We start from the raw sequence: 112,593 nt of genomic DNA on the forward strand, positions 1-112,593 counted from the left end.
GCCAAGGTTGCTGGCATTGCGGCGAGGGCGGTTCCGGGTGTCTACTCCCTGGGTTCGGCCCCTTCGCGCGCCCTTGGAGCCATCCGCGACGCCGTCGGAAGCCAGGACCACGCCGCGGGGGTCCGCGCCGAGGTCGGCGAAACCCAGGTAGCGGTGGACATCAATCTTGTGGCCATCTACGGGTACCCATTGCACGACGTCGCCAACCAGGTCCGGGCAGCGGTCTACAAGGCTGTCGAATCCCTGGTGGGTCTGGAAGTCATTGAGGTCAACGTCGAGATCAACGACGTCTACGTTGCCCCACCCGTTAAAGCTGGAACAAAGAGCGCATTATCGGAAAGGGAGCCACTCCAGTGAACATGACTGTTGTCGGGATCGGGATCGGCGCCTTCGTGGCGTTCATGGCGTTCCAATTCGGGCTATGGGGTTTTGTCATTGCCCTTCTCTTCATGGGCATCGGCGCACTTCTGGGCCGCGCCGCGGACGGAAAGCTTGACCTGCGCAGCGTGCTGGACGCCCTCACCGGCCGGCGCTCATCGTCATGAGCTCCATGGCTGAGGCGGTGCAGCCCGCCATCACGATGGCCGGCCACAACCGGATCAGCACCCAGGCCCTCACCACTTTGGCACGGGCGGCCGCCGCAGAGGCGCTGGGTGTCTCGCCGCAGGATGTCCGAGCCGAATGGTCGGACGACGACGGCCTTCTGGCACTCTCGGTGGCCGCCCCGATCCGTGTGCCCTCGCTGACGCAGGTCCTCAGGGATCCGCAGGGGATAGAGGGATTTGGTGGATCGGTTTGGGACCGCGCGGTGGCTGCCAAGACGGCCATCCTTGAACGCGTCACCGAACTGAGCGGCTCCACCTTGAGCCGAGTGGATATCCGGATCAGCGGCGCGCGCATCAGTGAAGGAGCTCGTGTCCAATGAGCCACCTGCAGACCCCGCACCCGCATAGTAGCCACCCGCACGCGGGCGAGCCCCAGGCAAGCGACGGCCAGGACGTCGGCTACCAGACGCCCGGGACCCGGGAGGGCGGCGATCCGATCGACGGGGGACTCCGGCGCATCCTTAAGCGCGAGACACGGTCCTCCCGGGCGGGAATGGCGGGGCTCGCCGCCGTTCTTGTCATCGCTGCGTGTGTCTACGCCCTCCTCGAATCCGCCTTGCGCGCCATTGGCCAACCACCGTGGCTCATTGACCCGCAGACAGCTGCTGAACGCCTCATAGCCCTTCCCGAAGGTATTTCGCCCCTGTTGCTCGGCTCCCTGGGCGGCGTCGTAGCCATGGTGGGATTGATTTTCTTCCTGAACGCTGTATTGCCCGGCCGGAAGTCCCGGCACTTGCTTGAGGATCCCCGGGCCGGAGTGGTTGTGGACGACGAGGTCATTGCTTCCGCACTCGCCAGGGCCGCCCGTACCGCAGCGAACGTCACCCAGGAGCAAGTCATGGTGATTGTTTCGCAGCGGCAAGTGGTAGTCAACGTCCGCCCCACCTCTGGGGTGCCCGTGCACGAGGAACGGATCCGTGCCGCCGTCGAAGATGAACTTCAGAAAATGGCGCCTTCGCCCATGCCGGCCGTCCGCGTCAACGTGGGTACATCCGGGGTGATTGGCGCATGAACGGAACCCCGCACGTCCTTAACCGCATCTTGATTGGCATCCTTGGCCTGAAGCTGCTGGCCATCGGCGTTCTCTTGGTGCTGCTCGCTACCGTTCCCGCGGTGGGGAGTTGGTGGCGCAGCTGGTCCACGGGAGTCTGGGAGCACGCCAAGTTCCTCTCGGAGCAGACCCGGATTCCAGGCCGTGAGGAAAGTTGGCTTTGGGTTGCCGCCCTGGTGGTGCTCATCGTGCTCATCGTGCTGATGGTGGCTTGGGTATCGCAGCAAGGCAAAGGCCGGGCCAACCTCATCGTGTCGGATTACGACGATCGCCGGACTCCTGGCGATGTCCGCATCGGCGGGAATGTGGCTGAGCAAGCGTTGAAGGCGGCGCTCGCCGATCGACCGGATCTTGCGGGCGTTACAGTGGCGACCTATGAGGTCAAGGGTCGTCCCGGCCTCAGGATCCGGGTCCAGCCCCGTCAGGGCGTGTCCCCGCACGCCCTCGCGGCGGACGTTTCCCGGCTCGTGGAGGCCCTGGATGTGGTGGTGGGACGCAGGACCCCGGTACTGATTCATATTGGGGCCGGCGCGCGGGCCAGGTTCAGCAAGGCCGAGCGCGTCCGTTAGGCCCTGATGCGCGGCCATTATTAACCGCGCCGCAATGTTCCTGTCCGGGCGTTTTGTGTTGCAGAGCCGTGCCTGGGGCCATAGTTTGAATGGTAGGGGGAACTCTTCCCTTTGGTTGGGCTTGCCCGGCCGGCACCGGACCCTGTGTCCGAGTCAAGCCGATGGACCAGAACATGTGGACCAGGAACAAGGAGAAAACCATGAGCGAAGAAGTTAACGACGTCAAGAAGACCGCTGAAGCTGCGGCGGAACAGGCCAAGCATGTTGCTGGCGACGCCGCCGAGAACGTGAAGGAATTTGCTGGCGACGCGGTTGAGAACGCAAAGGAATTCGCCGGCGACGCCGCGGAGAACGTCAAGGAATTCTTCTCGGGTGACCTGGCTGAGAACGCCAAGGAACTCGCGGGGGATGTCGCCGAGAACGCCAAGGAGATCGCCGGAGACGTGGCGGAAAACGTCAAGGGCCTCGGCTCCAAGATCGCCGGCTTCTTCAAGGGCGGCAAGTAGGCTCCAAGTCCGCGATAGGCGCGCCTTCCTGACCCCTTTTGCCTAAGGAACGGGGCCGACACGCAGCAAACTCTGCGTGTCGGCCCCGTTTTCGCGCCAAAGAAGGTCAGGAAGGGCAACCCTTACCGCGCCACGAGGTATGCCCCGCTATTGGGGACAATCGAGGCCCCGCCTGGGCCGCCGTCGCTGGAGAGGCCAACGCGGAAGCCCGCCGGAATTGCGAGGGCCACGGCTCCCATGTTGACCACCACCAACACGTCCCGATTGTGGAAAGCCAGGACTCCGTTGGCGGGATCATGCTCCTCGGCCCATCGGAACGTGCCTGAACCCAAGTGATGGGCCTTGCGGAACGACAGGACCGAGCGGTACAGCTCCAAGGTGGAGCCGTCGACGCCGGCCTGGAGGTCCGCGGCAAGCTCGCCGAACGATTCAGGCTGGGGAAGCCACGGCGCCGCAGGCGCCTTGCTGGCGGTGGCCGCAGGCGCCTTGCCGGTCGCGGCCGCATCCGCACCGGCGGTGGACGCTTCGGAGAATCCGAATCCGGGCTCGGCAGCTTTCCACGGCAAGGGCACTCGGCACCCATCGCGGCCCCGTTCCACGCCCTTGGTGCGGAAGAAGCTGGGGTCTTGGCGTACCTTGTCCGGCAAAGACGTGTGCTCCGGCAAGCCGAGTTCCTCGCCCTGGTACAGGTAGGCCGAGCCGGGCAGCGCGAACGACACCATGGAAGCGGCGCGTGCCCGCGCCAGTCCAAGAGCGGCGTCTGGCTGTTCGTCTTCCGCCGCGATTCCCTTGGGGAAGGTTGTAGGGTCTGCCAGCCCGAAACGGCTGGGGTGCCGCACTGTGTCGTGGTTGCTCAGGACCCATGTGGAGGGCGCCTCAACGGATCCCGCCGCGTCCAGCGAAGATTCGATTGCCTCCGCCATGCGCTCTGCGTCCCAGCCGGCCAAGAGGAAATCGAAGTTGAAGGCCTGCTGCATTTCATCCTTGCGGATGTACCGGGCCAACCGTTCGGGCGGCTCGACCCAAGCCTCGGCAACCAGCATGCGGTCGCCGTCGTACTCTGAGAGGACTTGGTGCCATTCCCGGTAGATTTCGTGGACGCCGTCCTGGTCGAAGAAGGGCGAAGGCGGGTCCAATGGCGGCTTGACCTTGTGTTCGACGGCGGTCCCCACCGCCCCCGCACCGTGCCCGGCAAGCGTTTTTCCATCGACGGCGTGAGGGTGGGCCGTATGGGGTTCGACGGCCTCGCTATGGGCGCCCGGTGCGGACAAGCCGCCCTCGACCATGGCGGCAGAGCCTTCCCAGTCCGGCAGTCCGGCTTCTTTGACCAGGCCGTGGGCAACATCCACCCGGAAGCCGTCAACTCCGCGGTCCAGCCAGAAGCGCAGCACCGAGCGCATCTCTTCGTGGACTTCCGGGTTCTCCCAGTTGAGGTCCGGCTGCGTCGTGTCGAAAAGGTGCAGGTACCACTGGCCGGGAGTGCCGTCGTCGTTCGTTAGGCGCGTCCAGGCCGGGCCGCCGAAGATGGATTTCCAATTGTTCGGGGCCAAGGCCCCGTCCCCGGAACCCGGTTTGGAGTCCTTGCCCGGGTGGAACATGTAGCGATCGCGTTCGGGGGAACCCGGGGCGGCCGCGAGGGCTTCGCGGAACCAGGCGTGCTCGTCCGAGGTGTGGTTCGGCACGAGGTCGACGATCACCTTGATCCCCAGGCTGTGGGCCCTCTCCAGCATGGCGTCAAAGTCGTCCAATGTACCGAAGAGTGGGTCCACCGCTCGGTAGTCCGCGACGTCGTATCCGGCGTCGGCTTGCGGTGATTTGTAGAACGGGGAGAGCCACACGGCATCCACGCCCAGTTCCTGCAAATACGGCAATTTCGCCGAGATTCCGGCGAGATCGCCCATCCCGTCACCGTTGGCATCGGCGAAGGAACGGGGATAAATCTGGTAGACGACGGCGCTTGCCCACCACGCGGAAATGCTGGAACCGGGGGTTGGGATCGGGGAGTGCGGCACTGGATTCCTCTCGATGACATTTTTTGTGTAAACGCTTGCATTACTACCCGGAAGCTTACTAATGTGAGGCTCACCACATCAACCGCACTGCGGAAAAATACCTGGTCCACTCATTGAGGAGTCCCCAGCATGAAAACTCGCAAGTACCTTCTGCCGGCCGCTATGGCTGGCGTGCTCGCCATGTCCCTGTCGGCCTGTGGTGGCGGCGGAGGCGGCGGTGGCAGCACAGGCGGCGGCGACGCTGCAGCCAACCTCGACGGCCGCGGACCTATTACTTACGTGCAGGGCAAGGACAACAGCAACGTTGTGCGCCCCCTCGTCGATAAGTGGAACGCGGCGCACCCAGACCAGAAGGTCACCTTCAAGGAGCAGTCCGACGCGGCCGACCAGCAGCACGACGATTTGGTGCAGCACTTCCAAGGGAAGGACACGAACTACGACGTCGTTGACGTCGACGTCATTTGGACCGCGGAGTTCGCGGCGAAGGGCTGGCTGCAGCCGCTCAAGGACAAGACGGCCTTCGACACCTCGGCCATGCTGCCGGCGACCGTCAAGACAGCCACCTACGGTGGCACACTCTACGCGGCACCGCAGACCTCCGACGGCGGCCTGCTGTACTACCGCAAGGATCTCGTGCCCACGCCCCCCAAGACTTGGGACGAAATGATGAGCATGTGCTCGATCGCGAAGCAGAACAACATCGGTTGTTACGCGGGCCAGTTCCAGAAGTACGAGGGCCTGACGGTCAACGCCTCTGAGGCGATCAACTCATGGGGCGGCAAGATCGTGGACGACTCCGGCAAGGCGGCGGTTAACTCGGCCGAGGCGAAAGCAGGTCTTGGCAAGCTCGTCGACGCGTTCAAGAACGGCAACATCCCGCAGGAGGCCATCACCTATAAGGAAGAGGACAGCCGCACCGCCTTCCAGGACGGAAAGCTCCTGTTCCTCCGCAACTGGCCGTATGTCTACAACATTGCGGGCAAGACCGACGGTTCCTCCAAGGTAGCCGACAAGTTCGGCATCGCCCCGCTTCCCGGCAAGTCCGGCCCCGGCGCCTCGTCCCTCGGCGGCCACAACCTGGCGATGAGCGTTTACTCCAAGAACAAGGCTACGGCGCTGGACTTCATGAAGTTCATGACGAGTGAGGAAACCGAGAAGTTCTACGCGACGCAGGGCTCGCTGGCTCCTGTCCTGGGCAGCCTGTACACGGACCCGACCCTGACGTCCAAGCTCGCCTACCTGCCCGTCCTCAAGACGTCGATCGAGAACGCAGTCCCGCGTCCGGTCACGCCGTTCTACCCGGCCGTAACCAAGGCGGTGGAGGATAACGCGTACGCCGCCCTCAAGGGGGAGAAGACGGTCGATCAGGCAGTGGCCGACATGCAGTCGGCCATAGAAGCTGCCAAGTAGCCAAGTTGTGAGCCGATGGTCCGGGCAGAACCAACGCCCGGACCATCGGCCCCCTGAACAGGAGAGACTCCATGTCTACGAAACTCCCGGAGCGCACCCAAGCCGGGGCGCCAGCTCAGACCCACCATATGCCCGGCCGCGAGAGTGCGGACCGGAAGCAGGTGACCCAAGGCCGCTGGGCCTCCGTCTTGCTGGTGCCGACGCTCGTCCTTCTGGCTGTCGTCATCATCTACCCGGTGGTCAACGCCATCATCATGTCCTTCCAGAAGGACGCGGGCCTCAATCCTGCGACCGGGTTCTTCGAGCAAGGCGGCCCCGCCGGATTCGAGAACTACGTGCACTGGCTGTTCCAGCAGTGCAACGGCCAATCCTGCCCGCCAGGAACCCTCGGGTCCCAGTTCTGGAACGCGATGAGCACCACCTTCTTCTTCACGGTGGTGACCGTGGCCCTCGAAACCGTCCTGGGATTCTGGATGGCGGTCATCATGGCGCGGTCCTTCCGAGGGCGGAGCGCAGTCCGCGCCGCCGTTCTCGTCCCGTGGGCTATCCCCACAGCCGTTACGGCCAAGCTCTGGTTCTTCATCTTCGCGTTCGACGGCATCGCGAACAAGCTGTTCGGGACCCAGATCCTTTGGACGGGGTCGGAATGGCCTGCCAAGTGGGCGGTCGTCATCTCGGACACGTGGAAGACGACGCCGTTCATGGCGCTTCTCATCCTCGCCGGCCTCCAGCTCATTCCGGATGAAGTCTACGAGGCCGCGAAGGTCGACGGCGCAACCGCATGGCAGCGCTTCACGCAGATCACGTTGCCGCTCGTTAAGCCGGCGCTCATGGTCGCAGTCCTGTTCCGCACGCTCGACGCGCTTCGCATGTTCGATCTGCCGTACATCATGACCCAGGGCGCCAACAACACGACGACGCTCTCGATTCTCGTCGTCGACCAGATCCGCGAAGGGTTCAACAGCGCAGCAGCGCTCTCGACCATCACCTTCATCGTGATCTTCCTGGTCGCGTTCATCTTCGTCCGCTTCCTAGGCGCCAACGCCGTGGGCGCGGCCACCTCCTCGGGAAGGAAGTAACATGGCCGCCACCGCCACGCTTCCACGCGCTGCAACCGTGCCAGATCGCCGTAAGACCTTCGACTGGGGGCAGCTGCGCACCTACATCTCCGCTGCCATCATCCTCGTCTGGTGCCTCGTGCCGGCGTACTGGATGATCGTGACAGCCTTCCGCGACACTGCGTTCACCTTTGATTCGACCTTCTGGCCGACACACGTCACGTGGGACAACTTCGCGACGGTCTTCGACGAGAGCCTCGGCAACCACTTCGGTAGGAACCTGCTCAACAGCCTCATCGTGGCGGGAGCCACCACGATCGTCGCCCTCGTCGTGGGCGTGTTCGCCGCCTATGCTCTTGCGCGCCTGAACTTCCGGTTCAAGTTCGCCGTCATGGGATTCATCCTCGGGGCGTCGATGTTCCCGGGCGTGGCGCTGGTGACCCCGTTGTTCCAGCTGTTCACCAACATCGGCTGGATGGGCTCGTACCAGGCGATGATCATCCCGGATATCTCCTTCACCCTGCCGCTCACGGTCTACACGCTGACGTCGTTCTTCCGCGAGATGCCGTGGGAACTCGAAGAATCCGCCCGTATCGACGGGTGCACGCAGGGCCAGGCCTTCCGGAAGATCATCCTGCCCCTCGCCGCGCCTGCAACGTTCACCACCGCGATCCTGGCCTTCATCGGGGCATGGAACGAGTTCCTCATCGCGAGCCAGCTGTCCTCGGACGCAACTCGCCCCGTCACTGTTGCGATCGCCTACTTTGCCGGGTCGCAGCCGCACCAGGAACCGTACACCGCCGTCATGGCCGCGGGCACCATTGTCACCATCCCGCTCGTGATCCTCGTGCTGGTCTTCCAGCGCAAGATCGTGGCGGGCCTGACCGCGGGCGCCGTCAAATGATTGAGGGAGCGCACGGCAGCAAGGCGCATCAATCCGATCTGCGAAGGGTCCGCTCGGCGGAGGACCTTGACATCGTCCTTGGCCTCCTCGGCTTCTGGGGCCTGGTTCTGCTAGTCGTGACGGTCAGCGCCGAGCTCACGGCCCAGCCCGCGTTGGGCTGGGCCCTGGGCCTGCTGGCTGTGGTGCTGGCTATGTGGGGCCTGATTCGAATGCGCCGCAAGCTTCCACCCAGGACTGGCAGGCGCCTCACCTGAGCCGTGTTCCTGAATCAGGCGGTCCGAAATAACTAGCGCGGAATCGGCGGAGGGCGACCAGGCGGAATACGCTGGCTATCTGCCGTCTGGGAAGGAACCCTCGGCTTCCGCACGGATTCTTTGAGGGGGCTCGAGTGGCAAAAACGAATGAACGGTCCCAGCGTGGCGGCCACGCAGGAGCCAGCATTGAGGATGTCGCACTGGCCGCAGGCGTTTCCACCGCCACCGTTTCGCGCGCGGTGCGGGGTCTTCCACGAGTATCTCCGGCGACGCGGGAAAAGATCCTGCGGGTCGCCGGAGAACTCGGGTACGTGGCGTCGTCATCCGCCTCCGGCCTGGCCACGGGCCGCACCAAGACCGTCGGCGTCCTGGCCCCGTACGTAGACCGTTGGTTCTTCTTCAAGGCCATCGAGGGCGTAGACCGCGAGCTTCACGCCCGCGGCTACAACCTCTCCCTGTTCAACCTGGGTGGGCAGCGTGGAGCGCGGGAACGCCTGTTCAGCAAGACGATGGTCTACAAGCAGATCGACGCACTCCTGGTCCTCTGTATGTCGCTGACGTCGGAAGAAATCGCCGATCTCCAAAGAATCGACATCCCGTTGGTGATCGTCGGGGGTCCGGTGGAAGACTGCCCGAGCATCGGCATTGACGATTATGCTGCGTCCGTCGAAGCCACCATGCATCTGCTGAACCTAGGCCACCGTGAGATCGCATTGCTCCACGGCCAAGACGACTCGGACCTGAACTTCACCGTGCCGCGGCTGCGCGTCGATGGCTTCACCGATGCCATGACAAGCGCGGGCTTTTCCATGCCACCGGAATGGGACATTTTCGGAAACTTCACGGTGGGCAGCGGCCAGGAAGCCTTCGACGAGCTCTGGAACAAGCCCGGACGCAAGCCGACCGCGATCTTCTGCGCTTCCGATGAAATGGCCATGGGCGCCATGTTGCAGGCCCGGCGCCGGGGAGTCCGGGTACCGGAAGATTTGTCCATCATCGGGATCGACAACCACGAATTCTCCGAAGCCATGGGGCTGACCACGGTGGCTCAGGACCCCGTTGAACAAGGCCAGTTGGGCACGCGCATGTTGCTGGACGAGCTGGCCGGCGCCGCAGGCTCGGTACGGTCCATGAAGGCAGCACACCGGCTGATCGTGCGCGAATCCACAGCCCCGCCAACGCCAAGGCCCAGTAGCTAGGAAGCCTGAAGTCAGGAAGCCCGGGCCAGCTGCCTGATGGGGATCCAGCGGGAAGCGAGCCTGCGGTACGCCGCGGCTGCCCCCGTCATGTCGCCCTCGGCTAAGCACTCGATGCCTAGCCGGACATCCATCGGCGACTCATCCGGGTACACCTTGTCTGCCACTGCGCCGTAGTCCAGCTCGACCATGGACTGCACATGGAACAATTCGAGCCATTCGGTGAGCTGGGTGAGGTCATCCAGCATGTCCAGGTCCGGTGCGGCGAGGGCGAGGTTGGCCACGGCGAAGCGTGCGCGGTCCAGCGCATCAGTCAGTGAAGCCCAGACCCTGACCGTGAGGATTCGTCCTCCTGCTTCCACGACGTCCTTGCGGTCCGACTCCTGGAACAGCGAAAACCAGCTGAACGGGATTCCCCACGTGGAGGCCCTGGTGTGCACGCGCTTCGCGTCGTGGCTTGCATTGATGCGGTCGATGCGGGCCTGATGCCGGTCGCGCTGATCCACGGGGATGAGCAGTTCCGCGAGCGGTCCGTGGATACCTTCCATGAGGGCGTTGGCCGCCAGACCTGCCCGGATCACCAGTTGGCTGGGGCAATACAGCAGCCGCCCGGCGTCGGGGTCGTTCAGGTCTCCGGACGGAATCCGGGTGATGCGGACCAGATCAGTGCTGCCCGTCGGGAAAGGATCACCGCCTTTGCGGGTGACCCGTCCAAGGGACGCGAGCAACTCGGCATTCTCGACGGCGGCCCGCGAACCGCTGCGGGTACCGCTCGCCACGAGCTGCTGCCGCTGGTCCTCCGGGAAGGCTTCGAGCGGTTCGTAGACGCGCAACGCCGAAGAGAAGGGCAGTCCCGCCTGACTCCCGTACAGCTTTCCGCTCATCGCCGGCCCGCCTCCTCCATCAATTGCTGCTTGAACTGCTGGCTGTTCAGTCGGTGAGTTCCACGATCACAGGAGCGTGGTCCGAGGCACCCTTGCCCTTGCGTTCCTCGCGGTCGATCGAGGCCCCGGTCACGCGGGCGGCCAGCGCGGCGGAGGCCATGACGAAGTCGATGCGCATGCCCTCCTTCTTGGGGAACCGCAGCTGGGTGTAGTCCCAGTAGGTGTAGACACCGGGACCGCGCGTGTAGGGGCGGACGACGTCGGTGAAACCGGCCGCTTCGAACGCCCGGAAGGCCTCGCGCTCGGGTTCGCTGACGTGGGTGAGCGCGTTTTCCCGGAAATAGTCGATGTCCCAGACATCGTCATCCAATGGCGCGATATTCCAGTCGCCCATGAGTGCCACCTGCGCTTCGGGGTTCTCCGTGACCCAGCCGGCGGCATGGCCCTTCAACGTGTCCAGCCATTTGAGCTTGTACGGCATGTGTTCGTCATCGAGGGAACGGCCGTTGGGAACGTACAGGCTCCATACCCTTACTCCGCCGCATGTCGCAGCGATGGCGCGGGCTTCCTGGACGGGATCCTTGCCGGCTTTTCCGAAGGCGGGCTGGTCAACAAAGGTACGTTCGACGTCGTCGAGCCCTACTCGGGAGGCGATCGCGACGCCATTCCATTGGCTCACACCGAAGTGGGCCACCTCGTAGCCCATGCGTTCGAAGAGCTCCCACGGGAAGTTGTCGTCCTTGCACTTGGTTTCCTGCATGGCGAGGACGTCGCAGTCACTGCGCTGCAGCCAGGCCTCCACGCGGTCGGCACGTGCGCGGAGCGAATTCACATTCCAGGTAGCTATCTTCACAGCCACTAACTTACCGAACTTGGGACCTGGCGCATCCCCTCAGGGCGGATTGCTCCCGCTAAGGACTAATGTGCGAGCATCACCGAAGAGGTGGCGCGCCTGCGGAGCTTGATGCCAGAGGCGATCAACAGCAAGCCAACGACGGCGGCGTATGTCGCCAGCAGCGCCACCACGCTCAGGAATCCGGCGCCGGGATTGACCAGCACAAAAAGCCCAAACAAGGTGGTGACTAAACCTGTCAACATCCAGAGCCACCAAGCCCTGACCGTCGTCCTGGCGTCCATGGCGAGGATGATTTGCGAGATCCCCAGGACCAGGGCCCAAGCTCCTATGAGGAAGCCAAGTGCTGCGGCGGTGATGCCTGGCCACGAAACTGCCACGAGGCCAGTCGCGACGGAGATGAAGCCGCCAATCATGCTCCAGCGGGAGTGGCGCGCAGGGTCGTAGAAGTAATGGGCCATGTCAGTGAGTCCGTCAGTGATGGCGTAGACGCCGAACACGTAGACGAGCGCAAAAACAGTGGCGACCGGCAAGGAAGCAACCAGGAAGGCCAAGAGAAGGGCCAAGGCTCCCCGGAAGATGAGCGCCGTTCCGGAATGCTGAAACAACTTGCGTCCTGATGGGTCGGACATAGGGTCAGTTTAGACCCGGTGCGGTAGCTGGGGAATGGGCCGGCACGCGTGAGGCCACCACTTTCGTTATCGGCGGGTGTAGTGCGCGATGATCACGCCCTTGGTGGTGGTGACGGAGGCTGTGAGCTCGAACTCGGTCAGCGGGGCTGGGCCTTCGAACAGCCGCGTCCCCGTACCCAGGGTGAGTGGGTGGATCAGCAGCGTGAAGTTGTCGATGAGGCCGGCGGCGTGCAGGGATCGGACCAGCGACGCGCTGCCGATGATCGTCAGATCGTTGCCCGGCTCGGCCTTGAGCTTGGCTACCGTCTCGACGGCCTCGCCGGAGAGCAGGATGGAGTTCTGCCAGGCATCGGCGTTCTCCAGCGTCCTTGACGCAACATACTTCGTGGCTGAGTTCATGTACGCGGTGAACGGGTTGTCGTCGGCGCGGGTGGCCCAGGCGGTGATGAAGTCGGTCCAGGTCCGGTGTCCGAAGAGCATGTCCGTGCGTTTCGCCATGCCCTTGCCCATCTCGCGGCCCATGACGTCGTCGTTGTACTTGCCGCCCCACCCACCGTGGGTGAAGCCACCGCGGGTGTCCTCGTCCGGACGGCCCAGTCCTTGGATGACTCCATCGAGGGTGATGGACAACGTCGCATTGATCTGGCGCATGACATGCTCCCTTGCTCCTGCGGACCGCTCTCTGCGGCCCGGTCACCCCCTATACGAATGGCGACCGGCCAAATCGACACCGGCACCCGAATTTTTTCTTAGCGCATCCCCTCGCGGCGAATGGCCACCGCAATCGCGGCCGCTCGTGTCTCTACGCCGAGCTTGGCGTAGATGTGCGCCAAATGCGTTTTGACCGTGGCTTCGGAGATGAACAGCCGTTTGCCGAGCTCGCGGTTGCTGAGGCCTTGAATGAGGAGGCTGAGGAGTTCGGCTTCCCGCGGGGTAAGGACCTCGTCCGGGTTGCGCAATTGCTGGAACAACTTGCTGGCCACCGGTGCGCTCATGACGCTCTTGCCTTGCGCTGCGCCCCGGACCGCCGCGAAAATCTCCTCCGGCGCGGCGTCCTTGAGTACGTAGCCCATGGCGCCGGCGTCCACGGCCCTCACGATATCGGCATCGGAATCATAGGTAGTGAACACGAGTACAGCCTGCTGCTTGCTGGCTTGGCGCAGCCGCTTGATCGCCTCGATTCCGTCCATGCCCTCGCCCATGGCGAGATCCATCATGACGACGTCGGCCGGGTGCTGCTGCGCTGCAGCGAGGGCTTCCTCGCCGGATGCCGCCTCGGCGACGACCGCGATGTCCGGCTGGGTGCCTAGCAACGCCTTGAGTCCGCTGCGGACCACCAAATGGTCATCGACGAGCAGGACCGAAATCGGCTTCATGGGGTGTCCTTCCCGATGGGCGCCGCCGATGCCGCCGGGCTGGGTTCCGCAGGAGGCAGCGGCAGTTGCGCGGCTACGACGGTTCCCTCGCCAGGGGAGCTCTCCACCGAAAATACTCCGCCGAGTTGTTCCACCCGTTGGCGCATGGCGCGCAGACCGTAGCCTCCTTTTTCCGACGGCGGTGGTACCGCGGCGGGATCAAAGCCGCGACCGTCGTCGAACACGTCCAGGGTGACCGCCCCGGGAAGGAAGCCCAGCGTCAAACTGGCCTGTTCAGCTTGGGCGTGGAGTTTGACGTTGGCCGCTGCGCTTTGGGTCACGCGCATCAGGGCATGGCGGATTTCACCGGGCACTGGGCGGGGATCGCCGGTGACGTGGAGGATCACGGAGTCGAGGTATTGGCGGGCGGCCTGCTCAAGGGATTGGGGCAGTGGTCCGTTCTCCAGGCCTGGGGCAGACAGTTCGTGAACCAGGCTGCGGGTGTCGGCCAGGTTTTGCCGCAGGAGGGTCCCGGCCTTCTGCACTTCCGTCTTGGCGGATGCCTCGGGCCACGAGCGTTGCGCGGCTTCAAGTAGGAGCAGGCTGCTGGCAAGGCCTTGCGTGACAGTGTCGTGGATTTCCTGCGAAACACGCTCGCGCTCCGCTGCGATCCCGGCTGCACGTTCGCTGGCCGCCAGGCGTTCCTGCGCTTGGGACACGTCGGCATGCAGGCGGCGTTGCAGCGCGGCGTCGTGCTCGATCCTGTCGTAGATCAATGTGAGCAGGACCGCTGCGGCGATGGGTCCGAGCAGCATGGCGACGTCGGTGTCGCCACTCAGGCGGAACAGCCCGATGGCCGTGGCAATTGCCGTCACGCCCCCGGCCAGGTAGCCGATCCAACCGCTGAAGGCCGCGCGGGACAGGAAGAACAAAGCGAAGGAGCACCACGCAAAACTCGGTGCGGCGATGACCAGCACAGCCCAGGCGAGCACGAGCGCCACCATCCACAGCAGCCACGGCTGGCGGCGCTTGGCAAGCACCGCCACTACGGCGTAGAGGACGCACACTGCGGCAGCCAGGGCCACTGTCCAGAGATTGTCGGCCGGGCTGTGCCGCAGGACGTAGCGCACTCCGGAAGCCACCATGAGCACGGCGAAGCTGAGGTGAACCACTGCGTCGATCCGGCCCAAGGTGGGGCGGAAGGCAGCGGGACGGGAGGCCGTCCAGTTCGGAGATGCGGGCATTCTTCCCATGCTAGGCGCGTTCCGGCCGCTGGTCTCTCCGCCTTTTGGCTGATACCGGGAGCGGAAGGGATGAGGCCAGGGGAGACGAGCGCCGGATGTGCGGCGCAAGGCCTGGGCGGAAACATGGAACTGTACCCGTTGCCGACCTCCCGGAGGACCACAATGAAGAAGTCCAACAAGATCCTTACCGCTGCTGCAGCCGGAGCCTTGCTCCTGACCGGCGGGGCAACCGCCGTCGCGAACGCCGTGACGCCTGCCGCTGCGAAAACCGCGACGGCCGCCGTCGACGTCAATCCGTCCGCGGAAAACGTCGTCCCGCAGAACCGGATCACCGTCGGTGCATCCAGCCAGGCGGTCAACGCCGCCTTGGCGAAGTGCCAGGCCGACAAGCTGCCGTTCGTCACGGTGGCGCTCGTCGATCGTTTTGGCACCGTCCAGGCCTTGCTCCGGGGCGACAACGCGGCCGAACACACCATTGAAGCTGCCAAGCAGAAGGCCTACACCGCCGCCGCCTTCGGTGCGCCCACCAGCGAACTCGCCAAGAGGATCAACGGCAACGGCCCGTCGATCGCCGACCTCCCGGGCACCCTCTTCCTCCCCGGCGGAGTGCCGCTCAAGGTGAACGGCGTCTCTGTGGCGGGGATCGGCGTCGGCGGCGCACCGGACGGCGCCCTGGACGAAGCGTGTGCAGCGGCTGGTGCGGCGGTGCTTGCGGCGAAGTAGGGGAATTCCTGCGCCATCTCACCCGAGCGGGTGGTGCCCAACTGACTCGCAGTTGTTGTCGTTATGAGGGCTGAAAACGACATTAACTGCGAGTCAGTTGGGTTCCTTAGACAGCCTCCAAAACGGAGACGTAGTTCGCGATGCCGACGCCGCCCATGTTCTGAACGGCTCCGCGGCGGGCGTTGGGCAGTTGCATGGCGCCTGCGGTGCCCGTGAGCTGCATGGCCGCGATGACGTGCTGCGACACGCCGGTGGCGCCCACGGGATGGCCCTTGGCCTTGAGTCCGCCGGAGACATTGATGGGCAGCTTGCCGTCCTTGTAGACCCAACCTTCCCGCACTGCCCTGGAGCCTTCGCCGCGCAGCGTCAGCCCCATGGCCTCGTACATGATCAGTTCGGCGATCGTGAAGCAATCGTGCACTTCGGCGAAGTCCAGTCCTTCGATCCCGACGCCGGCCATCCCCAATGCGCGCTCCCAGGAGACTCGCGTGGCGGCGAACTCGGTGGGGTCGCGGCGCTCTGCCGGGAAGAAGTCGTTCGCGTGCCCGAAGCCCGCCAACCGCACGGGATCAGTAGCAGCGCCCGACGCCGGGCCAACGGAGAGCACGACGGCGGCGGCACCGTCGGACACGGGGGAGCAATCGGTGCGGCGGAGCGGCTCGGCGACCAGGGGATTCTTCTCGGAGATGGTCCGGCAGAACTCCTCGCCGAAGTCCCTGTGCATCTGGGCGTAAGGGTTGTCCATGCCGTTGTGGTGGTTCTTGGCGGCGATGGAACCGAGGACGTCGCCCAGGCCTCGGGCAAAACCAAAGCCTTCGATGCCCTCTTCGTAGCGCTTCTCGTAATGCTTGGCCACCTCGGCGAACAGCCCCGTGAAGCCGGTGGTGGAGGCCTTGCCCGCCATTTCGTAAGACGCGCCCAGGAGTGCTGCTCCGACAACGTCGGCTCCGGCATCCGTCATCTTCTCGGCGCCGATCACCAAGACGTTGCGGGCAGTGCCAGCCAAGGCAGCCTTCACGCCCTGCTGGAATGCTGCGGAACCGGAAGCGCACGCGTTCTCTGTCCTCGTAGCCGGGACGTTGGCCAGGTCCTCGGACAGTTGCAGTGCCAGCGAGGACGTGAATCCCAGCGGTTGCATGCCCGAATTGAACTGGCCGAGGTAGATCTCGTCGATGTCGCGGGGCTCAAGGCCCGAGTTCTGAATGGCCTCCGCGGACACCTGGACGATCAGGGACTCGATCGTCTGGTCCGTGAGTTTGCCGAACTTGCTGTGTCCCCATCCGGTGAGGAGGATATCTTTGCCGAACTGGTCTTTCAGGCTCATGCTGTGGCTCCTTCGAGAGCGGATTCCAGGGAGACCGTGAATGCAGCCTCGGTCTTTTCGCGGAGTTCCTCCACGGTGACCCCGGGAGCGAGGCGGGTCAGCGTGAGCTGCCGCCCGCCGTCGTCGTTCTTGAACAGATCGAACACCGCGAGGTCACTGACAATGCGGTCCACCACCCCCAGGCCGGTCAGCGGCAGCGTGCATTCCCGGACGATCTTGGCGCTCCCGTCCTTGGCGTTGTGTTCGGTGAGGACCACCACGCGCGGAGTCCCTGCGACCAGGTCCATGGCGCCGCCCATGCCCTTGACCATCTTTCCCGGAATGGTCCAGTTGGCGAGGTCGCCGCTGCCGGAAACCTGCATGGCGCCGAGGATGGCAACCTTGACGTGTCCGCCGCGGATCATGCCGAAAGACGTTGCGGAGTCGAAGATGCTGCCGCCGGGCAGGACCGTGACGGTCTGCTTGCCGGCGTTGATGAGGTCGGCATCTTCCTCGCCTTCATAGGGGAAAGACCCCATGCCGAGCAGGCCGTTCTCACTTTGCAGGACAACCCGCACGCCGTCGGGCAGGTTGTTGGCTACAAGGGTGGGGATGCCGATACCAAGATTGACGTAGTCGCCATCGTTGAGTTCCTTGGCCGCGATGGCGGCCATTTCGTCGCGGGTCCATGCCATGGTGGTGCTCCTTCGCTGGTGGGTGCTTAGACGGCCAGGGCTTCAGTGCGGGGCCGGACGGTGCGCTGTTCGATGTCCTTTAGGCGAGTGCTCGCCTGGACCAGCCGCTGGACGTAGACGCCGGGCGTCACGATGTGGTTGGGGTCCAACTCGCCCGGCTCCACGATCACCTCGGCCTCGGCGATGGTCACGATTCCCGCGGTCGCCACCACGGGATTGAAGTTCCGGGCCGTGTAGCGGTAGATCAGGTTGCCGTCCGTGTCCGCGGTGTGGGCGTGGACCAGCGCGACGTCGGCGACGATCCCGCGCTCGCGGACGTACGTGACGCCGTCGAACTCTTCGAGCGGCTTGCCTTCGGCAACCAGGGTTCCGACGCCGGTCCGCGTGTAGAAGGCGGGGATTCCGGCGCCTCCCGCGCGGAGTCGCTCGGCGAGGGTGCCCTGGGGAGCGAACTCGACCTCAAGCTGGCCGGAGAGATACTGCTCGGCGAAAAGCTTGTTCTCGCCCACGTACGAGGCGATGACCTTGCGGACCTGGCCGGCTTCGATGAGGACGCCGAGTCCCTTGCCGTCAATGCCCATGTTGTTGGAGACCACCGTCAGCTCCTTGACGCCCGAATCGCGGACGGCATCGATGAGGTCCGCAGGGATGCCGCTGAGCCCGAAGCCGCCGACGGCGATCGTCTGGCCGTCGCGCAGGACGTCCTGTAGGGCCTCGGCAGCACTGTGTTGGATTTTGGCCATGGCTTGTCCTCGTCTTTGAGTTGGGTCGCTCGGCGGACTATCCACTTTGTGGACACTGGCTTGAGCATGTCGTCTGCGCAAGGAGCCTATGGCGGTTCGCTCCGGAGGGTCAACGGCGCGGTGGAGCCAGTAAGGCGGAAAATGCACAGTGTGGACGCTAGTCTTTGAAGTGTCCACATTGTGGAGGAAAACTTTGGAGAGGAGGTTGAATTGCCGACTCAGCAGCCACACATCAAGCCCGTCCAGGGCGCCCAGGTGGTGGGTCGTGTCGCCGCGCTCCTGCGGCTCGTGGGACGCAAACCGGAGGGCATGTCTATCGCTGGCCTGGTCCGCGAGTCCGGACTGACGCGCCCCACGGTGCACCGATTGCTCGCCTCCCTTGCGGTCGAAGGCCTGCTGGACCACGATCAGCGGACCGGCAATTGGATCCTGGGCCCGGAGATTTTCCTGCTGGGGTCGGTGGCGGCGGCCCGGTTCCCTTTTGAGGACCTCGCCCGGCCCAGCTTGCGACGCTTGGCTGAGGAGAGTGGGGAGAGTTCCTTCTATTCCATCCGTCGAGGCCACGAAACCGTGTGCGTGCTCCGCGAGGAGGGCAGCTTCCCCGTACGATCCTTCGTGTTGCACGAGGGCGTCAGGTTTCCCCTCGGTGTGGCGTCGGCCGGCACGGCGATCATGGCATTCCTCCCGGAAGAGGAACAGGCAATGATCCTGTCCGGCTGGGAACAGCATGCGGGGGACTTCGCCGCAGGCCACACCGAGAGCGTGGTGCGCAGGAACCTCGAGCAGACCCGGTTGGCCGGGTATTCAGTGAATCCCGGGTTGGTTCTCGAGGGCAGTTGGGGGATGGCCGCCGCCGTCTTCGACCAACTGGGCCGGCCCATCGGCGCGTTGTCCCTCACGGGCATCGAGCCGCGATTTCGCCATGAGAGGCAGGAATTCCTCGGCAAGCTGCTCCTGGAAGAAGCCCATCGCATGAGCGCCGCAAGGACGGACCACCTTTGAGCCGCAACGTCGGCACCCACGCCGAGTTCCGGCGTCGGGCGTTCCCAAAGATGGTCGGGAGTTGAGGGCGGCAGCTGGAGTCCTCTAGAAATTAGTAGGAAGTCCGAGTATATTCGGGATCAAAGACGTCCCGGAGCGCAGTTGGACATGTGCCTTCGAGGCCGATGGCGGGCATTCCCCATATGCAAAGGAGCATTCCATGGTGCGCGAACTTTCCCACTACATTGACGGCCAGAGGATCGACGGGACCTCCGGGCGCTTCAGCGATGTCTACGATCCCTGCACGGGCGAGGTCCAGGCAAAGCTTCCCCTGGCCAGCGCTGACGAGGTCAGGAACGCGATCGCGAACGCCGAAAAAGGCCAGCTCGGATGGGCCGCCATGAACCCGCAGCGGCGCGGCCGGATCCTGCTGAAGTTCGTGGACCTCGTCAACGAGCACATGGACGAACTCGCCACGCTCCTCTCTTCAGAGCACGGCAAGACCTTCCCCGATGCCAAGGGCGATATCCAGCGTGGCATCGAAGTGGTGGAGTTCGCCGCCGGGGCGCCGCACCTGCTCAAGGGTGAATTCTCGGACAACGCAGGCCAGGGCATCGACGTCCACTCGCTGCGCCAGCCTCTCGGCGTCGTCGCGGGCATCACGCCCTTCAACTTCCCCGCCATGATTCCGCTCTGGAAGTCCGGCCCCGCACTCGCCGCCGGCAACGCCTTCATCCTCAAGCCTTCGGAGCGCGACCCCTCGGTTCCGCTCCGCCTGGCCGAACTCTTCACCGAGGCGGGATTGCCGAACGGAGTCTTCAACGTCATCAACGGCGACAAGGAAGCCGTGGACACCCTCTTGGAGGATCCGCGCGTGAAGGCCATCGGCTTCGTGGGTTCCACGCCGATTGCCCAGTACATCTATGCCACGGCCGCCGCCCACGGCAAGCGCGCCCAGTGCTTCGGCGGCGCCAAGAACCACATGGTGATCATGCCCGACGCAGATCTCGACATGGCCGCGGACGCCCTGATCGGCGCCGGCTTCGGCTCCGCCGGTGAGCGTTGCATGGCCATCTCCGTTGCCGTGCCGGTTGGCCAGGAGACGGCGGACCAGCTCGTCTCCAAGCTGCAGGACCGCATCAGGGGACTGAAGGTCGGCCCCAGCCTGTCCAAGGACTCAGACTTCGGCCCGGTGGTGGCCGCGTCCGCGAAGGAACGGATCGAAGGCTACATCCAGGCCGGCGTCGACCAAGGCGCCACGCTTGTCACGGATGGGCGCGGCCTCGAGGTGGATGGGTACCCGCAAGGCTTCTGGGTTGGCCCGACCCTCTTTGACAACGTCACGAAGGACATGTCCATCTACAAGGAGGAGATCTTCGGCCCGGTCCTGAGCGTCCTCCGAGCGGCGGACTACGAGGAAGCGCTGCGGCTCTGCTCCGAGCACGAGTTCGGCAACGGCGTCGCGATCTTCACCCGCGACGGCGACGCCGCCCGCGACTTCGCGAGCCGCGTCGAGGTGGGCATGGTGGGCATCAACGTCCCCATCCCCGTGCCGATTGCCTACTACACCTTCGGCGGTTGGAAGGCCTCGGGTTTCGGCGACCTCAATCAGCACGGCGCGGACGCCTTCCGCTTCTACACCAAGACCAAGACGGTCACCACCCGTTGGCCCTCTGGCATCCGCCAGGGCGCCAGCTTCGTGATGCCGGCTGGCAGCTAATGGCGGAGGTTCTGTTCGAGAAGCGGGGCCACCTCGGCGTCGTTACTCTGAACCGACCCCAGGCGGTCAACGCGCTCACGGCCGGGATGGTGCAAGCCATGTTGGAGCAACTCACCGCCTGGGCGGTCGACGACGCCGTCAAGACAGTTTTGGTGCACGGCGCCGGGGATCGCGGGTTATGCGCGGGTGGAGACATCGTGGCGATCTACGACGACATGCTGCGCCATGGCGACCAGACGGCCGACTTCTGGGCGGTTGAGTACCGCTTGAACTCGCTCATTGCCCGCTACCCCAAGCCCTACGTGGCTTTCATGGACGGCCTGGTCCTCGGAGGCGGGGTCGGGATCTCCGCCCATGGCTCAGTCCGTGTGGTCACTGAGCGGACCCGTACCGGCATGCCGGAAACCACCATCGGTTTTGTGCCCGACGTCGGCGGGACCCTTTTGCTGTCCCGCTCACCGGGGGAATCGGGGACCCACGCCGCGCTCACGGGTGCCCACTTGAGCGGTGCCGATGCCTTGTTCCTGGGGCTCGCGGACCACTTCGTGCCGTCCGACAGCCTGCCCGCGCTGGCGGAAGCGCTGGAAAGCTCGACGGCGGAGGCCGCCGTCGAGCGCTTTGCGCAGGAACTTCCGGCCTCGGCACTGTCCGGCCAGCGGGACTGGATCGACGCCGCTTATGCCGCCGACGACGCCGAGGAAATCGTCCGTAGCTTGCGCGCGGCCGGCGGGGAAGCCGCCGCAGCCGCGGACACTATCGAGGCGAAGTCGCCCACAGCCGTGAAAGTCACGCTGGAGTCGTTGCGGCGTGTGCGGGGGCTCTCCCTCGACGAGGCCTTGGAGCAGGAGTACCGGGTTGGCATGCGGTGCCTGACCGGACCGGATTTCCGGGAGGGGATTCGCGCCCAAGTGGTGGACAAGGACCGCAACCCACAATGGAAGCCGGCTTCCCTGGCGGAAGTGACGCAGGCCGCCGTCGACGGCTTCTTCGCCCCGCTCGGCGACCGCGAACTCAAACTTCATTCAAAGGAGTCCGACCATGTCTGAAAACGTAGCTTCCGGCCCCATCGCTTTCCTCGGCCTTGGCCACATGGGCGGCCCTATGGCCGTGAACCTAGTCAAGGCAGGGCATCAAGTGGTCGCGTACGATCCCGTCCCGGCAGCACTCGAGGCCGCCCGTGAACACGGCATCGCTACGGTGGATTCCGCTGAAGAAGCCGTTGAGGGAGCTTCCGTGGTCCTGACCATGCTGCCCAGCGGCAAGCACGTCCTGGATGCCTATCGGGGTGTCGACGGCCCTGGACTCCTGGCTGTTGCGCCGCCGAACACGCTGTTCCTGGACTGCTCCACCATCAACGTCGACGAGGCCCGGGAAGCGGCAGCCATTGCCCTGGAGGCTGGCCACCGCTCCGTGGATGCGCCCGTTTCCGGAGGCGTGGTGGGCGCCGAAGCCGGAACCTTGACCTTCATGGTGGGCGCGCTGTCCGAGGACTTCGAAACGGTGAAGCCGATCCTGGAACTCATGGGCCGGAGAATCGTGCATTGCGGTGACCACGGAGCCGGGCAGGCTGCCAAGGTCTGCAACAACATGATCCTGGGCGTGTCCATGATCGCCGTCAGCGAGGCATTCGTCCTGGGCGAGAAGTTGGGCCTGACGCACCAAGCGCTGTTCGATGTCGCGTCCAACGCCTCGGGGCAATGCTGGGCTTTGACCACCAACTGCCCCGTTCCGGGTCCGGTCCCCACCAGCCCGGCCAACCGCGACTATCAACCGGGATTCGCCGGAGCGCTCATGGCGAAGGACCTGCGGCTCGCGGTCAACGCGCTCGAGAGCACCGGCGTGGATGGGCAGATGGGGCACTTGGCATCGCAGATTTACGATGCCTTCGCGGCCGAGGGTGGGGCCGGGCGCGACTTTTCCGGCATCATCACGGACATCAGGGACAAGTCCGCCAAGTAATCTTGGCGGGTAGGTCATTCTGGGTAACTGACCAACGTGGGCAACACGCAAAAGTGAGCAACCGACAAAAGGGGCACGGCTTGGCGCAGCAGTACGAAAACATCCTGGTGGAACTCCGTGGACGGGTGGGCTTGGTGACCCTGAACCGGCCGAAGTCGCTCAATGCGTTGAACCAGGCCACCATGGATGAACTGCTGGCTGCTGTTTCTGCCTTGGATACCGATCCCGGTGTGGGCGCCGTGGTGATCACCGGCTCCGAGAAGGCCTTCGCGGCCGGCGCCGACATCAAGGAGATGGCCTCCAAGGGGTACATGGAAATGTATGCCGCAGACTGGTTCCACGGCTGGGAAAACCTCACGCGCCTGCGCATTCCCGTGATTGCCGCGGTGTCAGGCTTTGCCCTGGGCGGAGGCTGCGAACTGGCCATGATGTGCGATTTCATCATTGCCGGGGACAACGCCAAGTTCGGCCAGCCGGAGATCAACCTCGGTGTCATTCCGGGCATGGGTGGTTCGCAGCGGCTGACCCGCGCCGTGGGCAAGGCCAAAGCGATGGACATGATCCTCACAGGGCGGTTCATGGATGCCGAGGAAGCCGAGCGGGCGGGACTCGTTTCCCGTGTGGTGCCGGCGGATTCCGTGGTGGAGGAAGCGCTGAAGGCCGCCGAGGTGATCGCTTCCAAGTCCAAACCGGTCGCCATGGTGGCCAAGGAGGCGGTCAACGCGGCCTTCGAGACGGGCCTGTCCCAGGGTGTCCTGTTTGAGCGTCGGATCTTCCATTCATTGTTCGCCACCGAGGACCAAAAGGAAGGCATGGCCGCGTTCACCGAGAAGCGGCAGCCGGAGTTCAAACACCGCTAGTCCCCACCGGCTCCCAGCCTTCGCTAGTCCCCACCGGCTCCCAGCCTTCGCAAGCTCAGGCCGGGGCCCTCGCCGGTGTGGGCCCACAGGCCGGGGCCCTCGCAGGCGTGGGCCCTGCAGGACCGAGCTCGACCGGAAACTCGAGCGCGTGACCGTATTGGGACCACCCGCCCGTGAAGAGTCTGCCGTGTCCAAGGCCGGCATATTCCATGGCCAAGAGATTGTGGCAAGCCGTTACTCCGGATCCGCAATAGCTGATCACGTTCCCGGCCGATGTGATGCCTGCCGTGGCGAAGACGCGCAACAACTCGGCCTTGCTGCGTAGTTTCCCGGCGGGGTCCAGGTTCTCCCTGCAGGGTACGTTTTTCGCGCCGGGCACATGCCCGGGCCTGGGATCGATGGGGTCCTGCTTGCCTTCGAAGCGGTCACGGTTGCGCGCGTCCACCACGAGGTTGGTTTCAGTTGAGAGCTCGTGGATCTCGGCCAGACGGTGGCTGGGCCACGGTTGTGCGGTGAAATCACCCGCGGGCCTTGAAGGATGCTCCGTTTCCAGGGGCCCTTCATAGCTGGCCAGCCCGCCATCCAGAATGGCTGAGCTGTGGCCTGTGGCGCGCAGCATCCAGACCAAGCGTGCAGCGATGACCCCGCCGGCGTCGTCGTACGCAACGACGATGTCGTCGTCGCTGATTCCCACTTCCCGCATCCCAAGGGCAAAGTCATGCGGCGCGGGCAGCGGGTTTCTTCCTTCGAGTGGCGATCCCTCAGTCGAAAGCCATCGATCCAGGTCGACAAAGACCTCCCCGGGGATGTGCCCGCCGTCGTACGCTTCCCGGCCGGAGCGCCCGTCGAGGTACCAGCGCACATCGGCGAGCACTACGCGGCGACGGTTTTGACGGCACCATTCGAGGTCGACGAAGGGTTCTATCGCTGTACTCTGCATGGTCACAACACTAAGCGACCGTCTCATTATTTGATATATGAATCTCACAATGTGGTCAGTGGAATCAGTCCGTGAAGTCTCCCGCAGCCTTACGGAAGTCCCCCAACACGCGGATCAGGTGCTCGACGTCATCGTCCCCGAAACCGGACTGGCCGAACACCTCACTGTTGAGTGCCGCCGTCGCGCGCTTCGCGAGGGTGCGGCCCTCCGCGGTGAGCTCGATCAGTGTAGTGCGCCCGTCCGTGGGGTGCGGGGAACGGACCACGAGGGCTGCGTTTTCGAGGCGGTCGACGGCGTTGGTCACCGACGTCGGGTGCACCTGGAGCAGCGCACTGGCTTTGTTCATGGGCAGAGCGCCACTGCGGGCGAAGCTGAGCAGCGCCAAGAGCTCGTAACGCGCGAAGGTCAGGCCGAACGGCTTCAGCACGCCCTCGATCCGGGCAAGCAGGATCTGCTGCGTGCGCATGATCGCGGTGATGGCCGCCATGGGCGCGGCGACTTCGCCCCAGCCGTGGCGTTCCCAGTTTCGCTGGGCGTCCGCTATGGGGTCGCGGGGGAGCGGGCTGCCCACGGTACCTCCTGACATTTGTTGGTGGCTGCCTATTCTTTCAGACTCGGGAACTCGTCCTCGGTGTACTCGACGCCCAGGCCGGCGGGCAGCGGGCCGTCGCCGTGACGCGCCACCTCCGTGCCTCGAAGTTCGACACGCCGGATCTTGCCGGAAATCGTCTTGGGCAATTCGCCGAATTCGAGACGACGGATGCGCTTGAACGGCGCCAAATGCTGCCGGCAGTACCTGAGGATGTCCTCCGCCACAGCCGGACCGGGTTCGTATCCCGCGGCCAGCACCACGAATGCCTTGGGCACCGAGAGCTTGACCGGATCCGGCGAGGGCACGACGGCGGCCTCCGCCACGGCGGGATGTTCAATCAGGACGCTTTCGAGCTCGAAGGGGGACAGGCGATAGTCCGAGGACTTGAAGACATCGTCTCCGCGCCCGACGTAAGTGATGACGCCGTTCTCGTCCCGGCTGGCCATGTCGCCCGTGTGGTAATAACCGTCGCGGAAAGCCTCGGCCGTCTTTTCCGGGTCGCCGAAGTAGGACTTCATGAGCCCAACGGGGCGAGGGTCCAAGCGCAAGCACAGTTCGCCGTCGTCGGCCTCTTCGCCGGTGGCAGGGTCAAGAAGCACTACATCGTACCCGGGCAGCGGCCGTCCCATGGAGCCGGTCTTGACCGGCTGTCCCGGGGTGTTGGCGACCTGGACGGTCGATTCCGTCTGGCCGAAGCCGTCACGGATGGTCTGGCCCCATGCCCTCTCCACTTGACCGATGACCTCGGCGTTGAGTGGTTCGCCCGCCGAAACCACCTTGGTGGGCGGGGTTTTCAACAGCGTCAGGTCCGCCTGGATGAGCATGCGCCATACGGTGGGCGGGGCGCAGAAGCTCGTGACGCCCTCGCGCCCCATTTGTTCCATGAGGGCCTTGGCATCGAAGCGATCATAGTTGTAGACAAACACGCAGGCCTCGGCGATCCACGGCGTGAAAACGTTGGACCACGCGTGCTTGGCCCAGCCGGGGGACGCCACATTGAGGTGGACATCCCCGGGTTCCAGGCCGATCCAATACATCGTGGACAAATGCCCCACGGGGTACGACGTGTGGGTGTGTTCCACCAGTTTGGCCCGCGACGTGGTGCCCGAGGTGAAATAGAGGAGCATCGTTTCGTCCGCGGCGGTGGGCGCGTCCGGGGTGAACTCGGTCTCGGCGGAATCCGCGTCGGCGTACTGGAGGGCAGTGGTGTTCTGGCGGCCGGCAGCGTTCCGACTGGCGGCCGTGCCGCCGCCCACTTCGATCAGCGTGTAGTCGCCCGGCACTTCGTCGAACTTGGCAATATTGGCGCTCCCGACGGCGGCCCAGCGTGCGCCGCCGCGCTCCACACGATCTGCAATGTCGCGCGGACCCATGAGCGTGGTGGTGGGGATCAGGACCAGGCCCAGTTTGATCCCGGCGAGCATGAGTTCCCACAGTTCCACTTGGTTACCAAGCATGACGATCATGCGGTCGCCACGGTGGACGCCCTTTCCACGGAGCCAGTTGGCGAGCTGCGAGGACCGTGCGGAGAGCTCGGCGAAGCTGCGGCGGGTGGAACTGCCATCCTGTTCGACGATGACCAACGCCGGGTTGTTGGCCGTGCCGGGGTTGGCCGCGATCTGGTCGAACCAGTCAAGGGCGAAGTTGAACTCGCTGAAGCGGGGCCACTGGAATTCGCTGTGTGCCTGGGAGTAGTCGGTGCGCAGCTCAAGGAGCCGGTTGCGGGCTGCACGGAAGTCGTCGGTGACTGTCATTGTCTGCCTTTCGCCCTGCGTGGATGGGTCAGCGCGGACCGGTAACGAGCTGGCCGTGTGATCCGCCTCACCTGCAATATACTAGGACATCCAAGGGTTTGGAAGAGGCTGTGGGGCGCGGCGGCGTCCCGTCACGCCGGGCGCACTTTTGCGCGATTACGACGGCGGGTGCCCCGTCACGCCGCGGCAGACCGCCGTCGTGCGCTGCAAAAAGTCGCTCAGCGTGACGGCGGGGCCCCGGTTAAGGCGACTGCTACTTCCACCAAGTGTCGAAAATCGTGACGGGAACAGTGCGCTTGTGCCGCGTGCGCAGGTACTTCTGCTCGATCAGCATCGCGGCGGCCTCGGGGATCTCGCGGCCCTCAAGGTAGTCGTCGATCTGGTCGTAGCTGACTCCGAGTTCATCCTCGTCGGTACGTCCGGGTGTGCCGTCCAGCAGGTCCGCCGTCGGAATCTTCTCCCAGACCCGGGACGGGGCGCCCAGCTCTGCGAGGAGTGCACGGTTTTGCCGTTTGTTGAGGCCGAAGAGCGGCAGGACGTCCGCGCCGCCGTCGCCGAACTTGGTGAAGAACCCGGTGACGGATTCGGCTCCGTGGTCCGTGCCGATCACCAGGTAGTTATGCTCGCCGGCGAGTGCGTACTGCGCGGTCATGCGGGCCCGGGCCTTCGTGTTGCCCTTGTGGAAATCAGAGATGCGTGCGCCCGTGGTCTTTTCGAACTCATCCTCGAAGCCGTCAACTGCCCGGGATATGTTGAACGTCCATTCGGTCCTGGCCTGGATGAAGTCCAGGGCGGCTTGGGCGTCGTCCTCGTCGTGCTGGGTGCCATAGGGGAGCCGGACCGCCACGAAGTTCGCCTCGACGCCCTCGGCCTCGAGCTCTTCGACAGCCAGCTGTGCAAGTCGCCCAGCAAGCGAGGAATCCAGCCCGCCGGAGATGCCCAAAACGAACCCCTTGGTGTGCGTGGCCTTGAGGTATTCCTTCAGGAACGTGACGCGTTTGCGGACCTCCTCGGCAGGATCGATCCGGGGCTGAACGCCCATTTCCGCAATGATCGTGGCCTGGAGTGTGCGCATGTCCCCAACACTAGTAACCAGTGCTCGAAACACTCAACTGTGTCACCTCAAGTGTCACGCCAATCGACGATCGCTCGCTCAGATATGGGCGCCAATCGACGAACGCTCGCTCAGATGATGTGAGCGAGGGTCGCGCCAAAACGCACTATAAGTGAGCGAGCGTCCTGGGAGGGGCTGCGCCGTCGTGTGTCCGGGCTGTTTGTCACCACCCCCCGAGCTACTTCGACGATCGCTCGTCAGATATGGGCGCTAATCGACGAACGCTCGCTCAGATGATGTGAGCGAGGGTCGCGCCAAAACGCACCATAAGTGAGCGAGCGTCGGTGGGGATTACGACGGCGCGGCGCCCGTCGATGCCCGGACGGTGAGGTGCGTGGGCATGACGGCCAAGCGCCGGCTGGTCCCGCCGTACTGGGGATTCAGCCGGGAAAGGAGCATGGAGACTGCCACGCGCCCGGCTTGTTCAATGGGGGAAGCCATGGTGGTCAGTGGAGGGTTGCAGAAATCGGCTCCGAAGATGTCGTCGCAGCCCACAATGCTCATGTCCTCGGGCACGCGGATGCCGCGTTCGCGCAGCCGCTGGAGCATGCCGATGGCCAGCAGGTCATTGAAGACAATGCATGCCGTGGCTCCTGTGTGCACCGCGGCGTCCGCGGCAGCCGCCCCGGACGTCGTCTTGGGCGCGAACGGCCCCACGCTGGATGTGGTCAATTCCCGTTCCTTGGTCTCGACCTGGAACGCTTGCCACCGCTTTGCGTTGGACCAAGAGGTGGCAGGGCCTCCGACGAAGCAAATCCTCGTGTGGCCCAACGAGACCAGGTGTTCGAGCGCCTGGATGATGGCCGACGGCGTGTCGATCACTACGGTGGGCGCAATTGCGGGGGCCCGGTTGATGGTGACCAGGGGCTGCTGTGCCGCTGCTTCAGTTAGCTGTTCGTCCGTCAGGCGGGACGCGGCAAGGATGAAGCCGTCGGCTGAGCGGCGCATTTTCTGCAGGGCATCTGCCTCCATCTCCGCTGACTCCTCGGTATCTACGAGGAGCTGCGTGTAGCCGGCAGCCTTCAGTTGGTGCTGCGTGCCGCGGATGATGTCGAAGTAGAACGGGTTGGTGATGTCCGGAACGAGGACGGCGACGGTCTGCGTGCGTCCGGAGCTGAGCCCGCGGGCCTGCGAGCTTGGTATGTAGTTCAATTGCGCGGCTGCTTCTTCGATCCGCTCGCGTGTCACATGGTTCACTCTCCCGGGATTGGTCAGGGCCCGCGAGACGGTGGACGTAGCTACTCCCGCGAGCTCGGCGACGTCGCGGATAGTGGGCTGCTTGCCCGGTGACTGGAGCTGGAGTTCTGCCATGGTCTGGGTGTTCCTCATCTGCCGCAGCCGCTCAACAATGAGTGACTTGTCCCACAATTGCAGCACCGATGACAATTTTTGGCAATCGCTTGTCATCCTTGTTGCGCATGCCTAGACTCGGAGAAATCACCCGATGTGACGCGCACCACGCCATTGAGGCCATCGGGTCTCCAGGGAGGAAAACAATGAAGTTTGCATCGTCCGCCAAATTTGCCGCTGTTGCCCTAACAGCAGCCCTAGCTTTGACCGCCTGCGGAGGCGGGAACAGCAGCTCCGGGGGCAGCGCTGGACCTATTGACGGCAAGGGCAAGAAGCTGAGCGTCCTGGTCAACTCCAACGCGAACTATCCGGCACAGCAGAAGCAGTGGTTCACCGACATTGCCGCCAAGTTCAAGGCGCAGACCGGTGCCGACGTCGAATTCGAAACGTTCGCTTCGGGAAATGACGAACTCACGCGAATCCAGACCTCCGTGGTGTCGGGCCAAGGTCCGGACGTCTACAGCCTCGGTACCACCTTCACTCCCACGGCCTATGCGACCAAGGCCTTTGTGACGTTGTCCGACGACGACTGGAAGAAAGTGGGCGGTAAGGACCGGTTCAACCAGGCAGCGCTGGGCATCTCCGGCCCGGACGCACAGCATCAAGCGGGCATTCCTTTTGTCAGCCGACCGTTCGTGATGGCCTACAACAAGGACATCCTGAAAGCGGCAGGGATCGATAAGCCCGCCACCAGCTGGGACGAACTCGCAGCCCAGGCCAAGAAGATGACCAACCCGGCCACTGGAACCTTTGGCCTCGCCACCGGGTACAAGGACAACTTTGATCCGTGGAAATTCATCTGGGCCATGTCCGTCCAGGCGGGCAACCCGCTGGTGGACGGCAAGACGCTCAAGCTCGACGACCCGACTGTCAAGAAGGCCTACGAAACGTACTTCGGATGGCTCACCAAAGACAAAGTTGTCGATCCGGCCTCTGTTGGCTGGAGCAATAGCAACGCCCTGGCGGCATTTGCGAGTGGCAAGGCTGGCTATCTGATGATGACGACGTCGAGCTCCGTCCCGACGCTCGAGAAGTCCGTTGTTGCCGGTAAGTATGCCTACGCAACCATGCCGACGACGGCCCCGGGCCAGACGTCTCCGCAGGGCGACGCTGCGAACGCGGCCAGCATCCTCTCCGGTGACAACGTGGTTGTTGCCGATTACTCGAAGCAAAAGGATTTGGCCTTCGCTTACATCAACCTCATCACGTCCAAGGACGAGCAGCTGAACTACCAGAAGATCTTCGGAGATCTGCCCGCCAACGCCGAGGCCCTGAAGTCTCTGAACAACCCGATACTCCAACCGGTTGCCGATACTGCCGCCAAGTCCAAGGCAACGCCCTTCACCGGCGCTTGGGGCGACATTCAGTTGGCCCTCGTGAATGTAGTTGTCCAGTCGATCCCGGACCTTTCCAAGGGTTCCGTGGACGATTCGAGCCTGCAGACGCGCCTCAAGGACGCACAATCCAAGGGCCAGGCCTCACTTGACCGGGCCTCGAAGTAAGTAGGAACTGACATGTCCACCGATTCATTGACTGCGGGCAAGTCCACGCGCCGCAAATCGTCCCATGCTGCGAAGCCGGGCCCGCAGTCGCCAGACAGCCCGCCGCGGCGCCGCAAGGGGCTGAGCGAGCGCAACCGCCCCTTGTGGATGCTGATTCCAGGCGGACTGCTGATGGTGATCATCATCGTAGTGCCGCTCCTCCTCGGCATCTTCATGTCGGGGCTGGACCTGGACCAGTATTCGTTGCGGAAGTGGGTCAGCGCTCCATTCATCGGAGTGCAGAACTTCGTCGAAGCACTGACCGCATCACCCTTGTTGCACGCCATCTGGCTCAGCGTCAGCTACTCGTTGCTCGCCATGGTGGTCACTATCCCGCTAGGCATAGCCGGCGCCGTCGCGACCCAGAACGCGTTCAAGGGCCGCGCGGTGATCCGTTCCATTTTCCTGATCCCCTACGTGCTTCCGTCTTTCGTCGTGGCCACAGTGTGGCGGACCATGTTCCAGCCGGGCAGCGTGATCGACTCGGCGTTGCATTCGGTGGGTATCGATCCCGGGCTCTGGCTCAACGGGCCCCAGTCATATTGGACGCTGATCCTGGTCCAGATCTGGGCATCGTGGCCGTTTGTCTACCTGCTGGCGTTGTCCGGGCTGCAGTCCGTGGACCATGAGGTCCATGAGGCTTCGGCCTTGGACGGGGCCCTGTGGTGGAACAAGCTCCGCTACGTGGTCTTCCCTTACCTGAAGGGTCCGCTGGCCCTGGCGTTCCTGATCGGCATGCTGCACCACATCAACAACTTCACCTTGCCGTTCGTCTTGTTCGGTGTGCCGGCTCCGTCCGATGTGGAGCTCCTCCCGATCCTCACCTACGTCACCAGCTTCCAGAGCTTCAGGTTCGGGCTCAGCGCGGCCATGGCGTTCATTTCGCTGATCCTGATCGCGATCCCCTTGTTCGTCTATCTGCGGGCCGTCAAACTCGACGACGCCGAAACTCCCGGAGGCAAAAAGTGAGCACCGCAACTACCGCCGTCGGACGCCAATCGAGCGAAAACTTCCGCCCGGGCTCCAAACGCCAGCACGAAGTCACCAAGCTCTTGCCAGGCCCGATGCTCGCCAGTATCTTGACGGTGTTGTGTGCCCTGGTGCTTATTCCGGTGGTTTACATCTTCATGGCGTCCGTGAACTCGGACATCGGCGTGGCCCGGGGCGAGTTCTTCCCGTCCACCTTCTCTTTTGAGAATTACTCGACGATCTGGACGAGCGTTGGACTGGCCACTGGCCTGGCCAACAGCGTGCTCGTTGCCGGGTCTACCGCCGTAGTCTCCGCGCTGATGTCGATCGCCACTGCCTACGTCCTGGTCCGCTACCAGTTCCGCGGCCGCCTGACGATCCTTCGCGGGCTGCTGGCCCTGCAATCGGTGCCCGGTACCCTCATGGTGCTCCCGGTCTTCGTGCTGTTCTCGTCTGCCGCCAGCTACCTCGGCATCCAGGTGATCGGCACGCAGTGGGGCTTGTTCGTGACCTACCTGACGTTCGCGATGCCGTTCTCCACCTGGGTGATGGTCACCTATCTGCGCGGCCTGCCGCGCGAACTCGAGGAAGCGGCAAGGATCGACGGCGCCAGCAACCTGGGCGTGCTGGTCCGGATCATCCTCCCGCTGAGCTGGCCCGGCGTCGTCGTTTCGGGTATTTTCGCCTTCCTGCTCGGCTGGAACGACGTCCTGTTCGCCTCAGTCATGACGCGGCCGGAAAGCCAGACGGCCGCCGTCGCGCTCCAGGTCTTCGGCGCCTCGCAAGAAGGCGGAGCGATTCCCTTCTACGGCCAAATGATGGCGGCTTCCCTTGTGTGTGCCGCCCCGGTGGTCATCCTTTACCTGATTTTCCAGCGTTACCTAGTGGGCGGCCTGACCGCCGGAGGAGTTAAGTAGCTATGAGCACGCCAGCTGTTGAATGGGAGCTCTCGGGCTTCGGCGACGAGATCGACGACGACCCCAAGATCCAGATTGCCGTGATGCAGGCACTGGGAGCCAAGCACATTGAAGTCCGCAGCGCCTGGGGCACCAACATCGTGGATCTGGACAACGCGCAGCTCGGGGAACTGAAGTCCTTGCTGGATGCCGCGGACATGAAGGTTTCCGCGATTGCCTCGCCGATCGGGAAAGTGGATGTTTCCCTCCCTGTGGAGCACGAGGTGGAACGGCTCCGCCGAGCAGTCAACGCCGCACAGGTGCTCGGATCCCGTTACATCCGGATCTTCTCCTTCTACTACGGCGAAGACGTGGCAGTGGAGAGCATCCGGGATGAGGTCATCGAGCGCATGCGTGCCCTCGCCGACGTGGCTGAAGAGTCCGGCGTCGTCCTGCTCCACGAAAACGAGAAGGACATCTTCGGTGACATCCCGGAGCGGATCCTGGACATCATCGAATCCGTGAATTCCCCGGCACTGAAACTCGCTTGGGATGCGGCCAACTTCGTCCAGGTTGGCGTCAAACCCTTCGACGAGGGCTACGCCAAGCTCCGCCCGCACCTTGAATACCTACAGGTCAAGGATGCCTTGTTTTCGAACGCCACGGTGGTCCCGGCCGGCGAGGGCGACGGCGATGTCCTCCGCACGGTTGAGGCACTGAAGGCCGACGGCTACACCGGCTTCGCCAGCCTCGAACCTCACTTGGCCGGCGCCCATGGATTGGGCGGTTTCTCCGGCCCCACGGCGTTTGGCATCGCCGCGAGGGCGTTCGCGAAAGTTCTGAGCGAAGCAGGAGTGGAAACCAAGTGACAGAGGAAAACATGAGCCCCAACGGCAACGGCGCTTCGGGCGCGGAGATCCGGGCGGCAATCGTGGGGTGCGGAGTCATCGGCCGCACGCACGCGGCTGCGGTCCGGGAATTCCCGGAGCTCGTCATCACGGCACTTGTGGATGAGATCGCCGAGGCTTCCGAGGCGCTTGCCGCCAAGATCGAAGACCAGGGTGCCCCGAAGCCGGCCGTTTTCCTGACGTTGGCCGAGGCGTTCGCCGCTGCCCCCGTGGACTTGGTCATCGTCGCCACGCCTAGCGGCCTCCATATCCAGCAAGCGCTGGAAGCGCTCGACGCCGGCAAGCACGTCGTGATCGAAAAGCCCCTTGACGTCGACTTGAGCCGGGCAGACGAAATCCTGGCTGCGGCCAAGGCTGCCGAAGCCAAGGGCCTCGTGGCCACCGTTATCAGCCAGCACCGCTTCGATCCGGCCAGCCGGATTGTGGACGAAGCCCGGCGGGCAGGGCGCTTTGGCACCCTGACTTCCGCCGTCGCTTCGGTCAGTTGGTGGCGGAGCCAGGGCTATTACGATTCCGGCGCCTGGCGCGGAACCTGGGCCATGGACGGCGGTGGCGCCATCATGAACCAGGGCGTCCACACCGTGGATCTGCTCCTGTGGTTCCTCGGCCGGCCCCTCGAGATCAGCGCCCAAACCGCCTTGCTCGCCCACGAAGGCGTGGAGGTGGAGGACACCGCCGTGGCCACCGTGACTTTCGAATCCGGCGCACTTGCCGTGCTGCACGCGACGACGGCGGCGTACCCGGGCCTGACGGTCCGCCTCCAGGTGATGGGCAGCAAGGGCTCCGCCGTGATCGACAACGACAACCTTGAGTACTTCCACGCGTCCGACGCCGCCGATCCTGCGGAAAGCAGCGCCATGGGCATCCTCGGCAGCGGGAACCAGGCCGCCGTCGAACTCGGCAAATATCCGGATGACACCGTCGAGGCACTGGACCCCACGGTGTACCCGGCCGGACATGTCCGTCAGTACCGCGACATCATCGCGGCCATCCGGGAAGGACGCCCCGCGGGGGTGACCGTCCAGGACGCCGTGACAGCATTGGCCACCGTGCGTGCGCTGTATGTCTCGGCCACCTTGGGTTTGCCCGTGCTGATCTCCGATGTCGTGGCCGGCAAGTACAACAACGTGGAGGTCCACACCGGCGGTGCCGGCGCTGACACCGACTCTCACTCTGGATCACACCGCGAGGGGGTTTCGGCATGAAGTTTTCCGTCTTCACCGCATCCACGCCCGAATGGTCGCCGCAGGAAGCTGTCACCAGGCTTGCTGCCCAGGGATGGGACGGCATCGAATGGCGGGTCACGGACCAGGCCGACGCGGCAAAGCCCGGCTTCTGGGCGGGGAACCGTGCCACCTGGCCAATGACGGGTTTGGAGGACTCACTCCCTGAGATTGCCCGCCTCACCGCGGAGTCAGGGCTCGAGTTCTCGGGTCTCGGCGGCTACGCCCGCTGCGACAACCACGACGACGTCGATCGTGTCCTCGCCGCGACCGCAGCCTTGGGTGCCAAGCAAGTCCGCGTGAACGTGTTGCCCCTGGGCAACTCGAATATGGGCGGCCAAGAACCCACCGGCCTGTCCTACCCGGAGCTCTTCCAAGCTACCCGCGAGCACTACGAGTGGGTTGCCGACCGCGCAGCACACCACGGTGTCAAGGCGCTCGTGGAACTGCACCATGGAACGGTGACGGCCTCTGCGTCCTCGGCTAGGCGATTGCTGGAAGGCCTGGATCCGCAGCACGTTGGCGTCATCCATGACCTCGGCAACTTGCTGATCGAGGGCTGGGAATCACCGTTGCCTGCACTCCAGCTCCTAGGCCCCTACTTGGCACATGTCCATGTGAAGAACGCCCGCTGGGTCCGCGCCGACTCGAAGGACGAATCGGGCGCGGCCGTGTGGGTCAATGAATGGGCTCCCCTGGCCGAGGGGCAGGGAAGTGTCCTCGGATACTTCCGGGCACTCGCAGAGGTCGGCTATGATTCCTGGGTCACGCTGGAGGACTTTTCCACGGAGCTTCCGCTGGAGGAACGGACGGCGTCGAACTTGGCGTATGTCCGCAAGGCAGCCGCTTTGGCCGGGCTCGCCGTCGTCGATCACGCTCCGGCACCCTGACGGTCCGCTCTTCGAAGCTCAAAACACGCGGCAGCCGCTTGCCTTTCGGAGGCAAGCGGCTGCCGCGTTGCTTTGGGGTCGCTCAGATGGTGCGTGTTCCCTTGGCCAGGTTGTCTTTGAGTTCGGCGGCGTTCTGCCGAATCACGTAGGCCGGGCGGCCACGTTCCACCCGCCAGCTCTCGTCGAGCGGTCCGATGTTGACGGTGTCGAAGCCGAACTCGTCGTAGATCTTCGCCACGAGTTCGGCGGCCTCGGGGTAGTCGCTCGCGGTGGCCAACGCGCGGCGGTTTTCAGTGCCCGCCGGAGTGCCGTCGGTGCCGATCTCCTTCGCCATGATGTGGTTGAAGCCCTTGGCCACCTTGGACGTGGGCAGGTGCTTCTGCAACAGCCCCGATGTGGTGGCTTCACCCTTGTCCAGCGCGGGGATGCGGCCGTCCCGCTCCCAGTAGTAGTTGTTCGTGTCGATCACAATCTTGTCCGCCAGCGGCTCCTCGGGGATGTCCAGGTACCTCTTGAGGGGCACGGTGACGACGGCGAAATCGCCCGCCGCTGCTGCCTCGGCCGGTGTCGCGGCCCGGGCATGTGGGCCCAGCTCTGCTACCAATTCCGCGAGGGTTTCCGGTCCCCGCGAGTTGCTGATCACTACGTCATAGCCAAGCTCGACTGCTTTGCGAGCGACCTGGCTGCCAATGTGTCCTGCACCGATGATTCCGATTGTTGTCATATTTGCCGCAACACCGCCCCCGACGCAGATATTTCACAGGTTACGGCGAGTGACACCTGCGACGCGGGATTTATTTCGCGTCACGCGTAGAGGCTCACGACACCCGAATTCCGGTGTCGCCAGGTATTTTGCGCGACGGAGGGCAGGATGCGCGTCGCAGACTTTCCGTGACGTCGCCCGTTCCCTCGCCCCGAACAGCTTTACGTAGAATAGGCACCATGACTCCCGCCGTTGACACTGCCGCTGCCCGTGCCCGCCTCCTTGAATTGATCAAAGAACTGGCGGTCGTCCGCGGCAAGGTGATCCTTTCCAGCGGCGCCGAGGCGGACTACTACATTGACCTGCGCCGCATCACCCTCCACCACGAGGCCTCGAAGCTGGTTGGCCAAGTCATGTTGTCCATGATCGACGACGCCGGAATCGCCGTTGAGTGCGCCGGTGGCCTGACGATGGGGGCGGACCCGGTTGGTACCGCGGTGATGCACGCCGCCACCGACGCCGGCCGTGCCGTTGACGCCTTCGTGGTACGAAAGGCACAGAAGTCCTACGGCATGGGCCGGCAGGTGGAAGGCCCCTCCGTCGAAGGGCGCAGCGTCGTGGTTCTCGAGGACACGTCCACCACCGGTGGCTCGGCCTTGACTGCCGTCGAAGGCGTCCGCAAAGCCGGCGGCAACGTGGTGGCCGTGGCCGTCATTGTGGACCGCAACACTGGCGCCAAGGAAAAGATCGAAGCCGAAACCGGCGTCCCCTACCTCTTCGCCTTCGGCAAGGACGAGCTCGGCCTCGACTAGTCCGGCGGGCCTGAAGGGGGACCGTGTGCCAGTCTGCCTAAGCGCCTAAGCTGGCTGGGTGGACTTTCAGGCAGGGAAATTCCCTCGCAAGCAGCAAGGCTGGCAGGACCCGGGCTCCCTTGCCCAGGTCCTCCGCCATGCTGCAGAACTGAAGAGTTTTTCCCGTCGGACCTTCCTGATCGGCGCTGGCACTTCCACGGCCCTCGCGGCGGACATGCTGTTCACCCGCCAGGTCCAGGCCGAGCGCCGCACCACCAAGATCCTCCCCGTGGGGGATGATTTCGCGGAGTCTTACTACCCCAACTCGAGTTGGATTCTCTTTCCTGGCTACAAGACCAGCTGGGAAGAAGCCCAATGGATCCTCAATTCGCTCCGCGGTTCGCTGCGGCAGAGAGGCCAGTTGGCCGCCGTCGGGTACTCCAACCTGGGGCTGGACGTCACTGAGGTGGCGGACGCCGTCGTCGGCTACATCAATGAGCGGAAGCTGAACACGCTCTACTTCTATGGCCATAGCTTCGGCGGAATGCTCGCCACTGAAGTGGCCGCACTCCTGCGCGAACGGTACGACGTCGGAGTCAAGCTGATCCTGTTGGATTCTTCGCCGTTCAGTAAGTACGACATCCTCGACCAAAGCTGGTTCGACGGCGTGGTGTTCCTTTACGAGAGCGGCTTCCAGGTTCCGTCGGTCCTTCGCGGCGGTTACGAGCTGGGCGAGCGCGTGGTGAATAAACACGAGCGCACTTGGGGCCAGATCTGGGACCAGACCCTCGAGCAGCTATCGCCGATCGCACCGTCGAGTGTCCTGATCCAGGGCGAATCGGACTACATCTACCACTTCGATGGCACCCGGTTTACGGACAGGCTGGGGGATACACGCATGGCTTTCATTGGTAATCCCCGCGATGACACGGTGAACTACGAGACTGCCCGGGCAGGGTGGGCCAAGACGTTCCCGCTCAATATGGCGTCCACGGGGCGCAGGACCGACGGTGCCCGGCCCGCCCATGCGAGTCCCCAGTGGAACCCTTTTGTCTACAACCCGATCATCGAGGACCTACAGAACGAGCTTTTCCCCTTGCCCAGGGCCGGCTCACGGGTGGTCATCAGCTGACCGGCCTCGGCTATCCGCGCCGCAGTCCATCCAACTCTGCACCGCTCAGGCCGGCGTCGCGCAGGTAGTCCGCCGCATTGCCGAATTCGCGGGCGAACCGGTCCAGGAAGTACTCCATGGCAGCCTCGGGGGATTGCAGCAGCATGAGCGAGGGACTGAACGCCTCCTCCGGGACTTCCGGGACGGCCAGCCGCCACGCCGCCGCCATGGTCTCCAGCATCAGGGGCAGCGCCGCAGTGCTGGCGGCGTAGTCCGCTACAACGGCCGCGTGGTCCGTGCCGGTCGCGAGGAGCGCCAAGGCGGCAACGACGCCGGTGCGGTCCTTACCGAGGGAGCAGTGGATGAGCGTCCGCTTGCCTTGGGCAGCGGGACGGAGGGATTCCGCCACCCAATCAGGGCGTGTGCGAACCCAACCCAGATACAGCTCTCCAAGGTCTTCGACCGTGTGGATCGTTTGGAGCCCGGCCGAGGCGACACGCGGATCGAGGGGATTTTCTATGAGCTCCACCGCGCCGTTGGCCAGTTGCCACGGCACGATGGCGCGTTCGTACCCGCTGCGCAGATCCATAACCGTCTGGATGCCGTGCATTTCGAAGAAGGCGGCTGTCGCCTCAGTGTCCATGCCGAATGGCTGGCTGCCTCTGAGGATCCGGCCGCCGGCCAGGGAACGCAGGTTCAGCACAGCCATGGGACCAGCCTAAATCTGGCTTTTGAGGTCCGCTACCGAGTTCAGTACCTGGTTCGGCCGGAACGGGAAGGCCGCGATGTCCTCGCGCTGGGTGATACCGCTGAGCACCAGGACGGTGTGGAGCCCGGCTTCCATGCCCGCGATGATGTCCGTGTCCATGCGGTCGCCGATCATGGCAGTGGTTTCGGAATGCGCGTCGATCTGGTTCATCGCGGAACGGAACATCATGGGGTTCGGCTTGCCCACAATGTAGGGCTCGCGGCCGGTCGCCTTTGAGATCAGCGCCGCGATGGCGCCGGTGGCGGGCATCGGGCCGTCCTTCGACGGGCCAGTCGCATCCGGGTTGGTGGCGATGAAGCGGGCACCGGCGAGGATCAACCGGATGGCCATGGTGATCGCTTCGAAGGAGTAGGTGCGGGTTTCGCCAAGCACCACGAAGTCCGGGTTCTGGTCGGTGAGGATGAAGCCGGCCTCGTGCAACGCCGTCGTGAGCCCTGCCTCACCGATGGTGTAGGCGCGGTTGCCGGAATCCGAGCCACGCACCTGGTCCTTTAGGAACTGTGCCGTGGCCAGCGCCGAAGTCCAGATGTTCTCCTCCGGGATTTCCAGGCCAGAGGAACTCAGGCGGGCCGCCAGGTCCCGCGGAGTGAAGATCGAGTTGTTGGTGAGCACGAGGAATCGCTTGGAGGTATCCACCCAGCGCTGGATCAGTTCGGCCGCTCCTGGGACCGCCTGGTTCTCGTGGACCAGGACACCGTCCATATCCGTGAGCCAGCATTCGATCTCGTGGCCGTTGCGGTAAATGGCTGAGCTTTTTGGGGCCTCGGTTGCGTTCTCCATGCTTTTCCTCCGCGGGTTGGCTGTTTCTCTTTCCAAGTCTTTCATCTTTCGGTCTCCGAGACACCCGGGTGTCCTGCGTGACGGCACTGGGTTTCGGCGCCGCAGGCGGTACTGCCCGGGCTAGGGTTGAAGAGTGACTGACCGGCCCCAGAACCCTGCCCCTAGCGACTCCATTGCTGTCTCGCCTATCGACGGTGAGTCCGAAGCGAAACCGGAGGTCGGCGTCGGGCCCTGGGAAGGTGATTGGCCAGAAGGCGGGCACTGGGATCCGGACCTCCTGGCGGACGGCGACCGCCGCAACGTGGTGGACAAATACCGGTACTGGAAACACGAAGCGATCGTCGCGGACCTGGACGGCCACCGGCACGATTTCCACATTGCCATCGAGAACTGGCAACACGACCTCAACATCGGGACCGTGGTGCGTACCGCCAACGCGTTCCTCGCCAAGGAGGTCCACATCATCGGACGACGCCGGTGGAACCGCCGCGGAGCGATGGTCACCGACCGCTACCAGCACGTCCGCCACCACCCCACTGTGGAGGATTTCGTGGCATGGGCGCAAGGGGAGGGGCTGGCCATCATCGGCATCGACATCTTCCCGGATTCAGTGCCGCTGGAAACCTACGACCTTCCGCGCAACTGCGTCCTTGTGTTCGGGCAGGAAGGCCCCGGCCTGACTCCCGAGGTGCACGACGCCGCCGCCGCCACCTTGTCGATCGAGCAGTACGGTTCCACGCGTTCCATGAATGCGGCGTCGGCTGCGGCAATCGCGATGCACGCCTGGATCCGGCGGCACAACTTCGGACAGCGCGTGTCTTAAGGCAGCGCGTGTCTTAAGGGGGCACCTCCTAAGGGGCGCCGCAACAGTCCGCAAGTGTTACCCGTCTCCGTGACCGGAAACACGATGTCGGATTCTTCAGTCGCTAGGATGGTGCCTAGCCGTATAGGTCTACTCCAGGGTCAACAAAACCCACAGACGAAAATCAGCATAGGAGTCAGCATGCCCATCGCAACCCCAGAGATTTACTCCGAAATGATCGACCGCGCGAAGGCCGGCGGCTTCGCGTTCCCGGCAGTGAACGTCACGTCCTCGCAAACCCTGAATGCCGCCATCCGCGGCTTTGCCGAGGCCGAGTCGGACGGCATCATCCAGGTCTCCACCGGTGGTGCGGCTTACTGGTCCGGCGCATCCGTCAAGGACATGGTTGCCGGCTCCCTGGGCTTCGCCGCTTTCGCCCGCGAGGTCGCGAAGAACTACAACGTGAACATTGCCCTGCACACGGACCACTGCCCGCAGGACAAGCTGGCCGATTTCGTTCTTCCGCTGCTGGCTGCTTCCGAGGAAGCCGTCAAGGCCGGCAAGGACCCGATCTTCAACTCGCACATGTGGGACGGCTCGCACGAGACCCTCGAAGACAACCTGCGCATCGGCCGCGAGCTCCTGGAGCGTGCAGCTGCCGCCAAGATCATCCTCGAGGTTGAAATCGGCACGGTCGGCGGCGAGGAAGACGGCGTCGAGAACGAGATCAACGAGAAGCTCTACACCACCACCGCAGACGCCCTCGCCACCATCGAGGCACTCGGCGCCGGCGAGAACGGCCGCTACCTGACCGCCCTGACCTTCGGCAACGTCCACGGCGTGTACAAGCCGGGCAACGTCAAGCTCCGCCCCGAACTGCTCAAGCAGATCCAGGCCGAAGTCGGTGCCAAGATCGGCAAGACCAACCCGTTCGACCTCGTCTTCCACGGCGGCTCCGGCTCCACCGAGCAGGAAATCGCGGATGCCGTTTCCTACGGCGTCATCAAGATGAACATCGACACCGACACCCAGTACGCGTTCACGCGCCCGGTTGCCGGACACATGTTCGCCAACTACGACGGCGTCCTGAAGATCGACGGCGAAATGGGCAACAAGAAGACCTACGACCCCCGCGTCTGGGGCGCCTCCGCCGAGGCCGGCATGGCTGCCCGCATCGTGGAAGCCGCCAAGCAGCTCGGTTCGGTTGGCAAGACCTTCTAATGTCCGACGAATTCCGCAAGAACCTCATGGGCCCGGAGCCGACGCTCCTGCCTGCCGAGACCGAGGTGTACCAGCACCTTGCCTTGGGGCAGGAGGCCCTGGACCTCGTGGCCAAGTACCCCACGTCTTCGTTGCTGTGGGCGATCCTGGCCGAGGAAGCCTGGGCCGACGGCCGGACCATCGATTCCTACGCGTATTCCCGTGTCGGTTACCACCGTGGACTGGATTCACTGCGCCGCAACGGTTGGCGCGGCGTGGGGCCCATCCCGTGGGAGCACGAGCCCAACAGGGGATTCCTACGCGCCCTGTACTCGCTGGGCAGGGCCTCCGCCGCCATTGGCGAAGCTGAGGAACCGGAACGGATTGAGAAGTTCCTGAACGACTCCGATCCCGCCGCGAAGGCAGCGATCGAAGGCTAGGACAACTGAATTAAACGCCGACGGCGGCCGCGCACCGGGAAGGTGGGCGGCCGCCGTCGAACGTTGTGGCCGGTGCTCAGGCCACGCCAGGCTCGCTCGCAAACTGCTCAAGTACGGCGGCTCGCGCAATGTCGCTGACCGCACGGGCTTTATTCGAGAGCTGGGTCGGGTTAAGCGAGACCAAACACAGCTTCATCGGTCTTGTGGGGTCCTTGATCTCCAGAGGTACGATCCGTTTGCCCGTGTGAGTCTCGTACGTCAAGTGGCGGTGATGCAAGATTGAATACCCCAGATTGTTAGCCACATAGGAGCGGATCGTTTCATAGCTCTGCGAAGTGTGGAGGATGCGAGGGTTGAGTCCAAGTGCTGTGAAATATCCCAGGTACACCGAATAGGAGAATGGGGAGGAAAGGACCACCAGAGGTTCGTCTACCAGTTCGGCCAGGCTAACCGGGGACCCCGCACGAAGGGCCAGGCGGTGATCCTGGCTGACCACAATATGCGGATGGATCTCGCAGATCGCGTCGAAGGCAAAGGACCCCTCCAATTGCCGCTCGTACATGAGCGCCAGTTCGATGCGGCCATGGCTCAGATCCTCCGGGAGTGACCACATATCACCCTCGACGATATGGATCTTCAGCTCTGGATGCTTGAGCGCCGCGGCCTGCAGGATCGCCGGTGAATAAAACGGGGCGAGCGGCGCATGGATTCCGATGCTGACTTCACCACGCACCTCATCACTTTCGCCCCGAGCGATTTCACGAAGATGCTCCGTGGTGTCCAGAACCTGCCGGGCGGAGCTCAGAAGCCGACGCCCCGCGGGCGAGAGCGCCACGCCGCGACGCGGGATACGCAGAAAAAGCTCAATCCCGTAGGCCGCCTCCAAACGGGCAACCGCACTGGAGAGGGTTGATTGGGTGACGTTGAGTTCATCAGCGGCCCTGGTCATGCTCCCGTGCTTCGCCACGACCTGGAAATAGTGCAACTGCACCAGCGTGACATCGTGAGACATCCGTGGATCCTCCCTCCGCGTCCGCACCAACCCGGTGGCTATTGCCGTTCTCCGCACACTTTACATTGATTTATTCAATTCAAAGCAGCGAAAACATTTGTTGGACCGAATCTTCGCTTTCGAGCAGAGTTGTGATGGTCAGCACCTCGCATGGTGAGGTTCGTGTATTTGTTCCGCTAGGAGAAACATGGTTAAGAGATTGGAACCAAGGGGGGAACGATTGTCGGCCGGCAGGGCGAGCCCGTCGCAAAGAAAAGTCTTGGCAGGCGGAGCCATTGGCCAGTTCATTGAGTTCTACGATTTCAGCCTGTACGGCCTGACTGCGTTGGTGCTCGCCCGGCAATTCTTCCCGGCAGAGGCCGCAGCTACCGGGCTCATCGCAACGTTCGCCACCTTTGCTGTCGCATTTGTGGTGCGGCCGTTGGGCGGGGTGTTCTTCGGTGCGCTGGGTGACCGAATCGGTCGTCGCCCAGTGTTGTTCATTACGCTGCTGGGGATCGGCCTGGCCACTGTCGGGATAGGACTGCTGCCTGGGTATCAGAGCATCGGCATTGCTGCCCCGCTCTTATTGGTCTTCTTTCGGACGATTCAGGGCTTCTCCGCCGGAGGCGAATCAGTCGGTGCGCCCACGTTCGTGTTGGAACATGCCCCGAAGGAGCGACGCGGATACTGGCTGTGCATTACGATCGCGGCCACCGCCCTTCCGGGCGTCTTCGCTTCAGGGCTTATCCTGCTCATTTTGCAACTTGCCGGCCCGGAGTCGTACGAGGCCTGGGCATGGCGGATTCCGTTCCTGGCAGCCCTGCCACTGTCTTTTGTGGGCATCTGGATCCGCAAGCGGACCGAGGAGTCCGAGGAATTCAAGGCAATTCTCCAAGCTGGCGCCACAAAGGAGTACAGCCCGGTCCGGGAGGCCTTCCGCACCAACGGCACCAGAATGCTGCAGACGGCACTGATCTGCGGTCTGACCGCATTGTCGTTCTACTTTCTCTCCGGATACTTTGTTGCCTTCCTGCAGACCGAGGGGCACCTCAACCGCCAGGAGTCGCTGCTCATCAGCGCGGTGGTGATGACAACGTTGGCCCTTCTGACCCCGCTCTCAGGCAGGGCCAGCGACAAATTCGGTCGAAAACCGATGCTGACCGTCGGTGCGGCCATCATGACCGTGGCTGCGATCCCGGCCTTTGTCCTGATTACTAATGGCAATCCGTGGGTTGCCATGCTTGGCATGTTCCTCTTCGTCGCACCGTTGATCATCTACTCCAGCGGCAGCGCCACGATCTTCGTTGAGATTTTCTCCACCAAGTCCCGGTTCACCTCTGCCGCGATTAGTTACAACGTCAGCTATGCACTACTCGGCGGAACGGCTCCGATGGTGGGGACCTGGCTCGTGCAGGCCACCGGCTCGTCGCTGGCACCAGGCTTCTACTTGGCCGGGTATGCCTTGCTGGTGACCCTCGTGATGATTTTCGGAAGGGTGCCTGAGACCCATCCGCTTCTCGGCCGCCGGACGGACGTTGTGCCATCGCCCGCAGTCATATCCTCAGTTGCTTAATAGAAAGATTGATCTCCATGACTATCCAGACACTCAGGGTGAATCTGCTCGCCTTCAAGACCGCGAGCGAACTGCTTGATGGCTTCAGGGACGGGTCCGTCCGTCCCTCCAAGGTCCTTGATGCGCATTTTGAGCAGATCGACCGCACCAATGATTCCGCCGAACTGAAGATCAACGCACTCTCTGAAGAGATGCGTGATCAGGCCAGGGAGACTGCGGAGGCGGCCGACCAGCGCTACGAGCAAGCCGCGGGGAACGAGGGAGAGCTTCCGCCGCTGCTTGGCGTTCCGATTGTTTCCAAGGAGAAGCACGCAATCACGGGGCACCCCATTAGCCAAGGACTCGTCGCCCGCCAGAAGGATGTGGCTGCGGAGAACCACCCGGTGATCGATAGGGTCCTGGATGCCGGCGCCATTTTGCATGGGAGGACCACAACGCCGGAGTTCTCTTGTGCATCCGTGACACATTCGCGTTTGTGGGGAGTCACCCGCAATCCCTGGAACCTGCAAGCTGGTCCCGGTGGGTCCTCTGGCGGAGCAGGTGCGGCCCTGGCTTCCGGTATGTCTACCTTGGCCACAGCCAGCGACATCGGTGGTTCAACCCGGATTCCGGCAGGTTTCAACGGGCTCGTGGGCTACAAAGCCCCGTATGGACGAATCCCGGGCGCGGCGCCTTTGAACGCGGATTGGTACCGCAGCGATGGACCGATGGGCCGGAGCGTGCGCGACGTTGCGCTGCTCACCTCCGTGATGGCCGGACGGCATCCGCACGATCACACGACGTGGGGCCGCCACGGCGAGGACTACCTCCGCTCTGTCGGTCAGGGCGCCACGGGCGACCTGACCGGAGTTCGCATCGCGTATAGCCCCGATCTGGGTGACTACCCGGTGATGCCCTCGATCCGGAGGAACACCGACGCAATGATGGAGCGGGCCATTGGCGCCGGCGCCGAGGTCGTGAAAGTGGATGTGCGCCTTACGGTCCAGCAGATTCTTGACACCATTTTTGCCCATTTCGGCCACATCATGGGCAATGCGCTGTTCAAACAGGCCGATGGAACCGTAGAGGACCTCTCGCCCTACGCCCGCGAGTTCGTTCGATACTCTTCTGCGAAGGTCGAGAAATTCTCGTTGGTGGATTCGCTTCAGATGGACGCGGTGATCCAACATGAGATCGCACGGGTCATGGCCGGATTCGATGTGCTGATCACACCCACCCAAAGCGTTGAGATGCTGCCGGCAGATGGAAACTTCCTTGATGGAATGCATATCGAGGGCCGCTGGTTTGACAATTACATGGCGGCGCACATGACCATGCCCTTCAACACCGCGAATCGATGCCCGGTGATGGCCATTCCTTCCGGAATGTCTTCATGTGGCGTGCCAACGAGCCTGCAGGTAGTGGGGCATCCCTTTGACGAGCACACGGTCTTCAAGGTGAGTGCCGCGCTCGAGTCATTGAGCGTGCCGTTGGGCATCTCGCCGGTGATCGCTCCGGCAACCTGACGTACCCCTGCGGACCGTCGAACGTTATGGCTGGAGAGTTTGTGTGCAGATCGTGTCCCTCAAAGCGACCTTAAGGGACACGATCTGTGCCGAATTCGTTAGGACACTGGCGTGAGGCCTGTCCGGGCCATGGCCTCGGCGTAGGCGCCGTGGATGACGTCCAGGTACTCCTGCTGGCGTGCGGGGGAGCCGGCGAAGGAACGTCCGCCAAGCGAGCGGACCTTGAACGTCTTGAAACCGCGGCGGTGGATGCTCTGCGGGGCGGCTTTCATGAGCTGGTCTGCCAAGCGGTGCGCTTCATTGCCGTGGGCTACCAGCACTGACGTGCGCGGCACGATCGCCAGCAAGCGCAGGAGCGGCTTGAGGCCTTCGGTGATGTTGGCAGGAGTCAGCTTGCCCGGCTCTCCGTCCGGTTCGATCCAGGGGTACACGTTCCACGGCATCATGAGCTCCGGGCGCAGGCCCAGCTGCCACTGCATGCCCAGCAGCCGGGTGGCGGCTTCCTCGTCACCCGGGACAATGAAGCCCGAGCCCTCCGTGGTGCGGGTGTTGGAGAAAAGGCTGATGATGCGGCACTCGTCAACGCTGTGGGCGGGGTCTACATAGAGGACTTCGCTGCCCGGCTTCTGTTCTTTGAGGGAATCGCAAAGCCCCGTGACCTCGGCGATGTGGGGTTCGAAACGTCGGTTCCAGAGTTGCTCTTCGAGTGAATCAGTCGCCAGGTCTTGCATATGGGCTTGGGTCTCCTACGGGTAGCGAGGCGCACTTGTCCGGCCGGGAGCGGGTTGGCCGCGACCGGTCAGGTTGGGTGCTGTGTTGGGGGCTGGTTAACTGTACCGGAACGGCGGCGGCCTGTGGGGTGAATCGGGACTTCTGTGTTGGGTCTCTCGACGTCGGCAGCCGGCTTCCTGCATGATGCCGCGGCCGGGTTAACTGAAGCGGCGCCGTCTCGATAGTTCGAGACGGCGCCGTTCCGTAAGGCTTGCTACTGCTTGTTGTCGTTCCGGTCTTCGTTTTCCTTGGTGCGGGAAACCACGGTGCCGTTCGATTCGTTCAGGATGAGCTTGACGTCCCGCCCGTTGTCGAAGTTGAACATGGCGTTGATGGAGCCGGCCTTGGCGTCAGCCGACGAGTCGCCGATCTGGCCGGTGTGCCAGTTGTCCTCGATGAAGCGAAGAATGGAAGCCTGGTCAGTCTGGGTGTGGTCCACGAAGTTCTTCTTTGCGAAGGGTGAGATCACCACGAGCGGCTGGCGGGGGCCGGGACCGCAACGGTCGGCATAGCCTCCGGCCATGGGCACACCCTTGTTGTACGCGTTCAGGCACCACGCGGCGTCGTCCGTGGTGTTCGAGGAGTTCTTCACAGCAGCGGCAACGTGGTCATACCAGCCGTCCGAGTCATCGTAGGCAAGGATGACAGCAGTGTTTTCCCAGTTCTTCGAGTTCTGGATGGCGTTTACCTGCTGCGTGATGAACTTCTGCTCGTCCAGGGGATCGGAGTAGCCGGCGTGGCCGTCCTGGTAGTTTCCCGCCTTCAGGAAGGACACTGCGGGCATGTTGTCGGAGTTGACAACCTTGGCGAAGTCCGTGGTGTCGTACTGGTGGTTCGCCTGTCCGTTGTGCCCGATCTCGTCCACGCTGGCAGGGGCAAGATGGTGCGGGTTGGACGTTGACTTGTAGTACTGGAACGGCTGGTGGTGCGGGTTGTAGTCCGTCACCGTGGCGCCTGCGATGTTGGTGTGCGTGGTCATGCAAGCTGCCGGAGTGGTGTCCGTCGCCGCCGTCGTGGGGGCAAAGCCGCCCTGGAACCAGCCCCAGCTGACTCCCTTGTCGTTCAGCAGGTCACCGATGTTCTTGCCCTGCATGCCGGCGAGGTTGTTCTTGCTCGCGTGGCTCTTGTTGGAGCAGTCGTCGTAGACCGGATCCGGGTCTTCCGTCATGGTGCCTACGCCCTTGGCGTCAGGGAACTTGACCGTGTAGTCGCTGCTTGCCGGCTTGACCGGCTGTCCGTCCGCAGTGAACTCCGTGACGCCATGGGTCTGGCCGGACACCAAATTGAGTGCGCCAGGGCTGGACGGCCCGAAGACGGTGCTGAAGTGGGAATCGCTCATGGCGAAGTTCTGGGCGTAGTTCCAGATCCCCGTGACGGTGTTGCCGTCGTAGTAGTCCATGGTGAGTCCAGGGCGGCCGAACTGGCCGCCGGAACAGGTATCCATGCTGGTGTTCTCGACGAACTTGTTCATCAGGCCACCGTTGTAGGCCTTCTGCTCCGCGGTGTATTCGTGGTCCTGGTCGCACGTGATTGCCTGGCCAGGAGTCAGCCGCTGGGGCTGGGCCGAGTTGGGGTTGTTAGGGGCCAGCAGATTGTCGTGGGCAAGCGTGGAGATGTTCTTCGGAGTGCTCTTGGCTGCCGTGAACGTCGGAGCCGCCGCGCCGCTGCCTTGCTGGGTTTCACCAGGGGTGTTTGCTGCCTGCGGGTATGTCGCGAAGTAATGGTCAAAGGAGACGTTCTCGCCGAAAATCACCACGACGTGCTTGATGGGCGTCGCGGTTCCTTTGTGGTCGTCATTGGCCGAGGCCGAAGCGGGCGTCATACCGAACCCGATCATGCCGGCGGCGATCGTGGATGCTGCGAGGGCTGTCGCCCCGCTGGCCAGCAAGAAGCGCTTGTTTCGAGTTTTCATGGAATTCCCTTCAGGTCACGGGCAAGGCCCGCCCAACTGGCTCGCATTTGTTGTCGTTTAGACGGCTCATAACGACAACAAGTGCGAGTTAGTTGGGTGTGTTGGGGGTAAGGATTCACAAGAAATGTAGCCGCAAGGATGAGGCCTGATGGTCGATTTGCTCGCTCAGCACGGACTGTTTGGAAAGTGTTCACGTTCCCGCTGGCGGCTCCGTCGGGATGCTCGAAGCCGATTTCATGTCCTCTCCGGACGTGTGACACCAAGACCGGGAGGCGTATCGGCTAAACTTGGCTGGTAAGAGCCCCGGAACTCTTGCTGATCCCGCCGGTGAACTTTTGCGAAAGTCTGCGGGCAGGACCGAAAAGATTCGGGGCGTTCTCATGTACGGCGCTGAGCCTTGGTGATCCCGCCAGGACCGGCCCGAAAGAATGGGGAGGATCCCATGCCCGCTATCGTGATCGTCGGAGCCCAGTGGGGCGACGAAGGCAAAGGCAAAGCAACCGACCTGCTCGGTGGCCGCGTTGACTACGTGGTCAAGCCCAACGGCGGCAACAACGCCGGGCACACGGTCGTCGTCGGCGGTGAGAAGTATGAGCTCAAGCTCCTTCCTGCCGGCATTCTGAGCCCCAACGCGATTCCGATCATCGGCAACGGCTGCGTGGTGAACCTCGAGGCGCTGTTCCAGGAGATCGACGGCTTGGAAGCCCGTGGCGCGGACACGTCCCGTTTGCGCGTCTCAGCCAATGCCCACCTCGTGGCGCCGTACCACCAGGTGCTGGACAAGGTCACGGAGCGCTTCCTCGGCAGCCGCGCCATTGGCACTACCGGTCGAGGCATTGGCCCGGCCTACATGGACAAGGTGGCCCGCCTGGGTATCCGCGTCCAGGACGTCTTCGACGAATCGATCCTCCGCCAGAAGGTGGAAGGTTCGCTGCGCCAAAAGAACGAGCTCCTGGTCAAGGTCTACAACCGGCGCAACGTGGTGGTGGACGAGATCGTGGAGTATTTCCTGTCCTACGCCGAACGCCTGCGGCCCCTGGTCATTGACAGCACACTGGTCCTCAACAACGCGCTGGACGAGGGCAAGGTGGTCCTCATGGAAGGCGGCCAGGCCACGTTCCTGGACGTCGACCACGGCACGTACCCGTTCGTGACGTCCTCCAACCCCACTGCGGGCGGCGCGTCCGTTGGCTCGGGCATCGGACCCACCCGGATCTCGCGCTCCATCGGCATCATCAAGGCCTACACCACCCGTGTTGGCGCCGGTCCGTTCCCCACTGAGCTGTTCGACGAGATGGGCATGTACCTACAGAAGACCGGTGGCGAGTTCGGCGTCAACACCGGCCGTCCGCGCCGCTGCGGTTGGTACGACGCCGTCCTGGCGCGCCATGCTTCGCGCGTCAACGGTTTCACGGACTACTTCGTCACCAAGCTGGACGTGCTGACCGGCATCGAGCAGATCCCGGTCTGCGTGGCCTACGATGTCGACGGCGTCCGCCACGACGAAATGCCCATGACCCAGACCGAGTTCCACCACGCAGTGCCGATCTTTGAGTACTTCGATGGCTGGACCGAGGACATCACTGGCGCTAAGACCATTGAAGACCTCCCCGAGAACGCCCGCAGATACGTGCTGGCCCTCGAGAAGCTCTCCGGCACGCGGTTCTCCGCGATCGGCGTCGGCCCGGACCGCGACCAGACCATCGTGGTCCACGACCTCATAGAGGACTAGTCACCAAAGCCGAATTACGACGACGGCGGGTCGCCCTTTCCGGGGCGGGTCGCCGTCGTGGTTCCGGCTATTTGGAACCCAGTATCTTCCTGTTTCCGATCGATGACTTGAGCTGGACAAACGTGATGAGGGTGTCCAGCTGTTGGGTGCAAGGACCCTTGTTGGGTGTGCCAAGGATGGTGATCGTGATGGTCTCTGCGGTCTCGGCGATTCTTGCCCGGTTGGGAGCGCTGCACTCGAAATTTGAGGTCGTTAAGTACACCCGATTTTCTGCATCATCGATTCTGTTCAGCGTCCATGGCAGAGTTGGCGAGCCATCCTCGGGGCCTCTGTCGATGGGCATCCCAGCATTCGTGCTCGTTGGGGATGACTCTGGGTACGGCCCGGGCGCGTTTTGATCGCTCCGACCGCAGCCGAAAAGCGTCCCCGCGAGGCACAAACACGCGATCGAAGCAGCGGTGTGTGCGCCTCGCAAGGACGGTCTCTTAGTAGTGGGCAACCGATACTCCGAAAGTGCTGAGCACGTTGTTGATATGCGTGAAGTAAAGCTGGGTTCCATCGGCCGACCCGCCGCTGATTATGCCTGCCAACTGTGCCGATGATGCATTGTTTACGACGACGGGTCCTCCGCTGTCACCGTGTTGAACGAGCCTGTAAGGGGCGGTGGCCCGGTCTAGGCCGCACACTGTTACGTTGGTTCCGTTGTCATTGAGTATGGTGCAGATATTGACCAAGTCAACTGTTCCTCCGCACACAAACCCCGTAAATGATCCGTCGGAGCAGATTTGCGTCCCGTTACCAACTGCGGCAGCGCCCGTTATAGGCAGCGAGCTTGTCGAGGAAGTCCAGATGCTTGGTGCGTACGATCCTCCCGAAATCATTTCGCCGTCGATCCGTCCATTACCCCACTGCACGCTGGAAGCGGTTCCCATTGTGCCGGTTCGCCAGAGCTGGCCAGAGCCGTCGAGATACCCTTGCTCCCAAACTGTTCCTTGAGGTCCGCAGTGACCCGCTGTCGCCATGAAAACTGCGCCGCCTGTATAAACGCCACCGGCCGTGCATTGGCCGACCCACCAGGCCCCGCTTGAGTCCTGGTACGTTCGGTAGATGCGGTCGCCCCCGTAGTAAGGGGCGCTATCAACCAGTGGCGGGGCTGCGCTCGCGGCGGCTGAGGCCGCCACTGAGGAGGACTTCTTGTTACCAGCCACCCCAGTGGCCGTCGGCCTGGCCCCGACGCGGGTCTTCTTGTCCATTGTTGTTAGCGGGGCTTCCTTGGTTACGACCACGGGAACTCCGATTCGAGATTGTAGAAGGGCGCGTTCTTTCCCCTGAACCCTGCTTAGTCCGACGTGAAGTGTTCCGTTCTTCATGGACCAGAGCACCAGTGCCCCGCCGACGTGGTAACAAAAGTGAGTGCCGCAACTCCGAGGATCGCTGCAACTTTCCAGTTCTTCAAGTCATTCCCCCAATAGGAACCAGGATTCATCGTGACGGCGCCGTAGGAGAACCCCAAATCGTATGAACCTCTCTGACACAAGGACGACGCTGGAATCATCATGACGATAGCTGCGTCTTTCCGATTAAACAAGGAGGTTGTCCGGTTTTTTATTAATGAGCCGAGTTCGTTCGCCGTGCGCGCTTGCCACGCATACGCGTTGTTCGACATCGCGAAAGCAGCGTCGAAAAAATCTTTGGATTCCGCGTAACCCTTTGGGGTGCACCGGCGATTACCTCTTTGAAAGGCCGAGCTGAAATTTGTCCCCCATCAGGTTTCAGCTCGGCCCTTTTCATGTCTGAAAGGTTTCGTGGATGCACAAAGTCCAGGAGAGGCAAGCCTCTGGAACTGAAAGCTGGTCCTTGGGCATCATGGGAGCAACGGTTAAGCTAGGTGAGGTTGTCCGGCCGTGCGGCGTTTCGGCGGCAACGAGGATCCCGCTTGAATCCGGATATTTGTTCCCCAACGAAAGCCACGCTTCTGTGACCGACGCCTTGACCGATGCAGCCTTGCGCGCCCTTCAGGGCCGGGAAGCTGAACTGTTCAGCGCCGTGTACCAAGCCTTCGCGGGTCAGGTGCTCGGCTACTTGACAGCGAAGGGCGTCGCGGATCCGGAGGCCGTCACCCAGGACGTCTTTCTTGCCGTCCTGCCGCGTATTGAGACCATCACAGGCGGCGTCAATGGCTTGCGGACATTTGTATTTTCGGTAGCCCACGCCCGGATGGTGGATGACCATCGTCGGCAAAGCAGGGCACCGGAGCACCACGAGTTTGAACCGGAGCGTGACACTCGCCAGTCGAGTTCGGCGGAAGCCGAAGCGATGGACCGTGTGGCGCCCCAAGAAGTCATGGGCCTGCTGCGCCTCCTTCGGGAAGACCACCGCGAAGTCTTGTCACTTCGGATCGTCGCCGGTCTGACAGTGGACCAGGCAGCCGAAATCATGGGGAAAAGCCAAGGCGCGGTCAAGCAACTGCAGCGCCGGGCATTGAATGCACTCCGCGAGCACTCGGTAGTAAAGGAATACGTGGCCCCATGATGCGTTGGGATTGCAAGGACATTGACCGCGACGCGATCATCCAGGAGCTCATGCTCGAGGCTGGACTGACGGATGCTCCCGCGCTCACGGACTCCTTGAAAGCACTGGAATCGTTCGCGTCCATGCCTGCGCCGGTTCCCAGCGCCGCGCTTGCCGCAATGCTGGCAGGCCCCGGTGCTGGAGTTGGCCGCGTCGGCTACGTTGCCACGGCCGCCGGAATCGGCGCCGCCACTGGTGACCCTGCCGACGAACCTCCCCTCGATGAGCTTGGCAAGCGTCGTCAGCTGCGCAAGCATCGCCCCGCCGTCATTGGTGCTGCCGTCCTGACCGCCATGGGCCTGGGAATCGGGGGTGTTGCGGCCTCGAGTTCCGGATTCAGCAAGGGAACCCCCGATTTCATGCAGTCGCTGATCTCCGGCTGGGCGCCTGGCTGGACAACTGCTCCGCCATCGCTGGTACCTCCAGCCCCCGCTGGCGATTCCCCGAAGGTCACCACCCACCCGGCACCTGTCGATCTTCCTGCGCCTGCCGTGGCGCCGGAACCCGTGACCGCACCTGTCCCGGAAGCAGCCGTACCGCCTATGGTTGAGCCTTCCCCGGACGCAGTGGCGGCAGCGCCGGCGGATCCCGTAGGAGCGAAGGAGCCGCCGAAGCAAGGAGCCGCAGGACGGCCCGATTCGCCGAAGACGGTGCACACCGAGCCCAAGACGGATTCCCAAGGCCTACTCAAGCAGACCACGGACTCCTTGCCGAAGTGGAGCAGCAAGGAGTTCCAAGACGGACTGCAGCAGATCCTCCAGGAAAGCAAGGACGACCTCACGGCAAAGACCCAGGGAGCGTCCCTGCGCTGGCTCTTCGGGCTGGCCCGCTAGCCGCCCGAATTCGGCGCCTGGCCCGCCAACACGGCAATAATTCGGCCAAGGGGCCTGCAAGTCCACGGTAGTAGGCTTGGGTTATGACACACGTCAACGATCCGGCAGTCATTGACCGGCTTATGCGAACAAAGGGCCGCTGGGCAATCGTGGGACTTAGTACGAATGAGTGGCGGTCCGCGTTCGAAGTAGCGCTCTACATTCGCGACACCATGGGCATGGAGATCGTCCCGATCAACCAAAAGGGCGAAGACGTCCACGGCGAAACGGGCTACAAGTTCCTCGCCGACGTGCCTCTTGAGCAGCCCATCGACGTCGTCGACTGCTTTGTGAACTCCACGCGCGTTGGCGGCGTGGTGGACGAAGCGATTGCCGTGGGAGCGAAAGCCGTGTGGCTCCAGCTCGGCGTGATTGACGAAGAAGCGGCAGAGCGGGCTAAAGCGGCGGGCTTGGACGTGGTCATGAACGCTTGTCCGGCGCAGATGGGCTGGCGGAGCGACAACTAGCGTCGCTTTCTGTTAACCGGCCGCTGGTATGTTTCTGGGGCAACCACCCATTCGAGACCAGGATCCCCATGTGTGATGACCATTCCTCCACCGCCAGCCGCCGCGCCGCGCTTGGTCTCCTCGCGGGAACCCTCCTCGCTGGGCTCGGGGCGTGCGCGGCTCCCGGAAACCTGTCCGCCGAAAGCCCGACTGCGGTTCCCGGCAGTGCGGGCGCGGCGCCGTCGTCGTCGGGATCGCCAAGCACCACATCGAGCCCTACGCCGAGCCCGGGAGTCCCGAAGCGGCTCCGTCGCTCCTTTGTCCCGGACTTTACGCTGCCGCCTATCCAGGGTGGACTGGCTCCTGTGATCACCAAAATCCCCACGAAACATCCCGTGGTGTTCCTGACGATCGACGACGGACTGGTCAAGTCCCCGGAAAGCGTCCGCCTCCTCGCGGAGAACGACTATCCGGCCACACTCTTCCTGACGAGCAACACGGTCCGCGACAACCCCGCGTTCTTCAAGGCGTTCATGGCGCAGGGGAGCTTGGTGGAAAACCATACGGTGAGCCACAACGTCAACATGACCACCCAATGGGGTTACCAGCGGCAGTTGGACGACATCGCAGGCATGCAGGAATTCGCCGTCCAGCAGTATGGCCGCAAGCCCACCTTGTTCAGGCCGCCCGGGGGTGCCTACTCCACTGCTATGAGGCAAGCCGTGGCTGCCGCAGGCCTGAAGGCGATCGTTACTTGGGAGGCCAAGGCCAATGCCGGGCGCATGGACTACCAATACGGCAATTCCCTGCGGCCCGGCGACATCGTGCTGATGCATTTCCGTCCCGAATTCGCGGCCGATTTTGAGGCATTCCGTTCCGCGCAAGTCGCCGCCGGACTCGAAGTGGTGCTCCTGGAGGACTTCCTGGGCGTTGCGTGAGGCCGGGTCTCGGTTAGTCTCAGTGCATGGATGCTGCCACCCTTCGCCGAATCTGCCTGGGCTTCCCCGGGGTTTTTGAGGACTTCCCCTTCGGCCCGGAAACTTCGGTTTTCAAGGTCCGTTCCGCCGTGTCCGGGGGAGCCAAACAGGAAGGCAAGATGTTCGCAGCCTCCGGCATGGATGACCGGAACCTGGCGGTGAGCCTTAAACGCGATCCTTCCTTGGCTGTGCAATTGCGCGCGGCCCATCCGGAAATCACCGGCGCCTGGCATATGAACAAGACGCACTGGAATGGCGTGCGCTTGGACGGCGCCCTGCCGGACACCATGGTCCGGGACATGGTGGAGGACTCGTATGACCTCGTAGTTTCGTCGTTGAGCCGCAAGCAGCAGGAACAGCTGGGCTGGGCCCGCCTCGCCAGGGACTGACACGCGGACCCCGTCCACTGCTTGGGCTAGATTGTGAGTGCACCGCACCTTCCAGTGCCCCTAAGCAATCAGGAGGAGCCAGATGCTTGAACAAAAGACCCTCGATGACCTGTGGAATTTTGAGGACCCCGCCCTGTCGGAAACCCGTTTCCGCGAAGCCATGGCGGATCCTGCCTACGATGCTTTTGAACGGGCCGAGCTCGCCACCCAATTAGGCCGGGCCATCGGCCTGCAGGGGCGCTTCGAGGAGGCGGATGCCCTCCTGGACGGGATCGATGCCGAGGAGGAGCCGACCCTTGCGGTGCGGATTCTCCTGGAACGGGGCCGCTTGCTCAACTCTGCGGGCCACCCGGCCATGGCGGTTCCGCTCTTTGAGCAGGCTGCCGAACTGGGGGACCTGTTGGGCGAAGATTTCCTGGCCGTGGACGCGCTTCATATGCTGGCCATCGCGGACTCCGGCCACCAAGAATCGTGGACGCGCAGTGCGCTTGAGTATGCCTCCGCCGTCGAGGATCCCCGCACCAAACGGTGGATGGTTTCGCTGCACAACAACCTCGGTTGGGCAATGTACGACGACGGTCGCCGCACCGAGGCGATGGTGGAGTTCCAGCTCGCTGAGCAGTGGGCTGAGCGGGTAGGAACCGAGCAACAGCGGCAATGGGCGCGCGAGGCCGTTGACGAGTGCGCAAAATCCTTGAATTTACGGGGCTAAACAGGCCAAACGACCCCTCCGGAGCGACGTTTTCGTCAGATCACATTTTGACAAAAGTTGATTGAAACTGCCCTCAAATATTGCTTTTCAATCATTCGTGGTGAAGTATGTCACACGAAGGGCGCGTCGCAGCGGCGGTGCCCGGACCGATCGACTGCCGGCCGAGGCGCCGTCAGAGTCGGTACTACGAGTCTCTGGAGGGTTTTAGGATGAACGTTCAGCAGCAGTCCTTTGCACGTCGTGGTTTCCTCCGCGGCGCGCTTGCCGCGGCCGTGCTTGTGCCGTTGGCCGGCTCGATGGCCTCCTGCGCAGCCGGTGGCGGCGGAGGAACCACCGGTCCTACGGGGACCGTTTCGGATGCCAACCCGTTCGGTATGGCAGATAAGTCCACCGTTGACGCAGTGATCTTCAAGGGCGGCTACGGAATCGACTATGTCGACTTCGCGGGCAAAGCCTTCGAAAGCGCACATTCGGGTTCCACCGCCAAGATTGCGCCCTCGACGGACATCGCGCAGGAACTCCAGCCACGATTCGTCGGAGGCAACCCGCCGGACTTGATCGACAACTCCGGCGCCAAGGCGATCGGCTTCAGCGCCATCTTGCCGCAGCTTGAAGACCTCACCAGCGTCATTAACGCCAAGAACCTTGAAGGCAAGGTCATCAAGGACACCCTCTACGGCGGTGTGCTTGCCCCGGGTACGTTCGAAGGCAAGCTGGCTGCCTTGAACTACGTGCTGACCGTTTACGCCATGTGGTACTCGGATTCATTCTTGAAGGACAACGGCTGGACCGTACCGAAGACCTGGGATGACATGTACGCCCTTGGTGAGCAGGCCAAGGCCAAGGGCAAGTACCTGTTCGTCTGGGGCAAGGAAGCGGCTACCTACTACCAGGAAATGGCCATCGCTTCCGCCATCAAGGAAGGCGGACACGACGTCCGCCTGGGGCTTGAAAACCTGAAGGCAGATTGCTGGTCCCACCCGGCCATCCAGAGCGTCTTCAAGGCATTGGACAAGATCGTCAAGGCGGGCCACTTCAAGCCAGGTGGCTCGGGTACGCAGTTCACGGCAGCCCAAGCGCAGTGGAGCAACGCCCAAGAAGCCGTCTTCTACCCGTCCGGTTCGTGGATCGAAAACGAGATGAAGGACCAGACCAAGTCCGGATTCAAGATGACCGGTGTTCCGATTCCCACGGTGACATCGGGATCCAAGCTTCCTTACGAGGCAATGCACAGCGCTTCCGGCGAGCCGTTCATTGTTCCTTCGCAGGGCAAGAACGTTGCCGGCGGCAAAGAATTGCTGCGTGTCATGCTGTCCAAGGAAGCGGCCACCAACTTCGCCAAGACCAAGCTCGCCCCCACCATCGTCAAGGACACTGTTCCCGCAGATGGCTTCGGCTCCACTGCACTGGTTTCCCAGACCACCCTGCTTAACGCGGCTGGATCGAACATCTTCACCTGGAACTTTGTCGACCTCTACGGGATGAACAAGGACCAGTTGGTTGTTTGGAACACCTTCCTGGACGGCAAGTCCGACGTCGGCACGCTGACTGCCGACCTGCAGAAGATCACTGACAAGGTCCGCAACGACAGCTCGGTGACAAAGATTGAAGTGAAGTGACTCAAGTGAAAACCCGAACGAGCCGGAACGACGGCGGCCTGACCGCCGTCGTTCCGGAAAGTGCTCCACCAGTGGTCAGGCGGAGGCGCAGGCCCCTAACCTGGGACAAGGTCAGCTTCTTCGCAGTGTTCCTTGGCCTTCCGCTGGCTATCTACCTTGCGTTTGTCATTTGGCCCTTCATCCAGGCCTTTGGCTACTCCATGACCGACTGGTCGGGGTTCTCAGCCAAGCAAAACTTCATCGGCTTCGAGAATTACCGCAAGATCTTCACGGACGACATCTTCATGAAGGCTTTGGGCAATAACATCCTCCTGGTGATCTTCCTACCGATCATCACCATCATCCTCAGCCTGGTGCTGGCAACCTTGGTAACCGTGGGAGGCAGCAGCAAAGGCCAGATCAAGGGCCTCAAGAATTCCAGCTTCTACAGGGTTGTGTCCTTCTTCCCGTACACGATCCCGGCTATCGCCATCGGCATCATGTGGGGACAGATCTACGATCCTTCCGGCGGCCTGCTGAACGGTATGCTGACGTCCCTGGGGCTGGACCAGTTCAAGTCTTACGCCTGGCTGGGTGACAAGAGCACCGCCATGGTCGCCACGATGTTCGTGATCGTGTGGGGTTTTGTTGGCTTCTACATGGTGCTGTTCGTGGCAGGCATCAAGGGCATTCCGGCTGAAACCTTTGAAGCTGCACGTATTGACGGGGCAGGGCGTTTTCGTACGGCCGTCTCAATCACCATCCCGCTCATCCGCGACAACATCCAGACCGCCTACATCTACATGGGCATTCTTGCCTTGGACGCTTTTGTCTACATGGCTGCGCTTAATCCCGGCGGTGGTCCGGACAACTCCACGTTGGTCATGGCCCAGCAGCTCTTCTTTACCGCTTTCACCAAGAGCCAGTTCGGCCTGGCCAGCGCCATGGGCGTTGTGCTCGCAATAGCCACGCTGATTTTCTCGGGCCTCGTGTTCCTCGTGAACAGGATCACTGGCGGCGACAAGGATGTGTCCAACTAATGACCAGCAAACTCGCCTCAGAGCAGCGCACCTCGTTGCACTTCAACCCGCGCAAGACGTCCGCGACCACCAGCGACAAGGTGGTGGGCGCGGTTTCGCACACGGCCCTGACCATCTGGTCGCTCATCGTGATTCTTCCCTTGCTGTGGACCTTCATGTCCTCCTTCAAGACATCGAGCGAGATCTTTGCCTCGCCGTTCGCCTTGCCCTCGCAGTGGCGGTTCGACAACTACGTCCGCGCCTGGTCCGAAGCCGGCATTGGAAGCTACTTCCTGAACTCGGTCATTGTGGTGGGTTCGGCCCTGGTAATCGTCATGGTCCTGGGCGCAATGTGCGCCTATGTCCTGGCGCGCTACACCTTCCCAGGCAGCAGGGCCATCTACTACCTGATGCTTGCCGGGCTGACCTTCCCGATCTTCCTGGCCATGGTCCCGCTGTTCTTCGTCATGAAGAACCTCGGCCTGCTCAATACCCTGCCGGGGCTCATACTTGTGTACGTTGGCTTCGCGCTGCCGTTCACAGTGTTCTTCCTCTTCTCCTTCTTCAAGTCCTTGCCCTTCGAAATCGGCGAGGCAGCCTCCTTGGACGGAGCGGGCGAGTGGCGGACGTTCTTCCAGGTCATGTTGCCGATGGCCAAGCCAGGACTCGCCTCCGTGGCCATCTTCAACTTCCTGGGCCTGTGGAACCAATTCCTGATTCCGGTGGCGATCAATGCAGCCGGGCCGCGCGTGCTGTCCCAAGGGCTGGCTGCCTTCGCTGGCCAGATGGGTTATGCAGTGGACTTCGGCGCCTTGTTCGCTGCGGTCACGGTCACCGTGGTGCCGGTGCTGATCGTCTACATCATCTTCCAGCGTCAGCTTCAAGGCTCTGTGTCGCAGGGTACGTCCAAGTAGCACAACCAAGTTAATAAGCGCCCGACGGCGGTTCTCACCTTTTGGTGAGGGCCGCCGTCGGGCGTTTCTTTCAGCGGCTGCTGCCGGCGTCGCGGCGCGGGCCGCCGCCTCAGAGCCGCCTCAGAGCCGCTGATAACGGGAACGGAACAGGGAGAAGACCCCGTAGGCCATGAGTCCAAGGCTCACAAACACCAGCACCCATCCGCCAAAGGGTTGCTTCAAGAAGGCCTTGAGTGCCGAGTCGAGCCCGCCTTGTTGGGAAGGGTCGTGGGCCACTGTGGCAATCAGAACGAGCAGCCCGACGGCGCCGAGGGCTACCCCTTTCGCGCAGTAGCCCACCACGCCCAGCACCGTGAACGCATCTCCCAGGAGCCCGGACGGTTTTCCGCGCAGGTTCTTTTCGTACCTGCGTGTGATCCCCAAGAAGATGTAGGTGCCAGCGGCTGCCAGCAACGCCGCCCCGACGATCACCAGGAGAACAGTACCTGCGGGGCTGGACATGAGGTCTGCGCTGACCGTACGGGATTTCTCGCTGCTACTGCTCGGACGGCTGAGCGCGAAACTGCCGAACGTCACCGCGGCCGCGGCGAAGACAATCGCCTGCCCGGCTGCCTTGAGCCGTTTCAGCCAGCGCTTGGAGCCGCCGTGCCCGCTCCACCCCATCACGGCGTCGCTCGCCATGTAGAGCGCGAGTACTGCGCAGGCCACCAGACCCGCCCACAGAAGGACGGCCCCGCCGGGCGTGGCAGCCATCTGACCCACCGCTCCGCTTTGGTCGGCCTGCCCCGATTCGCCAAACGCGATCCGCAGGGCGATGATCCCGATCAAGAGGTGGATCAGCCCTAAGGCAACAAAGCCGGCCCGCGCCACTGCCCGGACGGCCCGTGAATCCTTGGCGTCTTCGACGGCGTCACCCACCGAATCTGCGCCTCGGGACACTGGGTTGCCTGCTTTGTTCATATGATCGCCTGTGCCCACGGAGCTCCTTTGGTCTGCCCTTCATCTTGCCACCGCTGGCTCCCGGAAGGGAGGGAATGCGGCTACTCGATACCATGGGCGCATGTGGATCGCTTGGATCGAGTTCGACATCCTCCTCGGCGAGGTGTACAGCCTCAAAGAGAAACGCTCCCTAGTGCGTCCGCTGATCGCCGAGTTGAAGCGCCGCTTCGAGGTCTCCGCAGCCGAAACCGGAAACCTGGACCAGCATCGCCGAGCCCTCATCGGCGCAGCTGCCGTGGCAGCGGACCGGGCGCATCTTGTAGAGGTGATCGACGCCGTCGAACGCTTTGTTGCCGCCCGGCCCGAACTGGAACTGCTGAGCGCCCGACGCCGTGACCTCCACAGCGAGGACTGACCCGAACCCTGGACGCTCGCTCACTAATGTGGGGTTCTGGCGGGACGCTCGCTCACTAATGTGGGGTTCTGGCGGGACCCTCGCTCAGATCATCTGCAGGAGCGTCACGCCAAAAGGCGCCAAAGGTGAGCGAGCGTTGCTCGGAAGGCGGGTATATGTGAGCGAGCGTCGTACCCAACCCCCTGATATCTGCAGGAGGCCTTAACGCGATTGCTCCCCGCCGGTGCTGGTGGGGAGCAATCGATGAGCCTCGGGAGTGTTAGCCGAAGTACTTCGGCAGCGTGGCCTCGTGGGCTTCGTTGAGAGCGTCCAAGGACAGCTCGTCCACGCCGTTGATCTCCAGCTTGCCGCCGGCAGCGTCGACGACACCGATCCGGATGTGGGTGAAGCCGCGGGCGGTGCACATGTCCTTGAAGCGGACTTCCTCGGAACGCGGAACTGACACGATCGCACGGCCTTGGGACTCGGAGAACAGCGCCGTGAACAGGTCCACGCCGTCGCGCTCCAGGAGTTCCTCCAGCGCAATCCGGGCGCCGACGCCGTAACGCAGCGAGGACTCCACCAATGCAGCGGCAAGGCCGCCCTCGGAGAGATCGTGCGCCGCGTCGATCATGCCGTCGCGCGAAGCGTTGATGAGGATCTCGCCCAGCTGACGCTCCAGGGACAGGTCAACCTTTGGCGGCAAACCACCGAGGTGTCCGCGCAGGTTGGACCATTCCGAACCGTCCAGCTCCGCGGCCGTGGTGCCCAGCAGGTAGATGGCCTGGCCGTCTTCCTTCCAGCCGGACGGGGTGCGGCGCGCGACGTCGTCGAGCTTGCCCAACACGGCCACCACGGGGGAGGGGTGGATCGGCACGGTACCCGTCTGGTTGTACAGCGAGACGTTGCCGCCGGTGACCGGGACGCCCAGTTCCATGCAAGCGTCGGACAGGCCACGAATGGCCTCGGCCAGCTGCCACATGACGTCCGGGTCCTCGGGGGAACCGAAGTTCAAGCAGTCGCTGACGGCCATCGGCACGGCGCCGGAGGTGGCGACGTTGCGGTACGCCTCGGCCAGTGCCAGCTGTGCACCGTGGTACGGATCGAGGTAGGTGTAGCGACCGTTGGCGTCGGTGGCCAGGGCCACGCCGAGGCCGGTTTCCTCGTCCACGCGGACTACGCCGGCGTCGTCCGGGAACGCCATTGCGGTGTTGCCGCCGACGTAGCGGTCGTACTGCTTGGTGATCCAGGCCTTGCTGCACATGTTCGGCGAAGCAATCAGCTCGGTGACGGCGGCGGCCAGTTCCCCGGAGGTCGACGGACGGCCGGCGTCCTGCACTGAGCCCGTGAAGGTATCGGCCTGCACGGAATCCTGCCATGAGGGCCGTGCGTACGGGCGGTCGTAGACCGGACCGTCGTGGGCAACGGTGCGCGGGTCGACGTCGACAATGACTTCGCCTTCCCACGTGATGATGAGGCGGCCGGTATCGGTCACTTCGCCCAGCCAAGAGTACTCCACGGCCCATTTGTCCATGACAGCTTCGAATGCGGCGATGTTCTCAGGAGTGACAACGGCCATCATGCGTTCCTGCGACTCGGACATCAGGATTTCGCCCGGCGTCAGAGTGGGGTCGCGCAGAAGGACGGAGGTCAGCTCAACCTGCATGCCGCCGTCGCCGTTGGAAGCGAGCTCGGACGTGGCGCAGGAGATGCCCGCAGCGCCGAGGTCCTGGATACCCTCAACCAGCGAACCCTTGAACAGTTCCAGGCAGCACTCGATCAGGACCTTCTCAGCGAAGGGGTCGCCCACCTGGACCGCGGGACGCTTGGACGGCTTGGTGTCGTCGAAAGACTCCGAGGCCAGCACCGACGCGCCGCCAATGCCGTCGCCACCGGTGCGCGCACCGAACAGGACTACCTTGTTGCCCTTGCCGGAGGCGTTGGCCAGGCGGATGTCCTCGTGGCGCATGACGCCGACTGCCAGCGCGTTGACCAGCGGGTTGCCCTGGTACACGGAGTCGAACACCATTTCACCGCCGATGTTCGGCAAGCCGAGCGAGTTGCCGTAGCCACCAATGCCGGCAACGGCACCGTGCATGACGCGGGCCGTGTCCGGGTGGTCGATGGCGCCGAAACGCAGCGGATCCATCACGGCAACCGGACGGGCGCCCATGGAGATAATGTCGCGGACAATGCCGCCGATGCCTGTTGCGGCACCCTGGTAGGGCTCCACGAACGACGGCGAGTTGTGGGACTCGATCTTGAACGTCACGGCCCAGCCGTCGCCGAGGTTGGTGACGCCGGCGTTTTCGCCAATGCCCACCAACATGTCCTTCTTCATTTCCTCGGTGACCTTTTCGCCGAACTGGCGCAGGTGGTTCTTCGAGGACTTGTAGGAGCAGTGCTCGCTCCACATCACGGAGTACATGGCGAGCTCGGCACCGGTGGGGCGGCGGCCCAGGACCTTGACGACCTCGTCGAACTCGTTTTGCTTCAGGCCCAGTTCGGCCCAGGGGAGCTCGGTGTCCGGGGTCTTGGCTGCGTTCTCGACGGTGTCGATGTTGAACTTCTTGCCGACGGTTTCAGCTGAGGTAGTCACTATGCGCCTCCCACGATCTTGTTCAGGACGGAGGTGAAGAAGCCCAGGCCGTCGGTGCCGGCGTTGGACTCCGGACCGAATCCGGGCTCCACCGCGTGCTCCGGGTGCGGCATGAGGCCCACCACGTTGCCGGCGGCGTTGCTGATGCCGGCAATGTCGCGGCGCGAGCCGTTCGGGTTCCAGCCGACGTAGCGGAACACGACGCGGCCCTCGGCCTCAAGGGCGTCCAGGGTCTTCTCGTCGGCGATGTACTGGCCGTCCTGGTTCTTGAGCGGAACAGTGATTTCCTGGCCGGCCTCGTAGTCCGAGGTCCACAAGGTGTTGTTGTTCTCCACGCGCAGGACCTGGTCGCGGCACAAGAACTTCAGATGGTCGTTCTTGATCATGGAGCCGGGCAGCAGGTGCGATTCGGTCAAGATCTGGAAGCCGTTGCAAATGCCCAGGACAGGAAGCTTGGCGTCGGAGTTCGCTGCGTCGATGATCTTCGACATCAGTGGCGCGAAGCGCGAAATGGCACCAGCACGCAGGTAGTCGCCGTAGGAGAAACCGCCCGGAATGACGACGGCGTCCACATCTGCCAGTTCGGTGTCCGCGTGCCAGAGCGCGACGGCGGTGCCGCCTGCCAAGCGAACCGCACGGGCGGCGTCGCGGTCGTCAAGGGTGCCAGGGAAGGTGACGACGCCGATCTTGGCCCCGACCAAATGGGGTTCGACGGCCACGGGGGCTCCGCCGATCAAAGGAAGTTCAGTCATGTCAGGCCTCGACGACCTCGACGTTGACGACGTCTTCGATCACCGGGTTGGACAGCAGGGTCTCGGCGGCTTCGCGGGCCTGGGCGAGGATGGCGTCGGTCACCTCGCCGTCGACGGTCAGTTCAAAGCGCTTGCCCTGGCGGACTGCGCTAAAGCTGGTGAAGCCGAGGCGGGGCAGCGCGCCCACGATGGCCTTCCCCTGCGGGTCCAGAATCTCGGGCTTGGGCATGACGTCGACGACGATCCGGGGCATCCGGTAACTCCTGTGCGTGAGCGTTGGTTAACCTTGGTTAAAGGCTGCCGCGGAGTGGTGCCGTCTCACGCCGAAACCCCATCCAACAGAGTTCAGCGACAGTGTGTGGATGCAGTGTCTTACGGAATAAGGGGGGCGCTCCGCGAGCTTGCATGCCCATTCTACCGGCCAAATCGCTACATACCCTATTTGCGGGAGATCGGTGAAGAGGCCCCGCGTGCCGCGCCAATTCGCGGCGGCGCCCTGTCGCCGTCGGCGGTTTTTCAATGCCCGACGGCGGCTCTGGCCCGCCGTGGTTTGCGTCACTAGGATTGCGGCATGGCCGAGAATGCTAAGTCGATGGTTTTGCCCGTGGTCCTTGCCGCGGTTTTTGCTGGCCTGGGGAGGATGGTTTTCCAAAGGATCATGGCAGACCGGGCTGCCCGGGAGAACCGCATTTCGGTCCCGCCGGATGCTTCGACAAGGGCCAAAATCAGTGACGCCTTGCGAGGGATCCGGTCTTAGCGCAACCTGTCCGCTGGCACCGTGCTTGGGGCGCAATAGGGTACATACAAATGCGCTAATCTTCCGGGGTAAAGGCGTGTATTCGGGAGTAGCTTGGAATTGCTGTCAAGGAATTTCCCCACCCAAGCAGGAGGAGCAATGACCGAACACGTCGCCGAAGTGTCCGCATGCAGCGTTGGCAGCTGCGGATTCAACCATCATGGCTGTACCGCCTTCGGGATCACGATTGGCGGAACACGGGATCATGCATCCTGTGCCACCTTCATTGACACCACCCTCATGGGCGGACTACCCAAGGTCTTGGCGCATGTCGGTGCCTGCCAGCGCTCGGAGTGCACCCACAACAACAACCTCATGTGCGAGGCCCACGACGTCCGGATCGGCCCCGGTGCCGAGGCGGCTGATTGCTTGACGTACGAACACGCCTGAGGTTCCCTGCGGCGCGCCTTCGCGGTCAATATCTAAACATCCACACAGCGGGCACGTCCCCTCCCGACGGGGGCGTGCCCGCTGCTGTGTGCGGATGTATTCTGATGCCAAATGACATGACAAAAAAAGTGAAATGTGTCCTATGTAATATTGCGCTATCGCTCTGTACTCTATGAATCGGCTGGGCTTTACCTGATTACAAGAACTGTCAATCGGGGTCCATCCTTAGTTGATTGATCTTGACATGACCGCCACGATCGCCCGGAAAGGTGCAATCACTCGTGAATTCACAAGGAAAGAGCTTCATTGGAAGCGGGGGGCTTCGAAAAGCTGCGGCGTTAGCCGTCGGATTACCGGTTCTGCTCTCCTCCGCGGCGTTGGCACCGGCTCAAGCCGCGCCTGCTTCCGAACCAACGGTTGCCGGGGTTGCCCGGAATGTCGACCCCAAGTCTTATCAAGACGGCCGTTACGTAGTGGTCCTGGCAGAGAAGCCAGCAGCCACGTACGACGGCGGAACGCCCGGTTATGTGCCCACCAAACCGCAAGCGGGCAAGAAGCTGGACGTCGGCAAGGCCGAAGTGAAGCAGTACCAAGCCCACTTGCAGCAGAAGCAGCAGGAAGTGGCCAAGCAGCAGAACGTGAGCATCAATCGCGACTACACCACGGCCATCAACGGCTTCAGCGCCACTCTTTCCGCGAACCAGGCAGTCAACCTCGCGAAGAACCCCAATGTTCTCCTCGTGGCCCCGGACACCCAGTCAGCTCCTGACTACTCCACCACCGATTTCCTCAAGCTCAGCGGACCCAACGGACTTTGGAACACCCAGTTCGGTGGCCAGGACCAGGCCGGCAAGGGCACAGTGGTCGGTGTGATCGACACCGGTTACACGCCTACGAGCAAGTTCTTCGCCGGTGATCCCGTCCAGCCACTGGTAGGGAACCCCGAAGTGGGCGTCCCCTACCGCACCAGTGACGGCAAGATCGCCATGCTGAAAGCCAACGGAGATACCTTCGTAGGCGAATGCCAGAAGGGCACCGGCACCGGAGCGGCCTTCGACGGCAGCGCCTGCAATTCCAAGGTCCTCAGCGCCCACTACTTCGCCGATGCCTTCTTGCAAACGGTTCCGCCAGCCCAGCGGTCACCTTTGGAACAGATCTCGCCCATCGACGTCGCGAGCCATGGTACGCACACGGCCAGCACCGCGGCGGGCAACCCCGGGGTGGAGACGTTCGTCGATGGCCGCAGCTTCGGCAAAACGAGCGGCATCGCACCGGCCGCCAAGCTTTCGATTTACAAGATCTGCTGGGAAGACACCAACCCCAACTCGGGCGGCTGCTACAGCTCCGCGGCCATCTCTGCCATTGACCAGGCCATTGCCGACGGCGTGGACGTCCTGAACTACTCCATCTCCGGAGCGACGGACACCACCACCGATCCCGTCTCGCTGGCGTTCCTCTCTGCCGCGTCGGCAGGAATCTTCGTGGCCGCGTCCGCCGGAAACTCGGGCCCCCAGGCCAGCACCGTCAACCACGGCGCACCGTGGATGACCACGGTTGCGGCTACCTCGTTCTCCCAGGAGCTGCAAGGAACCATCGAGTTCTCCGACGGCAGCAAGTTCCGCGGCGCCAGCATCATGAACCACCAGGTGAGCGGGGCCGGCGTCGTGCTTTCCGCGAACGCTGCGTCCGGCGCCGGTAACGCGGCGCTCTGTGCGCCGGGGTCCTTGGACCCGGCGAAGATCGCGGGCAAGGTAGTGGTATGTGACCGCGGCGTGGTTGACCGGGTCGCCAAGAGCGCCGAGGTGCTCCGTGGCGGCGGCGTGGGCATGATCCTGGTGAACCTCACCAGCTCATCGCTGGACACGGACAAGCATTCTGTTCCCACAGTCCACGTGAATCCGCCGGCCACGCAGGCCATCAAGGACAAGGTGGCGGCCAACCCGGGAATTACAGTTTCCCTTGTTGACCACGACACCACCGGGCTTCCGCTCGAGGCACAGCCGCAGATCGCAGGATTCTCCTCCCGCGGTCCGCTCCTTGCCACCGATTCGGATCTGCTCAAGCCCGACGTTTCGGCTCCCGGGGTTGCAGTGTTGGCAGGCGTTTCGCCCATCGGCAGTAAAGGCGATGAATACGGGTTCATGTCCGGTACGTCCATGGCGTCGCCGCACATTGCAGGTTTCGGAGCCTTGATCATGGCGAAGAATCCCGACTGGTCCCCCGCTGCAGTCAAATCGGCCATGATGACCACGGCGAGCGACGTCAAGCTGGCGGACGGAACCAAGAACAATGACGTCTTCGCTACGGGCGCGGGGCAGATGAACCCGGCACGTGTGCTGGATCCGGGCCTCGTTTACGACGCTGGAACCGAGGACTACCTGAAGTTCATCCAGGGTACCGGCGTCGATCTCGGCATCCCGGGCCTTGGCTCCACGCTGCCGCGCGACATGAACCTTCCATCGTTCGCGCTCGGAAACCTGGCCGGGAAGATCGAGGTGACCCGCACTGTCACGGCCCTGACTCCGGGCCTCTACCGGGCCACGGTCAACGTTCCTGGCGTTGATGTCAAGGTCACCCCGTCGGTGCTGAACTTCAACTCGGTCGGCCAGACGAAGACCTTCAAGGTGACCTTCGAAAACAAGACTGCTGCCCTGGGTACATTCGCCATGGGTTCCCTGAAGTGGGAAGGCGCCAACAAGTCGGTGGTCTCTCCAATTGCGGTCCGTCCGCAGTCGGTGGTGGCTTCCAAGAACGTGGCCTTCACGTCCCAGCAGGCTAGTGGTTCGGCCGGCATCAACATCGTCTCGGGTACCGATTCACCCACGGCCGTGACGCTTGATGGCCTCTGGAAGGCTGTTTCCTCGGCCGTGGAACTAGTTCCGGGTCCTGTGGCGACGACAAGCGATCCCTCGAACTTTGTCACGCCCGCCGTGGTTGACCCCGGGACTGCATTCGCGAAGTTCTCGGTAATCTCCTCCGATCCTGCCGCGGATTTCGATCTCTATGTGTTCTCGCCGTCGGGTCGGTTGTTCACGGCTGCCACACCCAATGCCAGTGAGTCGCTCGTCCTCGACAACCCGGAGCCAGGGGCGTACACGATCATCGCGAACCTGTCAGCCAGCCCCCAAAACAGGCCCACCAAGGCCAGCGTTGACGTCGCCGTCCCGGGCGCAAACCCGGGCAAAGCGACAGTCACTCCCAATCCGATCCAGCTGAAGAACGGCAAGGCCGGGAAGCTCACCTTTGGGTGGAGCGAGCTGAATCCTGGTTCCTACGTCGGTCGGCTCACGTTTGCCGGCACCAGCGCACCGACTTTCGTGTCCTTGCTGGTTTCGGCGGACGGCGCCGTGTCCGTGGTGCCCAAGGATGAGCAGGAGGGCGAGCACGGCAAGAGCAAACTCCAGAATGAGGAAGAGGATCAGTCGAACAACGCCCGTTGATGCGGCAGTGATGTTCTGACAGAAGGGCACGGCAGCGGCCGGCGGGATATCCCGCCGGCCGCTGCCTTGTCATTCGCCCGACGCTCGCTCACGTATGGGCCTGAATTCCCTGACGCTCGCTCACCTTTGAACCCAAACCATGGAACGCTCCTGCAGATCATTCACAGGAGCTTGGGGTTGGGGGTGCTATATGTGAGTGGGCGTCCGGCCAAAACCCGGCATATGTGAGCGAGCGTCCGGTCAAAACCCGGCATATGTGAGCGAGCGTCGGACTAGATGCTTCCAGTGGAACCCGAGATGCCGCCGAGGAGTGCCGCCATGGTGCGCCAGCGGGCGATCTCACAGCCGTCCGTCCGGCTGAAGCGGCTGCTGACGTCGCGTCCGCGGAACCGGCCCGTCACCACGGCCACCTGCGGACCGCCGTATTGCTGGGTGCAAATCCGGTCTGGCCGCGGAACCGGAAAGAAGATCTCCTCGCCGAATTGCTCGACGGCGGCAAGCGCCGCGCGAGCGTCCGGAAGAGTCGAGCCTTCGGAGACTTCGCCGCCCGAGCCGAGCAGGACGAACTCGTGATCCACGGCGCCCGGTGCCTCCGTCAGCGTGATGGTGAGTTCGACGTCGTACTTTCCATTGCTTGAAGTCATGGGTTTCCTTTGTGAGACTGTGCCGGTTCGAGGAGTTCCAGAAGCGGCCGCACTGCGTCAAGAACCCGTGCGCGGAGCTCCTGGGCTTCGGCGGCAAATGCCCGCTGATATTCAACGTACTCGGCCTTGCCTTGCGGTGTCTCGATCCTGATGGCCGGATAGCCCCATTCTTCAAGGTCGTACGGGGAGGCCTGCATGTCCATGGCCCGGATCCGCCAGGACAGTTCGAAGCAATCCATCACCAGCTCGCTCGGCAGCGCCGGGGTCAGTTTGTATGCCCACTTGTAGAGGTCCATGTTGGCGTGCAGGCACCCAGGTTGCTCAATGGTTCGCTGGTTTTCCCGCGTGGGGGTGAGCTCGTTGAGGGGGATGGCGTCCGGAGTGTAAAAACGGAAGGCGTCGAAGTGCGAGCATCGGATCCGGTTGTCTTCCACCACGGTGTCCGTGCCTTCGGAGCCGAGCCGCAGCTTGAGGTACTCGTGACGAAGGTGGAACTTGTCCTGCCGGTAGACCATGGCCCATTCGTGCAGGCCGAAGCAGCCAAACTGGGCGGGCCGCGCAACGGTCCCCGCCAGGATGATGCCCGCGAAGCGGACGGCCTCGGTGCGATCGGCCGCGAATCGGCTGCGATCGAAGGTGACCGCAACGGTACCGGCAGGCAGGCCCGCGGCAGCCAGCGCTCCGTCGTCGAGCACTCGGTAATACTTCCACCCGGCCCGCTCCGCTGCCTTGGGGCCGGAGAGGACGACGCCGTCACCCGGGTGCCAGCGCAGGAGCTGGCCGGGCTTCTGGGTGTAGTAGGTGAAGAGGAAGTCTTCCACGGGATGCTTCTGGCCGGCGGAGCGCCGGGCCAAGTATGGCTTGGCGTAGCGCTCGACGCGGGCGTGGTGGGCGGCCTCCATCGCAAGCCATGTCTCTTGCGGGAGGTGCTTTTGCCTAGGCTCCGGCACCGCTGGAACCCAGGATGTCGGCGACGGCGGCCCATGCGGCGATTTCGCAGCCGTCAGTGAGTTTGTAGGAGGACTCGACGCCCACGCCATCCACTGCGCCGGTGACTGTTGCCGTCTGGGGTCCGCCGTACTGCTGAGTGCACACCGGGTCGCTGGGGCGGGGCGTGCGCGTGAGGAGGGCGGGGTTTTTCTTCAGGGCTGCGCACGCTGCGGCTGCGGTGGGGTGGTGGCTCTCCGCGGCTGGGACGCCATTGGTGCAGACGAGCGTGTAGCTTTCGGGAGCCGCTGTGGGGGAGGACTTGACGATGATGGAAAGCTCGGCCTCTCCGAGGCCGGGGGAGCTGGGCGCGGGGGAGAAGGAAGGGGTCGGTTTGCCGCCCGGAGATTCCGTCTCGTCCGGCAGGAGACCGCTGGGGCTGGACGACGGCGTGGAGGAGGTGCTAGTGCCGGGGGCCGAGCTGCTGGGCGTGCCGCCTCCAGTGCCCGGCGTGCAGGCGGCGAGCCCAGCGACGGCGAGGACAGCCAGAACGTACCGGACTATTCGCAAACGCATGGGGATCTCCTTGATTCCTGCCAGTTTATCGCCCGGCGGCCGCCCCCGGGAGTTGGGTGGCCGCGATGAGCCCTGTCATGGCCCGGTGCAGTTCCGCTACTTCGGCCCGCGTGAGGTGGAGCCGCTCCATGATGGTTCCCGGCACGGCCGTCGCTTGCTGCCTGAGGGCGGCGCCGGCTTCGGTAAGGGTGATGGCGAGGGCCCGCTCGTTTCCGTGGATGCGGTTGCGGGTCACGAAGCCTGCTTCTTCGAGCCGGCGCAGAATGGGCGAAAGAGTGGCTGGCTCGTGCAGGAGTGCCTCGCTGATGTCCTTGAGCGTGCGGGGACTGCGTTCCCAGAGGGCTAGCATCACGAGATATTGCGGATGTGTCAGCCCCATCTTTTCAAGCACCGGCTTGTAGACGCCTACCACGCTTCGCGACGCCACCGTCAGGGCGAAGCACAATTGACGCTCGAGCAGCAGGTCGTCTTCAGGCGTGGTGGTGTCGAGGGTAACGGGAGTGCCTGAGGCAGCCATGGCTCGCTCCATTCTGTGTCGGGTGCCCGGCCTGGATGGCCGAGATAGTTAGTGCACTAATTGTTAGTGTACTCTTAACGAATAGCATCCTTTTGAGAGAGGGTAGACCAGGTGGCCAAAGAGACCATGACCCAGAAATTCATGCGCGCGACGGGCAAGCTGCGGATCATCTTCGGGCCGGCGCACAGCAGTTCCCTGGATCACGAAATGACCGAGGAGAACCGGCTCCTCCTCGTCCGGCGCCAGGCCGAAGCGCAGCAATGGGAAACCATCCGCAGGCCCGACGGCAGCACCTACGTCGTCCCCAAGAACCCGGACGACAAATCCCTGCGCTGAGGCCCGCCGGCTCCCTCGCGGATGGACGCCCCCGGGCCTTTTGTGGGTTCCGGGCGTAAAATTGGCCTCACTGGAACCACTCAGCTCCAACCACACGGCTGGACCTCGCAGCGGGGAAGGAGGTGGGAATTGTGGGACATGCACTCGATAGCTTTATGAGGGTGACCGATCGACTGCGTTTCTGGTTCGGCCCGGCGACGCGGGGCGACATTGATACGCCCGTAGTCCACAAGCATGACGACTTCGAGCAGGCGTCAGAAAATGACCTGGGGCATTTCGTCGTCGAAACGGATGACCAAGGCCACCACTACGGAGTCCGCAAGGAAGACGCTTAAGGCCGAGTTGCGGCCCGAAAGCCGCAGGAAAGCAAAGAACCGGAGCGTGAGCCCCGGTTCTTTCACGTTTAAGAACTTCAGATCCCGACGGCGGGTGCCCGACTGTGCGTTCCCGACGGCGGGTGCCCGACGGCGGAGTTCGGCTAGCGGCCGGTACCGCCGTAGACGGTTGCCTCGGCTTCGCCGTCGAGCTCGAACGCTTTGTGGATGGCGCGCACGGCGTCATCCAGCAGATCGGCGTGGGTGACCACGGAGATGCGGATTTCCGACGTGGAGATCATGTTGATGTTGATGCCCGCGTCCGAAAGCGCCTTGAAGAACGTGGCGGAGACGCCAGGGTGCGAACGCATGCCCGCGCCGATCAGGGAAAGCTTGCCGACGTTTTCGTTGTACTCGATGCTCTCGAAGCCGATCTCCGGCTGCGCCGCACGGAGGGCAGTGAGGGCGTCGGCGCCTTCCACGATGGGCAGCGTGAAGGAAATGTCCGTGCGGCCGGTGCCGTGGGTGGACACGTTCTGAACGATCATGTCGATGTTCGAGTGTGCCTTGGCGATGACCTGGAAAATTGCGGCGGCCTTGCCGGGGATGTCCGGGACGCCGACCACGGTGACTTTTGCTTCTGAACGGTCGTGTGCAACGCCGGAGATGATTGGCTGCTCCAAGGCAACTCCCTCTTGAATCGTGATCTTGTCATCGGCGCTGGGCAGGACCCAGGTGCCTTCGTTGTGGCTGAATGAGGAACGGACGTGCAGGGGCACGCCAAAGCGGCGGGCGTACTCCACGCAGCGCAAGTGCAGGATCTTCGCGCCGGAAGCCGCCAACTCGAGCATTTCCTCGCTGGAGATACGGTCGATCTTCTGTGCCGTCGGCACCACGCGCGGGTCCGCCGTGTAGATGCCGTCGACGTCCGTGTAGATCTCGCAGACATCGGCCTCAAGCGCGGCGGCGAGAGCCACAGCAGTGGTATCGGATCCACCGCGGCCAAGGGTGGTGATCTCCTTGGTGCTGTGGCTCATGCCCTGGAAGCCAGCCACGATCGCAATGTGTCCCTTGTCCAAGGCTGTGCGGATGCGGTGGGGGTCGACGTCGATGATGCGGGCCTTGCCGTGGATGCCGTCCGTGATCATGCCGGCCTGTGAGCCGGTGAAAGACTGGGCGGAGGCGCCGAACTTGTTGATGGCCATGGCCAGCAGGGCCATCGAGATGCGTTCGCCTGCGGAGAGGAGCATGTCCATTTCGCGGGCGGGAGCGGAATCGGTGACTTGGGCGGCGAGGTCCAGGAGCTCGTCCGTGGTGTCTCCCATGGCCGAAACCACCACAACAACCTCGTTGCCGGCCTTTTGTGCGTCAACCACGCGGCGGGCAACACGCTTGATGCCTTCGGCGTCGGACACCGAGGAGCCACCGAACTTCTGCACGATCAGCTGCTTCGTGATGGCAGCCTGAGCGGACAGGTCTTCGGTTTTCACATCGGTAGTGGGCAAACTCATGCGCGCACCCTCACTGCATCAATTGGGGATCATACGTTGCTTGGCCAGATAACGGCACGGCTACGTGGCTTATTTGGCCAGTTTATCGCCGGGCGCGGCGGGCAGGGGAATTGTGACCAAATCTCGGCCTCAGGGCGGATGCTCGGCCGTTTCAGGGTGGCGTACGATCAAGAAATACGCAGCCTGAGGGCATATGGGCTCGCAGGAATTGAAGCGTACTTTTACTGTCTGGGGGAACAGGTGAGTAGAACATGTCCATAGCTGAAAGTTCAAACGTCCCGGGCAGTGCTGCCCTCGGCGTATCCGCGGAAGGCGTCTCACGCCGCTTCGGTACAGTCCATGCAGTGGAGCACATCGATTTCCACGCGCCGGCCGGGAAGGTCACGGCGCTCATCGGTCCCAACGGGGCTGGCAAGACGACGCTCCTGCTCATGCTGGCCTCACTTCTCCGGCCCGACTCCGGGACCATCCGGATCGACGGCCTGGATCCACTCGGGGAAAGCGCCGCCGTGCGGCTTCGGATCGGCTGGATGCCGGACACCTTGGGGGTGTGGGAGTCCTTGACCGCAAGGGAAATCCTGGTCCAGATGGCCCGCTTCTACCGTGTGCCCCAAGCCGGTATCGGCCAGCGTGTCGACGAACTGCTCGAACTAGTCCGCTTGGACGCACTTGCTGGCCAGCCCGCACGGGTGCTCTCCCGGGGTCAACAGCAGCGGCTTAGCCTGGCCAGGTCCCTCATCCACGATCCCTCTGTCCTGCTGCTCGACGAGCCGGCTTCCGGCCTTGATCCGGGATCCAGGGTGGAGCTTCGGAACCTGCTGCGCCGCCTCGCGGGGGCCGGGAAAGCCGTGGTGGTTTCTTCCCACGTCCTCAGTGAGCTTGATGAAATCGCTGACGGTGCCGTGTTCGTCAACCAAGGACGCACCGTGAAGCAGCAGACCCTTGAGGAAGCTGCCCGGCAAGGCCGCCGCTACGCGATCACGGCCCTCGACAACCAGGCCCTCGCGGCAAAGCTCAGCGAACTGGGCCTGGAATTTCGCGTGGAGGCAGGCACCCGTCCGTCGGTCACCTTGCTGTTGACGCACGACGACGGCGCTGCCGCCCTCCTCCGGGAACTCGTCACGGCCGGCATCGGGGTAGTTTCTTTCGCGCCAGCCGCAGGCGCCCTCGAAGAGACCTACATGAACCTCGAAACGGAGAGGCGATGAGCAACGTGACTGAAGCCGTGACGGGTCCAGCGGGACCGCAGGGAACTACGGGCGGCGGGAACGCCGTCGCCGGCTATCTCGGCGGGATCCGTGACGTCGTGGTCCTCGAGATGAAACAACGGTTGCGTTCCCGCGGCTGGTACATCATGTTGGGCGTCTGGTTCGTGGTCATCGGGGTAGTGACGTGGCTGACCTGGCTTGCCTGGAACGCCAGCATGGAAGCGCAGCGTTCGGTCACGGGTATGTCCCCGCAGGACGGGGCGGGGTCCATGATCTTCGAAGTGGTCCTGGCGTTCGTGCTCCTGTTTGCCCTGCTTGTGGCGCCCGCGCTGTCTGCCAACGCCATCAACGGCGACCGCGCTGGAGGCACGCTCGCCATCCTGCAGATCACCTTGCTGACACCTGGCCAAATCCTCTGGGGCAAGTTCTGCGCGGGTTGGCTGGCGGCGCTCGCCTTCCTGGCAACCAGCGCACCGTTCCTCGTTTTCGGAATGTTCCAAGGCGGGCTGACCCCGGGGCACGTGGTGGTTTCCCTCCTCATGCTGGCTGTGGAACTGGCTGTCATCTGTGGGATTGGGGTGGGGATTTCGGCGCTTGCGGGGCGGCCACTGTTCTCGATCGTGGTCACCTACTTGGCAGTTGCAGCTCTTGTGGTCGGCTCCCTGATCTCCTTCGGACTGGGATCGCAATTGGCGCAGGGCACGGTGTTGGCCAATACGCCACAGGCGCGCTCCGTGCCGCTGCAGCCGAACCAACCAGGGCAGCCGACCGAACCGGTGCAGCCCGCCTACGCCTGCGGGGGTCCCTTGGTTGAGCACCCAGCCCTCCGGACCGAACGCGTGGCCTGGATGCTCGCGTTGAACCCCTACGTGGTGGTGGCGGACGCCATTCCGTATCCAGACCGCAGCGGAAGCGCGTTCTACTCGGTCGGCATGATCGAGGGCATCAGCCAGGGTGCCAGGTCCGCGCTCGCTGGCCCAGACCACACCTACCTGTGCGCCAATGGAGTGCCCCAGCCGCAGTACCTCAAGCAGACGACGCCCTTGTGGCCGTTGGGGCTCGGCCTGCAACTGGTCCTGACGGGGTTGCTCATGTGGCTCGGTTGGCGGTCATTGCGGACGCCTGCAGGCCGACTTGCACGAGGCACTCGGATCGCTTAGCCCGGCTTACATGAGGGCGTTGCGGCGGCCCTCGAAGGCCCTTCCGAGGGTAACTTCGTCCGCGTACTCCAGATCCCCGCCCACCGGGAGGCCAGAGGCAAGCCTGGTGACGGTGATGCCGATCGACTTCAACATGCGGGCCAGATAGGTGGCGGTCGCTTCGCCTTCGAGGTTGGGGTCGGTCGCGATGATGATTTCCTGGATGGCGCCATCGTTGAGCCGGGTGAGGAGTTCGCGGATACGCAACTGTTCGGGACCGATGCCGGCGATCGGGTTGATGGCGCCGCCCAGCACGTGGTAGCGGCCGCGGAAGGACCGGGTCCGTTCCACTGCCAGGACATCCTTCGACTCTTCGACCACGCAGATCACTGAGGGGTCGCGGCGCGGATCGCGGCAGATGTTGCAGAGTTCCTGCTCGGTGACGTTGCCGCAGACAGTGCAGAACTTCACCCGTTCCTTGACTGTGGTGATGGCCGCGACCAGTCGCTTCATGTCCTCGGGATCGGCCTCAAGGATGTGGAAGGCAAGACGCTGCGCCGATTTGGGCCCGACGCCCGGGAGCCGGCCGAGCTCGTCGATCAGCTCTTGTACTGCGCCTTCGTACACAATGTCCTCGTTCGTTCTATGCAGGCGCCCGTTGTTGTTGCGCGGCTGTCGCGGTTTGGTGGCACCTTGATGAGGTGCCGGAGGGTTCCGGCCGTTAGCGGCGCATCAGGGGAGCGCCGTCCAGCGACCTTTCTTCCAGTAGCTTCCCGCCCAGAATACGCTCGACGGCGGCACGCCCAAAGACTCCCGACTCCTCGATCGTCTCGTCGTCGGCACTCGGGATATCCTCCACCACGACGCCGGGAGCGGCAGCAGCCCGGGCCGGTGCCTTCTCGCGCCCAGCCATGGCTTCGGGGCTGTTCGAAAGCCGCTGGTAGAGGCTCTGCTTCCCTGTTCCCGAAGGCGCCGATACTGGCGTTTGGGCGGTCGCTGGAGCCTGGGCCGCGGACTGTGCGAGGCCTACGGCCGAACGCCCTGTTTCGCCTCCGGGCGCTGCGGCTGGTGGTGCGGAGGCCGGCGCCGAAGCCTGCGGTTGGCTTGGAATCTGTGCGGCGGCGGGTTCATAGACGGGACTTGCGGTTGCTGCCCCGGATAGAGGGGGGTGCCCGGCGGGCCCTCCCGAGTTGCCTGAAGCCCCTGCACCAACGTTGGAATCGGAGCCGACCACCCAAGCGCCCGGCGCCTGCTCGACAGCCCTGGACCAAGGATCTTCCGGGGCCGCGGGCTTCTTCTTTTCGGGAGTGGCCGTTACTGCCGCGGGCATAGCTGCGGAGCCCGAGGGAGCCGGTGGCACCCAATCCATCGGCGGTTCTTCGTCGAGCGGGGGAGCGTCCTCGTCGAGCGGGGGACCCCAGTCATCGTCCGAATACGAGTAGTCTGCGTTCGGATCGGCGTTTGGGGTCGCTGCTATGGCCGGATCCTGTGCGGCGGAAACGGGCTGGTTGGCCGGAGCTGCCTCGGAGGCCTGAGCCGGTAGTGACCCTGGAACCTGTTCGGACGCCTGGCCAATGGTCGAAGGAGCCTGCCCAGAAGGAGTCTGCCCAGATGCCGATGCCGGTGGTACCTTCACTGCCTGTGCCTGTGCGGGCGCTGGGATTGGTGCAGCGTCAACCCCGCCGGCTTCAGGGGCGGCAGGTCCACCTTGCGTTGCAGGGGCAAGCCCCCATGCGCTGTCCACGGCGGAGGACGCTGTTGGAGAGGCACCCCCCGTTACGGTGGGCGCCGGTTCAGCCGGTGCTTTTGGGTTTGGTTCAGAGCTACCTGAGCTGTTGCCACCGACGACGGAGGTGATTTGGCAGTCAATTCCGATCGTTTTGTGGATGGCTTGGCGAAGGTTCTCGGCATGGTCCGCCCGGCTGAAGGCGCTCGCAAGGCCGTCAGTACTGAATGCCAGAGTCAGAAGTTGGCCGTCGAATTGCGCTACCTGGGCGTTGGCTCCGACCAAAGCCCAGCTGCTGCGCTTGATCTTGGTTAGTGTCTGGAGGATCTCCGGCCAAGCGCGACGGATGATCTCGACGTCGGCGCCCCCTGTAGCGCCACCGGTGGCGGGACGAGAGGGCTGGGCAGGCGCTGGCGGTTGCGCGGGCGTCGACGCCGGTGCCTGGGCTGGCGCGGGTGCCTGCGCAACGGACTGCTCGGCGGGGCTCGCGGCAGGTGCGGGCGAAGGCGAAGCGGATTCGGCAGCGGGACGGCCGGCCGGTTGCCTGGCCTCATCCATGGGCCAGTCATTGGTGGACACACGAGGCGGTGTCAGCTGGTCCCTGGATGGGGATTCAGCAACAGACGGGGTTTCAGCAACAGGCTGGGCCCCAGAAACAGTCGGGGCGTCGGAAATCGGAGCCTCAGCGACCGCCGGTACCCTGGACGCTGGTGGAGTGGAAGCGGTGCCGGCCGCCGCCGTCGGGCGTTCCACTGGCTGTTCCGCTGGGCGGGAGGGTGGGGCTATGGCTACGGGGGGAACCGCGGCAACTGCGGGCAAACCCTGAGTTTCTGCCGGGGGAAGCGCGCCGCCGTAGTTGAGGCGGCGTTCGACGCGGTCGATCCGGGCCGCGATGCCGCGTTCGGTTTGCTCGGAACTCGGTAGCAGGATCCTGGCGCAGAGCAGCTCGAGATGTAGCCGGGGTGAGGTTGCGCCGGTCATTTCGGTGAGTGCGGTATTGGTGACGTCGGCGGCGCGGGAGAGCTCTGCGGCACCGAGGTTGTTGGCTTGGCTGCGCATGCGGGCAATCTGGTCTGCGGGCATTCCGCGGAGGATGGCTTGGGCGCTTTCCGGCATGGCTTGGACGATGATGAGGTCGCGGAACCGCTCCAGCAGGTCCTCGACGAAGCGTCGGGGATCGTGCCCGGTTTGGATGACGCGGTCCACGGCGCGGAAGACTGTGGCGGAATCGGACGCGGCAATTGCCTCTACGACGTCGTCGAGCAGCGAAGCGTGGGTGTATCCGAGCAGCGCGACGGCGAGCTCGTAGTCCAGCCCGTTGGGTCCGGCACCGGCCATGAGTTGGTCCAGTACGGAGAGGGAATCGCGCACGGAGCCGCCGCCGGCCCGGATGACGAGGGAGAGCACTCCGGGAGCAACGGGCACGTTTTCCTGTTGGCAGAGAAGCTCAAGGTACTGCATCAAGGGCTCGGGCGGAACCAAGCGGAAGGGGTAGTGGTGCGTGCGGGAGCGGATGGTGCCAATGACCTTGTCCGGCTCCGTGGTGGCGAAAATGAATTTGATGTGTTCCGGCGGCTCTTCGACGATCTTCAGCAGCGCATTGAAGCCTGCGGACGTGACCATGTGGGCTTCGTCAATGATGAAGATCTTGTACCGGTCCCGGACCGGAGCGAAGGTGGCGCGTTCGCGGAGATCGCGGGCGTCGTCCACGCCACCGTGGCTGGCGGCGTCGATCTCGATGACGTCGAGCGAGCCGGAGCCGCCGCGCGCCAGCTCAACACAGCTGTTGCATTTGCCGCAAGGGGTGTCCGTGGGGCCTTCGGCGCAATTGAGGCAGCGGGCGAGAATGCGGGCGGACGTGGTTTTTCCGCAGCCGCGCGGGCCGGAGAAGAGATAGGCGTGGTTGACGCGGTTTTTGCGCAGGGCCGTCATGAGCGGCTCCGTGACGTGTTCCTGCCCGATAACGTCCGCGAAAGAATCGGGACGATATCTGCGGTAAAGAGCAGTAGTAACAGTCACAGGGGAAACCTACCTATAGGGACTGACATTTAAGAAGAGACCCCTCATGCACCCGCCAGAGCCCATCTACCCTTGCTACCTTCCGGTCCTGGGGGAGTTCAACAGGATGACGCCACATGAGGGGCCGTCGACAAGCTTACCCGAAGTTATCGAGCCCTCCGAATCCGGAGCGCAAGGGAGGCATGTCCAATGGAGGCTAGCGCTAACCGTTCACCGGCCAGGTCATGAAGGCCGGCTCCTCGTAGGGGTGGGCTGAGCGCAGGGCTTGCACCACGGCGTCGAGCACGTCCGCCTCAACCACGCACTCCACCCGGATTTCCGCCACCGTTTCACCGTGCCCCACGGTTCCGACAAACGGCTGCGCCCCGGGCAATGGAGTGAAGCGTCCCGTGCCCGGAGTGGTGAAGGAACAATGCGAATAGTCGCCGATTCTGCCGGCCCCGGCATCGCCGATCGCGGCCAGCAAGCTCTCGCTATGCGATACCGGGACGTAGACAACGAGGGCGTTCAGTTGACTCATGCCACCATCTTCCCAGTGGCCGCCGAAAACAGGTCAAAGGATGGTTCTTGATCTCCATTGCCAAACCGCTAAACGGAGCGGACTATGGGTATGTACACCGATTGGGGCAATCTCAAGATTGTGAGCCGCAGGGCCTGGTTTCAGGGGCTGGACCCAGCAGCTCAACGGAGTGCCGGAGGAATGGACGCATTGGGGGCGTCCATTTTTACGTTTAAGGGCACGAAAGACCCGCCCTGCACCATAAAAGTCCCGATTGGGCGATGCTGAAAATCTCGGGTACAGTGGAGTCTGCTTTTGATTCAGAAGCATGGAGAATTCGCCTAGCGGCCTATGGCGCACGCCTGGAACGCGTGTTGGGTTAACGCCCTCGGGGGTTCAAATCCCCCATTCTCCGCGTTTTGGCCCCGGTCTTTGGACCGGGGCCTTTTGCGTCCTACGCCCGTTCCGCGGCCACCCGTTCCAGCACTTCCCGGCACGCCAGAATTGCAGGGTGAATTCGTCCGGCGGTGCGGGTCGACGTGAACACGGTCCGCTTGGGGAGTCCGGGGAGATCCAGCAACTGCACCGGCGTGGTCCGGCCCGTCCATACGAGGTCCGGCATGAGGGCCACCGCGTTGCCGGACTCGATCAGCCGGATCTGCGCTTGGAGGTCGGCAGTTTCGTAGCGGACATCGGGCTCGAATCCGGCCGAGCGGCACGCCTGCTCCGCCCAGTGCCGGGACGCCGCGCCGCGCGGTTCCATGACCCAAGGCAATGCCGCCGTGTCCGCCAACGAGGTAATCGATTCCCCACCGAGGCCAACCGGGGGTGTGGCCAGCCTGATGGCGTCGCTGGTCAGGGTGGACCGGTCGAGCCCGGGGTGGTGAGGGGCGGCGTGTCCGGGGTATTGCTCGGCCACCACGATGTCGAAGTCGCGGGCCCAGGTTTCGTAGAGCGCTGTCTCCGGTTCACGCTGGATCATCTCCACGCGCACTTCGGGATACTCGCCCTTCATGATGGTGAGGAAGTCGGGCATGAGAGCCAAGGCAGCGGTCTGGAACACGGCCAGCCGCACCGTTCCAGTCACCGTAGAAAGGGATGCTGCCAGGTCCGTCTCTGCCCGCTCCAGCGTGGCCAGCAAAGCGGCCGCATGTTCCACGAGGATCTCGGCCTGCGGCGTGAGCTGGACGCGCCGGCCGGACTTTCGCAGCAGTTTCACGCCGGCTTCCTTCTCCAGCAAGGTCAGTTGCTGGGACACCGACGACGGGCTGTACTTCATGGCGTCGGCCACCTCTGCGAGCGTTCCGCGGATCTTCAATTCGTGCAGCAAGCGCAGCCTGCGGACATCCAGCATGGGGCTCTCCAGAAGGGTCGATAAATCTAATGCATATTCTTCGGAAAAGATCGCTTTTCCTAATCTGATTGTAGATCCATACTGATGGAAACAAGTCCTCTCCGCACCAAAGGAACGAAGCGCATGAGCACACCAACCCGGGATTCGAGCATCGACGCCAGGACGCAGTCCACCCCGGAATCCGGACACCTCCAGGAGCTGGCCCACGAAGCCATCCAACTGGTTCGACACTGGCTCACCGAAGCCTCGAAGGTGCCCGTTGACATTTCCGCACAGCGCCTCGCCGGCGTCCTGAAGGACCCGAACGGCCTGGACTTCACGGTGGGATTCGTCGACGGCGTCATCCGGCCAGAGGACCTGTCCGTGGCCGGCCGCAACCTCGCCAAGCTGGCCCCGAAGGTCCCGGCATTCCTGCCCTGGTACATGCGCGCCGCTGTGCGCACCGGCGGCATCATGGCTCCCGTCCTTCCGCAGGTGGTCATCCCGATCGCCCGCAAGGTCCTGCGCGACATGGTGGGCCACCTGATTGTGGATGCCACGGACGCGAAGCTCGGTCCGGCTATCGCCAAGATCAAGCAGAACGGCGTCCACCTGAACGTGAACCTGCTGGGCGAGGCCGTCCTGGGCGAACGCGAGGCCAGCCGCAGGCTCGAGGGAACCCTCAAGCTCCTGGCGCGGGACGACGTCGATTACGTCTCCATTAAGGAATCCTCCACGGTGGCCCCGCATTCGCTGTGGGCCTTCGATGAAGCAGTGGACCACGTGGTGGAGAAGCTCACCCCGCTCTACCGCCTGGCCGCATCATTCCCCAAGCCCAAGTTCATCAACCTGGACATGGAGGAATACAAGGACCTGAGCCTGACCATGGCTGTGTTCACGCGGATCCTGGATAAGCCCGAATTCAAGAACCTCGAGGCCGGCATCGTCCTGCAGGCCTACCTCCCGGACGCGCTCTCGGCCATGCAGGAGCTGCAGGAATGGGCCGCGGCCCGCCGGGCCAACGGAGGCGCTCCCATCAAGGTGCGCGTCGTCAAGGGCGCCAACCTGCCCATGGAACAGGTCCAGGCTTCCATCCAGGGCTGGCCCCTCGCCACGTGGGGCACCAAGCAGGATTCGGACACCAACTACAAGCGAGTCCTCAACTACGCGCTCACTCCCGAACACATCGACGCGGTCCGCATCGGCGTCGCCGGCCACAACCTCTTCGATGTTGCGTTCGCGTGGCTGCTCGCGAAGGAACGCGGCGTCACGAAGGGCATCGAGTTCGAGATGCTCCTCGGCATGGCCACGGGCCAGGCCTCGGCCGTGCGGAAAGACGTCGGCAGCCTCCTGCTCTACACCCCCGTGGTGCACCCGGGCGAGTTCGACGTCGCCATCGCCTACCTGATCCGCCGCCTCGAAGAAGGCGCCAGCCAGGACAACTTCATGTCCGCCGTGTTCGAGCTCAGCGAGAACGAATCGCTGTTCGAACGCGAGAAACAGCGCTTCCTCGCCTCGCTCGCGGAGCTGGACGACGCCGTACCGGCGCCCAACCGCACACAGGACCGCAACGAGCTTGCAGCCGCCGCGCCAAACCAGGGCTTCGCCAACACCCCGGACACAGACCCTGCCCTGCCCGCCAACCGGGCCTGGGGCCGCGACATCCTGGAGCGTATCCCGGGCTCCACAGCCGGCAACGCGATTGTTGAAGCAAGCAAGGTCAGCGACGCCCAGGAACTGGATCGCATCATTGCCACCGCCGTGGAGCGCGGCAAGGCTTGGGGCGCCATGCCGGCCGCCGAGCGCGCAGCCATCCTGCACCGCGCCGGCGACATCCTGGAATCCCGCCGCGCCGAGCTTCTTGAGGTCATGGCTTCCGAGACCGGCAAGACGATCGAACAGGGCGACCCCGAAGTCAGCGAAGCAATCGACTTCGCGCACTACTACGCCGAGCGTGCGAAGGACCTGGAAACGGTCGACGGCGCCACGTTCGTCCCAGCGAACCTCACCGTAGTGACCCCGCCGTGGAACTTCCCTGTGGCGATTCCCGCCGGCTCCACGCTGGCGGCACTCGCGGCGGGATCCGCCGTCGTGATCAAACCCGCAAAGCAGGCGCGCCGCTCCGGTTCCGTCATGGTGGACGCATTGTGGGAGGCCGGCGTGCCGCGCGAAGTGCTGGCGCTCGTGCAGCTCGAAGAGCGCGAGCTGGGCACCCAGCTCGTCTCGCACCCCAGCGTTGACCGCGTGATCCTCACCGGCGGCTACGAGACCGCTGAGCTCTTCCGCTCCTTCCGGCAGGACCTCCCGCTGCTCGCGGAGACCTCGGGCAAGAACGCCATCATCGTCACTCCGCACGCGGACCTCGACCTGGCCGCCAAGGACGTCGTGTACTCGGCCTTCGGACACGCCGGACAGAAGTGCTCGGCCGCCTCGCTCGTGATCCTGGTGGGTTCCGTTGCCACCTCGGAGCGCTTCCACAACCAGCTGATTGACGCTGCACGCTCGCTCAAGGTGGGCTACCCGGAGCAAGCCACTACCCAGATGGGGCCGATCATCGAGGCCGCCAACGGCAAGCTCCTCAACGCGCTGACAACCCTCGGCGACGGTGAGACCTGGGCCGTGAAGCCCGAGAAGCTGGACGAGACCGGCCGCCTGTGGTCCCCGGGCATCCGGTTCGGCGTCAAGCGCGGCTCCTACTTCCACTTGACCGAGTTCTTCGGCCCGGTCCTCGGCGTCATGACCGCGGCCACCCTGGAAGAAGCCATCGCCATCCAGAACGAGATCGAATACGGCCTCACCGCCGGACTGCACTCGCTCGATTCCGATGAAATGGGCGTCTGGCTGGACACCATCCAGGCCGGAAACCTGTACGTGAACCGCGGCATCACGGGCGCGATCGTCCAGCGGCAGCCGTTCGGCGGCTGGAAGAAGTCGGCCGTGGGCGCGGGCACCAAGGCTGGCGGCCCCAACTACCTTGTGGGCTTGGGCAGCTGGCTCCCTGCTGAGCCTGGAGCCAAGCGCGGTGCCACGCTCAAGGGGGCGGCAGCGTCGATCCTGGCTGCGGCCAAGGCCACGGGCTCGCTTGTCGATCCCAGCGAAGCAGAGTCCCTGCAGAAGGCGCTCTTCAGCGACGCCGCCGCATGGGCCACGGAGTTCGGCACCCGTAAGGATGTCTCCGGCCTGAGCGCCGAGCGCAACGTCTTCCGGTACCGGGCCATCCCCGTGACCATCCGCCTGTCCGAGGGCGGGAAGCTCGTGGACTTGCTTCGCGTCGTAGCAGCCGGTGCAGTGGCGGGTTCGGCACTCACGGTATCCTCCGCCGTCGAGCTTCCCGAAGCTGTCATTGCAGCGTTCGCGGGGCTCGGCGTGAGCACCCGCATCCAGAACGACGCCGAATGGCTGGCTTCCGCAGCAGGCATCAACGGTGGCCGCATCCGCCTGATCGGCGGGGACGGCAGCGCCCTGAGCGCCGCCACCGGCGGCCGCCCCGACGTCGCGATCTACCACGGCACGGTGACCCCGGCCGGACGCATCGAGATGCTGCCGTTCCTGCACGAGCAGGCCATCAGCATCACGGCACACCGCTTCGGCACTCCGAACCACCTGTCCGACGCGCTGATCTAGCGATTCGTCAAAGAAGCCCGGCGGGACGGCCACAAGCCGTTCCGCCGGGCTTCTTTGCGTTTACGCCTCGTACCCCAAGCGCCGCAACCGTTTCCGGGCGGCCTGCTCGCTGGGGCCGCTGCGGCCCAACGTCAGGCGCACGACGGCAAGGACCACCCGGGCGGCGAGGATCGACGGGAGCGGGATGGGGCCGAAATGGGCCTTTTCCAAGCCCAGGAGCTCCCGATACTTTGGCTCCAGGCTGGCTACCGCCGCAGCAAACAGAATCCGATAGCCGGGTTGAAGCGATGCTTTCAGCGGGGGATTCCGGATGAAATCGACGGTTTCCTTGAGCCGTTGGTCCGCGCGGAGATGGCCGGAGGCGTACCACTGGTCCATTTCCGACGTCACCTCGGCAAGGCTCAGGGGCGGGTCCTGGACGCCCATCAAGCGGCCTGCCTGCGCCCACTCCCGGACGTAGGCGTCGGCGCCACCTGGGACGGTTCCACCCCAGATCCGGTGCGCAGTCACGAAGGAATCCGCGTAGGCCACGTGGACCCAGCGGAGAAGTTCGGGATCGTTGGCTGAATACTCGCGGGTGTGGCCGTGAGCGTCAACGTAGCTGCCCTTGACGGAGTCGTGGACCCTCCGCACGAAGTGGGTGGCCGTGTGGGCCGCATCCATGGAGCCGTAGCTCACGGTGAAAATCCAACGGATCGTATTTGCCAGCCGGCCAAGGGGGTCTTTTTTGAAGCCTGAATGGTCGTACACGCCCGCCAAGGCGCCGGGGTGCAGGGACTGCATGAGCAGCACACGGATTCCCCCAACGATCGTGGACATGGACCCGTGTACCGCCCAGACGGCCGATCCGGGAAGGTGGTATCCGGCGTCGTTCCCCTCCGCCAGCCGCAGCACCCAGTCGGGCGTGGACTGCGGGTGACCTGTGAAAGTCATCCGCAGCTCCGATTGCCACTTCTTCAGGATGTTGCGCATGGTTCATTGTTGCGCAGAGTCGCGTCGGCGCAAGTGGTCGCCTACTACGCGGAAGGGTGCAGGTCCGCCGTGGAAACAACGGAACCGCACGTTCGCAGAAGTCCGCTTAGGCCGCGGGCTGCTCGGTAAGTGCCCGACGGCGGCGCGCCGGGGACGCTGCCACCAGCAGGGCCGCGATTGCCACGGCAGCGCTCAGGACCAGGCCGGGCCGGTATTGATCGAGCATCGCCGCAGCGCTGAGGGTGCTGCTTGTGCCGTTGGCGGTACCGTGGCCGCTGACCAGGGCGGTGGTCACGGCCAGAACCAAGGCCGCGCCAACCTGGGTGCTGGTCTGGATCAGTCCAGCGGCCAGACCCTGCTCCGAATCCCGGATTCCAGCAGTGGCTTGGACGTTGATGGACGGGAAAGCCAAGGCGAAGCCGATGCCCAGGAGGATGACCGAGGGAAGGATATCCAGGACGTAGTTGGGTGACGTTCCAACCCGGAGGAACAAGACGTAGCCCAGTCCCATGGCGGTCAGGCCGGTGAGGATGAGCTTCGGGGCTCCGAATTTCTCGATGAACCTGTCCGCAAAGGGGGCGCTCGTTGCGACCAGGAGACCGGTGGGAAGCAAGGCAAGTGCCATGCCCAGGGGAGACCAGCCGAGCACCGACTGCAAGTACATGGTGAGGATGAACTGGAAGCTCAGGTAGGAACCGAACAGCCCAACGGCGCTTAGGTTGGCGCGGGCCACCCAACCTTCACGCAGGATGCCGAAGCGGATGAGCGGGTGCTTGACGCGGTTTTCGATGACGGCGAAGGTTGCCAGGACGGCGGCAGAGATGGCGAATCCGGCGATTGTTGCCACAGATCCCCAGCCCTTCTCCGGAGCTGAAACCAAGGTGTACACCAGGCCAAGCATGCCGAGCGCGAGGGTGACAGCGCCCCAGACATCGTGGCCGCTCTCCTCCCTGGACGGCTTGTCCTTGGGAATGAACAACATGCCGAGAAGCACCACCGCGACGGCGATCGGCACCGACACGAGGAAGGTCCAGCGCCAGCTCAGGCTGGTCATGAGCCCGCCAACAACCAGCCCGAGCGAGAACCCGCTTGCGCCGAACGTCGTGAAGATGGACAGCGCCTTGTTGCGCTCGCGGCCTTCAGCGAAGTTGGTGGTGATGATCGAGAACCCGGTAGGGGCCGTAAACGCCGCGGCCAGGCCCTTGACGAAGCGCGTGGCGATCAAGATGGTGGGATCATCCACCAGGCCGCCGAGGAGTGACGCCGCGGCGAACACGGTCAAGGCGATCAGGAAGATCCGACGCCGGCCCAAAAGGTCTGCGAGCCGGCCGCCCAGGAGCAACAGGCTCCCGTAGCCAAGGACATAGGCGGAAACGATCCACTGCAGGGAATCGGTTCCGAGATGGAGTTCGTGGCCGATGGACGGAAGGGCTACGCCCACCATGGAAACGTCCAGGCCGTCGAGGGCGAGGACCGTGCACACCACCATCAGCAGCAGCCACTGGGCCCTGGTCCAGCGGACGGCTGTGTGGAGCTGCTCGGCAGATCGAGTGAGGGTGCTTGGTGAAGTCATGGCATCAATCTATATGACGCGTCATTCAATGACAAGGAATATGACTAGGAATCTTATGACGTGGACTTTAATTCCGGTTTCGACTAGAATCGGGCCATGGCAACAACGCAGGATCGCCAGCTGGTTGAGCAATGGCGCAGCATCCAGAACTCGTACTTCCGCACCGCGGCCGCTATTGACCGCGCCCTCGAAGCCAAGTTCGACATCGGCTTGAACGAATTCGAAATCCTCGATCTCGTTGCCGAAAGCGTCGATTCTGCCTGCCGCATGAAGGCACTCGGGGAGCGGACTCCCATGACCCAGAGCGCCGTCTCCAAGGTTGTTGACCGCTTGGAGAAAGCCGGACTCGTCTCCCGCGTAACCTGCACGGATGACCGCCGCTCGCTGTACCTCGAGCTGACCGACGCCGGCCGAGCGTTGCATTCGGATGCCGCCGTCGAGCACCGGGCTTTGCTGAAGGAGAACCTCGGCGAGTAGCCCGCTACGGTCCAGCGAGTGTTTCGCGGACCGGCCAAGTATGAAGTCGAGTGTTCCCATTCGATTTCATAGCGGCCACAATGGGACAAGCGCGCCCGTACTGGGGATGAGCGCCTGTCTCAGGAGCCGCTGTGGGAAAGCATCATGAGTCTGGCCAGGTCGTCGACCTGGTGCTCTCTAGAAAATTTGGCCGGATCCTTTCGGCTTGCTTTCTCGCTGTCCTGGTGACGTTTGCCTTTGGCTTCCAAGGCCCACGCCTGGGCGGACAGGCGGACCCCGGATCATTGGCCATGGGCCAAGTTGGACCCGGCATGCTCCCTGCCGATGGCGCCACGTCCGGCGCGCAAGGCACCACACCCCAACGCCCGTCGTCGGCTCCGGTTCCTGCAGGCGACAAGGCCACGGTGTCTTTTGAACGCTCCCCGGTCCAGACCCTCGACAAGAACGGCATCGGCAACCTCAACGTCGCGTCGAGTTCCCTCGACCGGCCCGCGGCCGGGAAACTCTACGCTCCCCTTGAAGTCCTGATTCCGAGCTCTCCCTTCGGGTTGAGGATCGACCCCTTCACAGGCCTTCCCGGGGAGTTCCATTGGGGCCAGGACTTCGCGGCACCCTGTGGCGCCCTCGTTTACGCGGCCGACTCCGGCGTGGTCCGGGCCGTGGGCTGGCACCCGTGGGGCGGCGGCAACCGGGTGGAGATCGACCACGGAAACGGCCTGGTCACCACGTACAACCACCTGCAAGGGATCGCGGTGTCCAAGGGGCAATCGGTCCGGGTGGGAGAGGTCATCGCCAGAGTGGGAACCACGGGGTCCTCGACAGGCTGCCACCTGCACTTCGAGACGATTCTCAACGGCGTCTATACGAACCCGATGAACTGGACTTTCCTGCCAACCAAGCAGGTTGATCCCCTCGGCGACATCCCCATGGTCAGCTACCAGCCGGGTTCCGCAACCGCGACCTCGGCGGGGTCTGTCTGGTCCGTCCCGGGGGCCGTGCCCATTGAACAGGTAGTGACCGGCGGGGTGCAGGAAGCGAAGGTGGTGCCGCCGAGCCCGTCTGCTACGGCCACAGCGACGCCGACGGCGTCACCCACCGGTAGTCCGACGCCGACGGCGTCACCCACCGGTAGTCCGACGGCGACGGCCACGCCGACTCCGTCACCGACAGCGACGCCGACACCGTCACCGACAGCGACGCCGACTGGGACGCCCAAGCCGACACCCAGCGGAACGGCCACGCCGACACCGAGCGTGACGCAGGCGCCTGTTGCGACGCCGACGCCCACGGTGACGCCGACGCCCACAGTGACCGTCCCGCCCCCGACGACGGTCCCGACTGCGGTGACGGCCCCGCCCACGGTGGCGCCGTCGTCGAGCCTTCCCGCTCCGGTGCCCACGGTTACTCACACCCAATCGACCCCGCCAACGCCAGCCCCCGTCCCACCGGCCCCCACCAACCCCACGCCGTCCGCTACCTCCAAGACCGCCGCGCCGGTCACCAAACCGTAGGGATCGTCGCTTACCAGAACTGCGTCCAACAACCCTGACGCGCGTAGACTCGAACGCGGCAGTTTGCCAAAGGTTCGACGTCGTAAGGAAGCGATTCAATGTCTCCGCTTTACAGCATCCCGCTCACGTTCAATGACGGCTCCGAGGCTGACTTCGCCCGATTCGAGGGCAAAGCAGTGATGGTGGTCAATGTGGCGTCGGAATGCGGTTTCACCCGCCAGTACTCGGGACTCGAGGAGCTCTATGGCAAATACCGTGACCGCGGATTCGAGATCCTGGGTGTGCCGTGCAACCAATTCGGTGGCCAGGAACAGGGCTCGGACGCGGAGATCGCGGAGTTCTGCCAACGCAATTTCGGAGTCTCGTTCCCGCTGACGAGCAAGGCCAACGTCCTTGGCAAGGAGCAGCATCCGCTGTACGCCGAACTGACACGTACCACGGACGGCTCCCAACCGCAGAAGGTCAAGTGGAACTTCGAAAAGTTCCTGGTGAGCCGCGAAGGTGAGGTGCTCGCCCGCTTCCCCTCCGCCGTCGAGCCTGATTCCGAAGAGCTGATCGAGGCGCTCGAAGAGGCGCTCGCCTAAGCGCCCTGGAGGGATTCCCGGGTGACGCCCGCAGCGAGTGCCGGACGGTTATCAACAACGATTTCTCCGTCAACAACTGTCAGGATCACAGGAGTTTGGGCGAATTCGTCCGGCGCCGTCGTGAGGGGATTGTGCCGAACCACCGTCAGATCGGCGCGGGCCCCCCTTTCCACGATTCCGCCTTCTTCGCCAACTGAGCGCCAATATTGGCTCGTGTAGCCTTCGAGCGCGGCACGCGCGGAAAGTGCCTGCTGCGGCTGGACGGGCTCGACGTCGGGCCGGCCGGCAGGGCGGCGTGTCTGGGCTGAGGCGATGATTGCCCGCGGATCGAAGGGGGCGATGGGCCAGTCCGAACCGAGGGCAACAATGGCCCCGGCGTCGCGGAGGTCTCGGGTCCGCCATGCATGGTTGGCCCGCTCGCTGCCGAGCCTATGGGACCAGTTGTCGCTGTGGTCCGCGCGGCTGTACAGGGCGCAGTGCGTCGGCTGCAGGCTCGTTGCGGCGCCCGCGCTGATGATTTCCGCCAAGACTGAGTCCGGGATGGACTCGATGTGCTCGATCCGGTGGACTGTGCCGTTCTTCGGGAGGGCCCCGATGGTCCGCGCGACGAAGGAAACGGCTTTGTCACCGATGGCGTGCGTGGTGGTGGGGATCCGGTGGTCGTGGAAGAACTTCATGGCTGTGGCGAGGCCTTCAGGATCACGCCAGAGCGGATGGAGGGACTCTCCGTGGGTGTCCGGTTCAAAGAGCCAGGCCGTGCCGTTGTCGATGGTGCCGTCCATCATGAGCTTGATGCCATGAACGTGCCAGCGCCTGCCGTGCCGGCCCTGCATCGCCAGCATGGCCTTTAGGTCCTCCTCGGTGGCGCCGGGCATGACCCACGGGGAGATCCGCAGCCGGATGGCGAGCTCGCCTCGGAGTTCCAGGGCCTCCAGCACCTCGAGGGTGTCCGGGGCTCCGAAGTCCAGCATCTGGCCCGCTACCAACCCTGATTCGGCCATGGAACGCAGGAGTTTCCCGAGTTCGTCGACGCGTTGCTCGAAGGAGAGCGGGGGAAGGATGCTGCGGACGAGATCCTGTGCAGCCAGTTCGTAGAGCATGCCGTTGGGTTTGCCGTGCTGGTCGATGCCGACGTAGCCGGTGCTGGGCAGCTCTTCCCTTCCCGTGACGCCGGCGAGCTCGAGGGCGGCGTTGGAGACGAGAGATGCGTGACCGTCGAAGAGGGTGATGAAGACGAGTTCGTCGTCGAGGATGCCGTCGAAGAGCGAGTTGTTGAAGCCGGCGTCCCCGAAGATGACCGGGTCGAGTCCCCACGCGAATAGCCAATCGGAACCGACGGTGTGGGCCGTGGAAGCGGCGTGCCCCGCAAGGGCGGCGCGGGCGGCGTCGAGTTCGGTGATGCCGCTCAGGTCAAGGCCTCGTGCGATCTCTGCCCCGAGGATGGGATGGATATGGGCGTCGATCAGGCCGGGGCAAACTGTTGCATCGCCGACGTCGATCACCTGCCCGGCCCGCGTCGTCCATTCATCGGCAGCCTCGGAGGGGCCGACGTGTGCAATGCGGCCATCGGAGACCGCGACGAAGCCGGCCGTCCCTATGAGCGCCTCGCCGTGGAGGATGCTGGACGAGAGGATGACGAGATCGATGGGCTCCGGCGTGGTCAAGATGTAACTCCTTGTTGTGTTCGGGTATTCGACGCCTGCCCGGGAAGGATCAATCGTCGTCGATGGCTGCCCGCAATCCTGCCGAGAGGACATCGGCCAGGAAGGCGAAGCGGTCTACGGGGTGCTCTGCCACGGCTTTCTTTGCCGCGAACAGATGAGGATAAGTGCCTTGCTCCTCGTCGGTGATGCTCCAGGCGGATTCCATGGTCATTGCATCGAGGCTCGCGCCAATCGCGGCGCTGTCGAGGGTTTCCAGCGTGGGAATGATCAAGTGCTTTGGCGTCCCCGCGAGCTCGAACGCTTCGACAAACCGGTCGTAGAGTTCCAGGGCCGCCGGGTGTGTCACCGGCTGCGTGAGCAAGAGGGGGAGGAGCGCCGGAACCAGGCTGTATGCCTCTCGGAGGGAGTCGAAGGTCAGTCGGATGACATCGTCCAGGTTGCCGGTCTTCAGATCGGGCATCGGAGCCCGCTCCACGAGCGCGCCACGGGCCAGTTCGATGATCTCCTGCCGGCCCGTGACGTGCTTGTAGAAAGATGACTGCCTGACGCCGAGACGTTCCGCGAGCCGTGGGATGGAGAGGCTTTCTTCCTCTTGGAACATCGCAAGTGCCGCGCGGCCGATTGCTTTCCGTGAAAGCCTCGGGGTACGGGGCCGTCCTAGCTGGCTGGTTTTGCTGGGGGTCTGCATCCCTCAAGCCTAGGTCCCGGGCTCATTCGGCGTGGCCGATCCGCTGGTAGGCGGCCGGGTTCACCCGGCGCAGCACGAGGGCCAGGACGGTCCCGGCGGCGAACAGGACCGGCGCGAAGACAAGGAGCGTGGTGTTGACGGGGTCTCCGGCGGGGAGGCCTGTGATGAGGTCCGCGTTGGTGGCCATCAGGTAGGTCACCACGCACATGATGATGGTGGCGGTTACGGCGGAGGGGATGACGTACCAGCGCAGCCCGTGGCCCTTGCGGCGGGTGAAGAAGGCCACGACGCCGACACCGGTGAGTGCCTGGAGGAGGAGGACGCCGATCACGCCGGGGGTGTTGGTCCAGATGAGGAACTGCGTGAAGGGGTCAAGGTGGAACAGCGCAGCACCGATGACCAAGGCCAGTGCGATGAGCGTTTGGTCGAAGCCGGCCACCGAGGGGGTGCGGTATCGCGTGCTGATGCGGCCCGAGCGTTTCGGGAAGATGCCTTCGCGGCTGAGGGAAAGGGTGTACCGGTTGATGGTGTTGTGGAAGGACAGTTGGGCGGCGAAGATGCTCGTGACGATCAGCACGCTCATGAGGTTCACGCACCACTCGCCGGCGAAGTTGCCCGCTGCGATGTAGGCAGTGTCCCCGGCATCCAGGTGGCCCGCCGCGAACTCCTGGACGGCGTTGGGGCCGAAGGCCTGGACGATGATCCAGACGGCGAAGGCGTAGAACGCGCCGATGAAGGCGATGGAGATGTAGGTGGCGCGCGGGACGCTGCGGTTCGGGTCCCGGGCTTCTTCGCGGTAGAGGGCACCGGATTCGAATCCCATGAAGGCGGAGAAGCCCAAGCCCAGGATGGCGGCGAACTGCGGGGAGAAGATGGCCTCGGGGCTGAAGGATTCAAAGCCGATGCCGTGTGCGCCGCCCTGGGCCAGGACGAACGCGGCGACGATCGCGACGATCGCGGTTTCGAGGGTGAGCAGGACGGCAAGGACCTTGGCGCCGACGTCGATCCCGCGCCAGCCCAGGTACCAGACGGCCCCGATGGCCACGATCGCGTAGAGCCACCAGGGAAGTTCCACGCCGGTGAAGGACTTCACGGCGAGGTTGGCCTGGATGCCCAGCAGCCCGTAGAGACCGATCTGCAGGCCGTTGTAGCTCATCCACGCGGTGAGCCCGGAGCCCAGGCCGACCACCCGGCCGAGGGTCTTCGAGATGTAGCCGTAGAAGCCGCTGTAGGACTGGACATGGCGGGTGAGTGCCATGAAACCGATCGCAAACAGGCCCAGGCCCAGGGCCGCGGCGATGTAAATGGACGGGGCGCCGACGCCCCCGACCGCGAGTGCGAGCGGGGCAATGCCGACGACGATGGTCAGCGGCGCGGCCGCTGACACCAACATGAACACAATGTCGCGGGTGCCGATTGCGTTCTTCTTCAGTCCAGCCGGGCTGGAGGTTGCGGGCGGCGCCATTGCCGCGTCTTCTTTAGTGAAAGCCATTCACTTATTGTGAAGGGCGCCACACGCTTGAGTCAAGAGGGTGTTGTTTCCGAGCTTGCCTCCGGGCCCGCGCACCCCCGACGCTCGCTCACTTTTGGTGCCTTTTTGGGCAACCCTCGCTCACTTGGGTCGCCCAAACGGCCGACGACGACGGCGGCGATGACTACGGCGGGCCGCGGCACGTCGGCGCGGCAGCCCGACGTCGGGCACCAACCCCGGACGCTCGCTCACCTTTGTCGCCATTTTGGCAAACGCTCGCTCACCTTTATTGAGCGTGCGTTAGGTGGGATGGCCCTATGAGCGAGCGTTAGGGAAAGTGCCCTTATACGTGAGCGAGGGTTGGGCGGGATGGGCTTAAAGGTGAGCGAGCGTTGGGCGGAACGGCCACATAGGTGAGCTAGCGTTGGCTGGATCCTCGGACGATGAAGCGCCCGTCGGTTCCTGCTTCGCTGCCCCTTTTGGAATCCCGCCCAACTGTTCCACCAGCGCGGCGATAGCAGCCCTCGCCAGAACCTCCGGCTCGAGATCTATGGCGCTGATGGGCGGGACGCTGTTGCGGGTCTGCTCCGAGTCTGAGCCGGCCACGATCAGGATGTCCGCGGGGGAAGCGACGCCGGCTTCCGCTAGCCGGGCCATCAACCCGGCGGCGTGGCGCCCCGTGAGGCAGTAGACGGCGTCGGGCCTGTCCGGCATGGAGAGAAGCTCTTCGCCGATCGCCCTTCCGCCAATGGTGCCGCTCGTTTCCCGCTGGGTCACGACGATTGGCTCTTGGCCCCGTGCGGAACACCATTCGCGATAGCTGGCTTCCGTGGTGATGTTCCAAGAGTTGCGGTCGGTGCCGATGGCGATCGCCACCCGCCGCGCCCCGTTCTCCTCGAGGTGATCGAGCACCTGCCAGGTGATCTTGGCGGTGCTGGGCTCGATCCATGCATCGTAGTGCGGCCGGCCGAGGTCCTTGCCGATCGTCAGCAGGGGAATTCCTTCGGCCTGGAGCAGGTCGATGACAGGATCGTTCTCCACGGGTTCCGTGATGATGAAGCCGTCGGCCGCAAGCGAGATGCTCGGCGCGTCCGGCAAGGTGGGGTCGCTGAGCAGCATGAGTCCGTAGCCGTGTTCGAGGGCGCTGAGTGAAGCGGCTCCGGCAAAGCGCAGAAAGTAGTCCACTCCCTCCGGGAGGAATGACTCGAGGGTGTCCAGCGGGCGAAGCACGAGCGCGAGGATGCCCAAGCGATTGTTTCGAAGGCCGCTGGCGACCGCGTTGGGCCGGTAACGCAGCCGCCGTGCGGTTTCGACAACCTTCGCCCGCGTGGCTTCGGCGACGATCCCTTTTCCGCTGAGCGCATGGGAAACGGTGGTCACGGAGACCCCGGCTTCCCTGGCAACTTCGCGGATGGTGGAGCGTGCGTTTCGCTGCGTCATAGCTGTAAGGGTATGCCTTCTGGAAGCCCCACCGAAATCGTTTTGTTAATTTTCGCCGAAGTCTTGCCCAAAACGTTTTGGGTGATTAGCGTCACTACAGCAATCAGCAGCCGATTGGGGCGGCCCCCTACCAAACGAAGTACGGGAGATCCATTGAACAAGAAACTCATCAGCGCAGGAGCCGCTGGCCTATTGCTCCTCCTTACGGGGTGCACCAATGGCGGCGCCGCCACCAAAGCCCCCGACGCACTCAGCCCGAAGGACCTGCTGGTCACCACCCCTGCGGCCACGACGAACCTCGACAAAATCGTCTGGAACAACAACTTCGGTGAACCGCCGTCGATCGATCCCATCAAGAGCGCCGACTATCCCGCAAGCGGCGTGGTCTCCAACCTGTGCGAGAGCCTCTTCCAGATCCAGCCGGACTTCTCCATCAGGCCGAACCTGGCCAAGAGCGTCAAGAATGTCGACAACGCTACGTACATCTACGAGCTACAGACCGGCGTGACGTTCTGGGATGGCAAACCGATGACGGCGGACGACGTCGTCTTCAGCCTCAAACGCCACCTTGATCCCAAGGAAATCAGCTACTGGGCGTCCGATGTCACGGCCAACATCGCGTCCGTCGAGAAGACCGGGCCCAACGAAGTCACGGTCAAGCTCAAGACCCCCGATGCCACCTTCAACAACCAGCTTGCGACGCCGATCGGCGCCGTTGTTGAGCAAGCCCAGCGGGAGAAGGCCGGCGTCGATTATGGCAACCCGGGTGCCGGAGTCATGTGCACCGGCCCCTACTCGGTAGGCGAATGGAAGCAAGGAGCCTCCATCACCCTGAACCGCTACGACGGATACTGGAACACCGCCAAGAAGGCCAAGACCAAGCAGGTCGAAATCCAGTTCATCACCGATCCCAGCTCGATCGCCAACGCCCTGGCTACCGGTGCCATTGACGGAAGCTACGACGTTCCCCTCAGCGCCATCAACCAGCTTTCGAAGTCCACCAGCGGCCAGCTCTTCTACGGCAAGTCCCTGCAAAACATGGCCATCATCAGCACCGGCACAGGAACGCTCGGCGACCCGGCAGTTCGCAAGGCCCTTACGCTCGCCACCGACCGCGAAGCGATCGCCAAGACGGTTTATGAAGGGACGTCGACGGCGGCACAGTCGCTGGTGCCGAACGGCGGCTGGAACTACGGCGGCTCGACCTTCGAAGACGCGCGCAAGAACCTTCCTTCGACGACGCCAAACCTCGATGAGGCCAAGAAAGTCCTGAAGGACGCCAAGGTCGATTTGAGCAAGCCAATCAAGATCGTCTACCCGATTGACCGGACGTTCTACGCCGACGTCATCTCCGAGTTCGCAAACGCCGGCACCAAGCTCGGCCTGAAGATCGAACCCAGCGGTGTACCGGGCGCCCAGTTCGGCGCATTCTTCTCCGATCCGAAGGCCCGTGCTGGAGCCGACGCCTTCGTCACCACGAACTACATGAACGTCGCCGATCCCCTTATCCACTTGGGCGCTATCGCCGGCCCGAACGGTATGCAGAACTACTCCGGATTCTCCGACCCGCAGATCACGGAGCTGTTGGCGAAGGCCAAAGCTACGTCCGACGACGATGCCCGGGCGAAGCTCACCGTGCAAGCCGAGGCCATGATCATGGACAAGGAACCATGGCTCCCTGTTGTCGACAGCTCCACGCGGCTCTTCATGAGCAAGCGGGTCACCGGTGTTCCTGCCTCCTTCGTCTACCTCTACTACCCCTGGGCTGCTGACCTGGGCGGCACGGGCAAGTAGGCGGCAGTCTTGAGATTCTTAGTCCGCAGGTTCTTGGCGCTCGGTGGAGTGCTGATTGCCTCAAGCATGATCGTTTTCGGCGCCCTGTACCTGGCCCCGGGCAGCCCCGAGCAGTTCTTGGTCCAGGGACGCACAGTGAGCCCTGAGGTATTGGTGGCCATCCGGAGCCAGTACTCCCTCGACGATCCCCTTCCTGTCCGTTACTGGAATTGGTTATCGGGGGTCTTCACGGGAGACATGGGCCGCTCCTTGCTCACCCAGCAGGACGTAGGAACCCTGATCGCCAGTCGGATTCCCACCACCCTCTCGCTCGCGGCTTTCGCGGCGGTTCTGATCATCGTCTGCGGAATCGGGCTCGGCATCGCTGCCGGGACCCGCGGCGGAATGGCTGAGCGGATCGTGATCTTCGCATCGAACCTGGGGATTGCTGTCCCGACATTCTTCGCGGCACTCGTCCTCATGTCGGTCTTCAGTGTGGGGCTGGGCTGGTTCCCGGTCTTCGGCGCCGGTGACGGCGTCGTCGACCGGGCCTGGCACCTCACCTTGCCGGCCTTGGCGTTGTCGCTGCCCTCGATCGCCGTCGTTGCAAGGATCACGCGGACGGCGATCGTCGAGGAGAGCGAATCGGAGCACGTGCTGATCGCCGTCGCCCGTGGCTTGCCGAAGCGGATCGTTCTCTGGCGCCACACCGTCCGGAACTCGCTGCTGCCGGTAACGACGGCGGTCGGCATGCAGATTGCGGGCCTGATCGCGGGTGCCTTCGTGGTGGAATACGCCTTCACCTTGGACGGGATCGGTGCCTTGCTGGTGAATTCGGTCCAACGAAAGGACTTCGCCGTGGTGCAGGCGATCGCCCTCATCATGGTGGTGGCGTTCGGCATCGTGAACCTCGTGGTCGATCTGCTCTACGCCGTGATCGATCCCCGCGTCCGACTGAAGAAGGGACAGTGAACAAATGACGGCAAGCGAAACCGCAGTCCTTGCGGCTGCCTCCAGCACTCCATCACCAGGACGCCTCGCCGCGCTAAGGCGCCGGCTCGGCTGGATCGGCATGATCTGCGCGGGGATCGTCGCCGTCGTGGTGTTGGCAGCCCTGGTTGGCCAGTTCTTTGTGCCCTACGACCCCACGGTCGGCTCGGTCACGCAGCGGCACCTGAGTTCGAGCACTGAGCATTTCCTCGGCACGGACCAGGCCGGGCGGGACATCTTCTCCCGCTTGATTGCAGGCGCCCGGACGAGCCTCGTGGGCCCGTTGATCGTCGTCGTCGCTACAGCGGTTGCGGGATCGATGATGGCCCTCACCGCAGTATGGTTCGGCGGAAAAGTGGATGCCTTCCTCGGGCGGGTCCTTGATGTGCTCTTCGCCTTCCCCAGCCTGCTGTTGGCCATCCTTGGGGTTGCCATCTTCGGGCCGGGACTGGTGACGGCGTCCATCGCGCTCGCCGTCGCGTACGTCCCCTACAGTGCCCGCGTGATCCGCAGCGTGGCCCTTCGCGAACGGAGCCTGCCGTACGTCAAGGCGGCCGAGCTTCAGGGAATCAACGGCTTCACCATCACCCTCCGCCACATCCTGCCGAATGTGTGGACGCAGATCCTCACAGGCTCCACCATCAACTTCGGCTACGCCATTGTGGACCTGGCTGCGCTGTCCTTCCTGGGCCTCGGCATCCAACCACCGGCGGCAGATTGGGGCCTCATGATCTCCAACGGCCAGGAGTCTCTGCAGCAGGGCTTCCCCGAGCAGAGCCTCTACGCGGGCGTGTGCATTGTGGCCACGGTCGCGGCCATGGCTTACATCGGCGAACGCCTGGGCGGCCGCGCAGCCGCAGGAAGGAGCAAGCAATGATTGACATCAGCAACCTGGAGCTCGCCATCATCGAGCCCGAGTCCGGCGCCCACAAGCCCGTGCTCAAAGGCGTTTCGCTCACCATCGAACGCGGCGAGGCAATCGGCCTGGTTGGCGAATCCGGCAGCGGGAAGTCAATGACCTTGCGCTGCATTCTCGGCATCGAGCCGCGCAACTCCGTGGTCACCGGGGACATCGTCTTCGACGGCGAGAATCTCAGGACCCTGCCCGGGGAGCGGATGCGCCGGCTTCGCGCCAGCAAGATCGCGCTGATTTCGCAGAATCCGCATGCCGCGCTCAACCCGGTGCTGCCGATCGAGACCTACCTGCTCGAAGGCATGGCGGATTCCCATGGTCGCAATGCCAGGGCTGCGCGCATCCGCGCCGGCGAGATGCTTGAGCAGGTGGGAATCCGCAGTGTGGACCGGGTGCTGAAGGCGTTCCCGCACCAATTGTCAGGGGGCATGCTCCAGCGCGTCGTCATCGCCGGTGCAATCTCCGGCAGGCCTGGGCTGCTGTTGGCGGATGAGCCGACGACGGCCCTGGACGTCACCACACAGGCTGAAGTTGCGGCCATCCTCGACGAGAAACGGCGGGACCTGGGGATGTCCATGATCTTCGTGACGCACGATCTCGATCTCGCGGCTGCCGTCACGGACCGCCTGGCGGTCATGCGGTACGGGGAAATCGTGGAAATCGGCACTCCGGAACAGATCCGGGACAACCCGCAGCACCCGTACACCCAGATGTTGATGAGCATCCGGCCGACGCTCGATGGCACCCGAGCCGTTCACGACGGCGTCCCACCGCGAGCGGACGACGGCGGCACGCACCACGGCGGGAGCCGCACCAGCGGCGGCAGCACCGCCGTCGGGCATTCCGCAGTTGAACTGTCCGCCGAGACACAGATCGGGAGCGCCCTGTAATGGCAAACATCATCGAAATATCAGGCCTCAACAAGACCTTCAGCAGCGGCCGCAAGCACGAGCCAGTGCGCGCTTTGGACGACGTGTCAGTCTCGGTGCGGGAAGGAAGCTGCATGGCGGTGGTGGGTGAATCCGGATCGGGGAAGACCACCTTGGCGCGGGTTCTGGTGGGCCTCGAGACGAAGGATTCGGGCGAGGTGGCTATTGCTGGAACCCCCGTCGCGGCGTCGCTCAAGCGAAAGGAACAGCGCAGCCGCGCCCGTGCCGTGCAGATGGTCTTCCAGGATCCCAACGGCTCCCTGAACCGGCGCTTGCCCGTAGGTAGCGCGGTTGACGAAGTCCTCCGCGCGCATTTCCCGCTCACTGCATCGCAACGCAAAGAACGCGTTTCGGAGCTTTTCAAGAGCGTCGGCCTGACTGATGCCCACGCACAATCCCTGCCCTCTGCGTTGTCTGGCGGCCAGAAGCAGCGCGTGGCCATCGCACGGGCCTTCGCCGCGGAGCCTAAAATCATCGTGCTTGATGAGGCGGTCTCCGCCCTCGATGTCTCGGTGCAGGCGCAAGTGCTCGAACTCCTGCATGAACTGCGTCGCGACAAGGGCCTGAGCTACCTCTTCATCACCCACGACCTGTCCGTGGTCCGCAACATCGCCGACGACGTGATCGTCATGCGCCACGGCCAGGTCCTCGAGCGGGGAATGGTGGACGACGTGCTCGACCGTCCCCAGTCCCCGTACACCCAGCTCCTCTTGGAGTGCGCGCCGAAGCCCGGCTGGAAGCCACGGCGCGGAGTCATAGAACACCTCAATTCAGAGATCGCGAGTTAGTTATCCATGAACCAGAAAATCGAGACCCGACCTGCCATCATCGCCATCGATGCCTTGAGCCCCTTCGAACGGGGAGTCCAACGCAGTGAGGCGTTGGGGGAGAGCCTTCTGGGTGGAATCGAGCTCTACCTGAAGCTCTTCCACACGGTAGGCCTCAAGGAGGAAACCGTTCGCTCGGACGCGGAACGGATCATGGATGCGGTGGCGGACTGGTCGCCCGGACTTCTCGATGAGATGAGGGGTGTTTCCGCAGGGGCCGGCGTGGACCTCTGGCAGATCGGCGCCCTCAACGCCCGGACCGAGATCCTGTCGCAGGCGCTCGGGACCAGGCCGGGCGAATGCTCCACGATCGGCAGGGTGGCTGATCATGTTTTCGGCGTGCAGACCTGGGACTGGCACGAAGAGCTCGACCCGCACTGGCATCTTCAAAGCGTGGTCGGAACCAAGCGGAATTTCGTAGGGCTGACCGAGCACGGCATGCTGGGCAAGATCGGAATGAACGACGCCGGGGTGTCGGTTTTCCTGAACATCTTGGGTCATGTGGATGACCGGCCGAGCGGGGTGCCGATCCATCTGCTCGCGGCAGAGATCCTGGCCAATGCGTCCTCGGTTGAAGAGGGTGTGGAGATTGTGCGCTCCGCTCGCGTCACTACCTCAAGCGCACTGACCGTCATGGATGAAACAAGGGCCGTCACTGTGGAAATCAGCCCCGCGTCGGTGGTGGTTGTCTTGCCGGAAAACGGTACCCTGGCCCACACCAACCACTTCCTCGACGAGGCCTTGGGCAAAGGCGAAAAGCCCGGTCTCTACGACCCCGACTCGCAGGACCGGCTGGCGTTGGTGCATTCCCGACTGGGCAGGTATCCGGAATCGACTGGTGTGGACGACATCCTGCCCTTCCTGTACTCCGACCCTGAGCAGCCCGGGATTTGCTGCGTTCCCAAGCCGGATGCGACATTCGGCAATCGCTGGGCGACGCTCGCCACTGTCACCATGGAAAACCGGAAACGGGAAATGCGCGTCGCCAACGGTACGCCGATCGACGCCCGCGCACACGAGTGGTTCGTGATGACGCCGCCGGCCAGCTGAGCGCCGGACCGCCCCGCGTCCCCAGCCCCTGGACGCTCGCTCACCTTTGGCGCGTTTTCGGCGGACGCTCGCTCACGTTTGGCTGGCTCGCGGACGACGGCGGGCTGCGGCACTTCGGTGCGGCAGCCCGCCGTCGCGCGTTAACCCGGACGCTCGCTCACGTTTGGTGCCCTTTGGGCGGACGCTCGCTCACTTTTGTCGGCCATGGTGCAGGAGCGTTCGGGAAGAATGCCTTAAAGGTGAGCGGGCGTTGGTGGGAAGTGCGCTAAAGGTGAGCGGGCGTTCGGGAAAAGTGCGCTAAAGGTGAGCGGGCGTTGGTGGGAAGTGCCTTAAAGGTGAGCGAGCGTTCGGGAAAAATGCCTTAAAAGTGAGCGAGCGTTGGAGCTATGCCGCCGTGATGCGCAGTGGGAGGGAGCGCCATCCGCGGAGGGTGTTGTGTAGGTACGGCAAGGGCTCGCCCACCAGCTCGATAGCTTTGATCCGCTTGGCCATGGCCGTGAAGAGAACGTCCATCTCAAGCCGGGAAATCGGCTGGCCCACGCATTGGTGGATGCCCATGCCGAAGGCGAGATGGCCGCCGGCGTTGCGGTCGATCATGAACTCGTCGGCCGTGGCCCCCCAGTGCGCTGCATCCCGGTTGGCCGAGCCCATAAAGAGGAGTACCTTGGCTCCGGCAGGCAGCGGGATGCCCCGGAACACCGTGTCCGCCGCAACGGTCCGGAAGAAGGACTGGAACGGCGATTCGTACCTGAGCGCCTCGTCGATCGCGAACTTGGCCAGCCGGGGATTGGCGTGCAAGCTTGCCCATTGCTCCGGGTGCGCAGCCAAAGCCTGCAGAGTGTTCCCGATCGAGAACACCGTGGTATCCAGGCCCGCGGAGAGCATGGCCCGTACCAGCAAGGCGGCCTGTTCGGGGGTGATCTCGCCGCGGTCGGCGAATTCCCAGATCTGGGCTCCCATGCCATCCGGGGAGAGGTTTTCCCGGGCGCAGTTGTCCATGACCCAGCGGTGCGTGGGTTCGCCCTTTTCGAAGAACTCGCGGGACCGTTCGTCGTCGGGCCCGAAGGAACTGAAGTTCATGGCTCCGTGCGGCAGAAGATTGGCTTCGCGGCCTTCGCGAGGGATGCCGACGGCGTCGCCAAAGACGCGGATGGGAAACAACTCGGCGAGGTCAGTGACGCCGTCGAAGGTTTCCCGCTCGATCAGCCTGTCCACGAGCTCCTCGGCGAACTCTTCAAACCGGGCCCTCAGGGAGCGCACTCCGCGCGGAGATATGACACCTGCCATTGCTGCGCGCATCGGTCCGTGGACGGGGGGATCCGATTCCAGGATGCCTTGCGGACGCCAAGCGGGCTCGTGGTGCAGGTTCTTGGGGCCCACGCCAGCACTTGAGATGAACGTGCGGTAGTCCTCCAGGATCTCTTTGCATTCCTCGAAGCCGGCGAAGGCCAGGACACCGTATTTCTCTAGCCACACTGCCGGCCCGGCCGCCCGCATCCGTTCGAACAGGGGATACGGGTTGGTGAGGTTTTCGTCCGTGTACGGATCGTCCTGCGGGCCAGAGAGGACGGGAATGGTTTGCGGGGGAGTGCTGAGTGACATCGTGGGCCTCATTACCGTCGATTTTTGCTGAGATCCAATCCGCGGCCAACTCCCGTAGGGGCGGACAAGCGGATTCGTGGCATCAAAGTATCGGTCTCAAAGAGCAATGGCTAAACATCATTCTCTCTCTGTGGGAATCTGGTTTGTCGCAATGCTTTGGCACCCTGCACGATCAGTTCGTGACCGGCGGCATAGGGTGATCGATCGAGGAAGGAGGCATCGCGTGGCAACCCACACTTCATTTGAGCGGGGCCTCATGATCCTCTCGGAAATCGCGGACAGCGGAGATACCACCGTGGAGGGCGTGGCGCTCAAGCTGGGCATTCCCGTGAGCACCACCTATCGCTACTTTCGCCAGCTTCGAGAGCGTGGATTCGTCCAGGAGGACGCGGGCATCTATCGGCCGGGGCACGCGCTGCTGGCCTTGTCCGGACGGCACCTGACGCAGAGCCATCTCGCCGAAGTTGGCACGGCTGTGCTAAAAAGCATCGTGGATGCCGTGGGGGAAACCGCCGTGATGGTGATCCGGGTGGGTACGCAGGCCATGTGCCTGCGCCGCGCGGAACCGGACAAGGCCTTCAAATACACTTTCGCGGTCAACGAGCTCCTGCCGCTGACGGCGGGCGCCGGCCCCCGGACGCTGCTCGCGTGGGCGCCGGCCGACGTCGTACGCCAAGTGCTCGACGGCGACCTTCCGCGCTTCACTGAAAACTCGCCTTCCGCGGAGCAGATTCTGCTCAGCCTGGCGCAGATCCGATCTTCCGGCTGGGCAGTCTCGCGGGGCGAGCTGGATCAAGGCGCCGTCTCGGTGGCCGTACCGGTGATGCTGGGCGGCGAAGCGGTATGCGCACTCAACGTTGCCGGCCCGGAGAACCGCTGCGGGTCCCGGGCGTGGCTGAATTCGACTTTGAAGACAATGAACGAGGCAGCGGAGAACCTGGCGGCGTCGCTTGGTTCCCTCGCAAGCCGCAGAACAACACGAGAGGTAAGCGATGACGCTCGAAACTCTGCTTGATACAGCGCCGGTGGTCCTGGGGACGCACCGTGCAACCCTGCAGGATCTGATCCAGGTTGCCCGCTACCGGCGTCCCGTCGTGGTGCATGAGGAAGCCTTGGCGCGGATGAAACCCAGCCAGGAATGGCTGGACGGCGTCATGGATGACATGCGGGCAGGGAAGGAAACCGCGCCGATCTACAGCATCAACACCGGCTTTGGTTCCCTCGCCGGCCGCAAGGCCTTCGACGAGCCGTCCGACGCCGCAGAGCTCTCCCGCCGCCTGGTCCTCTCCAACGCCGCCGGGGTTGGCCGCTATGTGGACGAAGAGGTGGTGCGGGCAACCATGTTCATCCGCATCGTGAGCCTGACGCAGGGCTACTCGGGTGTGCGGGCGGACATCGTGAAGACCCTCGCGGAGATGCTCAACCGTGGCGTGTACCCGGCTATCCCCGAATACGGTTCCCTGGGCGCTTCCGGCGACCTCATCCCGCTGGCCCACGTGGCGATTGTCATGTCGCGCTCCCACGCTGGCGAGGACGAGGAACTCGACTCCGGCGAGGCCTTTGTGGACGGTACGGTGGTGTCCGGGATCGCGGCCATGGCCCACGCAGGAATCGAGCGGCTGCCGCTCGGTGCCAAGGACGGCCTGGCCCTTTTGAACGGCACTTCTTTCTCCTGCGCCCAGGCCGCGCTGGCCTTGTTCGACGCCCAGAACCTCCTCGAAACCGCCCAGATCACCGCGGCTATGACCATCGAAGCACTCCTGGGCTTCGGAGATGCCTTCATTGACGAGCTCCACCAAGCCCGCGGCCAGCGCGGCCAGATCGAGGTGGCTGCGCGTCTGCGTGAGCTCCTCTCCGGCAGCGGGTTGGTGGACGGCGACGCCGGACGGGACCCTGTGCGCCAGCCGCCCCAAGACGCATACTCGCTGCGGTGCATCCCGCAGGTTTTCGGTCCGGTCAAGGACACTTTGGAGTTCGCCGCAGGCATCATCGACAACGAGATCAATGCCGCCACGGACAACCCCCTGATCTTCCCGTCGCTGCCTCCCACCCGTACGCTCAAGGCGGTCTCGGGCGGCAACTTCCATGCCGAGTACGTGGCGTTCGCGGCAGACTTCATCTCGATCGTGGTCACCGAAATCGGCAACATCACGGAGCGCCGGCTCTTCAGGCTCGACGACGGCACCCTCAACCGGGGCCTTCCGGACATGCTCGTTGCAAGCGAGCAGATCGGTATGGACTGCGGCTACATGCTGCCCCAGTACCTTGCCGCCGCCTTGGTATCCGACTGCAAGACCCTCGCGCACCCGGACAGCGTGGACTCCATCCCGACGTGTGCCAACCAGGAAGACCATGTGTCCATGGCCAACAACGCGGGGCGGCACGCGCGCCAGATTGTCGCCAACATCGAGTCTGTGGTCGCCGTGGAGTTGCTGATGGCCGCGCAGGCCTTGGAACTGCGGATGGACATGTCCGCCACGGCAGGGGCGAAACCTGCCGCAGCGAGCCTGGCCGCCCTGGCCCTCTTGCGTTCCACCGCAGCAGCCGACGGCCGGGCGATCGGCCACATCAAGCAGGACGTTGTCCTGTATCCGCGGCTACGCAAAGCCGGGGAACTGGTCCACGCCGGGGCTGTCGTGGCCGCAGTGAACGCCGCGATCGGCGGAGGCATCGATGATGCTCCAGGCCACTGACGCTGCCCAGCCGGGCACTGCGGTGCTCGCTGCAAAAGGCTTCTTTCAAGTAGCGGTCAGTGTGCTCCGGAGGGAGGCGGACGGGGTCGTTTCGGTGATTCTCAAGGATCCCGACGGCGGTGCGCTGCCGGTATGGGAGCCTGGCGCCCACATCGATGTGCTGTTTTCCAACGGAATACTGCGCCAATACTCCCTCTGCTCCGAGCCTGAGGATCGGTCCGCTTGGCGCATCGCAGTGTTGCGCGAGCAATCCAGCCGGGGCGGATCGAGTTTTGTCCACGAGGAGTTGCGGGCGGGGGATGTCCTCGATGTCCGGGGCCCCAAGAACAATTTCCGTGGAACGGCGGGTTCTGGGGAGAAGGTCTTCGTGGCCGGCGGGATCGGAATCACGCCCCTGCTGCCGATGATCCGCGCAGCGCAGGCGGCCGGCGAGCCTTGGAAACTGTTGTATTTGGGGTCCAACCTTCATTCGATGGCTTTCCTGGACGAGATTGCCGGTCTTGACCCCGCTGGGACGAAAACCAGGATCCATGCCAAAGACGTTTCCGGCGCCCTGGACTTGATTGGCTACCTCCGGGAAGAAGGGCTCAACGCGGACTCGACGGTTTACGCCTGCGGCCCGCCGCGGTTGCTCAGCGAGCTCCGCTCGGCCCACCGGGCCGGCGTGGTTCCGCAGCTGCTCTTCGAGGACTTCGGTCACGCCGAGCCCGACGCCGGGACCGGCCCCGCCGGTTCTGCCCCCGCCGGTTCCGGGCAGGATATCGGGAACGCCGCCCGCGACAACTTGCCTTTCGTGGTGGAAACCGCTGACGGACTTGAAATTGATGTTGCGGAAACCGAGACAATTCTCGATGCCCTGCAGCGATCGGGAGTTCCCGCGTTGAATTCCTGCAGAAAAGGAACGTGTGGGACGTGCGAAACGGTGGTTTTGGCTGGAATTCCAGATCATCGCGATGAAATTCTCAGTGACGAAGAACGTGCCTCAAATGAAACAATGATGATTTGTGTTTCACGCTGCCGCGGGGAGAGGTTGGTGCTGGAACTCTAGGCCGATCAACGGCGGCTTCCCCTTTGTTTGCGGGGCGAATTGGCCTCCCTGGTGCGGGTCATGGGCCCGCCTGGGGGCTGGGATTTCAACGGCTTTCGATTTAGCCTGCCCATTTTCACATGCCGGATCCGATGCTCTTCGGATCCGGCATTTGTCATTTAGAAGTACTTTTGAATTCACGCCGAATGGCTATTGTGATGCGTCCAATTCATCTCTATGCTGATCCAAGATCGCAGAGACTCTTTCTGAATTTCCATTCCGGCAGCAGTTGTTCCATAGTTCGCACTAAGCCGTAATAACCCAAGGAGCACGCATTGAATATTTCTGAATTCTCCCTCCGTAAGCCGGCCCTCGTGGCCATTGCACTCGCCGCCGTCGTCGGACTGACCGCTTGTGGCGGCTCGGCCAGTGCGGGTGGCGACGCAAGCGCAGCGGCAAATGCGGCAAAGGCGCCGCTCTTCGGCCAGTTGCCCAAGGAGATCCAGGGGGCGGGCACCATCAAGGTGGCCAGCAACGTCGAGTATCCTCCGTTCGAGTCCATCGACAAGGACGGAAAGACCATCGTCGGAATCGACCGTGAGCTCGCGGACGCCCTCGAGAAGAAGCTCGGCGTTACCCTCGCCTTCGACAACATCGCTTTCGACGCCATCATCCCGGGCCTCGCGTCGGGCCGCTATGACATGGGCATGTCCGCGATGTCGGACACTCCCGAGCGGCAGAAGCAGGTCAGCTTCCTGGACTACTTCTCGGCAGGCGCCGGCATCATGACCACCAAGGCCAATCCGCACAACGTGAAGTCACTCGACGATCTGTGCGGCGCAAAGGTGGGCATCGTCAAAGGCACTACCGAGGATGCCGACGCCGCGGCCCAGTCCGGCAAATGCCAGGCCGCGGGGAAGGAACAGCTCGCCATCACCATCTATGCCGGGCAGAACCAGGCAGTCCTGGCGCTACAGAGCGGACGGGTGGACGCCTTCCTGCTCGATACCACGTCGGGGTCAGTGGTCGCCGCCGAGAGCAACGGTGACTTGGTGATGGGCAAACCGTATCAGGAGGGATTCTTCGGCATCGTGTTCCCCAAGGACAGCACGGACCTGATCAACGTGGTGCAGAAGGCCATGGAGCAGATCAAGGCAGACGGCACCTATAAGTCGATCCTCGCCAAGTACAAGATGGATGACCACGTGATCGAGAAGTTCACCGTCAACGGAGCCACCAAGTGACCCTGTACACGGCTACGGAGGAGGAGCAGAATCTCTCGATCGTCCCTGCCCGCTACCGCGGGCGCTGGGTCATGGCAGGAGTGGTGGTCCTTGGCGTAGCGCTCATGGCCTATGGCATGGTCACCAACCAGCGGTTCCAGTGGGGCACGGTGGGAGAATACCTGTTCGCCGCTCCGGTGCTGGCCGGCCTGGGTAATACGCTGATGCTGACCGCTGTTTCGATGGCCATCGGCATCGTCCTGGGAATCGCCGTGGCCGTGTGCCGCTTGTCCCCGAACCCCATACTTTCCTCCGCCGCGTGGGCCTACTCCTGGTTCTTCCGCGGCACCCCGCTCATGGTCCAACTCCTGTTCTGGTTCTTCATGGCGGCGCTGATCCCGAAGCTGGTGCTGGGCGTTCCCTTCGGCCCCAGCTTCTTCGAAATCTCCACCAACACGCTGATCTCCCCGTTCACCGCGGCGATCCTGGGCCTGAGCCTCAACGAGGGCGCGTATATGGGTGAGATTGTCCGCTCCGGCATCCGGGCTATCCCGGTGGGCCAGACCGAGGCAGCCAAAGCTATGGGAATGACGAGGCTACAGACCATGCGCCGCGTCATCCTCCCGCAGGCCATGCGCGTCATCATCCCGCCCACCGGCAACGAGACCATCGGCATGCTCAAGTACACCTCGCTGGTGATCGTCATCGGCTACAGCGAGCTCTTGACGTCGGTTTCGATCATCTACTCGCGCACGTTCCAGACCATCCCGCTGCTGATCGTGGCGGCACTTTGGTACCTGGCCGTCACAGCGGTCCTGTCCGTGGGCCAGTACTACGTGGAACGGCACTTTGAACGGGGCTTCACCCCAATGAAAGCCGCCAAATCACTCCCGAGTGCCGCAGCGAACGCTCTCTCGAAGTCCGGTCTCCCGCCGGCGTCGAGCGCCTCTTTGGCGACGGCTAGCGGACCCGCAGAAGAACTGGAGAAGGTCAAGTGAAGGAACCAATCGTTCGGGCCCGGGACATACGCAAGTCCTTCGGCCATCTGGAGGTCCTTAAAGGCATCAGCCTGGATATCAATGCAGGCGAGGTCGCGTGCCTGCTGGGGCCGTCAGGCTCGGGAAAGAGCACCTTCCTCCGCTGTATGAACCACTTGGAAAAGATCGACGGCGGCCAGCTGTGGGTCCAGGGTGAGCGGATCGGGTATCGGCGCTCCGGCAACAAGCTTCACGAACTCAAGGAGCACGAGACCGCGAAGCAACGCGCATCGATCGGCATGGTCTTCCAGCAGTTCAATCTCTTTCCACACCGCACTGCCCTGGAAAACGTCATCGAGGGGCCAACGGTGGTCCAGCGCATCCCCAAGGAACAGGCCGTCGAGGAAGGCCGGCAGCTGTTGGCGCGCGTAGGGCTGGCGGACAAGGAGGACCACTACCCGGGCCAGCTCTCGGGCGGCCAGCAGCAGCGCGTGGCGATCGCTCGCTCGCTCGCGCTCAAGCCCTCGGTCATGCTCTTTGACGAACCCACGTCGGCGCTGGACCCCGAGCTCGTGGGTGAGGTGCTGGACGTGATGCGCTCGCTTGCGGACTCAGGGATGACGATGATTGTGGTCACCCATGAGATGGGCTTCGCCAAGGAAGTGGGCAACGTGGTCCACTTCATGGCCGACGGGCAGCTCGTGGAAAGCGGCGATCCGCACCAGGTCCTCGAAGACCCGCGCGAGCCGCGCACCCAGGCATTCCTGTCCAAGGTCCTTGCATGAGCAATCCGGCACAGTTTGGCGCGTTGCTGGAGGGCAGTGAAGTCGAACGCACTGAAGTCGAGCGCCCGACGGCGGTCCCCGCCGCCATCGTCGAACTCCAGCAAGCGCTGGGCGGCAAGGTCGCCGTCGATACCGCCGCCCGCACTGCCCGTTCACATGACCGTTCGCACCTTCCATCGGGGCTGCCGGACGCCGTTGTGCGTCCGTCCTCCACGGAAGATGTCGCGACGGCAGTACGGATTTGCGCCGCGCACGGCGTGCCGGTGGTGCCGATCGGGGCCGGAACGGGACTCGAAGGAGGTGCCAACGCCCGGGCCGGGGTGGTCACGATCGATCTTTCCGGCATGACCGGCATCCTGCGCCTCAGCCCGGCGGATCTGGATGTCACGGTCCAGGCCGGAGTGATGAAGAGCGCCCTCAACGCTGAGCTGGGTTCCTATGGCCTGTTCTTCCCGGTGGGCCCGGGCGTGGACGCGAGCGTCGGTGGCATGTGCTCCACCCGTGCCAGCGGCACCACGGCCGTCCGCTATGGGACGATGCGCGAAAGCGTCCTGGGCCTGAAGGTGGTTCTTGCCAGCGGCGAAATTGTGCGCACAGGTGGCCGGGCGAGGAAATCCGCGGCCGGCTACGACCTCACGCATCTCTTCGTCGGCGCGGAGGGCACCCTGGGGATCATTACCGAGGTCACGCTCCGCGTCTACGGCCAACCGCAAGCCGTCTCGGCCGCCGTCTGCGGATTCCCCTCGATTGAGGCGGCGTCCCTGGTAGTGCAGGAAGCCATCCAAGCGGGGATCCCGCTCGCTCGCGTGGAGTTGCTGGACGACACCACCATCGCCGCCGTCAACGCCTACTCCGCGCTCGAATTGCCCGGAACTGCCAGCTTGCTGTTCGAGTTCCACGGGACTCCACGCGCAGTGGAGGAGCAGACGGGGCAAATCCAGGCTATCGCCGTCAGGCACGGTGGCAGCGGCTTCGACTTCGCCACGGAGGCGACGGACCGCCAGCGGCTATGGCAGGCCCGGCACGACGTCCTGCCGGCGTGCCAGGCCCTCGTGGACGGCGCGCACACGTGGTTGACGGATGTATGCGTACCCATCTCACGGCTGGCCGAATGCATCGCCGCCACCAAGGAAGACATCGTTGCCTCGGGGTTGGTGGCCCCCATTGCCGGGCATGCGGGCGACGGAAATTTCCATCTTGCCATTGTCCTCAAACCCGGGGACGACGACGCGTTGGCAGGGGCCTCGGCCCTGAACCGGCGGCTCGTGGCCCGCGCACTCTCGATGGGAGGCACCTGCACGGGCGAGCACGGCATCGGTGCCGGCAAAATGGATTCACTCCGCGCTGAGCATCCCGCCGGGGTGGGCGTCATGGCCGCAATTAAGGCAGCCTTGGACCCGGACAACCTGATGAACCCCGGCAAGGTCCTGGCGCCCGCCCGTACTTCGCCGCAAGTTTCGCAGGCT

The 112,593-nt window shown here is 63.7% G+C and carries 107 protein-coding genes, 1 tRNA gene and 1 other RNA gene (2 of these 109 running past the window's edge); 66 read left to right on the forward strand and 43 right to left on the reverse strand.

The window, feature by feature from the left end; all coding sequences use genetic code 11:
• The 6 genes from ACX5I4_RS01085 to ACX5I4_RS01110 all read left to right on the forward strand — a co-directional run.
• Positions 1-357: the 3' portion of an Asp23/Gls24 family envelope stress response protein gene (locus tag ACX5I4_RS01085; RefSeq protein WP_461835024.1), read on the forward strand. It extends 117 nt beyond the left edge of the window; the window shows 357 of its 474 coding nt (coding positions 118-474); the start codon falls outside the window, past its left edge; the stop codon is at positions 355-357.
• Positions 354-545: a DUF2273 domain-containing protein gene (locus ACX5I4_RS01090; RefSeq protein WP_028265653.1), complete on the forward strand. Its 192-nt coding sequence runs from the start codon at positions 354-356 to the stop codon at positions 543-545. Before ACX5I4_RS01085 ends, ACX5I4_RS01090 begins: the two co-directional genes overlap by 4 nt.
• Complete coding sequence (locus tag ACX5I4_RS01095; RefSeq protein ID WP_461835025.1) at positions 542-925, forward strand: hypothetical protein; 384 nt, start codon at positions 542-544, stop codon at positions 923-925. Before ACX5I4_RS01090 ends, ACX5I4_RS01095 begins: the two co-directional genes overlap by 4 nt.
• The gene (locus ACX5I4_RS01100) at positions 922-1,617 is read left to right on the forward strand and encodes a DUF6286 domain-containing protein (protein WP_461835026.1); all 696 of its coding nucleotides are present in this window, start codon (positions 922-924) and stop codon (positions 1,615-1,617) included. Before ACX5I4_RS01095 ends, ACX5I4_RS01100 begins: the two co-directional genes overlap by 4 nt.
• A complete protein-coding gene (locus ACX5I4_RS01105; RefSeq protein WP_461835027.1) occupies positions 1,614-2,225 on the forward strand; it encodes a hypothetical protein in 612 nt (203 codons plus the stop codon). The genes ACX5I4_RS01100 and ACX5I4_RS01105 overlap by 4 nt, the downstream gene beginning before the upstream one ends.
• Before the next feature lie 200 nt (positions 2,226-2,425).
• Positions 2,426-2,731, forward strand: a complete 306-nt coding sequence (locus tag ACX5I4_RS01110) for a hypothetical protein (RefSeq protein WP_461835028.1) — start codon at positions 2,426-2,428, stop codon at positions 2,729-2,731.
• Between the two features lie 122 nt (positions 2,732-2,853).
• On the opposite strand, the gene ACX5I4_RS01115 is transcribed toward ACX5I4_RS01110, so the two are convergent.
• A complete protein-coding gene (locus ACX5I4_RS01115) occupies positions 2,854-4,743 on the reverse strand; it encodes a glycoside hydrolase family 13 protein (RefSeq protein WP_461835029.1) in 1,890 nt (629 codons plus the stop codon).
• 129 nt (positions 4,744-4,872) lie between these two features.
• On the opposite strand from ACX5I4_RS01115, the gene ACX5I4_RS01120 reads away from it, so the two are divergent.
• The 5 genes from ACX5I4_RS01120 (at position 4,873) to ACX5I4_RS01140 (ending at position 9,568) form a co-directional block, all read left to right on the forward strand.
• Complete coding sequence (locus ACX5I4_RS01120) at positions 4,873-6,153, forward strand: ABC transporter substrate-binding protein (protein WP_461835030.1); 1,281 nt, start codon at positions 4,873-4,875, stop codon at positions 6,151-6,153.
• A 71-nt stretch (positions 6,154-6,224) separates the two neighbouring features.
• The gene (locus ACX5I4_RS01125) at positions 6,225-7,232 is read left to right on the forward strand and encodes a carbohydrate ABC transporter permease (RefSeq protein WP_461835031.1); all 1,008 of its coding nucleotides are present in this window, start codon (positions 6,225-6,227) and stop codon (positions 7,230-7,232) included.
• A 1-nt stretch (position 7,233) separates the two neighbouring features.
• The gene (locus ACX5I4_RS01130; protein WP_461835032.1) at positions 7,234-8,115 is read left to right on the forward strand and encodes a carbohydrate ABC transporter permease; all 882 of its coding nucleotides are present in this window, start codon (positions 7,234-7,236) and stop codon (positions 8,113-8,115) included.
• Positions 8,112-8,369, forward strand: coding sequence for a hypothetical protein (locus ACX5I4_RS01135; protein ID WP_461835033.1), 258 nt, complete (start codon positions 8,112-8,114; stop codon positions 8,367-8,369). Before ACX5I4_RS01130 ends, ACX5I4_RS01135 begins: the two co-directional genes overlap by 4 nt.
• Before the next feature lie 134 nt (positions 8,370-8,503).
• On the forward strand, positions 8,504-9,568 hold the full coding sequence (locus ACX5I4_RS01140) for a LacI family DNA-binding transcriptional regulator (protein WP_461835034.1): 1,065 nt from the start codon (positions 8,504-8,506) through the stop codon (positions 9,566-9,568).
• 11 nt (positions 9,569-9,579) lie between these two features.
• On the opposite strand, the gene ACX5I4_RS01145 is transcribed toward ACX5I4_RS01140, so the two are convergent.
• The 6 genes from ACX5I4_RS01145 to ACX5I4_RS01170 form a co-directional block, all read right to left on the reverse strand.
• Complete coding sequence (locus ACX5I4_RS01145) at positions 9,580-10,449, reverse strand: hypothetical protein (RefSeq protein WP_461835035.1); 870 nt, start codon at positions 10,447-10,449, stop codon at positions 9,580-9,582.
• A gap of 46 nt (positions 10,450-10,495) precedes the next feature.
• Positions 10,496-11,302 (reverse strand): exodeoxyribonuclease III, encoded by an 807-nt coding sequence (locus ACX5I4_RS01150; RefSeq protein ID WP_461835036.1) that lies wholly within the window; start codon positions 11,300-11,302, stop codon positions 10,496-10,498.
• A 65-nt stretch (positions 11,303-11,367) separates the two neighbouring features.
• Positions 11,368-11,934, reverse strand: a complete 567-nt coding sequence (locus ACX5I4_RS01155; RefSeq protein WP_461835037.1) for an HdeD family acid-resistance protein — start codon at positions 11,932-11,934, stop codon at positions 11,368-11,370.
• 66 nt (positions 11,935-12,000) lie between these two features.
• Entirely contained in the window at positions 12,001-12,585 is a 585-nt protein-coding gene (locus ACX5I4_RS01160) for a dihydrofolate reductase family protein (RefSeq protein ID WP_461835038.1), read from the reverse strand.
• Between the two features lie 98 nt (positions 12,586-12,683).
• Entirely contained in the window at positions 12,684-13,310 is a 627-nt protein-coding gene (locus ACX5I4_RS01165) for a response regulator (protein ID WP_461835039.1), read from the reverse strand.
• On the reverse strand, positions 13,307-14,533 hold the full coding sequence (locus ACX5I4_RS01170; protein WP_461835040.1) for a sensor histidine kinase: 1,227 nt from the start codon (positions 14,531-14,533) through the stop codon (positions 13,307-13,309). Before ACX5I4_RS01170 ends, ACX5I4_RS01165 begins: the two co-directional genes overlap by 4 nt.
• Positions 14,534-14,695: 162 nt before the next feature.
• Between ACX5I4_RS01170 and ACX5I4_RS01175 the strand changes: the two genes are divergently transcribed.
• The gene (locus ACX5I4_RS01175) at positions 14,696-15,256 is read left to right on the forward strand and encodes a GlcG/HbpS family heme-binding protein (protein WP_461835041.1); all 561 of its coding nucleotides are present in this window, start codon (positions 14,696-14,698) and stop codon (positions 15,254-15,256) included.
• 106 nt (positions 15,257-15,362) lie between these two features.
• On the opposite strand, the gene ACX5I4_RS01180 is transcribed toward ACX5I4_RS01175, so the two are convergent.
• Genes ACX5I4_RS01180 through ACX5I4_RS01190 form a run of 3 tightly spaced genes read right to left on the reverse strand, consistent with a single transcriptional unit; the run spans position 15,363 to position 17,997 of the window.
• Positions 15,363-16,580 carry an acetyl-CoA acetyltransferase gene (locus ACX5I4_RS01180; RefSeq protein ID WP_461835042.1) on the reverse strand — a complete coding sequence of 406 codons (1,218 nt, stop codon included), beginning with the start codon at positions 16,578-16,580 and terminating at the stop codon, positions 15,363-15,365.
• The gene (locus tag ACX5I4_RS01185) at positions 16,577-17,254 is read right to left on the reverse strand and encodes a CoA transferase subunit B (protein ID WP_461835043.1); all 678 of its coding nucleotides are present in this window, start codon (positions 17,252-17,254) and stop codon (positions 16,577-16,579) included. Before ACX5I4_RS01185 ends, ACX5I4_RS01180 begins: the two co-directional genes overlap by 4 nt.
• 26 nt (positions 17,255-17,280) lie before the next feature.
• Positions 17,281-17,997, reverse strand: coding sequence for a CoA transferase subunit A (locus ACX5I4_RS01190; protein ID WP_461835044.1), 717 nt, complete (start codon positions 17,995-17,997; stop codon positions 17,281-17,283).
• 210 nt (positions 17,998-18,207) lie between these two features.
• Between ACX5I4_RS01190 and ACX5I4_RS01195 the strand changes: the two genes are divergently transcribed.
• The 5 genes from ACX5I4_RS01195 to ACX5I4_RS01215 all read left to right on the forward strand — a co-directional run bounded on the left by ACX5I4_RS01195 (position 18,208) and on the right by ACX5I4_RS01215 (position 23,517).
• Positions 18,208-18,999 (forward strand): IclR family transcriptional regulator, encoded by a 792-nt coding sequence (locus ACX5I4_RS01195; protein WP_461835045.1) that lies wholly within the window; start codon positions 18,208-18,210, stop codon positions 18,997-18,999.
• Between the two features lie 199 nt (positions 19,000-19,198).
• Positions 19,199-20,698 (forward strand): CoA-acylating methylmalonate-semialdehyde dehydrogenase, encoded by a 1,500-nt coding sequence (locus ACX5I4_RS01200; RefSeq protein ID WP_461835046.1) that lies wholly within the window; start codon positions 19,199-19,201, stop codon positions 20,696-20,698.
• On the forward strand, positions 20,698-21,744 hold the full coding sequence (locus tag ACX5I4_RS01205) for an enoyl-CoA hydratase/isomerase family protein (protein WP_461835047.1): 1,047 nt from the start codon (positions 20,698-20,700) through the stop codon (positions 21,742-21,744). Before ACX5I4_RS01200 ends, ACX5I4_RS01205 begins: the two co-directional genes overlap by 1 nt.
• Complete coding sequence (mmsB, locus tag ACX5I4_RS01210) at positions 21,737-22,657, forward strand: 3-hydroxyisobutyrate dehydrogenase (protein ID WP_461835048.1); 921 nt, start codon at positions 21,737-21,739, stop codon at positions 22,655-22,657. Before ACX5I4_RS01205 ends, mmsB begins: the two co-directional genes overlap by 8 nt.
• Before the next feature lie 80 nt (positions 22,658-22,737).
• A complete protein-coding gene (locus tag ACX5I4_RS01215; RefSeq protein ID WP_461838619.1) occupies positions 22,738-23,517 on the forward strand; it encodes an enoyl-CoA hydratase in 780 nt (259 codons plus the stop codon).
• Positions 23,518-23,572: 55 nt separating this feature from the next.
• On the opposite strand, the gene ACX5I4_RS01220 is transcribed toward ACX5I4_RS01215, so the two are convergent.
• The 5 genes from ACX5I4_RS01220 to ACX5I4_RS01240 form a co-directional block, all read right to left on the reverse strand.
• Positions 23,573-24,457 carry a sulfurtransferase gene (locus ACX5I4_RS01220; RefSeq protein ID WP_461835049.1) on the reverse strand — a complete coding sequence of 295 codons (885 nt, stop codon included), beginning with the start codon at positions 24,455-24,457 and terminating at the stop codon, positions 23,573-23,575.
• A gap of 64 nt (positions 24,458-24,521) precedes the next feature.
• Complete coding sequence (locus tag ACX5I4_RS01225) at positions 24,522-25,028, reverse strand: MarR family winged helix-turn-helix transcriptional regulator (protein WP_461835050.1); 507 nt, start codon at positions 25,026-25,028, stop codon at positions 24,522-24,524.
• A 29-nt stretch (positions 25,029-25,057) separates the two neighbouring features.
• On the reverse strand, positions 25,058-26,803 hold the full coding sequence (locus ACX5I4_RS01230; protein ID WP_461835051.1) for an AMP-binding protein: 1,746 nt from the start codon (positions 26,801-26,803) through the stop codon (positions 25,058-25,060).
• A 253-nt stretch (positions 26,804-27,056) separates the two neighbouring features.
• On the reverse strand, positions 27,057-27,878 hold the full coding sequence (gene nadE, locus ACX5I4_RS01235; RefSeq protein ID WP_461835052.1) for an ammonia-dependent NAD(+) synthetase: 822 nt from the start codon (positions 27,876-27,878) through the stop codon (positions 27,057-27,059).
• 330 nt (positions 27,879-28,208) lie between these two features.
• Positions 28,209-29,228, reverse strand: a complete 1,020-nt coding sequence (locus tag ACX5I4_RS01240) for a LacI family DNA-binding transcriptional regulator (protein WP_461838620.1) — start codon at positions 29,226-29,228, stop codon at positions 28,209-28,211.
• Between the two features lie 185 nt (positions 29,229-29,413).
• Here ACX5I4_RS01240 and ACX5I4_RS01245 point away from each other — a divergent pair, with 185 nt between their 5' ends.
• The 6 genes from ACX5I4_RS01245 (at position 29,414) to ACX5I4_RS01270 (ending at position 35,694) form a co-directional block, all read left to right on the forward strand.
• Positions 29,414-30,769 carry an ABC transporter substrate-binding protein gene (locus tag ACX5I4_RS01245; RefSeq protein ID WP_461835053.1) on the forward strand — a complete coding sequence of 452 codons (1,356 nt, stop codon included), beginning with the start codon at positions 29,414-29,416 and terminating at the stop codon, positions 30,767-30,769.
• A gap of 12 nt (positions 30,770-30,781) precedes the next feature.
• A complete protein-coding gene (locus ACX5I4_RS01250) occupies positions 30,782-31,777 on the forward strand; it encodes a carbohydrate ABC transporter permease (protein ID WP_461835054.1) in 996 nt (331 codons plus the stop codon).
• Positions 31,778-31,872: 95 nt separating this feature from the next.
• Positions 31,873-32,694, forward strand: a complete 822-nt coding sequence (locus ACX5I4_RS01255; protein WP_461838621.1) for a carbohydrate ABC transporter permease — start codon at positions 31,873-31,875, stop codon at positions 32,692-32,694.
• A gap of 2 nt (positions 32,695-32,696) precedes the next feature.
• A complete protein-coding gene (locus ACX5I4_RS01260) occupies positions 32,697-33,542 on the forward strand; it encodes a sugar phosphate isomerase/epimerase family protein (RefSeq protein WP_461835055.1) in 846 nt (281 codons plus the stop codon).
• 11 nt (positions 33,543-33,553) lie between these two features.
• On the forward strand, positions 33,554-34,786 hold the full coding sequence (locus ACX5I4_RS01265) for a Gfo/Idh/MocA family protein (protein ID WP_461838622.1): 1,233 nt from the start codon (positions 33,554-33,556) through the stop codon (positions 34,784-34,786).
• On the forward strand, positions 34,783-35,694 hold the full coding sequence (locus tag ACX5I4_RS01270) for a sugar phosphate isomerase/epimerase family protein (RefSeq protein ID WP_461835056.1): 912 nt from the start codon (positions 34,783-34,785) through the stop codon (positions 35,692-35,694). The genes ACX5I4_RS01265 and ACX5I4_RS01270 overlap by 4 nt, the downstream gene beginning before the upstream one ends.
• A gap of 82 nt (positions 35,695-35,776) precedes the next feature.
• On the opposite strand, the gene ACX5I4_RS01275 is transcribed toward ACX5I4_RS01270, so the two are convergent.
• Complete coding sequence (locus ACX5I4_RS01275) at positions 35,777-36,418, reverse strand: NADPH-dependent F420 reductase (protein WP_461835057.1); 642 nt, start codon at positions 36,416-36,418, stop codon at positions 35,777-35,779.
• A gap of 218 nt (positions 36,419-36,636) precedes the next feature.
• Here ACX5I4_RS01275 and pyrE point away from each other — a divergent pair, with 218 nt between their 5' ends.
• Both pyrE and ACX5I4_RS01285 read left to right on the forward strand, forming a co-directional pair.
• Entirely contained in the window at positions 36,637-37,209 is a 573-nt protein-coding gene (pyrE, locus tag ACX5I4_RS01280; RefSeq protein ID WP_461835058.1) for an orotate phosphoribosyltransferase, read from the forward strand.
• A 58-nt stretch (positions 37,210-37,267) separates the two neighbouring features.
• Positions 37,268-38,320 (forward strand): thioesterase domain-containing protein, encoded by a 1,053-nt coding sequence (locus tag ACX5I4_RS01285; protein ID WP_461835059.1) that lies wholly within the window; start codon positions 37,268-37,270, stop codon positions 38,318-38,320.
• 10 nt (positions 38,321-38,330) lie between these two features.
• Here the strand turns inward: ACX5I4_RS01285 and ACX5I4_RS01290 are convergent, their stop codons facing one another.
• Together ACX5I4_RS01290 and ACX5I4_RS01295 are read right to left on the reverse strand one after the other, a co-directional pair.
• Positions 38,331-39,008 (reverse strand): tyrosine-protein phosphatase, encoded by a 678-nt coding sequence (locus ACX5I4_RS01290; RefSeq protein ID WP_461835060.1) that lies wholly within the window; start codon positions 39,006-39,008, stop codon positions 38,331-38,333.
• Positions 39,009-39,017: 9 nt separating this feature from the next.
• Positions 39,018-39,848 carry an HAD-IIA family hydrolase gene (locus ACX5I4_RS01295; protein ID WP_268023772.1) on the reverse strand — a complete coding sequence of 277 codons (831 nt, stop codon included), beginning with the start codon at positions 39,846-39,848 and terminating at the stop codon, positions 39,018-39,020.
• Positions 39,849-39,981: 133 nt separating this feature from the next.
• Between ACX5I4_RS01295 and ACX5I4_RS01300 the strand changes: the two genes are divergently transcribed.
• The 3 genes from ACX5I4_RS01300 to ACX5I4_RS01310 all read left to right on the forward strand — a co-directional run bounded on the left by ACX5I4_RS01300 (position 39,982) and on the right by ACX5I4_RS01310 (position 42,290).
• Positions 39,982-40,671 (forward strand): TrmH family RNA methyltransferase, encoded by a 690-nt coding sequence (locus ACX5I4_RS01300; RefSeq protein WP_461835061.1) that lies wholly within the window; start codon positions 39,982-39,984, stop codon positions 40,669-40,671.
• Between the two features lie 108 nt (positions 40,672-40,779).
• Positions 40,780-41,871, forward strand: a complete 1,092-nt coding sequence (gene fbaA, locus ACX5I4_RS01305) for a class II fructose-bisphosphate aldolase (RefSeq protein ID WP_461835062.1) — start codon at positions 40,780-40,782, stop codon at positions 41,869-41,871.
• Positions 41,871-42,290 (forward strand): DUF3151 domain-containing protein, encoded by a 420-nt coding sequence (locus ACX5I4_RS01310; RefSeq protein ID WP_059388503.1) that lies wholly within the window; start codon positions 41,871-41,873, stop codon positions 42,288-42,290. Before fbaA ends, ACX5I4_RS01310 begins: the two co-directional genes overlap by 1 nt.
• Before the next feature lie 76 nt (positions 42,291-42,366).
• Here ACX5I4_RS01310 and ACX5I4_RS01315 read toward each other — a convergent pair whose 3' ends face one another.
• Positions 42,367-43,302, reverse strand: coding sequence for a LysR family transcriptional regulator (locus ACX5I4_RS01315; protein WP_461835063.1), 936 nt, complete (start codon positions 43,300-43,302; stop codon positions 42,367-42,369).
• Between the two features lie 259 nt (positions 43,303-43,561).
• On the opposite strand from ACX5I4_RS01315, the gene ACX5I4_RS01320 reads away from it, so the two are divergent.
• Together ACX5I4_RS01320 and ACX5I4_RS01325 are read left to right on the forward strand one after the other, a co-directional pair.
• Entirely contained in the window at positions 43,562-44,857 is a 1,296-nt protein-coding gene (locus ACX5I4_RS01320; RefSeq protein ID WP_461835064.1) for an MFS transporter, read from the forward strand.
• A gap of 17 nt (positions 44,858-44,874) precedes the next feature.
• A complete protein-coding gene (locus tag ACX5I4_RS01325; protein ID WP_461835065.1) occupies positions 44,875-46,362 on the forward strand; it encodes an amidase in 1,488 nt (495 codons plus the stop codon).
• Between the two features lie 98 nt (positions 46,363-46,460).
• Here the strand turns inward: ACX5I4_RS01325 and ACX5I4_RS01330 are convergent, their stop codons facing one another.
• Positions 46,461-47,093 carry a uracil-DNA glycosylase family protein gene (locus ACX5I4_RS01330; RefSeq protein ID WP_461835066.1) on the reverse strand — a complete coding sequence of 211 codons (633 nt, stop codon included), beginning with the start codon at positions 47,091-47,093 and terminating at the stop codon, positions 46,461-46,463.
• Between the two features lie 254 nt (positions 47,094-47,347).
• Positions 47,348-49,045 (reverse strand): phospholipase C, encoded by a 1,698-nt coding sequence (locus tag ACX5I4_RS01335; RefSeq protein WP_461835067.1) that lies wholly within the window; start codon positions 49,043-49,045, stop codon positions 47,348-47,350.
• A gap of 442 nt (positions 49,046-49,487) precedes the next feature.
• On the opposite strand from ACX5I4_RS01335, the gene ACX5I4_RS01340 reads away from it, so the two are divergent.
• Positions 49,488-50,777 (forward strand): adenylosuccinate synthase, encoded by a 1,290-nt coding sequence (locus tag ACX5I4_RS01340; protein WP_345449549.1) that lies wholly within the window; start codon positions 49,488-49,490, stop codon positions 50,775-50,777.
• A 67-nt stretch (positions 50,778-50,844) separates the two neighbouring features.
• Here the strand turns inward: ACX5I4_RS01340 and ACX5I4_RS01345 are convergent, their stop codons facing one another.
• Complete coding sequence (locus tag ACX5I4_RS01345) at positions 50,845-51,039, reverse strand: hypothetical protein (RefSeq protein ID WP_461835068.1); 195 nt, start codon at positions 51,037-51,039, stop codon at positions 50,845-50,847.
• A 1,715-nt stretch (positions 51,040-52,754) separates the two neighbouring features.
• Here ACX5I4_RS01345 and ACX5I4_RS01350 point away from each other — a divergent pair.
• The 9 genes from ACX5I4_RS01350 to ACX5I4_RS01390 all read left to right on the forward strand — a co-directional run bounded on the left by ACX5I4_RS01350 (position 52,755) and on the right by ACX5I4_RS01390 (position 60,275).
• The gene (locus tag ACX5I4_RS01350) at positions 52,755-53,309 is read left to right on the forward strand and encodes an RNA polymerase sigma factor (RefSeq protein ID WP_461835069.1); all 555 of its coding nucleotides are present in this window, start codon (positions 52,755-52,757) and stop codon (positions 53,307-53,309) included.
• Positions 53,306-54,181: a hypothetical protein gene (locus tag ACX5I4_RS01355; protein WP_461835070.1), complete on the forward strand. Its 876-nt coding sequence runs from the start codon at positions 53,306-53,308 to the stop codon at positions 54,179-54,181. The genes ACX5I4_RS01350 and ACX5I4_RS01355 overlap by 4 nt, the downstream gene beginning before the upstream one ends.
• An 83-nt stretch (positions 54,182-54,264) precedes the next feature.
• On the forward strand, positions 54,265-54,687 hold the full coding sequence (locus tag ACX5I4_RS01360; RefSeq protein WP_461835071.1) for a CoA-binding protein: 423 nt from the start codon (positions 54,265-54,267) through the stop codon (positions 54,685-54,687).
• A 68-nt stretch (positions 54,688-54,755) separates the two neighbouring features.
• The gene (locus tag ACX5I4_RS01365) at positions 54,756-55,604 is read left to right on the forward strand and encodes a polysaccharide deacetylase family protein (RefSeq protein WP_461835072.1); all 849 of its coding nucleotides are present in this window, start codon (positions 54,756-54,758) and stop codon (positions 55,602-55,604) included.
• A gap of 26 nt (positions 55,605-55,630) precedes the next feature.
• Positions 55,631-56,032 carry an MmcQ/YjbR family DNA-binding protein gene (locus tag ACX5I4_RS01370; RefSeq protein WP_461835073.1) on the forward strand — a complete coding sequence of 134 codons (402 nt, stop codon included), beginning with the start codon at positions 55,631-55,633 and terminating at the stop codon, positions 56,030-56,032.
• 82 nt (positions 56,033-56,114) lie between these two features.
• Complete coding sequence (locus ACX5I4_RS01375) at positions 56,115-56,744, forward strand: hypothetical protein (RefSeq protein ID WP_461835074.1); 630 nt, start codon at positions 56,115-56,117, stop codon at positions 56,742-56,744.
• A gap of 209 nt (positions 56,745-56,953) precedes the next feature.
• Positions 56,954-58,363, forward strand: a complete 1,410-nt coding sequence (ngcE, locus tag ACX5I4_RS01380; RefSeq protein ID WP_461835075.1) for an N-acetylglucosamine/diacetylchitobiose ABC transporter substrate-binding protein — start codon at positions 56,954-56,956, stop codon at positions 58,361-58,363.
• 5 nt (positions 58,364-58,368) lie between these two features.
• Positions 58,369-59,382, forward strand: coding sequence for a carbohydrate ABC transporter permease (locus ACX5I4_RS01385; protein ID WP_461835076.1), 1,014 nt, complete (start codon positions 58,369-58,371; stop codon positions 59,380-59,382).
• Entirely contained in the window at positions 59,382-60,275 is an 894-nt protein-coding gene (locus tag ACX5I4_RS01390; RefSeq protein WP_461835077.1) for a carbohydrate ABC transporter permease, read from the forward strand. The genes ACX5I4_RS01385 and ACX5I4_RS01390 overlap by 1 nt, the downstream gene beginning before the upstream one ends.
• Positions 60,276-60,395: 120 nt before the next feature.
• Here the strand turns inward: ACX5I4_RS01390 and ACX5I4_RS01395 are convergent, their stop codons facing one another.
• The gene (locus ACX5I4_RS01395; protein WP_461835078.1) at positions 60,396-61,253 is read right to left on the reverse strand and encodes a DUF1206 domain-containing protein; all 858 of its coding nucleotides are present in this window, start codon (positions 61,251-61,253) and stop codon (positions 60,396-60,398) included.
• Positions 61,254-61,335: 82 nt separating this feature from the next.
• Here ACX5I4_RS01395 and ACX5I4_RS01400 point away from each other — a divergent pair, with 82 nt between their 5' ends.
• Positions 61,336-61,629, forward strand: coding sequence for a DUF503 domain-containing protein (locus tag ACX5I4_RS01400; protein WP_461835079.1), 294 nt, complete (start codon positions 61,336-61,338; stop codon positions 61,627-61,629).
• 259 nt (positions 61,630-61,888) lie between these two features.
• On the opposite strand, the gene purL is transcribed toward ACX5I4_RS01400, so the two are convergent.
• Genes purL through purS form a run of 3 tightly spaced genes read right to left on the reverse strand, consistent with a single transcriptional unit; the run spans position 61,889 to position 65,212 of the window.
• Positions 61,889-64,207 (reverse strand): phosphoribosylformylglycinamidine synthase subunit PurL, encoded by a 2,319-nt coding sequence (gene purL / locus ACX5I4_RS01405; RefSeq protein ID WP_461835080.1) that lies wholly within the window; start codon positions 64,205-64,207, stop codon positions 61,889-61,891.
• A complete protein-coding gene (gene purQ, locus ACX5I4_RS01410) occupies positions 64,207-64,959 on the reverse strand; it encodes a phosphoribosylformylglycinamidine synthase subunit PurQ (RefSeq protein ID WP_461835081.1) in 753 nt (250 codons plus the stop codon). The genes purL and purQ overlap by 1 nt, the downstream gene beginning before the upstream one ends.
• 1 nt (position 64,960) lies before the next feature.
• Positions 64,961-65,212, reverse strand: a complete 252-nt coding sequence (gene purS, locus ACX5I4_RS01415) for a phosphoribosylformylglycinamidine synthase subunit PurS (protein ID WP_028265707.1) — start codon at positions 65,210-65,212, stop codon at positions 64,961-64,963.
• Between the two features lie 318 nt (positions 65,213-65,530).
• Between purS and ACX5I4_RS01420 the strand changes: the two genes are divergently transcribed.
• The 3 genes from ACX5I4_RS01420 (at position 65,531) to ACX5I4_RS01430 (ending at position 69,585) form a co-directional block, all read left to right on the forward strand.
• Entirely contained in the window at positions 65,531-65,716 is a 186-nt protein-coding gene (locus tag ACX5I4_RS01420) for a hypothetical protein (RefSeq protein ID WP_234752652.1), read from the forward strand.
• 138 nt (positions 65,717-65,854) lie between these two features.
• Positions 65,855-66,145, forward strand: a complete 291-nt coding sequence (locus ACX5I4_RS01425) for a DUF1540 domain-containing protein (RefSeq protein WP_461835082.1) — start codon at positions 65,855-65,857, stop codon at positions 66,143-66,145.
• 281 nt (positions 66,146-66,426) lie between these two features.
• On the forward strand, positions 66,427-69,585 hold the full coding sequence (locus tag ACX5I4_RS01430; RefSeq protein WP_461835083.1) for a S8 family serine peptidase: 3,159 nt from the start codon (positions 66,427-66,429) through the stop codon (positions 69,583-69,585).
• Between the two features lie 272 nt (positions 69,586-69,857).
• On the opposite strand, the gene ACX5I4_RS01435 is transcribed toward ACX5I4_RS01430, so the two are convergent.
• From ACX5I4_RS01435 to ACX5I4_RS01450, 4 genes are read right to left on the reverse strand one after another with little or no spacing between them, the layout of a single operon-like run.
• On the reverse strand, positions 69,858-70,229 hold the full coding sequence (locus ACX5I4_RS01435) for a serine protease inhibitor (RefSeq protein ID WP_461835084.1): 372 nt from the start codon (positions 70,227-70,229) through the stop codon (positions 69,858-69,860).
• The gene (locus tag ACX5I4_RS01440) at positions 70,226-71,131 is read right to left on the reverse strand and encodes a 3-methyladenine DNA glycosylase (protein ID WP_461835085.1); all 906 of its coding nucleotides are present in this window, start codon (positions 71,129-71,131) and stop codon (positions 70,226-70,228) included. The genes ACX5I4_RS01435 and ACX5I4_RS01440 overlap by 4 nt, the downstream gene beginning before the upstream one ends.
• Before the next feature lie 34 nt (positions 71,132-71,165).
• Entirely contained in the window at positions 71,166-71,732 is a 567-nt protein-coding gene (locus ACX5I4_RS01445; protein WP_461835086.1) for an SSI family serine proteinase inhibitor, read from the reverse strand.
• Between the two features lie 25 nt (positions 71,733-71,757).
• Positions 71,758-72,249: a MarR family winged helix-turn-helix transcriptional regulator gene (locus tag ACX5I4_RS01450; protein ID WP_461835087.1), complete on the reverse strand. Its 492-nt coding sequence runs from the start codon at positions 72,247-72,249 to the stop codon at positions 71,758-71,760.
• A 126-nt stretch (positions 72,250-72,375) separates the two neighbouring features.
• On the opposite strand from ACX5I4_RS01450, the gene ACX5I4_RS01455 reads away from it, so the two are divergent.
• The gene (locus ACX5I4_RS01455; RefSeq protein ID WP_461835088.1) at positions 72,376-72,585 is read left to right on the forward strand and encodes a hypothetical protein; all 210 of its coding nucleotides are present in this window, start codon (positions 72,376-72,378) and stop codon (positions 72,583-72,585) included.
• A 155-nt stretch (positions 72,586-72,740) separates the two neighbouring features.
• On the forward strand, positions 72,741-72,920 hold the full coding sequence (locus ACX5I4_RS01460; protein ID WP_461838623.1) for a hypothetical protein: 180 nt from the start codon (positions 72,741-72,743) through the stop codon (positions 72,918-72,920).
• 143 nt (positions 72,921-73,063) lie between these two features.
• Here ACX5I4_RS01460 and ACX5I4_RS01465 read toward each other — a convergent pair whose 3' ends face one another.
• Positions 73,064-74,410, reverse strand: coding sequence for an aspartate kinase (locus ACX5I4_RS01465; RefSeq protein WP_461835089.1), 1,347 nt, complete (start codon positions 74,408-74,410; stop codon positions 73,064-73,066).
• 251 nt (positions 74,411-74,661) lie between these two features.
• Here ACX5I4_RS01465 and ACX5I4_RS01470 point away from each other — a divergent pair, with 251 nt between their 5' ends.
• Together ACX5I4_RS01470 and ACX5I4_RS01475 are read left to right on the forward strand one after the other, a co-directional pair.
• Positions 74,662-75,618 (forward strand): ABC transporter ATP-binding protein, encoded by a 957-nt coding sequence (locus ACX5I4_RS01470; protein WP_461835090.1) that lies wholly within the window; start codon positions 74,662-74,664, stop codon positions 75,616-75,618.
• The gene (locus tag ACX5I4_RS01475) at positions 75,615-76,778 is read left to right on the forward strand and encodes an ABC transporter permease (RefSeq protein ID WP_461835091.1); all 1,164 of its coding nucleotides are present in this window, start codon (positions 75,615-75,617) and stop codon (positions 76,776-76,778) included. Before ACX5I4_RS01470 ends, ACX5I4_RS01475 begins: the two co-directional genes overlap by 4 nt.
• 6 nt (positions 76,779-76,784) lie before the next feature.
• Here ACX5I4_RS01475 and recR read toward each other — a convergent pair whose 3' ends face one another.
• From recR to ACX5I4_RS01495, 4 genes are all read right to left on the reverse strand, one after another.
• Positions 76,785-77,384 (reverse strand): recombination mediator RecR, encoded by a 600-nt coding sequence (recR, locus tag ACX5I4_RS01480; protein ID WP_028265726.1) that lies wholly within the window; start codon positions 77,382-77,384, stop codon positions 76,785-76,787.
• Positions 77,385-77,478: 94 nt separating this feature from the next.
• Complete coding sequence (locus tag ACX5I4_RS01485) at positions 77,479-80,502, reverse strand: DNA polymerase III subunit gamma and tau (RefSeq protein WP_461835092.1); 3,024 nt, start codon at positions 80,500-80,502, stop codon at positions 77,479-77,481.
• A gap of 32 nt (positions 80,503-80,534) precedes the next feature.
• Positions 80,535-80,631: signal recognition particle sRNA small type (gene ffs, locus ACX5I4_RS01490), an RNA gene on the reverse strand.
• A gap of 73 nt (positions 80,632-80,704) precedes the next feature.
• Entirely contained in the window at positions 80,705-81,022 is a 318-nt protein-coding gene (locus tag ACX5I4_RS01495) for a hypothetical protein (RefSeq protein ID WP_461835093.1), read from the reverse strand.
• Between the two features lie 309 nt (positions 81,023-81,331).
• On the opposite strand from ACX5I4_RS01495, the gene ACX5I4_RS01500 reads away from it, so the two are divergent.
• A tRNA-Ser gene (locus ACX5I4_RS01500) sits at positions 81,332-81,416 on the forward strand.
• 39 nt (positions 81,417-81,455) lie between these two features.
• On the opposite strand, the gene ACX5I4_RS01505 is transcribed toward ACX5I4_RS01500, so the two are convergent.
• Positions 81,456-82,355 (reverse strand): LysR substrate-binding domain-containing protein, encoded by a 900-nt coding sequence (locus tag ACX5I4_RS01505; protein ID WP_461835094.1) that lies wholly within the window; start codon positions 82,353-82,355, stop codon positions 81,456-81,458.
• A gap of 123 nt (positions 82,356-82,478) precedes the next feature.
• Here ACX5I4_RS01505 and ACX5I4_RS01510 point away from each other — a divergent pair, with 123 nt between their 5' ends.
• Complete coding sequence (locus ACX5I4_RS01510; protein WP_461835095.1) at positions 82,479-85,958, forward strand: bifunctional proline dehydrogenase/L-glutamate gamma-semialdehyde dehydrogenase; 3,480 nt, start codon at positions 82,479-82,481, stop codon at positions 85,956-85,958.
• A gap of 60 nt (positions 85,959-86,018) precedes the next feature.
• On the opposite strand, the gene ACX5I4_RS01515 is transcribed toward ACX5I4_RS01510, so the two are convergent.
• The gene (locus tag ACX5I4_RS01515) at positions 86,019-86,930 is read right to left on the reverse strand and encodes an oxygenase MpaB family protein (RefSeq protein WP_461835096.1); all 912 of its coding nucleotides are present in this window, start codon (positions 86,928-86,930) and stop codon (positions 86,019-86,021) included.
• Positions 86,931-87,036: 106 nt separating this feature from the next.
• The gene (locus ACX5I4_RS01520; protein WP_461835097.1) at positions 87,037-88,503 is read right to left on the reverse strand and encodes an MFS transporter; all 1,467 of its coding nucleotides are present in this window, start codon (positions 88,501-88,503) and stop codon (positions 87,037-87,039) included.
• 96 nt (positions 88,504-88,599) lie between these two features.
• Between ACX5I4_RS01520 and ACX5I4_RS01525 the strand changes: the two genes are divergently transcribed.
• From ACX5I4_RS01525 to ACX5I4_RS01535, 3 genes are all read left to right on the forward strand, one after another.
• Positions 88,600-88,980: a MarR family winged helix-turn-helix transcriptional regulator gene (locus ACX5I4_RS01525; protein ID WP_234752616.1), complete on the forward strand. Its 381-nt coding sequence runs from the start codon at positions 88,600-88,602 to the stop codon at positions 88,978-88,980.
• Between the two features lie 131 nt (positions 88,981-89,111).
• Positions 89,112-90,491, forward strand: a complete 1,380-nt coding sequence (locus ACX5I4_RS01530; protein WP_461835098.1) for a M23 family metallopeptidase — start codon at positions 89,112-89,114, stop codon at positions 90,489-90,491.
• A 98-nt stretch (positions 90,492-90,589) separates the two neighbouring features.
• A complete protein-coding gene (locus tag ACX5I4_RS01535) occupies positions 90,590-91,075 on the forward strand; it encodes a glutathione peroxidase (RefSeq protein WP_461835099.1) in 486 nt (161 codons plus the stop codon).
• Here the strand turns inward: ACX5I4_RS01535 and ACX5I4_RS01540 are convergent.
• The 4 genes from ACX5I4_RS01540 to ACX5I4_RS01555 form a co-directional block, all read right to left on the reverse strand.
• The gene (locus tag ACX5I4_RS01540; RefSeq protein ID WP_461835100.1) at positions 91,072-92,739 is read right to left on the reverse strand and encodes an amidohydrolase; all 1,668 of its coding nucleotides are present in this window, start codon (positions 92,737-92,739) and stop codon (positions 91,072-91,074) included. The two genes, ACX5I4_RS01535 and ACX5I4_RS01540, sit on opposite strands and share 4 nt — an antisense overlap.
• A gap of 49 nt (positions 92,740-92,788) precedes the next feature.
• Positions 92,789-93,427, reverse strand: a complete 639-nt coding sequence (locus ACX5I4_RS01545; RefSeq protein WP_461835101.1) for a TetR/AcrR family transcriptional regulator — start codon at positions 93,425-93,427, stop codon at positions 92,789-92,791.
• 22 nt (positions 93,428-93,449) lie between these two features.
• The gene (locus tag ACX5I4_RS01550) at positions 93,450-94,919 is read right to left on the reverse strand and encodes an APC family permease (protein WP_461835102.1); all 1,470 of its coding nucleotides are present in this window, start codon (positions 94,917-94,919) and stop codon (positions 93,450-93,452) included.
• Between the two features lie 354 nt (positions 94,920-95,273).
• Positions 95,274-96,338, reverse strand: a complete 1,065-nt coding sequence (locus ACX5I4_RS01555) for a LacI family DNA-binding transcriptional regulator (protein ID WP_461835103.1) — start codon at positions 96,336-96,338, stop codon at positions 95,274-95,276.
• A gap of 153 nt (positions 96,339-96,491) precedes the next feature.
• On the opposite strand from ACX5I4_RS01555, the gene ACX5I4_RS01560 reads away from it, so the two are divergent.
• From ACX5I4_RS01560 to ACX5I4_RS01585, 6 genes are read left to right on the forward strand one after another with little or no spacing between them, the layout of a single operon-like run.
• Positions 96,492-98,132: an ABC transporter substrate-binding protein gene (locus ACX5I4_RS01560; RefSeq protein WP_461835104.1), complete on the forward strand. Its 1,641-nt coding sequence runs from the start codon at positions 96,492-96,494 to the stop codon at positions 98,130-98,132.
• A gap of 9 nt (positions 98,133-98,141) precedes the next feature.
• A complete protein-coding gene (locus tag ACX5I4_RS01565; protein ID WP_461835105.1) occupies positions 98,142-99,083 on the forward strand; it encodes an ABC transporter permease in 942 nt (313 codons plus the stop codon).
• Positions 99,084-99,087: 4 nt separating this feature from the next.
• The gene (locus ACX5I4_RS01570; protein ID WP_461835106.1) at positions 99,088-99,978 is read left to right on the forward strand and encodes an ABC transporter permease; all 891 of its coding nucleotides are present in this window, start codon (positions 99,088-99,090) and stop codon (positions 99,976-99,978) included.
• Complete coding sequence (locus ACX5I4_RS01575; protein WP_461835107.1) at positions 99,975-100,904, forward strand: ABC transporter ATP-binding protein; 930 nt, start codon at positions 99,975-99,977, stop codon at positions 100,902-100,904. The genes ACX5I4_RS01570 and ACX5I4_RS01575 overlap by 4 nt, the downstream gene beginning before the upstream one ends.
• Entirely contained in the window at positions 100,904-101,731 is an 828-nt protein-coding gene (locus ACX5I4_RS01580) for an ABC transporter ATP-binding protein (protein ID WP_461835108.1), read from the forward strand. Before ACX5I4_RS01575 ends, ACX5I4_RS01580 begins: the two co-directional genes overlap by 1 nt.
• Positions 101,732-101,737: 6 nt before the next feature.
• Positions 101,738-102,820 (forward strand): C45 family autoproteolytic acyltransferase/hydolase, encoded by a 1,083-nt coding sequence (locus tag ACX5I4_RS01585; protein WP_461835109.1) that lies wholly within the window; start codon positions 101,738-101,740, stop codon positions 102,818-102,820.
• Positions 102,821-103,204: 384 nt separating this feature from the next.
• Here the strand turns inward: ACX5I4_RS01585 and ACX5I4_RS01590 are convergent, their stop codons facing one another.
• Positions 103,205-104,422 (reverse strand): cytochrome P450, encoded by a 1,218-nt coding sequence (locus tag ACX5I4_RS01590; RefSeq protein ID WP_461835110.1) that lies wholly within the window; start codon positions 104,420-104,422, stop codon positions 103,205-103,207.
• Between the two features lie 223 nt (positions 104,423-104,645).
• Between ACX5I4_RS01590 and ACX5I4_RS01595 the strand changes: the two genes are divergently transcribed.
• The 7 genes from ACX5I4_RS01595 to ACX5I4_RS01625 form a co-directional block, all read left to right on the forward strand.
• A complete protein-coding gene (locus ACX5I4_RS01595; protein WP_461835111.1) occupies positions 104,646-105,437 on the forward strand; it encodes an IclR family transcriptional regulator in 792 nt (263 codons plus the stop codon).
• Positions 105,415-107,115: an HAL/PAL/TAL family ammonia-lyase gene (locus tag ACX5I4_RS01600; RefSeq protein WP_461835112.1), complete on the forward strand. Its 1,701-nt coding sequence runs from the start codon at positions 105,415-105,417 to the stop codon at positions 107,113-107,115. The genes ACX5I4_RS01595 and ACX5I4_RS01600 overlap by 23 nt, the downstream gene beginning before the upstream one ends.
• The gene (locus ACX5I4_RS01605) at positions 107,096-108,163 is read left to right on the forward strand and encodes a PDR/VanB family oxidoreductase (protein WP_461835113.1); all 1,068 of its coding nucleotides are present in this window, start codon (positions 107,096-107,098) and stop codon (positions 108,161-108,163) included. Before ACX5I4_RS01600 ends, ACX5I4_RS01605 begins: the two co-directional genes overlap by 20 nt.
• 314 nt (positions 108,164-108,477) lie before the next feature.
• The gene (locus tag ACX5I4_RS01610; protein WP_461835114.1) at positions 108,478-109,386 is read left to right on the forward strand and encodes an ABC transporter substrate-binding protein; all 909 of its coding nucleotides are present in this window, start codon (positions 108,478-108,480) and stop codon (positions 109,384-109,386) included.
• Positions 109,383-110,363, forward strand: coding sequence for an amino acid ABC transporter permease (locus ACX5I4_RS01615; RefSeq protein WP_461835115.1), 981 nt, complete (start codon positions 109,383-109,385; stop codon positions 110,361-110,363). Before ACX5I4_RS01610 ends, ACX5I4_RS01615 begins: the two co-directional genes overlap by 4 nt.
• Complete coding sequence (locus ACX5I4_RS01620) at positions 110,360-111,127, forward strand: amino acid ABC transporter ATP-binding protein (RefSeq protein WP_461835116.1); 768 nt, start codon at positions 110,360-110,362, stop codon at positions 111,125-111,127. Before ACX5I4_RS01615 ends, ACX5I4_RS01620 begins: the two co-directional genes overlap by 4 nt.
• Positions 111,124-112,593, forward strand: partial view of an FAD-binding oxidoreductase gene (locus tag ACX5I4_RS01625; RefSeq protein WP_461835117.1) — the 5' portion only. 243 nt of this gene lie beyond the right edge of the window; the window shows 1,470 of its 1,713 coding nt (coding positions 1-1,470); the start codon lies at positions 111,124-111,126; the stop codon falls past the right edge of the window. The genes ACX5I4_RS01620 and ACX5I4_RS01625 overlap by 4 nt, the downstream gene beginning before the upstream one ends.

The sequence above is a fragment of the Arthrobacter sp. MMS24-S77 genome, from assembly GCF_054888235.1.

What these genes read in the sequence shown, in the direction of transcription:
- ACX5I4_RS01125 (WP_461835031.1), top strand. Translation starts at nt 6,225, where the DNA reads ATGTCTACGAAACTCCCGGAGCGCACCCAAGCCGGGGCGCCAGCTCAG.
- ACX5I4_RS01505 (WP_461835094.1), bottom strand. Translation starts at nt 82,355, where the DNA reads ATGCTGGATGTCCGCAGGCTGCGCTTGCTGCACGAATTGAAGATCCGC.
- ACX5I4_RS01390 (WP_461835077.1), top strand. Translation starts at nt 59,382, where the DNA reads ATGACCAGCAAACTCGCCTCAGAGCAGCGCACCTCGTTGCACTTCAAC.
- ACX5I4_RS01555 (WP_461835103.1), bottom strand. Translation starts at nt 96,338, where the DNA reads ATGACGCAGCGAAACGCACGCTCCACCATCCGCGAAGTTGCCAGGGAA.
- ACX5I4_RS01100 (WP_461835026.1), top strand. Translation starts at nt 922, where the DNA reads ATGAGCCACCTGCAGACCCCGCACCCGCATAGTAGCCACCCGCACGCG.
- ACX5I4_RS01460 (WP_461838623.1), top strand. Translation starts at nt 72,741, where the DNA reads ATGAGGGTGACCGATCGACTGCGTTTCTGGTTCGGCCCGGCGACGCGG.
- ACX5I4_RS01420 (WP_234752652.1), top strand. Translation starts at nt 65,531, where the DNA reads ATGGCCGAGAATGCTAAGTCGATGGTTTTGCCCGTGGTCCTTGCCGCG.
- ACX5I4_RS01165 (WP_461835039.1), bottom strand. Translation starts at nt 13,310, where the DNA reads ATGAAGCCGATTTCGGTCCTGCTCGTCGATGACCATTTGGTGGTCCGC.
- ACX5I4_RS01170 (WP_461835040.1), bottom strand. Translation starts at nt 14,533, where the DNA reads ATGCCCGCATCTCCGAACTGGACGGCCTCCCGTCCCGCTGCCTTCCGC.
- ACX5I4_RS01600 (WP_461835112.1), top strand. Translation starts at nt 105,415, where the DNA reads ATGACGCTCGAAACTCTGCTTGATACAGCGCCGGTGGTCCTGGGGACG.
- ACX5I4_RS01535 (WP_461835099.1), top strand. Translation starts at nt 90,590, where the DNA reads ATGTCTCCGCTTTACAGCATCCCGCTCACGTTCAATGACGGCTCCGAG.
- ACX5I4_RS01245 (WP_461835053.1), top strand. Translation starts at nt 29,414, where the DNA reads ATGAAGTTTGCATCGTCCGCCAAATTTGCCGCTGTTGCCCTAACAGCA.
- ACX5I4_RS01440 (WP_461835085.1), bottom strand. Translation starts at nt 71,131, where the DNA reads ATGGAGGCCGCCCACCACGCCCGCGTCGAGCGCTACGCCAAGCCATAC.
- ACX5I4_RS01295 (WP_268023772.1), bottom strand. Translation starts at nt 39,848, where the DNA reads ATGGAGAACGCAACCGAGGCCCCAAAAAGCTCAGCCATTTACCGCAAC.
- ACX5I4_RS01340 (WP_345449549.1), top strand. Translation starts at nt 49,488, where the DNA reads ATGCCCGCTATCGTGATCGTCGGAGCCCAGTGGGGCGACGAAGGCAAA.
- ACX5I4_RS01325 (WP_461835065.1), top strand. Translation starts at nt 44,875, where the DNA reads ATGACTATCCAGACACTCAGGGTGAATCTGCTCGCCTTCAAGACCGCG.
- ACX5I4_RS01260 (WP_461835055.1), top strand. Translation starts at nt 32,697, where the DNA reads ATGAGCACGCCAGCTGTTGAATGGGAGCTCTCGGGCTTCGGCGACGAG.
- ACX5I4_RS01275 (WP_461835057.1), bottom strand. Translation starts at nt 36,418, where the DNA reads ATGACAACAATCGGAATCATCGGTGCAGGACACATTGGCAGCCAGGTC.
- ACX5I4_RS01510 (WP_461835095.1), top strand. Translation starts at nt 82,479, where the DNA reads ATGAGCACACCAACCCGGGATTCGAGCATCGACGCCAGGACGCAGTCC.
- ACX5I4_RS01270 (WP_461835056.1), top strand. Translation starts at nt 34,783, where the DNA reads ATGAAGTTTTCCGTCTTCACCGCATCCACGCCCGAATGGTCGCCGCAG.
- pyrE (WP_461835058.1), top strand. Translation starts at nt 36,637, where the DNA reads ATGACTCCCGCCGTTGACACTGCCGCTGCCCGTGCCCGCCTCCTTGAA.
- ACX5I4_RS01095 (WP_461835025.1), top strand. Translation starts at nt 542, where the DNA reads ATGAGCTCCATGGCTGAGGCGGTGCAGCCCGCCATCACGATGGCCGGC.
- ACX5I4_RS01515 (WP_461835096.1), bottom strand. Translation starts at nt 86,930, where the DNA reads ATGCGCAACATCCTGAAGAAGTGGCAATCGGAGCTGCGGATGACTTTC.
- ACX5I4_RS01525 (WP_234752616.1), top strand. Translation starts at nt 88,600, where the DNA reads ATGGCAACAACGCAGGATCGCCAGCTGGTTGAGCAATGGCGCAGCATC.
- ngcE (WP_461835075.1), top strand. Translation starts at nt 56,954, where the DNA reads ATGAACGTTCAGCAGCAGTCCTTTGCACGTCGTGGTTTCCTCCGCGGC.
- ACX5I4_RS01185 (WP_461835043.1), bottom strand. Translation starts at nt 17,254, where the DNA reads ATGGCATGGACCCGCGACGAAATGGCCGCCATCGCGGCCAAGGAACTC.
- ACX5I4_RS01445 (WP_461835086.1), bottom strand. Translation starts at nt 71,732, where the DNA reads ATGCGTTTGCGAATAGTCCGGTACGTTCTGGCTGTCCTCGCCGTCGCT.
- ACX5I4_RS01470 (WP_461835090.1), top strand. Translation starts at nt 74,662, where the DNA reads ATGTCCATAGCTGAAAGTTCAAACGTCCCGGGCAGTGCTGCCCTCGGC.
- ACX5I4_RS01495 (WP_461835093.1), bottom strand. Translation starts at nt 81,022, where the DNA reads ATGAGTCAACTGAACGCCCTCGTTGTCTACGTCCCGGTATCGCATAGC.
- ACX5I4_RS01310 (WP_059388503.1), top strand. Translation starts at nt 41,871, where the DNA reads ATGTCCGACGAATTCCGCAAGAACCTCATGGGCCCGGAGCCGACGCTC.
- ACX5I4_RS01330 (WP_461835066.1), bottom strand. Translation starts at nt 47,093, where the DNA reads ATGCAAGACCTGGCGACTGATTCACTCGAAGAGCAACTCTGGAACCGA.
- ACX5I4_RS01375 (WP_461835074.1), top strand. Translation starts at nt 56,115, where the DNA reads ATGCTTGAACAAAAGACCCTCGATGACCTGTGGAATTTTGAGGACCCC.
- ACX5I4_RS01110 (WP_461835028.1), top strand. Translation starts at nt 2,426, where the DNA reads ATGAGCGAAGAAGTTAACGACGTCAAGAAGACCGCTGAAGCTGCGGCG.
- ACX5I4_RS01290 (WP_461835060.1), bottom strand. Translation starts at nt 39,008, where the DNA reads ATGGCTGTGCTGAACCTGCGTTCCCTGGCCGGCGGCCGGATCCTCAGA.
- ACX5I4_RS01465 (WP_461835089.1), bottom strand. Translation starts at nt 74,410, where the DNA reads ATGAGTTTGCCCACTACCGATGTGAAAACCGAAGACCTGTCCGCTCAG.
- ACX5I4_RS01475 (WP_461835091.1), top strand. Translation starts at nt 75,615, where the DNA reads ATGAGCAACGTGACTGAAGCCGTGACGGGTCCAGCGGGACCGCAGGGA.
- ACX5I4_RS01220 (WP_461835049.1), bottom strand. Translation starts at nt 24,457, where the DNA reads ATGCAGAGTACAGCGATAGAACCCTTCGTCGACCTCGAATGGTGCCGT.
- ACX5I4_RS01355 (WP_461835070.1), top strand. Translation starts at nt 53,306, where the DNA reads ATGATGCGTTGGGATTGCAAGGACATTGACCGCGACGCGATCATCCAG.
- ACX5I4_RS01315 (WP_461835063.1), bottom strand. Translation starts at nt 43,302, where the DNA reads ATGTCTCACGATGTCACGCTGGTGCAGTTGCACTATTTCCAGGTCGTG.
- ACX5I4_RS01250 (WP_461835054.1), top strand. Translation starts at nt 30,782, where the DNA reads ATGTCCACCGATTCATTGACTGCGGGCAAGTCCACGCGCCGCAAATCG.
- ACX5I4_RS01230 (WP_461835051.1), bottom strand. Translation starts at nt 26,803, where the DNA reads ATGACAGTCACCGACGACTTCCGTGCAGCCCGCAACCGGCTCCTTGAG.
- ACX5I4_RS01370 (WP_461835073.1), top strand. Translation starts at nt 55,631, where the DNA reads ATGGATGCTGCCACCCTTCGCCGAATCTGCCTGGGCTTCCCCGGGGTT.
- ACX5I4_RS01450 (WP_461835087.1), bottom strand. Translation starts at nt 72,249, where the DNA reads ATGGCTGCCTCAGGCACTCCCGTTACCCTCGACACCACCACGCCTGAA.
- ACX5I4_RS01240 (WP_461838620.1), bottom strand. Translation starts at nt 29,228, where the DNA reads ATGGCAGAACTCCAGCTCCAGTCACCGGGCAAGCAGCCCACTATCCGC.
- ACX5I4_RS01520 (WP_461835097.1), bottom strand. Translation starts at nt 88,503, where the DNA reads ATGACTTCACCAAGCACCCTCACTCGATCTGCCGAGCAGCTCCACACA.
- ACX5I4_RS01205 (WP_461835047.1), top strand. Translation starts at nt 20,698, where the DNA reads ATGGCGGAGGTTCTGTTCGAGAAGCGGGGCCACCTCGGCGTCGTTACT.
- ACX5I4_RS01590 (WP_461835110.1), bottom strand. Translation starts at nt 104,422, where the DNA reads ATGTCACTCAGCACTCCCCCGCAAACCATTCCCGTCCTCTCTGGCCCG.
- ACX5I4_RS01200 (WP_461835046.1), top strand. Translation starts at nt 19,199, where the DNA reads ATGGTGCGCGAACTTTCCCACTACATTGACGGCCAGAGGATCGACGGG.
- ACX5I4_RS01255 (WP_461838621.1), top strand. Translation starts at nt 31,873, where the DNA reads ATGCTCGCCAGTATCTTGACGGTGTTGTGTGCCCTGGTGCTTATTCCG.
- ACX5I4_RS01335 (WP_461835067.1), bottom strand. Translation starts at nt 49,045, where the DNA reads ATGAAAACTCGAAACAAGCGCTTCTTGCTGGCCAGCGGGGCGACAGCC.
- ACX5I4_RS01570 (WP_461835106.1), top strand. Translation starts at nt 99,088, where the DNA reads ATGACGGCAAGCGAAACCGCAGTCCTTGCGGCTGCCTCCAGCACTCCA.
- ACX5I4_RS01135 (WP_461835033.1), top strand. Translation starts at nt 8,112, where the DNA reads ATGATTGAGGGAGCGCACGGCAGCAAGGCGCATCAATCCGATCTGCGA.
- ACX5I4_RS01585 (WP_461835109.1), top strand. Translation starts at nt 101,738, where the DNA reads ATGAACCAGAAAATCGAGACCCGACCTGCCATCATCGCCATCGATGCC.
- ACX5I4_RS01120 (WP_461835030.1), top strand. Translation starts at nt 4,873, where the DNA reads ATGAAAACTCGCAAGTACCTTCTGCCGGCCGCTATGGCTGGCGTGCTC.
- ACX5I4_RS01580 (WP_461835108.1), top strand. Translation starts at nt 100,904, where the DNA reads ATGGCAAACATCATCGAAATATCAGGCCTCAACAAGACCTTCAGCAGC.
- ACX5I4_RS01400 (WP_461835079.1), top strand. Translation starts at nt 61,336, where the DNA reads ATGTGGATCGCTTGGATCGAGTTCGACATCCTCCTCGGCGAGGTGTAC.
- nadE (WP_461835052.1), bottom strand. Translation starts at nt 27,878, where the DNA reads ATGCGCACACTCCAGGCCACGATCATTGCGGAAATGGGCGTTCAGCCC.
- ACX5I4_RS01425 (WP_461835082.1), top strand. Translation starts at nt 65,855, where the DNA reads ATGACCGAACACGTCGCCGAAGTGTCCGCATGCAGCGTTGGCAGCTGC.
- ACX5I4_RS01545 (WP_461835101.1), bottom strand. Translation starts at nt 93,427, where the DNA reads ATGCAGACCCCCAGCAAAACCAGCCAGCTAGGACGGCCCCGTACCCCG.
- ACX5I4_RS01180 (WP_461835042.1), bottom strand. Translation starts at nt 16,580, where the DNA reads ATGAGCCTGAAAGACCAGTTCGGCAAAGATATCCTCCTCACCGGATGG.
- mmsB (WP_461835048.1), top strand. Translation starts at nt 21,737, where the DNA reads ATGTCTGAAAACGTAGCTTCCGGCCCCATCGCTTTCCTCGGCCTTGGC.
- ACX5I4_RS01365 (WP_461835072.1), top strand. Translation starts at nt 54,756, where the DNA reads ATGTGTGATGACCATTCCTCCACCGCCAGCCGCCGCGCCGCGCTTGGT.
- ACX5I4_RS01190 (WP_461835044.1), bottom strand. Translation starts at nt 17,997, where the DNA reads ATGGCCAAAATCCAACACAGTGCTGCCGAGGCCCTACAGGACGTCCTG.
- ACX5I4_RS01550 (WP_461835102.1), bottom strand. Translation starts at nt 94,919, where the DNA reads ATGGCTTTCACTAAAGAAGACGCGGCAATGGCGCCGCCCGCAACCTCC.
- ACX5I4_RS01155 (WP_461835037.1), bottom strand. Translation starts at nt 11,934, where the DNA reads ATGTCCGACCCATCAGGACGCAAGTTGTTTCAGCATTCCGGAACGGCG.
- ACX5I4_RS01575 (WP_461835107.1), top strand. Translation starts at nt 99,975, where the DNA reads ATGATTGACATCAGCAACCTGGAGCTCGCCATCATCGAGCCCGAGTCC.
- fbaA (WP_461835062.1), top strand. Translation starts at nt 40,780, where the DNA reads ATGGTGCCTAGCCGTATAGGTCTACTCCAGGGTCAACAAAACCCACAG.
- ACX5I4_RS01360 (WP_461835071.1), top strand. Translation starts at nt 54,265, where the DNA reads ATGACACACGTCAACGATCCGGCAGTCATTGACCGGCTTATGCGAACA.
- ACX5I4_RS01435 (WP_461835084.1), bottom strand. Translation starts at nt 70,229, where the DNA reads ATGACTTCAAGCAATGGAAAGTACGACGTCGAACTCACCATCACGCTG.
- ACX5I4_RS01145 (WP_461835035.1), bottom strand. Translation starts at nt 10,449, where the DNA reads ATGAGCGGAAAGCTGTACGGGAGTCAGGCGGGACTGCCCTTCTCTTCG.
- ACX5I4_RS01105 (WP_461835027.1), top strand. Translation starts at nt 1,614, where the DNA reads ATGAACGGAACCCCGCACGTCCTTAACCGCATCTTGATTGGCATCCTT.
- purS (WP_028265707.1), bottom strand. Translation starts at nt 65,212, where the DNA reads ATGCCCCGGATCGTCGTCGACGTCATGCCCAAGCCCGAGATTCTGGAC.
- ACX5I4_RS01175 (WP_461835041.1), top strand. Translation starts at nt 14,696, where the DNA reads ATGAAGAAGTCCAACAAGATCCTTACCGCTGCTGCAGCCGGAGCCTTG.
- ACX5I4_RS01160 (WP_461835038.1), bottom strand. Translation starts at nt 12,585, where the DNA reads ATGCGCCAGATCAATGCGACGTTGTCCATCACCCTCGATGGAGTCATC.
- ACX5I4_RS01265 (WP_461838622.1), top strand. Translation starts at nt 33,554, where the DNA reads ATGAGCCCCAACGGCAACGGCGCTTCGGGCGCGGAGATCCGGGCGGCA.
- ACX5I4_RS01455 (WP_461835088.1), top strand. Translation starts at nt 72,376, where the DNA reads ATGACCCAGAAATTCATGCGCGCGACGGGCAAGCTGCGGATCATCTTC.
- ACX5I4_RS01130 (WP_461835032.1), top strand. Translation starts at nt 7,234, where the DNA reads ATGGCCGCCACCGCCACGCTTCCACGCGCTGCAACCGTGCCAGATCGC.
- ACX5I4_RS01605 (WP_461835113.1), top strand. Translation starts at nt 107,096, where the DNA reads ATGATGCTCCAGGCCACTGACGCTGCCCAGCCGGGCACTGCGGTGCTC.
- purQ (WP_461835081.1), bottom strand. Translation starts at nt 64,959, where the DNA reads ATGACTGAACTTCCTTTGATCGGCGGAGCCCCCGTGGCCGTCGAACCC.